This is a genomic window from Burkholderia paludis (genome assembly GCF_000732615.1).
Taxonomy (GTDB): Bacteria; Pseudomonadota; Gammaproteobacteria; order Burkholderiales; family Burkholderiaceae; genus Burkholderia; species Burkholderia paludis.
In genome coordinates this window covers 1-111313 of record NZ_JPGL01000027.1, presented here as the reverse complement: position 1 = coordinate 111313, position 111313 = coordinate 1, and the positions used below count along the sequence as shown (strand labels likewise).

Genomic DNA, 111313 nt, shown 5'->3' with positions numbered 1-111313 from the left:
CAGCATCAAGATCACCTCGTTGCTGTACAGCGGCAGCGCGCGGCGCAGCGCCGACGGCAGGATCACGCGGCGGTACATCGTGAACGGCGACATCCCGTATGCGCGCGCAGCCTCGACCTCGCCGTGCGGAATCGCGCGGATCGCGCCCGCGAAGATCTCGGTCGTGTACGCGCAGGTGTTCAGCGCGAACGCGAGGATCGCGCAGTTGAAGCCGCTGCGGAAGAACGCGTCGAGCAGCGAATGCGAACGCACGAACTCGAGGCTGTACATGCCGGTGTACAGCAGCAGCAACTGCACGTAGAGCGGCGTGCCGCGGAACACGTACGTGTAGAAACGCACCGGTGTCGACACCCACCGCTTCTTCGACACGCGCGCGACCGCGAGCGGCACCGCGCACACGAAGCCGAGCGAGATCGACGCGACGAGCAGCCACAGCGTCACCGCGAGGCCGGAGAGGCGCTGGCCGTCCCAGTAAAGGAACGCCTGGCCGAATTCCTGGAGGATCTCGATCATAGTTCTGCGTGCCGCACGCCCATGGAGTAACGCTTCTCGAGCTGGATCAGCACGAGGTTGGAAACCGTCGTGATCGCGAGATAGATCAGCGCCGCGACGAGGATGAAGAAGAACATGTTGAACGTGCTCTTGCCGGCGTCCTGCGCGGCCTTCACGACGTCCGCGAGGCCGATGATCGACACCAGCGCGGTCGCCTTCACGAGCACCTGCCAGTTGTTCCCGATCCCGGGCAGCGCGAAGCGCATCATCTGCGGAAACATGATCCGCGCGAACACGCGCGCCCCGCTCATCCCGTAAGCCGCGCCGGCTTCGAGCTGGCCGCGCGGCACCGACAGGAACGCGCCGCGAAACGTCTCGGTGAAATACGCGCCGTAGATGAAGCCGAGCGTCAGCACGCCGGCCACGAACGGATCGATGTCGATCTGGTCCCAGCCGACGAGGTCGGTGAACTGGTTCAGCCAGATCTGGATGCTGTAGAACAGCAGCAGCATCAGGACGAGATCGGGCACCGAACGGATCAGCGTCGTATAACCGGTTGCGATCGCTCGCACGACCCGGTTGTGCGACAGCTTCGCCACCGCGCCGATCAGCCCCAGCGCCACCGCAGTGGCGAGCGACAGCACCGACAGCTCGATGGTCTGCACGGTGCCGGCCCAGAGGACAGGACCAAAGCCGTAAAGAAACACGCGCGTCTCCAGAGTTGGAATGGATGCCGGCGCGTCTTCTGCCTGGCCCGCGCCGGGCTGACGCGGATAGTCGCAAGCGAAATTGATTGCCTCAAATCACCTTGCACGCGATTGCTGCGTCGCAACAATCCGTCCCGCCATTTGCAACCCCGGCGTACGCCGCTGTTTCAAAAGGAAAAAAGCCGCTCCCTGACAAGCACATAACGCGCAGGGAAGCGGACTTTTTGCAATTTTCCGGTCGCTTTTTCGATATAGCGCCGAAGACGGGTGCGACTACCGCCCCTTCAGGATGTCGGAGCGTGAAGTCGTATAGACCCGCCCGTCCGGGCCGAAATGGACGTTGAAGAACGCGTCGGTGTTGACGCCGTCCTCGAGCCAGCGCCAGCTCCAGACCGTCTCTGGCTTGAGCGGATACTCCGCGATGTCGCCGGGCTTGCCGAGCAGGCGCCGCACCTCGTCCTCGTTCATCCCGGGCTGCACCTTCGCGAAATTCTCCGCGGTCAGCACCTGTGTCGCCCCGATGAAACGGCCGTTCGCATCGAGATCGACGAACCACGTCTGGTTGCCCATCGGGCCGCGCGGATATTCGAGCCGCTTCGAGCCGTCGGTGAACGCGCGCTCGGTCTCGGGCTTGCCCATCGTGCCGCGCACGTCGGCCTCGGTCGATTCCCCGGGCTTCAGCCCTTTCAGCAGCAGCGGCGCGGGCTTGATCGCGGTGAAGAAGTCCCTGATACGTTGCACGTCGAGGTTGCCTTGCTTGTCGTCGCAGCCGGCCAGCGCCAGCGCGGCGGCCAGCATCGTGGCGGGAAGCAGCCGGAAACGGAAATTCATCGGAAGAAATGCGCGTCGAGAAAACACGCGGCAAGGATACCCGTGCGACGCCAAAAGCGCGAGACGGGCGCGCGGCCCGTCTCGTCTTCAATGCGTCGTTTCGGTTTCCGTGTCGGCCTCGGCCGCGCGGCGCGCCGCCTGCGGCGCACGCGGCACGGCCGGCGCCGCGCCGATGCGGCGGCGCGTACGCATCAGTTCGGCGAGCTGCCACGAACCGAGCGCGAGGCAGCCGAACAGCACCTCGCGGCCGCGCTTGACGAGCGCGAGCGACAGCGCCGTCTCGCGGTCGACGCCGAACATCTGCGCGAGCAGCACGACGGTCGCCTCCTGCACGCCGAGGCCGCCCGGCACCATGAACGCCGCATGCCGCACGGCCTGCGTCATCGCCTCGATCGCGATCGCGCCGCCGATCGACACCGGATGGCCCAGCAGCGCGAGCGCCCAGTAGATCTCGAGCGCGCCGAGCACGTAGCCGGCCAGTTGCCAGAAGAACGCGCTGAACAGCAGGCCCGTGCGCGACATCAGCGCATCGATGTCCGCGTCGAGCCGCTTGCCGTCGACGCCCTGCAGCAACCGGTGCGAATCGCCCAGCAGGCGGCCCGCGAAACGCTCGATCGCGTGGAAGATCCCGCCGCGGCGCATCAGCACGACGCCGAGCACCGGCAGCGGCAGCGTCAGCAGCAGCGCGAGGCCGATCGTGCCGCCGCCCATGTCGTGCGTCGTCGCGAGCAGCAGCACGAAGCCCAGCGCGGCGAACGCATACTGCACGACGATCGTCACCAGCACCTCGACGATCACCGACGCGGTCACGCGGCTCGCGTCCGGCACCTGCCAGCGCGCGAGCCGGATGCCGACGATTTCCCCGCCGATTCCGGCCACCGGCAGCAACCGGCTCACCGCTTCGCGCACGGTCGCGATCCACCACAGGAACGGCAGCGACGAGCGCCGGTCGAGCAGCAGGTGCCACGCATACGCGTCAAGCAGCAACGGCAGCGCATGAAACGGCACGAGCCACAGCAGCGCGTAACCGGCGCGCGCGAGCATCTGCGACACGTCGCCGACGCCCTCGTGCAACCCCAGCGCGATCAGGATGCCGATGCCGACCGGCCAGCCGAGCCACTTGATCCACCGGGTCATGACGGCTGCGCTCCCCGCGCGCGCGACGCAGGCGCGCCGGATCGCGCCGCGGGCTGGCCGAACACGTCGGCAAAACCGCCGGTCGCGACGCCGGCCGCCTTCAGCGCCGCCGCGACGCGCGGCGACAGCAGCGCATCGAGTTCGTCCACCGGGCGGTAGCCGGCCATCGTCGGCGTGATCGGGCCGTCGCCGGCCTCGGCCGGATGGCAGTAGATCTCGCCGACGCCCTGCGGCAACCTGGCGAGGGCATCGAGCAGCACGGCCTCGTCCATCGCGCCCGTATGTTCGATCCCGACCACGTAATCGTTGTGCGCGAGCCCCGCGCGGTCGAGCCGTGCGCGCACGAGCGCGATCCACGGCTTGAGCAGCGCGGGCGCGCTCGTCTCGTACGGCAGCCGCACCGCGCGCAGCCCGTAGTCGCGGCCGATCTCGATGATCATCGACAGCACGGTCGGATGCAGGTGGAAATGCTTGTGTGCGTTCACGTGGTCGAGCGGCAGGCCGCTCGCCGCGAACGCGTCAAACTGCGCACGGATCTCGCGGCGCAGTTGCGCGCGCACGTGCGGCAGGAAGAAGAAGCGGCAGCCGTCCTTCGCCATCGCGTCGCCGAACCGCCCGTCGGGGCCGACGAGCGCGGGAATCTCGCGGGCGGGCAGCGTGGCCGGCCCGTCCGCGAGGACGAGATGCAGGCCGACCGCGAGCGACGGCAGCCGCCGCGCGCGTTCGATCGCGTCCTGCGCGGCCGGCGCGCCGACCATCAGGCTCGCGGCGTTCAGCACGCCGTCACGGTGCGCGCGCTCGACCGCCGCGTTCACGCGCGGGTGCAGCCCGAAATCGTCGGCGGTGAAGATCAGCGCCCGCGCCGCCCGCTGCGTCGCCACGAATCAGGCCTCGTGCGCGCGCAGGAAGCGGAAGAACTCGACGCCTTCGCGCAGGCGGCGCTTCATCATGTCCCAGCTCGTCAGCATCTCGCGCACGATCTCCCAGATCTTCGACGGACGGAAGTAGAACTGGCGATAGAACTGCTCGAGATGGTGATAGATCTCGTCGCGCGACAGGTGCGCATAGCCGATCGCCGCCAGCTGCACGCCTTCCTTGCTCACCAGGTTGATCGTCTTGTTCTCTTCCATCCAGCCGTTTTCCACGGCCTGCTTGTACAGCGTCGTGCCCGGATACGGCGCGGCGAGCGAGACCTGGATCGTGTGCGGATTGATTTCCTTCGCGTACTCGATCGTCTTCTTGATGGTCTCCTGCGTCTCGCCCGGCAGGCCGAGGATGAAGGTGCCGTGGATCTTGATGCCGAGCTTCTTGCAATCCGCGCTGAAGCGGCGCGCGAAATCGGTGCGCACGCCCTTCTTGATGTTCACGAGGATCTGGTCGTCGCCGGATTCGAAGCCGACCAGCAGCAGGCGCAGGCCGTTTTCCTTCATGACCTTGAGCGTCTTGTACGGCACATTCGCCTTCGCATTGCACGACCACGTCATGCCAAGCTTGCCGAGGCCGATCGCGATCGCTTCCGCGCGCGGCAGGTCGTCGGTGAAGGTGTCGTCGTCGAACATCAGTTCCTTCACTTCCGGCATGTTGTCGCGGATCCACTTCGCTTCCGCGAGCACGTTCTCGACCGAACGCGTGCGGTAGCGATGGCCGCTGACCGTCTGCGGCCACAGGCAGAACGTGCAGCGCGACTTGCAGCCGCGGCCCGTGTAGATCGACACGTACGGGTAGTTCAGGTAGCCGATGAAGTAGTTGTCGATCTTCAGGTCGCGCTTGTAGACGGGCGCGACGAACGGCAGTTCGTCCATGTTCTCGAGGATCGGACGCGCTTCGTTGTGCTCGATCGAGCCGTCCTTCGCGCGCCAGCTCAAGCCCTTGATCTCCGGGAACGGCTTGCCTTCGGCGATTTCCTTGCAGGTGTAGTCGAACTCCTCGCGGCACACGAAGTCGATTGCCTCGCTCGCCGTGAGCGAGTTGTGCGGATCGACCATCACCTTCGCGCCCACCATGCCGACCAGCATCGACGGCTTCATCTTCTTGAGATCCTGCGCGAACATCGCGTCGGTCGGGAACGACGGCGTGCTCGTGTGGATGATCACGAGGTCGTAGTCGTTCGCGATCTTCAGCGTCTCCTCGACCGACAGGCCGTCGGCCGGCGCGTCGACGACGCGGCTGCCCGGCACGAGCGCGGCCGGCTGCGCGAGCCAGGTCGGATACCAGAAGGAACGGATTTCGCGCTTCGCCTGATAGCGCGAGCCGGCTCCGCCGTCGAAGCCGTCATACGAAGGGGCCTGCAAGAACAGCGTTTTCATGAATGCTCCGGTAGCCTGCATAGTTCGATTCGTTGCAACGATTCAGTCAAAAAACCGCGGGCCGCCCTGCCGGCGCCCGCCTCTCTGTCATGTCGCGCCGCCCGGCCGCTCGCCGCGCAGCGCGTCTCGGCCCTCGGGCCGGGTTCGGTCGGCACGGCCCTAGCGGCCGTCCACTGCCTCCACGGCCGCCGCGCGTTCGCTGCCGACGACCGTCATCCTCGCGCCGCGCCACACGACGTGCGTGCCGAACGCGGCGACCAGCCACTCGAGCGCGAGCAGCGTGTCGCGCACCGCGACGAGCGGCAGGTCGCGCCAGAACGCGCGCCAGCCGTCCTCGCCGCGCGCGTGCAGCACGAGCCGCCCGAATGCGCCGACCGCGGCCGCCCCGCCCGCCAGCGAGCCGGCGAAGGTTCCGTCGAGGCGCAGCGCCAGCGCCGCGCCGATCGCGAGCCACGGCACGGTAAACGTAATGAACAGGAATGCAAAGCCGGCCGGGTTCAGCGAGCGGATCGTGCGCAGCCAGCGCGTCTCGCGGTGCCACAGCGGCCCGAACGACGGCTCGATCACGTCGGTCGCGACCTCGACCTCGGACAGCACGGTGCGCCGCCCGAGGCGGCGCGGCAGCTCGGCCAGCCAGAAATCGTCGGCCAGCTCGTCCTTCAGCGCGGGAAAGCCGCCGATCCGGTCGAGCGTGTCGCGCGTCAGCGCGAGCGTCGCGCCGAAGCCGAAGCGGCTGGAACGGCCGAGGTGCGTGATCCGCACCGACGGCGCGAACCATGCGTCGACGAACTGCGCGCCGATGCGCGTCCAGAACCCGCCGACACTGCGCGCATGATACAGGCACGTCACGACCCCCACCGACGCATCGGCGAGCGGCGCCGTCACGCGCTCCAGATAGTCGGGCTGCACCGCGATGTCGCTGTCTGCGATCACGATGCGGCCGTATTTCGCGCGCTCGGCGAGATTGATCAGGTTGCTGACCTTCAGGTTCTTGCCATGCACGCGTGCATCGATCACGAGCGTGATGTCGCATCCGGGATGGTCGGCGCGCAGCCGCTCGACCACGCCGACGGCCGGATCGGCCGCCGACGCGACGCCGAACAGCACTTCATAACGCGGATGGCGCTGCTCGCAGAATGTCGCGAGGTTTTCGTACAGATGCGGCTCCGCGCCGCACAGCGGCTTGAGCACGCTGATCGGCTCGAAGCCGTCGCGCACGGCCGTACGCGGCGTGCGCGGCCGCGGCGCGAAGGCGGCGACGAGCGCATAGCCTGCCGCGGCCAGCGCGAAGACGATCAGGAGCCAGTCGAGCAGCGTGGCGGTTGGCGTCATGCGCGACGCCTCCCGGCGACCCGAACGCCATGAAGCACGCCTGAGCGAGATTGAACGTGATGCGGTATTCCGGCAGCAACGATCGCGGGCACGACCCGACTCCTTGTTCCAGCAGCGTCTGTGTATATGAGGAAGGCCCGACCTCTTCTTCGGGTAGGACCATGCCCGGCCGCGCGTGGCACCTCGGCGCGACACCCGGGCGGGATGCGGGAAGACTCGAATGGCTACCTTCGGCGCAACGTGGTCAGGCGCCGGATTTTAGCAGTCTGCGGCACCCCGCGCTCGACGCTACAGGAAACGCACTGGTGCAATTCCGGCAAAGCTGCGCAGACGGCGGACCATTGGGTCGACCCCGCGTTCACGTTAGCGTAAGCGGTTTGCAGGCGTATTGCAGTCTTTAAAATCAAACGTTTCGTGCAAATTTGTGTGTCGATGCGGATTCGCGTCGAATCGCAGTAAAGATTGGTAATTGATCACCGATTGAATTGATTTTTGCAACGATCGCCAATATCGCCGAGGCACCCCTGTAAGGCGCATGGGTATCGCCGCGCCGCCAGCACGTTCCGGAACCCTTTGGCAAAATCCGTGACATTTGTTGCGTACGCGCATCACCGCGCTCCCTCTTCGAAGGCCACCCGATGACTCCGTTTTCCGTACTCGACCTCGCTCCCATTCCGGCCGGCGCCGACGCCGCCCAGGCCTTCCGCAACACCGTCGATCTCGCCCAGCATGCGGAGCGATGGGGTTACCGGCGCTACTGGCTCGCCGAGCATCACAACATGCCCGGCATCGCGAGCGCGGCGACTTCCGTCGTGATCGGCCACGTCGCCGGCGCCACGCGGACGATCCGGGTCGGATCGGGCGGCATCATGCTGCCGAACCACGCACCGCTCGTGATCGCCGAGCAGTTCGGCACGCTCGCGTCGCTGTATCCGGGGCGCATCGATCTCGGCCTCGGTCGCGCGCCCGGCACCGACCAGACCACGTCGCGGGCGCTGCGCCGCGACCTGATCGGCAGCGCCGATTCGTTTCCGGACGATGTCGCCGAGCTGCAGCGCTATTTCGCGGAGCCGGTGCCCGGCCAGCGCGTGCGCGCGGTGCCCGGCGCGGGGCTCGACGTGCCCGTGTGGCTGCTCGGCTCGAGCCTGTTCAGCGCCCAGCTCGCCGCGATGCTCGGGCTGCCGTTCGCGTTCGCGTCGCACTTCGCGCCGGATTACCTGATGCGCGCGCTCGAGATCTATCGCGCGCAGTACCGGCCGTCCGCGGCATGGCCGAAGCCGCATGCGATGGTCGGCGTCAACGTGTTCGCGGCCGATACCGACGACGAGGCGCGGCGCCTGTTCACGTCGCTGCAGCAGCAGTTCATCAACCTGCGGCGCGGCACGCCGGGCAAGCTGCCGCCGCCCGTCGACGTGCTCGAGGCGAACGAACTCGAACTCGCGAACGTCGCGCATTCGCTGTCGTTCGCGGCGGTCGGCTCGCGCGACACGGTGCGCGACAAGCTGCGCGACCGCATCGCGCAGACGGGGGCAGACGAGCTGATCATCACCGCGCAGATCTACGATCACGCCGCGCGGCTGCGATCGTTCGAACTGGCCGCGCAGATCCGCGACGAGCTGGCGGGCGACGCTCGCTGACGGCGCGGGCCGCCCGCGGGCGGCCTGTCACGGCTGCGGGTGCACGGCTCCCAGCCCGTCGAGCAGCGCCTTGTGGAACGCATCCGGATCCTGGATCTGCGGCGCATGCCCGAGCGCCGGGAATTCGACGAGCTGCGCGCCCGGAATCGCGGCCTGCGTGCGCTTTGCAAGCTCCGGATAGTGGCCGAGCTTCGCGTGCACGTCGGGCGGCGCGACGTCCTTGCCGATCGCGGTCGTGTCCTTGTCGCCGATCATCAGCAGCGTCGGCGCGCGGATCGCGCCGAGTTCGTAGACCACCGGCTGCGTGAGGATCATGTCGTAGATCAGCGCGGAGTTCCACGCGACCGCGTCGCGGCCGGCGCCACGGTACATGCCTGCCAGCATCTGCACCCAGCGCTCGTACGACGGCGACCACTTGCCCGCGTAGTACGTGCCCTGCTCGTAGCGGCGGATACCGTCGGCGGTGGTTTTCTGCTCGCGCGCATACCAGTAGTCGACCGACAGCGGCGGCACGCCGAGCGCCTTCCAGTCCTCGAGGCCGATCGGGTTCACGAGCACGAGCTGGTCGGTCGCCTTCGGATACATCAGCGCGTAGCGTATCGCGAGCATCCCGCCCGTCGAGTGGCCGACGATCGTCGCCGACTTCACGCCCACCGATTCGAGCAACGCGTGCGTGTTGCGCGCCAGTTGCTGAAAGCTGTACTGGTAGCGATCCGGCTTCGACGATTTGCAGAAGCCGATCTGGTCCGGCGCGATCACGCGATAGCCGGCGCGGCTCAGCACGCCGATCGTGTCCTCCCAGGTCGCCGCGCAGAAGTTCTTCCCGTGCAGCAGCACGACGGTACGGCCGTTCGGGTGCGCCGGCTGCACGTCGAGGTACGCCATTTCGAGGGTTTCGCGCTGCGACACGAACGCATGCACGTGCACGGGCTCCGGATACGCGAACCCCTCCAGACGCGGGCCGTATACGGGCCCGTCATTGTCGGCGGGCGGCGCGGCGGCGGCCACGGCAGGCATGGCGCACGCGGCGGCGACGCCCGCACCGAGCGCGGCGGCGCGCACAACACTCAACATCTTGCGAATCGAAGGCATGGCGATCAGGGTGATTGGAGACGCACGCGGGCAGCCGGGCCGCCTCGCGCTCCGCGATTCTACGCGGTCGCGTTGACGACGGCGCGCAACACTCCGGCGCCGCGCGACTTACGCGTGCGCGGCGAACTCGGGTATCGTGTGGCGTGACCCCTGAAACGCGTGCAGGCGAATTCCCATGAAAAACGTCCTCAGCATTCAGTCGCACGTCATCTACGGCCATGCCGGCAACAGTGCGGCCGTGTTCCCGATGCAGCGCCTCGGCGTGAACGTCTGGCCGCTCAACACCGTCCAGCTGTCGAATCACATGCAGTACGGCCACTGGGCAGGCAGCGCGATCGATGCCGCCAAGATGGAGCAGCTCGTCGACGGCATCGCCGCGATCGGTGCGCTCAAGCGCTGCGACGCCGTGCTGTCCGGCTTCCTCGGTTCGCCGCCGCAGGCGCGCGCGGCGGTCGACATCGTCCGCTCGGTGAAGGCGATGAATCCGAACGCGTGGTACTTCTGCGATCCGGCGATGGGCCAGACGGGCGGCATCCGGCCCGAGCCCGGCGTCGAGGAGTTCATGGTCCAGGAGATGCCGGCGCTCGCGGACGGCATGTCGCCGAACCACACGGAACTGCAGAAGCTCGCCGGACGGCGCATCGAGACCGTCGCCGAAGCCGTCGACGCGTGTCGCGCACTGATCCGCCGCGGCCCGCAGATCGTCCTCGTCAAGCACCTGCACGACCGCAACAGTCCGGCCGACCGTTTCAACATGCTCGCCGTCACCGAGACCGAAGCGTGGATCGGCCAACGGCCGCTGTACGCGTTTCCGCGCCATCCGGTCGGCGTCGGCGACCTGACCAGCGCGATCTTCGTCGCGTGCCGGCTGCGCGGCGACACCGTGCGCGCCGCATTCGAGCACACGCTTGCGGCCGTGCACGCGGTCGTGAAGGCCACTTACGATGCGCGCCGCTACGAGCTCGAGCTCGTGGCCGCGCAGGACGAAATCGCGCGCCCGAGCGAATGGTTCGGCGCCTGGGTGACCGACGCCTGACGCACCGGCATCGCCCTTCGCTTCCCCGGCGCGCCTCCCGCGCCGCTCCGCTGTCCCGCTGTCCCGCCCGTGCCCCTGTCGCGCCGCGATCGCCGTCGATACGCGGATCGACGCCGCCCCACGCGGATGCAAACGTTTCCGTACTTCACATGAATGACACCGATTCCTCGCTATGCTCGCGGCGGCACAACCCGGCGCAGCCGCATCCTGCGACCCGGGCGCGCCCTTCCCGCAGGTCCCGCCAATCGGCTCCCCCTTTACCCCACGATAACGACCATGACCCGATCGAACCGTCGTGACTTCCTGCGCGTCGCCGCCGGCACCGCCGGCGCCGCCGCGCTGAACCTGTTTCCGCCCGTGATCCGCGATGCGCTCGCGATTCCCGCGAACCGCCGCACCGACACGATCCGCGACATCGAACACATCGTGATCCTGATGCAGGAGAACCGCTCGTTCGACCACTACTTCGGCACGATGCGCGGTGTCCGTGGCTTCGGCGATCCGCGTCCGCTGCGCCTCGCGAACGGCAAGTCGGTGTTCCACCAGCCGGTCGGTCCGGCCGAGCTGCTGCCGTTCCATCCGGGCGCGGACAACCTCGGCCTGCAGTTCCTGCAGGATCTGCCGCACGGCTGGCAGGACATGCACGCCGCATGGAACAAAGGCCGCTACGACCAGTGGGTGCCGAACAAGGGCACCACGACGATGGCGCACCTGCAGCGCGACGACATCCCGTTCCACTACCAGCTCGCCGACGCGTTCACGATCTGCGATGCGTACCACTGCGCGATCCCGAGCTCGACCGACCCGAACCGCTATTACATGTGGACGGGCTACGTCGGCAACGACGGCACCGGCGGCGGCCCGGTGCTCGGCAACGAGGAACTGGGCTACGGCTGGACGACCTATCCGGAAGTGCTCGAACAGGCCGGCGTGTCGTGGAAGATCTACCAGGACATCGGCACCGGGCTCGATGCGAACGGCTCGTGGGGCTGGACGCAAAACCCGTACATCGGCAACTACGGCGACAACTCGCTGCTCTACTTCAACCAGTACCGCACCGCGCTGCCCGGCACGCCGCTGTACGACAAGGCGCGCACCGGCACCAACATCAGCGCGGGCGGCACGCTGTTCGACGTGCTGCAGCAGGACGTGAAGAACGGCACGCTGCCGCAGGTGTCGTGGATCTGCGCGCCGGAAGCGTATTCCGAGCATCCGAACTGGCCGACGAACTACGGCGCGTGGTACATCGAGCAGGTGCTGCAGGTGCTCGTGTCGAACCCCGACGTGTGGAGCAAGACCGCGCTGTTCATCACGTACGACGAAAACGACGGCTTCTTCGACCACGTGCCGCCCCCGTTCGCGCCGCAGTCGCGCGACAACGGGCTGTCGACGGTCGCGACGACCAACGAGGTGTTCCCCGGCGACGCATCGCACATGGCCGGCCCGTACGGGCTCGGGCCGCGCGTGCCGATGCTGGTCGTGTCGCCGTGGACGAAGGGCGGCTGGGTCTGCTCGCAGACCTTCGATCACACGTCGCTGCTGCAATTCATCGAGGCGCGGTTCGGCGCGCAACACCCGGTCAGGGCCGCCAACGTGTCGCCGTGGCGCCGCGCGGTGTGTGGCGACCTGACGTCGGCCTTCGATTTCGCGACGGCCGACGCCGGCTGGCCGACGCTGCCGGACACGAGCGGCTATGCGCCGCCCGACCGCCTGCGTCATCCCGACTACATCCCCGTGCCGCCGTTGCTGCAAAAGCTGCCGAAGCAGGAGCCCGGGCTGCGGCCCGCGCGGGCGCTGCCGTACGAGCTGTTCGCGCACGGCCGAGTCGAATCGGCCAACGGCCTGTTCCGCCTGACCTTCGCGAACACCGGCCGCGCGGGCGCGTCGTTCCAGGTCCAGTCGCGCAACCGTCTCGACGGCCCGTGGACGTACACGGTCGAAGCCGGCAAGCGGATCGCCGACACATGGAGCGCCGCGGCGTCGCTCGGCCTGTACGACCTCGACGTGTACGGCCCGAACGGCTTCTACTGCCATTTCCGCGGCCCGTTCGCGACCGGCGTCGGCAGCGCGAACGTGAACCCCGAGGCGCTCTACGGCTACGACGTCGCGAACGGCAACATCACGCTGCGCCTGATGAACCGCGGTCACAAGGCCGTGCGGCTCAAGGTCACGAACGCCTACGGCCACGGCCATGCGCGCACGTACGACCTCGCGCCCGGGCAGCAGGTCGACGACTACTGGGATCTGCGCGGCAGCCACGGCTGGTACGACCTGACCGTCAGCGACGGGCGGCTGCTCGGCTTCCTGCGCCGCTTCGCGGGCCATGTCGAGACGGGCCGCCCGAGCACCAGCGATCCGCTGATCCGCACGAGCGCGTCGCACTACGACGCCGAAGCCGCATCGGACGCGCTGTCCGACTGACGGCACCCCGTGCGCGGCGCGGCCCCGACGGGCCGCGCCGCCTTTTCATCCGGTTTCTCCGCCCCGCTTCTCCGCCCCGCCTCCCGCCCGTTCCGTTCGCGACGGGAAACTCCCGATACCGGCCGCCGCCGCCCGCGCGGAAGCTATGCGCAAATCCGCATCGAATGCGCGGCAAATCGCCAAGACCCGGGCATATCGGCGACCTATATATCGAGGCGATCGGGCCTCGTTGCCGAGCCTGACGGGAGACGTTTCCGAGAGTCACAACGCCGACCTCCCTGCCCGATTCCGAGAAGCGGTCGAACCGCCCGCCCGTCGCATGCGTCCGGCCCGCCCGGGCGCGTGCGGTACTCACTCGCAGGTGTCGAACAAGAGGAACCTCATGAAATTCCGTCATTCCCTGCTGTCGGCGTCGATTGCAGCCGCGCTTGCCCTTCTCTCGCAACAGGCCGCCCGGGCCGCCGACACGACCGACGTGAAGATCGGCTTCGCCGCGCCGCTCACGGGCGTGAACGCCGGCTACGGCAAGGATCTGCAGAACGGCGTGCAACTCGCGCTCGACGACGCCGCCGCGCAGAAGGTGCAGATCGCCGGCAAGCCCGCGCGCTTCGATCTCGTCGTCCAGGACGACCAGGCCGACCCGCGCATCGGCGTGCAGGCCGCGCAGGCGCTGGTCGACCAGAACGTGTCGGTCGTCGTCGGCCACTTCAATTCGGGGACGACGATTCCGGCCTCGGTCGTCTACGACAAGGCCGGCGTGCCGGTGATCGATCCGGCCGCGACCAACCCGACGCTCACGTCGCGCGGGCTCGCGAACATGTTCATGGTGATCGCCACCGACGGCCAGAACGCCGGCAACGCGGGCAAGTACGCGGTCGACGTGACGAAGGCGAAGCGCATCGCGATCATCGACGATCGCACCGCGTTCGGCCAGGGCGAGGCCGACGAGTTCGAGAAAGCCGTCAAGGCCGCCGGCGGCACGCTCGTCGGCCGCGAGTTCACCAGCAACCAGGCAGTCGACTTCCGCGCGCAGATCACGAGCCTGAAGGCCAGGAATCCCGACCTGATCTTCTTCGGCGGCCTCGATTCGCTTGCCGCGAACTTCATCAAGCAGATGCGCCAGCTCGGGCTGAACGCGCAATTCGTCGGCGGCGGCGGCGTGAAGGACAACGAGTTCATCAAGATCGCGGGCCCGGCCGCCGAAGGCGCGATGGCATGGGAGTACGGCCGGCCGCTCGACGAGCTGCCGCAGGGGAAGGATTTCGAGCAGCGCTTCAGGAAGCGCTTCGGCGTCGATGTGTTGTCGTACGCGCAGTTCGGCTACGACGCGGCGTGGGCGGCGATCAAGGCGATGCAGGCGGCCGGCTCGACCGATCCGAAGGTCTATCGCCCGGCGCTCAAGAAAATCGATTTCGAGGGTGTCACCGGCCGCATCTCGTTCGCCGGCGACGGCTCGCTGAAGAGCGGGATGTCGACGCTGTATCAGGTGAAGAGCGGCGCGTGGAAGACGATCACGACGAAGGGAGGCTGAGCGGAGCGGGCCGACGACGGCCGGCGGCGGATACGCCGGCCGGCCCGGGAGATCGAGGCAGCCGCCCCGATCTTATATGACGACTGATGTTGAAGCCGTTCGGCCAAGGCCTGCGGCATGCAGGCCTGCGCGTCAGCCGGCCTGCGTGTCGCGTTCGGCCTCGGCGGCCTCGTGCGCGCGGCGCAGCCGCTCGCGGCTGTTGGTGAGGTGCGTACGCATCGCCGCGCGGGCGGCCTCCGGATCGTGGCGCGCGATCGCCTCGTAGATGTCCTCGTGCTCGTGGTTGAGCCGGCCCACGTAACGCTCGAGATCGTCGCCGGCGAAGCGCGCCGAATTCACGCGCGTGCGCGGAATGATCGACGTGCCGAGCTGCGTCATGATGTCGACGAAATAGCGGTTGCCGGTGGACTGCGCGATCTGCAGATGGAACTGGAAGTCGAGCTGCGCCGTGTCGCGGCCGCCGCCCGCGCCCGTCGCGATCGCGTCGAGCGCGCGCCGCAGCGCGGCGAGGTCGGTATCGTTCGCGCGCTGTGCGGCGAGGCTCGCGCACTCGCTTTCGAGGCTGATGCGCAGTTCCAGCACCGCGAGCACGTCGCGCAGCGTGGTGATCGTCGCGGGATCGATGCCGAGCGTCTGGCGGCGCGACGGCTCCAGCACGAAGCTGCCGATGCCGTGGCGCGTCTCGACGAGACCGCTCGCCTGCATCCGCGAGATCGCCTCGCGCACGACCGTGCGGCTCACGCCCTGCGCCGCCATCACTTCGGTTTCGGTCGGCAGCTTGTCGCCGGGACGCAGCGTGCCGTTCTCGATCTGCGCGGTCAGCGCGTCGACGACATCTTGTGCGAGGCTGCGTGCGCGACGGCGCGGCGCTGCGGGAAGCGTGGGCACGGACATGAGGCCGGTTCCTTTTTGAATGATCGTAATGTGAGCCGAGGGTTTACGCGGGGTTTGAGCGAAAGCCGATGATTCATTATACTGCGTCACAAGTCATCCGACGACTGATGATCGATGCACGGATCTCCTGTCGACTCGAGTCGGCGCTCCGGCGCCGCCCGGTCCCGTGCGTTACGATCAGCCAGCGTTCGCGTTCCGCGCTCCGCCGGTCAGTTTGTCGCGCTCCCCCGTTCCGGGTTGCGGTCGACATGCAGGCCTTGCGCGCCGTGCACGTCGGTTGTCGAATGATCGCACCTCCCGCCGCGCGCGGCAAAGCTTTTGCCGCACGGCATCGCCCACCCTTTCGCCATCGCCGCCCATGAACGCCGTCACAGCCTCGCCTTCCCCCGACACGCCGCGCATCGTCGATCTGCAAGCGATTCCGGTCGCCGGCCACGACAGCATGCTGCTCAACCTGAGCGGCGCGCACGGTCCGTTCTTCACCCGCAACCTCGTGATCCTGAAGGACAGCGCGGGCCGAACCGGCGTCGGCGAGGTACCGGGCGGCGAAAGCATCCGGCGCACGCTCGACGATGCCCGCGCGCTCGTCGTCGGCCAGGCGGTCGGCAATTACCATGCGGTGCTCAACGACGTGCGGCGCACTTTCGCCGATCGCGACGCGAGCGGCCGCGGGCTGCAGACCTTCGACCTGCGCACGACGATCCACGCGGTCACCGCGCTCGAGGCGGCGCTGCTCGACCTGCTCGGCCAGCATCTCGGCGTGCCGGTCGCCGCGCTGCTCGGCGAGGGCCAGCAGCGCGAACGCGTCGAAATGCTCGGCTACCTGTTCTACATCGGCGACCGTACGAAAACCGCACTGCCCTATCGCGACGGCCGCGGCGCGACCGACGACTGGACACGCGTGCGCGACGAAGCCGCGCTGACGCCCGAGGCGGTCGTGCGGCTCGCCGAAGCCGCGCACGCGCGCTACGGCTTCAACGACTTCAAGCTGAAGGGCGGCGTGTTCGAGGGCGCAAGCGAGATCGAGGCCGTGACGGCGCTCGCCGAGCGCTTCCCGGACGCGCGCGTCACGCTCGACCCCAACGGCGCGTGGTCGCTCGACGAGGCCGTGCGGCTGTGCCGCGATCAGCATCACGTGCTCGCGTACGCGGAAGATCCGTGCGGCGCGGAGAACGGTTACTCCGGCCGCGAGGTGATGGCCGAATTCCGTCGCGCGACGGGCCTGCCGACCGCCACCAACATGATCGCGACCGACTGGCGTCAAATGGGTCACGCGATCCAGTTGCAGGCCGTCGACATCCCGCTCGCCGATCCGCACTTCTGGACGATGCAGGGTTCGGTGCGCGTCGCGCAGATGTGTCGCGACTGGGGCCTCACGTGGGGTTCACACTCGAACAACCACTTCGACGTGTCGCTCGCGATGTTCACGCATGTCGCGGCGGCCGCGCCGGGCCAGGTCACCGCGATCGACACGCACTGGATCTGGCAGGACGGCGAACGGCTGACGCGCGAGCCGCTGAAGATCGAGAACGGGCTGGTGGACGTGCCGAAACGGCCAGGACTCGGCATCGACATCGACATGGATGCCGTCGCGGTCGCGCACGAACTGTACAGGCAGCATGGGCTCGGCGCCCGCGACGACGCGGCGGCCATGCAGTATCTGGTTCCGGGTTGGACCTTCAACAACAAGCGCCCCTGTCTCGTGCGTTGAGCGCGTTGACCGAGTTGAGCGCGGCACGGACCGGGCGGCAGGATCGCCCGGCCGCAACCCGGGCGGGCGACATACCGCGGCACGCGCCGGACCGGCTGGCGCCGGGATGAAGATTTTGCTCAGGTCGCACGGATCCGGATTACGCTGGTGGCGACGCCAACCGTGTCCGGCCGGCCCCTAGCCGGCCAAGCCGATCCCCCGCGCCATTCCCGACGCGGCAAACACGATGACGATCACGAGCAGCGCCTGCCAGTGGCCGATCCGCACATAGGTGCGCGCCCGGCCGAGATCGGGCATCTGCCGCTGCCGCGCGGCGACGCGCCAGCGGATCAGCCCGAGCATCGGCACGACCTCGAGCAGCAGGATCAGCACGAGCGCCGTCATCTTCAGGTGAAAGAGCGGTTCGTGCAGGTAGTACGCAGTGCCTTTCTCGAAACCGCCGAACGCGCGCGCGAGCCCCGTCACGATCAGGACGAGCGCCGACAGCCCCCACACGGCGTCGGCTTTGAACACACCCGGCAGGTCGGACGCCTGCGCCGACGCGATGAGCCGGCGCAGCGCGCGGTTGCGCCCCGCGATCGCGGCAAACGCGACGCCGAACGCGCTCAGGTGAACGGCAGCCAGCAACCAACGGACGATCATCGCCCCTCCCTGTCGCCCGCACGCCGTGTGCGGGCCCTGTCAGACGATCTGCTTGAGCGCGGCATCGAGCGCCAGCACCGCGACGCGGTCGCCCTCGGTCACGAGCGGCGCGCGCATCACGATTTGCCGGTTATGGCCGACAGCCGCCGGCGAATCCCACAGCAATTCCACCTTCGGCCGCCGGAACAGGCCGCCGCGGGGCGCCGGCGCCGCAGCCGGTTGCCCGCCCGGCTCACCCTGCCCGCCCGTCACCGGCGCCGCCCGGCCCGGCCAGCGCACCGACAGTTCGCGTGCGTCGTACTGGCCGACCTTGCGGCTTTCCATCCAGACGATCGCGGTGCGTGTGAGCACGTCGAGCGAAATCGCATAGCGGCCGACCGCGAAGCGGCGGGCGGCCACGTTGGTTCGCCACAGCGGCCGCGGGCGGCAGATCCAGACGATCGCGGCATAAAGCGCCGGCGCGGCGACGAGCCAGCCGTTGGTCGCCGTTACCGCATGCAGCGCGTGACGCCAGCCGGCCGCCCAGGCGAACGCACCGATCGACCAGACCGCAAACAGGAAACCGATCAGTGCAAAGACCCGCAGCGCCTGCCGCAGCCACTGCGGCAGCGGGTGGAACGGCCGTTCGGCGCGCGCAACGGCGCCCGGCAGCGCGAGCAGCAGGAAGATCAGCAGGAGATAGACGAATGCCCACGGCGACGACACCATCGCCGACAGCGACGAGCGATAGCCCATCTGGGACATCGAGAACAGCCAGCGCGCGAGCAGCACGAGACCGATCGCGCGCAACGCGAAGATCACACCGGCGCCGGGGGCCGGCGCTGCGCGCGTGGATTTCGTTCTCGCCAAGACTGCTCTCCTCTGGATATTCGTAAGGGGCCGGATTTCACGGCACGGCCATTATAGGGACATTACCGTCTGGACAGACGGCCGGATGACCTGCCGGGCCGCTTCGAGGGCCGTTCGAGGTATCGGGCGCGGCGAGAATACAACAGATCCGCGCCGCGGATGTGACAACGCCCCGCCGGAAACCCGGGCGGGGCGTCGTTCACTGGCCGTGCGCCGCCGCGCGGCGGCGGCCGGCAATCAGCCTGCGTTGACTTCGCGGAGCACCGTGCGGCGCTTCTGACGCAGCAGTTCCTCGTAGCCCTTCACGTAGTTCTGCGCCATCACCTTCGACGAGAAGCGGGCTTCGAACGCGGCGCGGACCTTCTCGCGCGGCAGCGTGTCGAGGCGCTTGAGCGCGGCGACGGCCGACAGTTCGTCTTCGACGACGAAGCCCGACACGCCGTTGTCGATCACTTCCGGCACCGAACCGCGCTTGAACGCGATCACCGGCGTACCGCAAGCCATCGCCTCGATCATCACCAGGCCGAACGGCTCCGGCCAGTCGATCGGGAACAGCAGCGCATGCGCGTTGCCGAGGAATTCGGTCTTCTCGGCCTCGCTGATCTCACCGATGTACTCGACGTGCGGCAGCGCGAACAGCGGCTTGATCTTTTCTTCGTAGTACGCGCGGTCGGCCTTGTCGAGCTTCGCGGCGATCTTGATCGGCAGGCCGGCCTGCTCGGCGATGCGGATCGCCGTGTCGACGCGCTTCTCCGGCGAGATGCGGCCGAGGAACGCGAGGTAGCCCGGCTTCACGTTCGGGATCGGCGTCAGCAGGTTTTCCGGCAGGCCGTGGTAGACGGTCGACAGCCAGTTCGCCTGCGGCAGCGGGATGCGCTGGTTGTCGGAGATCGACACGACCGGCACGTCGGTGAATGCGTTGAAGATCGGCTGCAGTTCCGGCAGGTCGAGACGGCCGTGCATCGTCGTCAGATGCGGGACCGGCTGGCGCGAGAACAGCGAGAACGGGTAGTAGTCGATATGGCAGTGCAGGATATCGAACTCGTCCGCACGGCGGCGCACCTGCTCGAGGAGCAGCATGTGCGGGGCCATCACGTCGCGGATCGTCGGGTCGAGGCGCAGCGCCTGCGGCCAGCAGGCTTCGAGCTTCGCGGAGGTTTGCGAATCGCCGCTCGCGAAGAGCGTGACGTCATGCCCCATCTCGACGAGTGCTTCGGTGAGATAGGACACCACTCGCTCGGTGCCACCGTACAGTTTCGGGGGGACCGCTTCGTGCAACGGAGCGATTTGGGCGATTCGCATGCGTAACTCCTAAAAAATCGGCTAAAAACCAGGTATGGGTCGGCAACCTGCCGGCGGTCCGGGCTGGATGCATTTCGTCCGAAGATCGGACGAATCAGCCTGCCGGGGGCGTCGGACCCGCGCTGCTCGAGGAGCGTCGGCGACGTGACAGGCTTAGAACGTTTGAAACGAAGACCCGTTGACAGGGGTTCGTAAAAAACCTGGAATCGAACCCGAAGCCGATTATCTAGGGTTAATCCCGATACGGCGCACAACATTTCAAACACTTTACTTTGTTACAAAGGTGCAACACTTTGCAACCCGCGGACTTGGGTGTCCGTTCTAGAGTGGAAGGCCCTTTTGGCATCCCTTGCACCCGTCGCTGCCGGCAGCGTGATTCCGGCACATGAGGCAGGACGGGATGCCGGATTTTATCTCAAAATCGATCGCGAGCCGCGGACCCAGGCAAGATTCGCGCAGCGCGATGCACGGCCTTGTTTACAATGCCGGATTATTCAGTCCGGGCGAACGCCGGCATGTGCCCCAGCCGCCACGCTCAATCACAGAATCACCGCACGCATATTTTGGAATCTCTCACCCCTGCCCAGCGCAACGCCCACAACGCGAAGCTGTCGAGCTACGCGCATCGGCCGATCGCGTTCCTGTTCCGCTACATCCGCCTGCATCCCGTCGCTCATCTGGTCGTGCTCTGCAGTGTGCTGGCCGCCGTCGGCTGCGCACTCGGTTCGCAATACGCGATCAAGCACCTGATCGACGTGCTTGCGGCCGGACGCCATCACCCCGGCCCGCTGTGGAGCGCGTTCGCGCTGCTCGTCGGGCTGATCGCCGCCGACAACCTGCTGTGGCGCGTCGGCGGCTGGTTCGCCGCCCACACGTTCGTGGCGGTCACCGGCGACCTGCGACGCGACCTGTTCCAGTACCTGATCGGCCATTCGCCGACCTACTACGCCGAAAAGCAGCCCGGCACGCTCGCGAGCCGCATCACGGCCACGTCGAACGCCGTCTACACGTCGGAGAACACGATGGCGTGGAACGTGCTGCCGCCGTGCATCGCGGTGATGGGCGCGATCCTGATGATCATCGTCGTCAACCCGATGATGGCGGCCGGCCTGCTCGGCTGCTCGGCAGTGCTTGCCATCGTGCTGTTCAAGCTGGCCGGTCGCGGCTCCGCACGCCATCACGCGTTCGCGGCGAAAGCCGCGGCGGTCGACGGCGAACTCGTGGACGTCATCGGCAACATGGGCCTCGTGCGCGCGTTCGGGATGACGCTGCGCGAGCAGAAGCGCTTCGGCGCGACGGTCAAGGCCGAGATGGACGCGCGCCAGCAGAGCCTGCTCTATCTCGAGAAGCTGCGCCTGCTGCATGCGGTGATCACCGCGATGCTGTCCGCCGGCCTGCTCGGCTGGGCGCTGTGGCTGTGGGACCAGGGTCGCGCGACGTCGGGCGACATCGTGCTCGTCAGCTCGCTCGGCTTCACGATCCTGCACGGCACGCGCGACCTCGCGGTGGCGCTCGTCGACGTCACGCAGCACATCGCGCGCCTGTCCGAAGCCGTGAAGACGCTGCTCGAGCCGCACGGGATGCCGGATCGCTCCGACGCACAGCCGCTGTCCGCCAAGGGCGGCCGCGTCGACTTCGAGCGCGTGACGTTCGCGTATCCGCATCGCCGCGCGATCCTCGATCACTTCGACCTCCATATCGAGCCGGGCCAGCGCGTGGGCCTGATCGGCAAGTCCGGCGCCGGCAAGTCGACCGTGCTCGCGCTGCTGCAGCGCTTCTACGACACGCAGGACGGCGCCGTGCAGGTCGACGGCCAGGACGTGAAGACAATCACGCAGGACAGCCTGCGCCACGCGATCGCGCTCGTGCCGCAGGACATCTCGCTGCTGCACCGGACGATCTACGACAACATCGCGTACGGCCGCCCCGAGGCGACCCGCGAGGAAGTGCTCGCCGCCGCGCGCGACGCCCGCTGCGCGGAGTTCATCGAGGCGATGCCGGAAGGCTACGACACGATCGTCGGCGATCGCGGCGTCAAGCTGTCGGGCGGCCAGCGCCAGCGCATCGCGATCGCGCGCGCGATCCTGAAGGACGCGCCGATCCTGCTGCTCGACGAAGCGACGTCGGCGCTCGACAGCGCATCGGAGGAAGCGATCCAGAGCGCACTCGACCGCCTGATGGTCGGCCGCACGGTAATCGCGATCGCCCACCGCCTGTCGACGTTGCGCAACTTCGACCGGATCATCGTGATGAACAACGGCAAGGTGATCGACGACGGCCCGCCCGACGAACTGCGCAACCGCCCGGGCCTGTACCGCGACCTGCTCGCGAAACAGCACGGCCGCCATCACGCGCCGCCCGACGGCAACACGCCGACCGGCGAACGCGCGGCCTGACCCGCCGGCCGACAAAAAAAGCCGCAGCGCTTCCCGCGCTGCGGCTTTTTTCATGGCGCCGGAAACCGCCGGCTATGCGAGCTGCAGATCGCGCAGGAAGTTGTCGCGCCACACCGACACGTTGTTCTCGCGAAGCTGCGCAATCATGTCCGCGTAACGCGCGCGCCGCTCGGCGAGCGGCATCGTCAGCGCCTGCGACAGCGCGTCGGCCATTCCGTCGATATCGATCGGATTGACGATCAGCGCGCCCGTCAGCTCGCGCGCGGCGCCGGCGAAACGCGACAGCACGAGTACGCCGGGATCGTCCGGATCCTGCGCTGACACGTATTCCTTGGCGACGAGGTTCATCCCGTCGCGCAGCGGCGTTACGAAGCCCACGCGTGCGAGCCTGTACAGCGCGGCCAGCAACTGGCGGTCGTACTGGCGGTGGATGTAAAGGATCGGCGCCCAGTCGAGTTCGGCATAGCGGCCGTTGATGCGCCCCGACTCCGCCTCGAGTTGCAGGCGGATGTCCTGGTAGGCACGCAGGTCGGCGCGCGTCGACGGCGCGATCTGCAGGAACGACACGCGGTTGCGGATCGATGCCTGGTGCTCGAGCAGCTTCTCGAACGCGCGGAAGCGTTCGACCAGCCCCTTCGAATAATCGAGCCGGTCGACGCTCATGATCAGTTGCCGCCCGCGCAGCGACGTCGCGAGCGTGCGCACGGCCTTGCCGTGCTCGCCCGCCTTCGCGAGCGACGCGATCTCGTCCGGATAGACGCCGATCGGATAGGCGGCCGCGCGCAGCGTCTGGCCGAACGCGCGCACGCGCACCGTCTGCCCGTCACGCTCGACCGTCCCGCCCGCCTCGTATTCGACGTAGTCGCAGAACGCACGCAGGTCGGGTTCGGTCTGGAAGCCGAGCAGGTCGAACGCGCACAGCGACTCGACGAGCTCGCGGTGCGGCGGCACGTTGACGAGCACCTGCGCGGCCGGAAACGGAATGTGCAGAAAGAAGCCGATGCGGTTCTTCACGCCCGCCGCGCGCAGCGCACGCGCGAACGGGATCAGGTGATAGTCGTGCACCCAGATCACGTCGTCGTCCTGCAGCAGCGGCACGAGCTGCTGCGCGAGCCAGACGTTGACCCGGCTGTAGCCTTCGAATTCGTGGCGATCGTACTGGATCAGGTCCGCGCGGTAGTGGAATGCCGGCCACAGCGTCGCGTTCGAAAAACCGCGGTAATACTGTTCGTAATCGCGGCGCGACAGCCCGACGGTCGCGAACGTCACCGGCCCGCGCTCCTCGACGCGGATCTGCGGCGCGCCGGAGGCGACCACCTCGCCGCTCCAGCCGAACCACATGCCGCCCGTCTCCTTCAGCGCATCGTAGACGCCGATCGCGAGACCGCCCGCCGCCGGCTCGCCTTCCGAAATCGGCGCGACGCGGTTCGAAACGATGATGAGCCGGCTCATGCGTGCGGCTGCTCCGCGCCGAGCCAGCGCGCGATCTGCTCATGCAGCGCGTCGACCGAATCGAGCCGGATGCGGGCGGACGTCTCGCCCGCGCCGACCTTGATCGACAGGCCGCCGCGCGCATTGACCACCGCGAAGCCCTTCTCGTCGGTCAGGTCGTCGCCCGCGAACACCGGCATGCGGCCCGCGAACGGCGGCTCGTCGAGGAACGCGGCCAGCGCGCGTCCCTTGTCGACGCCCTTCGGCTTGATCTCGAACACCATCTTGCCGGGCTGCAGCACATACGCATCGGCGTAGTCGGCAACCAGGCGCTCGGTCGCTGCGCGCGCCACCGCCTCGCGCTCGGGCGCGTTGCGGTAGTGCAGCGCGACGGCCGCACCCTTGATCTCGAGCAGCATGCCCGGATGACGGTCGACGACGGCCGCCAGCTCGCGCTCGATGCGCAGCAGCCGTGCGTCGTTGAAACCGATGCGCTGCGTGTCGCCGTTCGCATCGCGGCGCTCCGCGCCGTGCAGGCCCGCGATCGGCAGGCCCGGCATCTTCAGGAACGTGTCGAGGTTGTCGATGCCGCGCCCGGACACGATCGCGACCGCGCCGTGCGAGCGGCGCTGCAACGCGTCGAGCAGCGTCAGCAGCGTCGGCGGCACGTGAATGCTGTCGGGCGTCGGCGCCAGTTCGACAAGCGTGCCGTCGAAGTCGAAGAAGAACGCGGTATCGGTCAGGGACAGGGAAGCCGGAACGGATTGCATCGATTCGATAGTCTGAGGGGCGGCCGGCAAGCGCGGGGCCGCCGCTGCGCGCATGGAATTGTGCGCATCTTACCGCGCCTGCGCATCGAGATGGGCGAAACCGCCGCATCGCCGGCATCGCGCCGCGGATCGCGTCAACTGCGACATATTGCCCCGCCCGCCCGCGGCGTACGGATTTCGAAAGGACGCGGGTGCACGAATTGCGCTACAGTCGCAACCGCCTGCCGCGCGACGCATGGCGCCGCGCCGCCGGCCACCATTCCGTCCGATCGAGCTCCTGGATGTCGTCTGCCCGTCCCGCGCCGCACCGGCGCTTCTCCCGCCTCATCCGCACGGCCGCGGCCCTCGCCGCCGCCGTGGCGCTCGCCGCGTGCACGCACGACGAGCCGCGCTGGAACCTGACCAACGTCACTGGCCACCTGCCCGACCTGTCGTTCACGCTGACGGGCGGCGACGGCCATCCGGTCGACGCCGACGCCTTCCACGGCCGGATCGCGCTCGTCTACTTCGGCTACACGCACTGCCCCGACGTCTGCCCCGAAACGATGGCGCGGCTGATGGACGTGCTGGCCAAGCTCGGCCCGCAGGCAAACGACGTACGCATCCTGTTCGTCTCGGTCGACCCGGCGCGCGACACGCCGCAGGCGATGCAATCGTATGTCGCCGCGTTCGACGCCGCGCATGCGCGCGGCCTGACCGGCACCGACGGCCAGATCGAATCGCTCGCGAAGCGCTATCGCGTCGCCTACCAGATGGAAAAACGCGATCCGTCCGGCGGCTACGAAGTCACGCACAGCTCGGCCGTCTACATCTTCGACGCGGCCGGCCGCGCGCGCCTGCTGGCGACCGACCGCGATTCGCCCGACGCCATCGCCGCCGATCTGCGCCGGATCATCGACACCGCCTCCACGACCTGAACCCCAACCGACATGAAAACGACCACGAAGACGACCCTCAAGACGTTCGCCCTCCTCGCCGCGCTGTGCGCAGGCGCCCACGCGTATGCCGCCGGCACGATCACGGCGCAGAACGCATGGGTGCGCTGGCTGCCGAACAAGCTGCCCGCGGGCGGCTACGTGACGCTCGTGAACGCGGGCGACAAGCCCGTCGATCTCGTCGACGTCGACAGCCCCGACTACGGAATGGCGATGCTGCACCAGACCGTCTCGAACGGCTCGACGCAGAAAATGGAAATGGTCGACAAGCTGACGATCCCCGCGCGCGGCAAGGTCGACATCGCGCCGGGCGGCTACCACTTCATGCTCGAAGAACCGACGCACGCGATCAAGCCGGGCGACACCGTGCACCTGCGCCTGAAATTCTCCGACGGCGAAACGATCGATGCGCCGTTCGCGGTGAAATCGCCGGCCCGGACGAAGTGATGCGCGCGCGATGAACCTCCTGTACTGGCTCGATCCGTGGGAACCGTCGCCGACCGTGGTGATCGCGGTGCTGACCGCCGCCGTGTTGTTCGCGCGCGGCGTGAAGAAGGCGAAGGTATCGCCGTTGCGGCAGTTCTCGTTCTGGTTCGGGCTGACGGCGCTCTACGTCGCGCTGCACACGCGGCTCGATTATTTCTTCGAGCATGAATTCTTCATGCACCGCGCGCAGCACCTCGTCCTGCACCACCTCGGGCCGTTCTTCATCGCGCTGTCCTATCCGGGCGCGGCGATCCGCGCTGGCATCCCGTTTCGCTGGCGGCAACGTTTCGTGCGCCCCACGCTCGCGTGGGCGCCCGTGCGGGCGACGCTCGACGTGGTGTTCCATCCCGTCGTCGCGGTCGTGCTGTTCGTCGGGCTGATCTATTTCTGGCTGCTGTCGCCGATCCACTTCATCGCGATGCTCGACTGGCGTCTCTATCGCGTGATGAACTGGAGCATGGTGATCGACGGGCTGCTGTTCTGGTGGCTCGTCGTCGATCCCCGTCCCGCGCCGCCCGCACGGCTGTCGCCGGGCCGCCGGATCCTGATCGTGGTCGCGGCAATCCCGCCGCAGATCGCGCTCGGCGCGCTGATCTTCTTCACGCCGCACGAGCTGTATCCGATCTATTCGATCTGCGGCCGCGCATTCACGTGGCTCAGCCCGCTGCGCGATCAGCAGATCGGCGGCCTGCTGCTGTGGATTCCCGGCTCGATGATGAGCGTGATCGGCGCGCTGATCGCGCTGCGGCACTGGCTGCGGCTGTCCGCGCGCGGGCGCCTGATCGACGAACGGGCCGCGCCGCGCGCGGACCGGCCGCCGGTCGCAAACGCGGCGCACTGACCGCCGCGCCGCGCGTGGCGATTCACGCGCGTGCGCTGCTCATCCACACGTGCGGGATGCCGTCCTCGTCGTGCACGTCGGAACTCGGCGTAAAGCCGAAGGCCCCGTAAAACCGCTGCAGGTGAGCTTGCGCATGCAGGCTCACCGGCGTATCCGGCCACTGCACGCGGATATGCTCGAGCGCGCGCGACAACAGCCCGTTGCCGAGGCCCGCACCACGAAACGCCGCGGCGGTCAGCACGCGGCCGATGCGGACATCGGTGTGCTGCGCATCCGGCAGCAGCACGCGCAGATAGCCGGCCAGGCGGCCGGCCGGATCGTACGCGGCCAGGTGCCACGCGGCCTGATCCGCGTCGTCGATGTCGCGATACACGCAGTTCTGCTCGACGACGAACACCGCGCTGCGCGCCTCGAGGATCGAATAGACTTCGCGCGCCGTCAGCGCGTCGAAGGATTTCCAGCGCCAGTCGAGATCGGCGACGCTCGGGGAAGCGGCGGGTGCGGATGCGTTCATGTGCGGTCCTGATTCGGGCGCGCCGGCCGGCGCGCGGCAATCGTCGATTATGCCTCGAAGCGCGCACGCCGCGCGACCGCCCGCCCGCGCGCGAAAAAAAGCCCCGCATTGCGCGGGGCCTTGCCGTCAAGCCGGCATCCGGCCGAAGCGGCCGCTATTGAAATCCTCGATCGCCGTACGGATCTCCGCTTGCGAGTTCATCACGAACGGGCCGTAACCGACGACGGGCTCGTCGATCGGCTCGCCGCTCAGGATCAGCAGCTTCGCGTCGCCGTTCGCTTCGATCTCGACATCGCGGCCGTCGCGGCCGAGCTGCACGAACTGCGCTTCGCGGGCGACCGTCTCGCCGTTCACCTGCACGGTTCCGCCGAGCACGACCACCGCGAGCGTGCGCCCTTCGGCAACCGGGAACCGCGCGTGGCCGCCCGCCACGAGCCGCACGTCCCACACGTCGATCGGCGTGTGCGTGCGGGCCGGGCCGCGCCGCCCGTCGAGCTCGCCCGCGATGATCCGCGCACGCCCCGCACCGTCCGGCAGTTCGACCACGGGGATATCCGCGTTCAACAGCGTCTGGTAGCCAGGCGCGCCCATCTTGTCCGCGGCGGGCAGGTTCACCCACAGTTGCACCATCTCGAGCGGGCCGCCCCGCTTCGTGAACCCCTCGGAGTGGAACTCCTCGTGCAGGATCCCGCTCGCCGCCGTCATCCACTGCACGTCGCCCGGGCCGATCACGCCGCCCGCGCCGGTCGAGTCGCGGTGCGCGACCTCGCCGTCGTAGACGATCGTCACCGTCTCGAACCCGCGGTGCGGATGCTGGCCGACCCCGCGCGGCGCCGAGGCCGTACCCGGCTCGAACGTGGCCGGGCCGGCGTAATCGAGCAGCAGGAACGGGCTCAGGTGCGCGCCGTGCGACTGGTAGCTGAACATCGAACGCACCGGGAAACCGTCGCCGACCCAATGGCCGCGCGGCGCACTGTACACACCCTGGATCTTCTTCATTGCCTTCTCCGAATTGCGGCGAAACACGTGTTTCGCATCCTGGAGAAGAATATAGAGGCGCAACGATCGATCCGGTAGACTGCCGAAATCGCACTCAGCGTTCCATTTCATGAACGATAAAGCGCGAGATCTGAACGATCTCTACTACTTCGTGCAGGTCGTCGAACACGGCGGCTTCGCGCCGGCCGGGCGTGCGCTGGACATGCCGAAATCGAAGCTCAGCCGCCGCATCGCGCTGCTCGAGGCGCGGCTCGGGATGCGGCTGATCCAGCGCTCGACGCGCCGTTTCACGGTCACCGACGTCGGCCAGACCTATTACGCACATTGCCGCGCGATGCTCGTCGAGGCCGACGCGGCCGACGAGGCGATCGCGCTGTTGCACGAGGAGCCGCGCGGCATCGTGCGCGTCAGTTGCCCGATCGCGCTGCTCGATGCGCTGGTCGGCACGATGATCGCCGCGTTCATGGTCGCGTGCCCGCGCGTCGAGATTCATCTGGAAGCAACCAACCGGCGCGTCGACGTGGTCGGCGAAGGAATCGACGTCGCGATCCGCGTGCGCCCGGCGCCGCTCGAGGACAGCGATCTCGCGCTGCGCGTGCTGGCCGAGCGCGGCCAGTGCCTCGTCGCGAGCCCCGTGCTGCTGCGCGAGCACGGCGTGCCGGCCGTTCCCGCCGATCTCGCGCGCCTGCCGAGCCTCGATCACGGCGCCCCGCAGTCCACCCACGTGTGGCGGCTGCGCGGGCCCGACGGCGCTCACGCCGAAATCCACCACCAGCCGCGCTTCGTGACGGGCGGCATGCTCGCGCTGCGCGCGGCGGCGGTCGCGGGAGTCGGCGTCGTGCAATTGCCGACGATGATGGTGCGCGATCAGGTCGCGCGCGGCGAGCTGACGACCGTGTTGCCGGACTGGGCACCGCGCCGCGAGATCGTGCATGCCGTGTTCGCGTCGCGCCGGGGGTTGCTGCCCGCGGTGCGGGCGCTGCTCGATTTCCTCGCGGAGCGGTTCGCCGAACTCGAACCCGATTGAGCGCACCGCGTCCCGCGCATCCGGACGCTGCAGACCGCGCGCGCGTGCCGTAGACTGCGCTACGCGCATCGCGCATTTTCGCAACCCCTACCCGCTTCCCGCCATGTTCACGCTGTCCAACGACCCCAACGCCTCCAAGGCCGATCAATACGCGACGCTCGTCGAGCAGGCGCGCGCGCTCGTCGAATCCGAACGCGACCCGATCGCGAACGCGGCGAATTTCTCCGCACTCGTCTATCACTCGCTCGACCGTCTCAACTGGGCCGGCTTCTACTTCTTCGACGGGACGGAACTCGTGGTCGGGCCATTCCAGGGCAAGCCCGCCTGCGTGCGGATCGCGCTCGGCAAGGGCGTGTGCGGCACAGCCGCCCAAACGCGCGAGACGCAGGTCGTGCGCGACGTGCACGACTTCCCCGGCCATATCGCCTGCGACGCGGCATCGGAATCGGAAATCGTCGTGCCGCTGGTGGCCGGCGACGGCACGCTGATCGGCGTGTGGGACGTCGACAGCCCGGTCGCCGCGCGCTTCGACGACGAGGACCGCAAGGGGATGGAAGCGCTGTGCCGCGTGTTCGTCGAACACGCATGGCAGAAGGCGCGCGGCTGAGCAGCGCTCACGTCGCCGCATTGATGCATCGAGCCGCCGGCCGCCGCGTGCGCGCGTGAAGCGCGCCGCGCCGCGCGGCCTCGAACGAAACGGGCCCCGCGAAGGGGCCCGATCCTTTGCATCGCTGCGTCGCCCTTCGCGACGCGGTGCCGGCGTCAGGCGGCGTGCGTGCCGGAGAGCGCCGGGAACGCGTGCGGCTTCGCATCCTCGGTCAGCACCTCGAAGCCGGTTTCCGTCACCACGACCATGTGCTCCCATTGCGCCGACAGCGAATGGTCCTTCGTGACGACCGTCCAGCCGTCCGCCAGCACGTGCGTGTCGCGCTTGCCCGCGTTGAGCATCGGCTCGATCGTGAAGATCATCCCCGGCCGGAGCGGCACGCCGGTGCCCGGGCGACCGTAGTGCAGCACCTGCGGCTCGTCGTGATAGACGTCGCCGATACCGTGCCCGCAATACTCGCGAACCACGCTGAACCCCTCGCGGTGCGCGACCTGCTGGATCGCGTAGCCGACGTCGCCGAGCGTCGCGCCCGGACGCACCGCGCGGATGCCCGCGTGCATCGCCTCGTAGGTCGCCGCGACGAGGCGCCGCGCGAGCGCGTTCGGCTCGCCGACGAAATACATGCGGCTCGTATCGCCGTACCAGCCGTCCTTGATCACCGCGATGTCGAGATTCACGATGTCGCCGTCGCGCATCGGCCGCGACGTCGGAATGCCGTGACAGACCACGTGGTTGACCGACGTGCACAGCGTCTTCGGATAGCCGTGATAGCCGATGTTCGCCGGAATCGCACCGAGGACGTCGACGATGTATTCGCGACAGCGGACATCCAGTTCGTCGGTGGAGACGCCAGGCTTCACGTGCTCGGTGATCATCGTCAGCACCTGCGACGCCAGCTTCGCCGCCTCGCGCGACTTGGCGATTTCCGCTGCACCGCGGATCGGGATTTCGCGCTTCGCCATTACGCCACCTGCTCGACGCCGTGCTCGACCGGTTCCACCGGCCCCGCCTCACCACCCCGCGCCTCGGCCTCGATCAGCATCCGGCAGATATCGCCGTAGGACAGCGCGGGATTGAGTTCCGCCAGCATCCCGACGCGCAGCCAGTGTTCCGCCTGTGCGTTGATCGAACGACTCAGCGCCGTGCTGGTCGAGCGCAGCCGCTCGTGCATGTGCTCGGAAATCTTGATGATGCCCATATATCCCCAATTAAACGAATCATAGTCGATTCGTATATTACGCTGCGTGCGACTGCCGGGCAAGCCGTCCCGCGGGTGTCATGGTCGTTGACATCGAATTCCAGTTTGCTGGAAAATAAATCCATCATGAAAGAAACGCCCTCCGCTACCGACGACACCGGCATCAACGAACGCATCGCCAGGCGCGTGCGCGACCTGCGCACCCATCGAGGCTATACGCTCGATGGGCTTGCCGCGCGCTCCGGCGTCAGCCGCTCGATGATCTCCCTCATCGAACGCGCGTCGGCCAGCCCGACGGCCATCGTGCTGGACAAGCTCGCGGCCGGGCTCGGCGTGTCGCTGGCCGGGCTGTTCGACGGCGAGCGCGACGGCTCGCCCGTGCGGCCGCTCGTGCGGCGCGCGCAGCAGGCCGAATGGCGCGATCCGGCATCGGGCTACGTGCGGCGCAATCTGTCGCCGCCCGGCTGGCCGTCGCCGATCCAGCTCGTCGAGGTAAATTTTCCGCCCGGTGCGCGCGTCGCATACGACACCGGCGGACGCGACCACGCCATGCACCAGCAGGTATGGGTCGTCCACGGCCGCGTCGACGTCACGTTCGGCGATCGGCTTCACGAACTTCACGAAGGCGACTGCCTGGCCATCCGGCTCGACCAGCCGCTGATCTTCAGCAATCCGTCGTCGCAGGCCGCGCGCTATGTCGTCGCGATCTGCGACGCGTCCGCCACCACCGGCGTGCGAAGCCTTTGACGACCGCGTCACCGCCGCGACCGTGCGCGCGATCCGCGCGCCACCCACAGGAGCCCGTATGAATTCCCCGAAACAACGCGACGACGTGCGCCTGATCGATTGCAGCGAGGCCGTGCATGCGCCGGCCATCCTCGAGATCCTCAACGACGCGATCGCGAACTCGACCGCGCTGTACGACTACAAGCCGCGCCCGCCGGAAGCGATGGTCGCGTGGTTCGCGGCGAAACGCGCGGGCGGCTTCCCGGTGATCGGCGCGGTCGACGCATCGGGCACGCTGCTCGGCTTCGCGAGCTGGGGCACGTTCCGGGCGTTTCCCGCCTTCAAGTACACGGTCGAACACAGCGTGTACGTGCATTGCGACCAGCGCGGCCGCGGGCTCGGCGAGATATTGCTGCGGGAAGTGGTGCGACGCGCGCGGGAAGCGCAGGTGCACGTGCTGGTCGGCTGCATCGACGCAGCCAATGCCGGGAGCATCGCACTGCATACGAAACTGGGATTCATGCACTCGGGTACGATCGCGGAGGCGGGATTCAAGTTCGGCCGCTGGCTCGATGCGGCGTTCTATCAGTTGACGCTCGAGACGCCGGCGCAGCCGGTGGACGGGTGATCGCCGGGCAGGCGTCGCACGCCCGGCGGCCGCGAATTCTGCGCTGAAAAAAGAAAAAGCCCTGATTTCTCAGGGCTTTTTCTCTTCTTACTTGGAGGCGCGAGCCGGAGTCGAACCGGCCTAAACGGCTTTGCAGGCCGCTGCATAACCGCTTTGCTATCGCGCCAAAAGCGGACTGTCCGGATGCCGTGAGGCAAGCGACAGATTTTTATTCGACGACGACCTGTCCATCAAATAAAAAGGGAAGCGTGGCTTCCCATTACTGGAGCGGGAGACGAGTCTCGAACTCGCGACCTCAACCTTGGCAAGGTTGCGCTCTACCAACTGAGCTACTCCCGCATTGTCCTGCATCTGCAGCGCTTCGCCGTACAACACGCTGCCAGAAAAATCTGGAGCGGGAGACGAGTCTCGAACTCGCGACCTCAACCTTGGCAAGGTTGCGCTCTACCAACTGAGCTACTCCCGCATTGTCCTGCATCTGCAGCGCTTCGCCGTACAACACGCTGCCAGAAAAATCTGGAGCGGGAGACGAGTCTCGAACTCGCGACCTCAACCTTGGCAAGGTTGCGCTCTACCAACTGAGCTACTCCCGCATATGTCCTGCATCTGCAGCGCTTCGCCGTACAACACGCTGCCAGAAAAATTCTGGAGCGGGAGACGAGTCTCGAACTCGCGACCTCAACCTTGGCAAGGTTGCGCTCTACCAACTGAGCTACTCCCGCGTATTGCTGCGCTACTGCTTCCCCGTCACACACTTGCTTTGTCGTGCAGCGGAGAAGCGAGATTATGTCGAAGGCACATTCGTGTGTCAAGGGCTTTTCCAGCCCTTTTTCCAAAAACGTGCCCCGCCGGCTGCGCGGCGCGGGTCACGCTCCGCCGCGCTCGCGAATCTGCGGCCACGCAAGCTTCATGTAGTACAGCATCGACCAGATCGTCAGCACCGCCGCGAGATACATCAGCCACTCGCCCCACACGCGCGTGTCGATCGTCACGATGCCGAGCGGCAGCGGCGCGTAGAACAGCAGCATCGGAATCGCGACCATCTGGCATGCGGTCTTGAACTTGCCGAGCTGGTTCACCGCGACGCTCTTCGATGCGCCGATCTGCGCCATCCACTCGCGCAGCGCCGAAATCGCGATCTCGCGGCCGACGATCACGAGCGCGATCGCCGCGTCGACCCGCGAAATCTGCACGAGGATCAGCAGCGCGGCCGTCACCATCAGCTTGTCCGCGACCGGATCGAGAAAGGCGCCGAACGACGACGTCTGGTTCCACTTGCGCGCGAGGTAGCCGTCGAACCAGTCGGTCAGCGCGGCGAGGATGAAGATCGCCGCCGCCGCGAAATTGCGGTGCGCGCCGCCCATCACCGTGTCCGGCAGATAGAACACGCCGACGACGAGCGGAATCAGCACGATCCGTACCCACGTCAGGAAAATCGGGAAATTGAACGGCATGGCATGCGGGACAGTAAAGGATTCGCAATTGTGCCGTGTCGACCGGCCTGCCACAAGAACGCCGGCAAGGCGGCAGGCCGCACGGGCGCGTCAGTGAAGCTGCTTGTAGATCTGCTCGGCGAGCGCGTGCGAGATGCCCTCGACGCTCGCGAGCTCCTCGACGCTCGCGGCCACCACGCCGCGCAATCCGCCGAACCGCGCGAGCAGCCGCTGCCGGCGCTTCGCGCCGACCCCCTCGAGCTCCTCGAGCCGCGACGTCTGGCGGGCCTTCGCCCGTTTCGCGCGCATGCCGGTAATCGCGAAACGGTGCGCCTCGTCGCGGATCTGCGCGACCAGCATCAGCGCGGCGCTCTCCTTGCCGAGTTCGAGCGGCATGCGGCCGTCCGCGAACACGAGCGTCTCGAGGCCGACCTTGCGCCCCTCGCCTTTCGCGACGCCCACCAGCATCGACGTGTCGAGGCCGAGCTCGGTGAACACCTGGCGCGCGATTTCGACCTGACCCTTGCCGCCGTCGATCAGCACGATGTTCGGCAGCAGGCCCGACGCCTCCGCCTGGCGCGTCGACTCGCCGTCGATGCCGGCCGCCTCGTCGACGGCCGCCGCCTGCGCGGCCTGCTCGACCATTTTCTCGTAGCGGCGCGTGAGCACCTGCCGCATCGCCGCGTAATCGTCGCCCGGCGTGATGCCGGTGATGTTGTAGCGGCGGTACTCGCCCGACTGCATCTTGTGATGGTGGTAGACGACGCACGACGCCTGCGTCGCCTCGCCCATCGTATGGCTGATGTCGAAGCACTCGATCCGCAGCGTCGCGAGGTCGTCGCAGTCGTAGCTGAGGGTCTCCGCGAGCGCACGCGTGCGCGCCTGCTGCGAGCCCTGCTCGGACAGCAGGCGCATCAGCGCGATCTGCGCGTTCTGTTCGGCCATCGACAGCCACGCGCGCCGCTGGCCCTGCGGCTGCCGCACCAGCGACACCTTGTGGCCGGCCTGCTCGGACAGCAGTTCCAGCAGATCGCGGCTCGCGGGCGCATGGCTGACGACGAGCACCGGCGGCACGCGATTGCCGAGATAGTGCTGCGCGATGAACGCGTCGAGCACCTCGGCCTCGATCGACGCCGCCGCGCCGCCGCGCGCGTTGCCGGATTGTTCCGTGGATACGTCCGGCGCCGCGTCGGCGGTCGCACCGACTGCACCGGCCGCGCCGGCCGCACCGGTTGCATCGGCCGCCTCCGGCGCTTCCGTCTCATCGCCGAGACCGCCCTCGGCAAGGGTCAACGCGCTTTCGACATGCGTCGGGAAATACGCCTTGTCGCCGAGATGCCGCCCGCCGCGCACCATCGCGAGGTTCACGCACACGCGCCCGCCCTGCGCGACGACGGCCAGGATGTCGACGTCGCTGTCGCTGCCGACCTCGATCGCCTGCTGGTGCAGCACCGTCGCGAGCGAGCTCATCTGGTTGCGCACGGCCGCCGCCTGCTCGAATTTCAGTTCGGCCGCGAACGCATGCATCTTCTGTTCGAGTTCCTTCATCACCTCGGACTGCCGGCCGAGCAGGAAACGCGCGGCATTCGACACGTCGATCGCGTAATCGTCATCGGAAATCGCGCCGACGCACGGCGCCGTGCAGCGGCCGATCTGGTGCAGCAGGCAAGGCCGCGTCCGGTTGTTGAAGACCGAATCCTCGCAGGTGCGCAGCTGGAACACGCGCTGCAGGATCTGGATGCTCTCGCGCACGGCCCATGCGCTCGGGAACGGCCCGAAATACTGGTTCTGCTTGTCGACCGAGCCGCGGTAATAGGCCATGCGCGGAAAGCGGTGCGCGGTGAGCTTCAGGTACGGATACGACTTGTCGTCGCGAAACAGGATGTTGTAGCGCGGCGCGAGCGCCTTGATCAGGTTGTTCTCGAGCAGCAGCGCTTCGGCCTCGGAGCGTGTGACGGTCGTTTCGATGCGCGCGATGCGCGTGACCATCATCGCGATGCGCGGCGACAGCTGCGTCTTCGTGAAATAGCTCGACACGCGCTTCTTCAGGTCGCGCGCCTTGCCGACGTAGAGAACGGCGCCCGCCGTGTCGTAATAGCGATAGACGCCCGGCATGTGCGGCAACTGCGCAAGGAACTTCTTCGGTTCGAACGGGGTATCGGGAGCTTCAGGGGATGTCATGCGTGATCCGGGCGCCTTGTAACGCGGAACGGGTCCATTAGAATCGCCAGTTTAGAGCATTCACCGGCCCGCTTCGATGCCACGCACCACCGCTGCCCCCCTGCCCGCCGCGCCGCTCGCGCCGGGCGAACCGATCGCCTGCGACCTCTTCTGTACGGTGATCGACAATTTCGGCGACATCGGCGTCTGCTGGCGCGTCGCGCGCCAGCTCGCGCACGAACACGGCTGGCAGGTTCGCCTGTTCGTCGACGACCTGCGCACGTTCGCGCGCCTGCTGCCGGGGCTCGATCCCGACGCGCCACGGCAGACGGTCGACTCGATCGCGGTCGAACACTGGCATGCGGAAGCCGGCGACGCGCTGGAAATCGCCGACGTCGTGATCGAGGCGTTCGCGTGCGAGCTGCCCGGCGCGTATCTCGCGGCGATGGCGCGCCGCACGCGTCGCCCGGTGTGGATCAACCTCGAATACCTGAGCGCCGAGGACTGGGTCGCCGATTTCCATCTGCGGCCGTCGCCGCATCCGCGCTACCCGCTGCTGAAGACGTTTTTCTTCCCGGGCCTGTCGGCCGGCACCGGCGGCGTCCTGAAGGAGCGCGACCTCGATGCGCGCCGCCTCGCCTTCGAGACCGACGCGGCGGCACGCGCCGCGTGGTGGCAACGCGCGACCGGCGGCCCGCCGCCGGCGCCCGGCACGACGGTCGTCAGCCTGTTCGCGTACGAGAATCCGGCCGTCGACGCACTGCTCGCGCAGTGGCGCGACGGCCCGTCGCCCGTCGTCGCACTCGTGCCGGCCGGCCGCGTGTCGCCCGCCGTCGCGCGCTTCTTCGGCGTCGAATCGTTCGGCGCGGGCGCGCACGCACGCAGCGGCAACCTGGTCGCACACGGGCTCGCGTTCGTTCCGCAGGCCGACTACGATCCGCTGCTGTGGGTGGCCGATGCCAACTTCGTGCGCGGCGAGGATTCGTTCGTCCGCGCGCAGTGGGCGCGCAAGCCGTTCGTGTGGCACATCTACCCACAGGCCGACGACGCGCACCTGCCGAAACTCGACGCCGCGCTCGCGCACCTGTCGGCCGGGCTCGCCGACGCGCCGCGCGCCGCGCTCGAGCGGTTCTGGCATGCATGGAACGGCGCCGGCACGCCCGACTGGGCCGATCTCTGGCAACACCGCGCGGCGCTCGACGCCAACGCGAGCCGCTGGGCCGACGCGCTCGCGGCCGTCGGCGATCTCGCCGGAAAGCTGGCGGAATTCGCAAAATCTCAGTTAAAATAAGCGGTTATCCGACGGCTGACCACGCAAGCGCTCGCTTTGGCGCCCACCGGAACGCGTCTGCTTGGCGCCTCACCCGTTGTGCAACGCTCAGGCACCTATTTATTTGATTTGATCAGGACAGTTTTTTTATGAAAACCGCACAGGAACTCCGCGTAGGCAACGTCGTGCAGATCGGCAGCGATGCCTGGGTTATCGCAAAGACGGAATACAACAAGTCGGGCCGTAACGCCGCCGTCGTCAAGATGAAGATGAAGAACCTGCTGTCCAACGCAGGTCAGGAATCGGTCTACAAGGCTGACGACAAGTTCGAAGTCGTTGTGCTCGACCGCAAGGAAGTGACGTACTCGTACTTCGCCGACCCGATGTACGTGTTCATGGACGCCGACTACAACCAGTACGAAGTCGAAGCCGAAATGATGGGCGAAGCGCTGAACTACCTCGAAGACGGCATGGCTTGCGAAGTCGTGTTCTACAACGAGAAGGCGATCTCGGTCGAACTGCCGACGATCCTCGTTCGCGAGATCACCTACACGGAACCGGCCGTCAAGGGCGACACGTCGTCGGGCAAGGTGCTGAAGAACGCGAAGCTCGCCACGGGCTTCGAACTGCAAGTGCCGCTGTTCTGCAACACCGGCGACAAGATCGAAATCGATACGCGTACGAACGAGTACCGCAGCCGCGCGTAATCGCCAGCGATACCTGCATCGAACAAAGCGCCCTTCGGGGCGCTTTTTGTTTGCCTGGCGCCAACAGCGCGCGACCCGACCCCGATAAAAAGCGCAAAAGCCACCGGTAAAGATATTCAATTTGTATCATCGGTAACTGTTTTACAGTGCCCGATAAATAATGTTCGTTACGCGTTCGGCGGGGCATAAAATCAGTCTTTAATCTGACATGCGGCTGCGGCCCCGGGGGGCCGACAGCCCGCCTCTCTTGACTCGACTCGCGTTCACCATGCCACACGCCCTGATTGTCGAAGACGATCCCAACAGTCTGTCCGGCCTCACTGCGCTGCTCGCCGCGGACGGCTTCTCGGTCGACACCGCCACGTCGCTGGCCGAAGCGCGCACGGCGCTCGGCCGCTCGATTCCCGATGTCGTCCTCGTCGACCTGAACCTGCCCGACGGCAGCGGGTTCGACCTGCTGCAGCACTTGCCGCAGCAACAGCCGAACGGCTCGCTGCCCGTCATCGTGCTGACCGGCAATGCGACGGTCGAGAGCGCCATCGAGGGCTTGCGTCACGGCATCTGGGACTACCTGCTGAAGCCGATCAACATCCCGCGCCTGCGCAGCCTGCTGGCGCGGATCCCCCGTCCGTACGAACTGATCGACGAAGTGCAGTCGCTGCGCGCATCGCTGCGCCATCTCGGCCGCTTCGGCGCGCTGGTCGGCCGCAGCGACGCGATGCAACACGTGTACGACATGATCGAGCACAACGGGCGTACCGAAACGGCCGTCCTGTTCTCGGGCGAGGCCGGTACCGGCAAGAAGCTGGCCGCGCGCACGCTGCACGACCTGAGCCGGCGCCGCAAGGGGCCGTTCGTGTCGTTCGACTGCCGCACCATCGCGCAGGCCGGCCGGCACGGCGCACCGCTCGACAGCGTGCTGTTCGGCCATGAGCGCGGTGCGTTCGATGGCGCCGAGCGACGCGAATCGGGCCTGTTCGAACAGGCCGGCGGCGGCACGCTGTTCCTCGACGAAATCACCGCGCTGCCGCTCGTGCTGCAGGAAGCGCTGCTGCAAGCGCTCGATTCGCAGAACTTCATGCGCATCGGCGGCACGAGCGCGATCGCCAGCGATTTCCGGCTGATCGCCACCACGCGCCGCCCGGCGCGCGAAGCTGTCGCGAACGGCACGCTGCGCGAGGATCTCTGGTTGCGCCTCGACGCGGCGGCGATCACGATGCCGCCGCTGCGCGAGCGCGATGGCGATGCGCTCGCGATCGCGGACGCGCTGATCGACGAACTGAATCGCGACGCGCGCGCAACCGGCCGCAGCACGACCGACAAGCGCGCGGCTCCGGGCTTCGTCCGCGAATGCCTTTCCTACGAATGGCCGGGCAACGTGCGCGAACTGCAGGAACGCGTACGCTTCGCGTACGACGCATCGGGCGACTTCATCGAGACGCTGCGCGCAGGTGAAGCAAGCTTCTCCTCCGGCGCGGCGCTGAACGGCAGCAGCGTGCAGATCAAGGTCGGCACGCCGCTGTCCGACGTCGAGGATCTGCTGATCCGCGCGACCCTCGACGCGGTCGGCGGCACGCGCCACCGTGCGGCGACGCTGCTCGGCATCAGCCCGAAGACGCTGTACAACAAGCTGCAGCGGATGAAGGTGAACTGAGCAGGCGGCGACGGAATACGGGCGCTGGCCGGGTCTGACCGTTAGTTGCGCTCAAGTTCGCCATGCCGACGGCCGATCCGTATCCGCCGCCCGGCAGAAAAAAAGCCGCGCAATTGCGCGGCTTTTTGCTGCGACGGCCGGGATGACGTGAACCGCGCCACCCCCTTCCCGCTCAGGCCAGTGCGCTTTTCAACAACGCCTGCGCCTGCAGATAGGCAGGCTGCGCGATCAGCTTGTCCCACTTGAGCGCCTTGCCGCGCGCACACATCCGTTTGATGCGTCGCACCGACTCGGCCGACGGCTGCGCCTTCAGCCCGTTCAGCACGACCTCGGCCGCATCAGGCTGATTGCAGACGAGCACCATGTCGCACCCGGCGGCAAGCGCGGCGTCGGCCGCCTGCGTGAGCGTGCCGCCTTCGCGCGCGGCCTCCATCGACAGGTCGTCGCTGAAGATCGCGCCTGTAAAGCCGAGCCGCCCGCGCAGGATGTCCTGCAGCCACACCCGAGAGAAACCCGCCGGCCGCTTGTCGACCTGCGTATAGATCACGTGCGCGGGAATCACCGCGGACAGCGACAGGCCGAGCCAGTCGTAAGGCGCGACGTCCTGCTCGAGGATCGCATCGAGCGCGCGATCGTCGGTCGGCAGGGCGACGTGCGAATCGGCCTCCGCGAAGCCGTGCCCGGGAAAATGCTTGCCGCAGTTCGCCATCCCGGCAAGCGACAACCCGTGGTTCAGGCTCTTCGCGAGCAGCGTGACGACGCGCGGGTCGCGATGGAACGCGCGATCCCCGATCACCTTCGAGTGCCCGTAGTCGAGGTCGAGCACCGGCGTGAAGCTCATGTCGATCCCGCATGCACGCAGTTCGGCGGCCAGGACGTAGCCGACGGCGGTCGCCACCTTCGTCGCGAGCAGCACGTCGCGATCCCACAGCTCGCCGAGGCGACGCATTGCAGGCAGCACCGTGAAACCGTCGGTGCGGAAACGCTGCACGCGTCCGCCTTCGTGGTCGACGGCGATCAGGATATCTTCGCGCACCGCGCGGATCGAGTCGGTCAGCGCGGTCAGTTGCGCGCGGTCCTGGAAATGCCGCGCGAACAGGATCACGCCGCCGGTGTTCGGATGCGCGAGGCGCCGCGCATCGTCGCGCGACAGGGTCGTGCCGACGACGTCGAGCATGACCGGGCCGGGAGTCGTTTTCATCGAATCGGGAATTCCGTCAGGAGGGGGTTCGGGAAACAGGGGCAGGCGCGGCGTCCGTTTCGGCGATCACGAACGACACCGCATAGTCGCGTTCGTCGCTGACCGTCACGCGCGCCGTGATGCCGCGCGCGGCAAGCCAGTCCGCCAGCTCGCCCGACGCGACCACGTACGGCTCGCCGCTCGGGCGGTTGAGCGTCTGCAGCGCACGCCACGTCATCGGCCAGTGCATGCCGAGCCCGATCGCCTTCGAGAACGCTTCCTTCGCGGAAAAGCGCGTCGCCAGGAACGCGATGCCGCGCGCCTCGGAGCGTGCGCGGCGCGCGTGGAACACGCGCAGTTCGTCGGGGCCCAGCACTTTCTCGGCAAAGCGGCCACCCGTGCGTTCGAGCACGGCCGCGATGCGGCTCACCTGGGCGATATCGGTGCCGATGCCGTAGATCGCCATGTCAGTGCGCGCCGGTACGCCCCGGCGCGGCCGGGTCAGGCACGACGTGCGATGCGCGCCGGCTTGCCATCTTCAGCGTGCGCCGCCGTGCAGCGCGGCCACGCGCGCGGCAACCATGATCGCCTTCATCTCGCGCACCGCGTTGTCCCAGCCCGCGAAGATCGCATGCGCGACGATCGCGTGGCCGATGTTCAGCTCGACGATGCCGTCGATCGCGGCAATCTGCTGCACGTTCGTGTAATGCAGGCCGTGGCCCGCGTTGACCTTCAGGCCGAGCTGCGCGCCGGCCTGCACACCGGCGACGATGCGCTCGTATTCGCGCTGCTGCTCGGCTTCGTCGTGAGCCTCGGCATAACGGCCCGTATGCAGCTCGATCACCGGCGCGCCCGCTTCGTGCGCGGCGCGGATCTGCGTCTCGTCCGGGTCGATGAACAGCGACACGCGCACGCCCACGTCGGCAAGCTGCTTGCACGCCGCACGCACGGCCTCGAAGTGGCCGGCGACGTCGAGACCGCCTTCGGTCGTCAGTTCCTCGCGCTTCTCGGGCACGAGGCACGCGTCGTGCGGGCGCACCTCGCATGCGATATCGAGCATCTCGGCCGTCACCGCGCATTCGAGATTCATGCGCGTCTTCAGCAGCGGTCGCAGCTTGCGCACATCCGCATCGACGATGTGGCGGCGGTCCTCGCGCAGATGCAGCGTGATCGCATCCGCACCGGCTTCCTCGGCGGCGAGCGCCGCGCGGATCGGGTCCGGGTAGGTCGTGCCGCGCGCATTGCGCAGCGTCGCGACGTGGTCGATGTTCACGCCGAGGTCGATGGCGGTGGGCGTTGTCAGGAAGAAGCTCATAGGTTTTGCAGGTCGATCAGGATCTGACGCGTGGCAAGCGGCGTACCGCCGAGATAGGTGTTCAGCAGGAAGCGCATCAGCGTCTTGCTTTGCGCAACCGTCTGGGCTCGATGGTAATCGTCCTGCTCCATGTCGAGCAACGTCTGTCCGGAAATGACCGGCCAGTGCGACGGAACGTCGTCGTCCGCATTGCGCACGCCGCGCTCGGGATCGAACACGTAGCGGCGGTCAGGCTCGACCGTGCGGCGCGCGACCGTGCGGTTCAGCGCCATCGCGTAGCCGGTCTCGCGCAACAGCACGCGCTCGAACGAGCGCAGCACCTGCACCGCGGGCTCGCCGTGGGCGAGGCGCGTGAGGGTCAGCACGTAGTGGTTGAAAAGCGGCGGCTGGGGATCCTCGCGCGCGCAGAATTTGACCAGCAGTTCGTTCGCGTAGAAGCCGCACAGCAACCCGTCGCCGCCGAGCGGCAGCATCCCGCCGACCCACTCGGCGCCCGTCAGCGTGCGCACCTCGGATTTGCCCGACCAGGACAGCAGCAGCGGCTGGAAGGTCTGCAGTACGCCGCGCAATGCGGAGTGCGGGCGCTTCGCGCCCTTCGCGACGAGCGCGAGCCGGCCATGATCGCGCGTCAATACATCGACGATCAGGCTCGTTTCACGGTACGGATAGCTGTGCAGCACGAACGCCGGCTGCTCGGCGACGCGGAAATCGGACGTGCGAGACGTCGCGCGCCGCGCCTTGCGCGGCGGTTCGGGCGGTGCCGGCAGCGGCGCGTCGTTCGCGCCGGCCGTCACCGCGTCTTCGGTCGACGTCAGCGCGTCATTCGTACCCATAGGCGCGCAGCCCCGCCTCGTTGTCGGCCCAGCCACTCTTCACCTTCACGAAGGTCTCGAGGTACACGGGGCCGTCGAACAGCTTCTCCATGTCCATCCGCGCCTCGGTGCTGATCTGCTTGAGCTTCTCGCCCTTCTTGCCGATCACCATCGCCTTGTGCGAATCGCGCTCGACGAGGATCGTCGCGAAGATGCGCTTCAGGCGCCCTTCCTCCTCGAACTTGTCGATCAGCACGGTGCTCGTGTACGGCAGTTCGTCGCCGGTCCAGCGGAACACCTTCTCACGCAGGATTTCAGCCGCGAGGAAGCGCGAGCTGCGATCGGTCAGCTCGTCCTCGCCGTAGATCGGCTCGCCTTCCGGCAGGTACGGCTTGATCGTGTCCAGCAGGCGCTTGATGTCTTCCGGCCGCTGCGCCGACAACGGCACGAGCTCGGTGAACTCGCGCAACGTGCTCATCTGCTGCATGAACGGGAACAGCGTCGCCTTGTCGTTCACGCGGTCGATCTTGTTCGCGATCAGCAGGGTCGGCATGCCGGGCGGGATCAGGTCGAGCACCTTCTGGTCATCGGGCCCGAAGCGGCCGGCCTCGATCACGAACAGGATCACGTCGACCGATGTCAGCGTCGACGTGACCGCGCGGTTCAGCGAGCGGTTCAGCGCGGTGCTGTGACGGGTCTGGAAGCCCGGCGTATCGACGAACACGAATTGCGCGTCGTCGAACGTGTTGATGCCGGTGATGCGGTGACGGGTCGTCTGCGCCTTGCGCGACGTGATGCTGATCTTCTGGCCGACGAGTGCGTTCATCAACGTCGACTTGCCGACGTTCGGGCGGCCCACGATCGCGATCATGCCGCAACGGAAACCGGTAGGAGCGGGAGTGTTCATATCGTTTGGGAGACAGGTTCGGAAACGGCCGCGCGGCGCGCGGCACGATCGCTGGGCAATTCAGTGGTCGGCATCGGCCACGCGCGCCTGCGCGGCGGCGACGCTCGCGCCACCCGGCGGCGTATCGGAATCGGACGCCGCGGCATCGCGTGCGCGAATCGTCGTACGAGCGGCGGGATCGGAACCGGCGGAAGGCTTGTCGGCCGGCGCAGCCTGATCGACGGCATGGCCTGCCGGCTTGTCGACGGTGCGCAACGCGCCATCGGCGGGCTTGTCCACGGCCTTGTCAGGTCGCTCGGCCGGCTTGTCGGCAACCTTGTCGACCACCGGCTTCGCCGCCCGTTCGCCCTTGTCCGTGGCCGCCTCGACATGCGCCGCGCGAATCGCGGCCATCGGCGCCGCGGCCGGCTCCGCGCCGCTCGCGGCGGCTGCCGCGGACGCAGCCGCCCTGGCCTCACGCGCCGACGCACGCTCCTTCCGTTCCGGCGAGCGCAGGTCGAGCGCTTCCTGCACGCCCTTCACGCCCGGCACGATTTCGGGTTCGACATGCTTCGACCCGCGCGCATTCTTCGAGCGCTTCGGCTTCGCGGCCAGCATCGGCGCGGCCGCCATCACCTCGTCGAGCGCCTTCTTCGCCGCGGCCTGCTCGGCCGCGCGCCGGCTCGCGCCGGAGCCCGACACCTTCACGTCCAGCTTCGGCACCGTGCATTCGACCTCGAACTGCTGATTGTGCGCCGCACCATGCGTCGCGACGACCGTATAGGTCGGCAGCGCGATCTTGTGCCCCTGCAGGTATTCCTGCAGCAGCGTCTTCGCGTCCTTGCCGAGCGTGCGCGGATCGATGTGGTCGAGAATCGGGATGTAGAGGCGCTTGATGACCCCTTGGGCGGCTTCGAAGCCGCCATCGAGGAACACGGCCCCGATGATGGCTTCGAATGCGTCCGCGAGGATCGACGGCCGGCGGAAGCCGCCGCTGCGCAACTCGCCCTCGCCCAGCCGCAGCCCGTCGGAGATATTCAGGGCCTGAGCAATTTCATACAGCGACTGCTGTTTGACGAGGTTGGCGCGTACGCGCGACAGATCGCCTTCGTCCAGCTTGCTGAAACGCTGGAACAAAAGGGCAGCCACCGCGCAATTCAGAACGGAGTCGCCGAGAAACTCGAGCCGTTCGTTGTGCGTGGCACTGTGACTACGATGGGTCAAAGCCTGGCGCAACAATTCCGCATTGCGAAATTCGTAGCGCAGCCGGCTTTCCAACTGGGATAGGGGCATGTGCAGGAGTATAACGCGGGCGCCGGTCGGGCCGAAACGGCAAGGCCGGACACGAAAAGGCGTGACGAGGCGGTGTTACCGCCGGTTCTTAAAGTAGTTCGGCAATACGCGACGCGGCCCGTGCGTCGCGCATTGCGAGTGACTCGGCTGCGATCAGTTGAAGGAACCGATGCGCTTCAAGTCGCTGAAGTTCATCCAGATGAAGAACGCGCGGCCGACGATGTTCTGGTCGGGCACGAAGCCCCAGTAGCGGCTGTCCGCACTGTTGTCGCGGTTGTCGCCCATCATGAAGTAGTGACCGGGCGGCACCTTGCAGATCACGCCGCGGCTGTTGTACGTGCAGTTGTCGCGATACGGATAATCGTATGCGCCCATCACGAACGGCGGCACGGCCGGGTTGTTGAGGATCGCGTTCTTCCTGTTGCCGATCGTTTCCTCGAACTGCTTCGCGTAATTCTGGCGCTCGTCGTCGAAGTAATCGGGCAGCGGCGCTTCAGGCACCGGCTGGCCGTTGATCGTGAGCTGCTTGTCCTGATAGGCGACGGTATCGCCCGGCAGGCCGATCACGCGCTTGATGTAGTCGACCGACTCATCCTTCGGATAACGGAACACGACGACGTCGCCGCGCGACAGCGGGCTGCCCTGCGTGATCTTCGTGTTCGTGACCGGCAGGCGCAGCCCGTATTCGAACTTGTTGACGAGGATGAAATCGCCGACCAGCAGCGTCGGCACCATCGAGCCCGACGGAATCTTGAACGGCTCGACGACGAACGAACGCACGACGAACACCGCGAGAATCACCGGGAAGAAGCTCGCCGTGTACTCGAGCCACCACGGCTGGCGCAGCTTCTCGTCGCGCAGCTTCGAACGCGTCTGCCCCGCGTTTTCGTCCGCGAAACGCTTGTCGATGCGCGACTGCTGGCGATCGAACTCCTCGATCGCCGAGTCGGCCGCCTTGCGTCGCCGCGGCAGGAACACCAGCTTGTCCAGCACCCACGCTACGCCCGTCAAGACGACGAGCACAAAAAGAATCAGCGCAAAATTCATAAAAGGATCAGTCCTGTTATTTGTCTTCGACGCGCAAGATTGCAAGGAACGCTTCCTGCGGGATCTCGACCGAACCCACCTGCTTCATCCGTTTCTTGCCTGCTTTCTGCTTTTCGAGCAGTTTCTTCTTCCGCGTGATGTCGCCGCCGTAACACTTCGCCAGCACGTTCTTGCGCAGCGCCTTGATGTTCTCGCGGGCGATGATGTGCGCGCCGATCGTGGCCTGGATCGCCACGTCGTACATCTGGCGCGGAATGATCTCGCGCATCTTCGCCGCCACTTCGCGGCCGCGATACTGCGATTGCGACCGGTGGACGATCACCGACAGCGCATCGACCTTGTCGCCGTTGATCAGCATGTCGACCTTCACGACGTCGGCCGACCGGTATTCCTTGAACTCGTAATCCATCGACGCATAGCCGCGCGACACCGACTTCAGTCGATCGAAGAAATCGAGCACGATCTCGGCCATCGGGATTTCGTAGGTCAACTGCACCTGGCGGCCGTGATACTGCATGTTGATCTGCGAGCCGCGCTTCTGCTCGCACAACGTGATCACCGAGCCGACGTAGTCCTGCGGCATGTACAGGTTCACCGTGACGATCGGTTCGCGGATCTCCTCGATCTTCGGCGGCTCCGGCATCTTCGCCGGATTCTCGACCTTGACGATCGAGCCACCGTTCATCACGACCTCGTAGACAACCGTCGGTGCGGTCGTAATGAGGTCCATGTCGAATTCACGTTCGAGACGCTCCTGCACGATCTCCATATGCAGGAGACCCAGGAAGCCGCACCGGAACCCGAAGCCGAGCGCCTGCGACACTTCCGGCTCGTACTGCAGCGATGCGTCGTTGAGCTTCAGCTTCTCGAGCGATTCGCGCAGTGCGTCGTACTGGTTCGCTTCCACCGGATAGAGTCCGGCGAACACCTGCGGCTTCACTTCCTTGAAGCCCGGCAGCGCTTCCAGCGCCGGCTTGGCCACCAGCGTGACCGTATCGCCGACCTTCGCGGCGGTCAGTTCCTTGATGCCGGCGATGATGAAGCCCACCTGCCCCGCCGACAGCGATTCGAGATTGCGCGACTTCGGCGTGAACACGCCGATATGCTCGACCGGATACTGCGCGCCGGTCGCCATCAGCTTGATCTTGTCCTTCGGGCGCAGCGTGCCGTTGACGATGCGCACGAGCATCACGACGCCGACGTAGTTGTCGAACCACGAATCGATGATGAGCGCCTGCAGCGGCGCGGCCGGGTCGCCCTTCGGCGGCGGCACCTTCGCGATCAGCGACTCGAGCACGTCCTCGACGCCGAGACCCGTCTTCGCGCTGCAGCGCGTTGCGTCGGTCGCGTCGATGCCGATCACGTCCTCGATCTCCTCGATCGCGTTCTCGGGGTTCGCGGCCGGCAGGTCGATCTTGTTCAGCACGGGCACGACCTCGACGCCGAGCTCGATCGCCGTGTAGCAGTTCGCGACCGTCTGCGCCTCGACGCCCTGGCTCGCGTCGACGACCAGCAGCGCGCCTTCGCACGCGGACAGCGAACGGCTGACTTCGTACGAGAAGTCGACGTGCCCCGGCGTGTCGATCAGGTTCAGGTTGTAGACCTTGCCATCGCGCGCGCGATAGGACAATGCGGCCGTCTGCGCCTTGATCGTGATGCCGCGCTCACGCTCGATATCCATCGAATCGAGCACCTGCGCTTCCATTTCACGGTCGGCGAGGCCGCCGCATACCTGGATGATGCGATCCGCGAGCGTCGACTTGCCGTGGTCGATGTGCGCGATGATCGAGAAATTGCGAATATGATCCATTCAGTGCCGATCAAGCGAAAAAGGCGCGCTCGACGACTGCGGAGCACGCCTTGTAAGTCGGTGAAAAAACGGCTTATTTTAGCCGAAAAGGCCTTCGCCGGGCGGTATTTCGGACGGCGCCCCGCCACGGCCGCCCACCGGGCACCGCCTCGCGCGGCGCGGAGCCGCCCGGCGGCAGGCCGGACTCAGCGCCGGGCCGCCAGCACGCCGCGCACCTTCACGGCGTCGAACCGGTGGCGGCACACTTCCGCACCGTCCAGCAGCAGCACCGGCACGTCCTCGTCGTAGCGGGCGACGAGTGCGGCATCGGCGTCGATGTCGACGTAGTCGACCGCGACGCCGAACTCCGCCGCCACCGGCGCCAGTGCGTCGCGCATGTCGTCGCACAGGTGGCACCAGCCGCGGCCGTAGAGCGTGAACATCGGCGCGTTACTTCTGGCGCGGCCGAACCGGCACGAACTGCGTGTTGTCGCCGCGCCGTACGAGCACCGCGACCGCCTTCTGCGGATCGAGCTGCGCGGTCACGTCGGCGAACTGCTTGGCGTTCGCGATGTCGGTATCGCCCACGCGCAGCACGATGTCGCCGCGCTGCAGGCCCGCACGGGCGGCCGGGCCGTCGACGCCGTCGACCTGCACGCCGTTCTTCAGCTTCAGCGTCTTCATCTGTTCCGCCGTCAGGTCGCTGACGGTCAGGCCAAGCGCATTGGCCTGGCGCGGCTTCTGCGGCGCGTTCTTGCGCTGCTCGGCCTTCGCGGTCGATTCGGCCGGCGTCTCGGCGATCGTGATCGGCAAATCGCGTGCCTGACCCTTTCGCCACACGCTGACCGTCGCCTTCGTGCCCGGCTTCGTGTCGCCGACCATGCGCGGCAGGTCCGACGCGGTATCGACCGAACGGCCGTTGAACTTCAGGATGATGTCGCCCGGCTGAATGCCCGCCTTGTCGGCCGGGCCGCCCGGCTCGACGCTGCTGACGAGCGCGCCCTCGGCCTTCGGCAGCCCGATCGAATCGGCCACGTCCTTCGTCACCTCGCCGATCGCCACCGCGATCCGGCCGCGCGTGACCTTGCCGGTCGCCTTCAGCTGGTCGGCCACGCGCATCGCCTCGTCGATCGGAATCGCGAACGAGATGCCCATGAAGCCGCCGGTACGGCTGTAGATCTGCGAGTTGATGCCGATCACCTCGCCCTGCATGTTGATCAGCGGGCCGCCCGAGTTGCCTGGGTTCACGGCCACGTCGGTCTGGATGAACGGCAGGTAGTCGCCCGTGTTGCGGCTCTTCGAGCTGACGATGCCGGCCGTGACCGTGTTGTCGAGACCGAACGGCGAACCGATTGCGACGACCCACTCGCCGACGCGCACCTTGTTCGAGTCGCCGATCGCGACGACCGGCAGGTTCGACGCCTGGATCTTGACGACCGCGACGTCGGTGCGATCGTCGACGCCGATCAGCTTCGCCTTGAACTCGCGCTTGTCGGTCAGCGTCACGTAGATGGTGTCCGCATCGTCGACGACGTGCGCGTTGGTCATCACGTACCCGTCGGCCGATACGATGAAGCCCGAACCGACGCCGCGATTCTGCTCGGTGTCGGGCGGATTGTCCGGCGCCGGCGCGTTCTTCGAGCTGCCGCCGCCATTGCCGCTACCGCCGCCGGGCGCCTGCGGCAGCGGAATGCCGAAGAAGCGCCGGAAGAATTCCGACATGTCGCCGTCGTCGAAGCCCGGCGGGAGCATCCCGCGCGGGCCGCTGCTCGTCGGCACGTTCGCGGTGGTCCGGATGTTCACGACGGCCGGCCCGACCTTTTCGACCAGATCGGCGAAGTCGGGCAGGCTGGCAGCGGGAGCCGTCACCGCGAGCGCGGTGTGCGGCACGAGGGGCAGGCTGGCAGACAATGCCGCCGCCGCGAGCCATTTGCGCAGCGTGAGTTTCATCATGTCGGAAGCCGTAGCGTTACTTGGAAGCCTTGTATTCTATGGCAGACGCGAACTGCTGCAACGTAGCCGGCGGCACTTCGCCGAGCACGGTGATCCAGTAGTCGCCGCGGCGCTTCACGAGCACGTTCGTCGCCCCGGTGCTGCCCGCGCCTTCCTTGCGCGAATTCTTTTCGGCCGGCTCGATGAAAACCGAGATCGTCGCGAGACCGTCGGTGAACACGGCCTGATCGACCGGGATCGGCGGCTCGCCGGCGTCGCGCGCGGCCATCGGCCGGCGCACTTCACGAATCTTCTGGAAGCCGGCAACGCTCGGCGCGAGCTGCCAGCCCTGCGCCTCCATGTCGACCGCCGCGACCGGCGGGCGCACGATCGTCCAGCCGCTCAGGTTGCGCATGCCGGCCGCGATCGCGGCCTTGTCGCCGCTCGCGCCGCCCGTCTGCAATTGCGAGAACGCAATCTGCTCGAGCACGCGATCGGTCGCATCGAGCGTCTGCGAACGCAGCAGCAGCCCCGTGCGCGCGTCGACCCACAGCTTGTACGTGAAGCGGTAGGCATCCTTCGGCACGAGCTCGACGACCTGCGCATCGATCCCGGCCACGCGATCCTTGCCCAGCGACTTCGCGTCGTACACGGACATCACGTGATCGCCGCTCGCACCGAGCAGCGCCGGGAACGAGTCGCGCGTCTGACGGCGCTCGACCACGCACAGCTTGCGCTCGGGCACGAACGTGTAAAGCTCGTCGTTGTGCCGCAGCAGCTTGCGCGGCTTGCCGTCGAGCGTCTCGATCCGCTCGAATTCGCCGTCGCGGGACGCGACGTGCGCGATCCGCGACGACTGCACGTACCCGCCGCGCTGGTAGACGAACGTGCCCTCGTAGCTCTGCTGCTGCGCCGCCTGCTGGACGCGGTCGAGCCAGTCCGCGGCGCCCTTGCGGGTCGCGACTGGATCGTCCGGTTGCTGGGCGCTGGCAGGGAGGGATTGAACGGACAACAGGGCGGCTGCGCAAAGCAGGAGGGCCGGCAGCCGCTTCCATCCGGAGATGGCGTGATTCAACTGCAATGTCCGCATCGGGTTTATTGGCCTGGCGTGGTGGTCACGGCAGCGCGGATCAGCGGCATCGAACCCGTGACGACGGGCTGCTGCGCGAATTGCTGGTGCGCTTCAAGGTATTGGTCGAGGCTCGCGTCGCGAATGATGTTGACGTCCTGCAGCCCCGGCTGGGCCGATGCCTGCGCAACCGCCACGCGCTGCAGGTTGCCGCCTTGCGGCGCACCGGCCGACGCGACCTGGACGGCGCCCGGGGCGCCGGCCGTCTGCATTTGCGGAACGACGATCCACGTGAGCGTGGCCGCCGCCGCGGCGACCGCGAACGCGGGCACGACACGCCGGCGCAGCGACAGCAGCCTGCGGGCGACAGGCGCGGCCGCAGGCGCGAGCAGGTGCGGCTCGCTTTCGAGCACCGCCGACATGCGGGCGGTAAACGCGACGCTCAGCGCCGGCGACAGCGCGAGCTCGTCGGAGCGCAGCGCATCGCCGATCAGGTGGTAATGGGCCCACGCAGCGCGATCCGCGCGGTCGAGCTCAGCCAGAAACTGCCCGTTGTCCGGGCCATCGAACATTTCGCCGTCGACCAGCGCGGAAAGGCGCTCGCCGCGCGAGCACGTTTGCGACTGCGTATTGACCGACCCCATGATGCTCCCCATCTTGCACACCCCGTCGTGACTTCACGACTCTAACCGTAACTAGACCCCGACCCGCGTCGCTCCGCCTGTCGCGCTTACCAGCGCTTGCCTTCGGGCGTATCGAGCAGCGGACGCAATTTCGCAGCGATTGCCTCGCGTGCACGGAAGATCCGCGACCGGACCGTCCCGATCGGACAGCCCATCATTTCCGCGATCTCTTCGTAGCTCAGGCCCTCGATCTCGCGCAGCGTGATTGCCTGACGCAGTTCCTCGGGCAGCAGAGCCATTGCAGCGTTGACCGTCTCGGCAATCTGCTTGCTCATCAACATCGACTCAGGCGTGTTGATATCCCTTAGTTGGTCTGCATCGGAGAAAGTTTCCGCTTCCTCCGCATCGGCCTCGGTCGAGGTCGGTGCCCGGCGGCCTTGCGTCGCAAGGTAGTTCTTCGCCGTATTGACGGCAATCCGGTACAACCACGTATAGAACGCCGATTCGCCGCGAAATTGCGGCAGCGCACGATACGCCTTGATGAACGCGTCCTGGGCCACATCCTCGACCTCGGCGGGATCCCGCACGAGGCGCGAGATCAGCCGAATGATCTTGCGGTGGTATTTGGAGACCAGGAGTTCGAACGCCGCCTTGTCGCCCTTCTGTACGCGCTCGACCAGAGCCTGATCGATTTCTTTTTCACTCACCTGACAAATCCGTTAACTAGGGATGCAACGCGGAGCGTTATTGTAGCGTTCCCGCGCCGGCCGCTTGTTACGGTCGGTAACTGCACCGCCGTCATGCCCGCCCCGCCGTGCCCGACGTTCTCGCCAGCACGGAAAGCGCGCTGAACGACGCGGCATCCAGCGCATCGGCCGGGATCAGCAGCGGCCGGGCCCGCCGGGCGCCCTGCCCGACCGTCAGCACCAGCAGCAGGCTGCTCCAGTGCGCATGGCCCGTCACGCGGCCGCGGGCCAGCAGGCGCCCGGTGCGGCCAAACGCCGCGACTTCCCCGAATGCGTCGATCCGCAACTCGGCCGGCAACCGGCGGGCGCAGGCCCGCGCGGCGTACACGGCGAGCAGCGCGGCCGTCGCGGCCGCCACGCAGGCGCCGCCGGCCGCGCCTGCGCGCGGCGCCCAGAACAGGTAGACCGACGCGGCAGCCGATGCGACGAACGCCGCCAGCACGAGATACAACACGGCCGAGGCCCGCAACGCAAAACGCTGCGGACGCCCGGCCGGAACATCGAATGGACTCGTCAAGCGATTGCGGCGTCAGACGCGCTTGAACACCAGCGTGCCGTTCGTGCCGCCGAAGCCGAAGTTGTTCTTCACGGCGACGTCGATCTTCATGTCACGCGCGGTATTCGCGCAGTAATCGAGATCGCACTCCGGGTCCTGGTTGAAGATGTTGATGGTCGGCGGCGACACGTTGTTGTGCAGCGCCAGCACCGTGAACACCGACTCGAGGCCGCCCGCGCCGCCCAGCAGGTGGCCCGTCATCGACTTCGTCGAGTTCACGACGATCTTGTACGCGTGCTCGCCAAAGGCCGCCTTCACCGCGTCGGACTCGTTCTTGTCGCCCAGCGGCGTCGACGTTCCGTGCGCGTTCAGGTACTGGACCTCGTCCGCGTTCACGCCGGCGTCGCGCAGCGCCGCGACCATGCAGCGGCGCGGGCCGTCCATGTTCGGCGCGGTCATGTGGTACGCATCGCCCGTCATGCCGAAGCCGGAGACTTCCGCGTAGATCTTCGCACCGCGCGCCTTGGCCGCCTCGTACTCCTCGAGCACCATCACGCCGGCGCCCTCGCCCAGCACGAAGCCGTCGCGATCCTTGTCCCACGGACGGGATGCGGTCGCCGGATCGTCGTTGCGGGTGGACAGCGCGCGCGCTGCCGCGAAACCGCCGATGCCGAGCGGCGACACCGTCGACTCGGCGCCGCCCGCGACCATCACGTCGGCGTCGCCCGCCTGGATCAGGCGCGCTGCGAGGCCGATGCTGTGCAGGCCGGTCGTGCAGGCCGTCACGGCGGCGAGGTTCGGGCCCTTCAGGCCGAACATGATGCTCAGGTGGCCCGAGATCATGTTGATGATCGAACCGGGCACGAAGAACGGCGAGATCCGGCGCGCGCCGCGATCGACGTAGGTCTGGTGCGTGTCTTCAATCATCGGCAGGCCGCCGATGCCGGAACCGACCAGCACGCCGATGCGTTCCGCATTGGCTTCGTTCACTTCCAGCCCGCTGTCCTTGATGGCCTGGACGCCGGCGGCAATGCCGTAGTGGATGAACGTATCCATGTTCCGGGCTTCCTTCGCCGGGATGTACTCCTCGGCGCTGAAACCCTTCACTTCGCCCGCGAAATGGACGGCGAGGTTCGACGGATCGAACTTCGTGACGGTAGCGATACCGGACTTGCCGGCGACGAGATTGGCCCAGCCGTCGGCAACATTATTGCCAACAGGCGAAATCAGCCCCAGGCCTGTAACAACAACACGACGGCGGCTCACGGTAACCTCTTTTGCATTATTGGATGACAAAAACAAAAGCCACAGTGGCCACAGGAACCAGCCCTGCGAGCCCTGTGGCTGTTAGTCCGTCCGGCGCGAAGCCGGCAGGATGACGCGTCAATCGCGAAGATCGCGGCGACGTGGCGAACAAGCGCGAAAGGCGCTTACGCCTTGACGTTTGCGCGAGCGTAGTCGATCGCTTGCTGAACGGTCGTGATCTTCTCTGCTTCTTCGTCCGGGATTTCCATGCCGAACTCGTCTTCGAGAGCCATCACCAGTTCGACCGTGTCGAGCGAGTCGGCGCCGAGGTCGTTCACGAACGAAGCTTCGTTCTTGATCTCGCCTTCAGCGACGCCCAGTTGTTCAGCGACGATCTTCTTGACACGTTGTTCGATGTTGTCCATTACCCCTCCGAGGGAAAGTTCAGATTTACAAGTGCGCGCATTTTATCAGGTTTGCTGACGCCAAAACGCGCGTTGGCTTGATGGTCGATCAAGCGCCGATCCGCCTGAAAAACGGGATACGGCGCGGATGGTAAACGAAAACCGTTACGACATGTACATGCCGCCGTTCACGTGCAGCGTCGTGCCGGTAATGTAACCGGCCTGCGGCGATGCGAGGAACGCGACGGCATGGGCGATGTCTTCCGGGCTGCCGAGGCGGCCGAGCGGAATCTGGGTCTTGAGCGCGGCCTGCTGTTCTTCCGGCAGCGTCTTCGTCATGTCGGTGTCGATGAAGCCCGGCGCCACGCAGTTCACCGTGATGCCGCGGCTGCCGATTTCCCGCGCGAGCGCGCGGGTCATGCCCGCGACGCCGGCCTTCGCGGCCGCGTAGTTGACCTGGCCGGGGTTGCCGGCCGAGCCGACCACCGACGTAATGTTGATGATACGGCCGCCGCGCGCCTTCATCATCGGGCGCAGCACCGCGCGCGACAGGCGGAATACCGACTTCAGGTTGGTGTCGATCACCGCGTCCCAGTCTTCATCCTTCATCCGCATCGCGAGCTGGTCCTGCGTGATGCCCGCGTTGTTGACGAGCACGTTCAGCGCGCCGAATTCCTTCACGGTCGCATCGATCAGCGCCTCGGCGGCGGCCGCGTCGTTGACGTTCAGCACCGCGCCGCGCCCCGTGACGCCCGCTTCCGCGAATGCCGCGGTGATCGCGTCAGCGCCCGATTCGCTCGTCGCCGTACCGATCACCGTCGCGCCCAGGCGCGCGAGTTCGAGCGCGATCGAGCGGCCGATGCCGCGCGACGCGCCGGTGACGATCGCAACCTGTTTATCGAGAGTCTTGTCCATGAATCGAGTTTCCGTCTCTTGAAAAAAGGCGCCGCGTCAGGCGGTCACCAGCTTGAGCGCTTCGTCGAGCGACGCCGGATCGAATACCGACGCGCCCGTCAGGTTGCCGTCGATGCGTTTCGTCAGGCCGGCGAGCACCTTGCCCGGACCGCATTCGATCACGTGCGTGACGCCCGTGCCGGCGATGTGCCGCACGCATTCGACCCAGCGCACGGGGCCTGCGGCCTGGCGCACCAGCGCATCCTTGATTGCAGCCGGATCGCTGACCACGGCGACGTCGATATTATTGACGACCGGAATCTGCGGCGCCTTGACGTCGACGCTCGCGAGATAGTCGCGCAACTGGTCCGACGCCGGCTTGAGCAGCGACGAATGGAACGGCGCCGACACCGGCAGCGGCAGCGCGCGCTTCGCACCCTTCGCCTTCGCGATTTCGCAGGCCTTTTCGACCGCGGCCTTGTTGCCGGCGATCACGACCTGCGCGGGCGCGTTGAAATTCACCGCTTCGACGATCCCTGCTTCCGCGGCTTCGGCGCACACCGCGCGCACCGTGTCGTCGTCGAGGCCCAGGATGGCGGCCATGCCGCCCTGGCCCACCGGGACGGCCGTCTGCATCGCCTGCGCGCGGAAGCGCACGAGCGGCACGGCGTCCTTGAACGCGAGCGCGCCGGCCGCGACGAGCGCCGTGTATTCACCGAGGCTGTGCCCGGCGACGATCGACGGCGCCGGGCCGCCCGCCTGCTGCCATGCGCGGTAGCACGCATATGCGGCGGTCAGCATCACGGGCTGCGTGTTGGCGGTGAGATTCAGCTCTTCGGCCGGGCCTTCGGCGATCAGCTTGCCGAGATCCTGATTGAGTGCATCGGACGCTTCCTGGAGCGTCTCGCGCACGATGGCCAGATCGGCAAATGCATTGAGCATGCCGACCGCCTGCGAGCCCTGCCCCGGAAAAACGAATGCAAATTTCATATCGTCCCCAATTGAATCGATTCGGACGGCGCGCACGAACGGCGCGCCGGTGGGATCCGCGCGCGGCAATCGCGCGCCGCGGATCAGTAGCGGAAGACCGACGCGCCCCAGGTGAAGCCGCCGCCGACGCCTTCGATCAGCACGTGCTGACCGCGCTGGATGCGGCCGTCGCGCACCGCGGCGTCGAGCGCCAGCGGGATCGACGCGGCCGACGTGTTGCCGTGCTGGTCGACCGTCACGACCATGCGCTCCTGCGGCAGGCCGAGCTTGCGGCAGGTGCTGGTCATGATGCGGATGTTGGCCTGATGCGGAATCAGCCAGTCGATCTGCTCGGGCGCGAGATTCGCCTTCGCGAGCGCCTCGATCGCGACCTTTTCAAGGACGTTGACCGCCAGCTTGAACACGGCCTGCCCGTCCATGTGCAGGAACGCGCTGCCCTCGATCACGCCGCGGTTCACGTTGCCCGGCGTGCAAAGGATGTGCGAGTAGCTGCCGTCCGCGTGCAGCGCGCTGCCGAGCACGCCCGGCTCGTCCGATGCGGACAGGACCACCGCGCCCGCGCCGTCGCCGAACAGCACGCAGGTCGTGCGGTCCTTGAAGTCGAGAATGCGCGAGAACGTCTCCGCACCGACGACGAGCGCCGTGCGGTGCTGGCCGCTGCGGATGAAGCTGTCGGCCGTCGCCACCGCGTACGCGAAGCCCGAACACACGGCCTGCACGTCGAGCGCCGCGCCGCCGTTCTTGATGCCGAGCTTGCTCTGCAGCAGGCACGCGGTGCTCGGGAACACGAAATCGGGGGTCGAAGTCGCGACGATGATCAGGTCGATCGACTGCGGATCGATATCGGCCATCTCGATCGCGCGGCGCGACGCCTCGAGCGCGAGATCGCTCGTCGTGACGTCCGGCGCGGCAAAATGACGCGCATGGATGCCCGTGCGCGCCACGATCCATTCATCGCTCGTCTCGATGCCTTCCTTCGCGAGACGATCGGTCAACTGCTGGTTCGTGACGCGGTCAGGCGGCAGATAACTGCCCGTGCCGAGCACGCGGGAATAGAGAGTCGATTGGGCCATTTATGCTTTAGAGGATTGCGCAGCGGAAGGTTCGGCGTGATGGCCTGCGGCCGGGCTTGCACGGCCCGCGCCGCCCGCGTCGTGTTCGCCATCGCCGAGCGACACTGAATTATCCGCCATCGCGCGCGCGAGGCGCTCCAGCACGCCGTTTTTGACGGCATCATACCCGCGTTTGATCGCCCACTCAAACGCGTAGGCATCGGCCGAACCATGGCTCTTGATCACGAGGCTCTTGAGCCCCAGCAGCGCCGCGCCGTTGTACTGGCGGTGGTCGACGCGCTTCTTGAAACGCATCAGCACGGGCAGCGCGAGCAGCGCCATCAGCTTCGACATCAGCGACCGGCCGAACTCCTCGCGGATGATGTCGGACAGCATCTGCGCGAGCCCCTCGGACGTCTTCAGCGCGACGTTGCCGACGAAGCCGTCGCACACGATCACGTCGACCGTGCCCTTGTAGATGTCGTTGCCTTCCACGTTGCCGCGGAAATTCAGCGTGCTGGCGCGCAGCAGTTCACCCGCGCGCTTGATCGTTTCATTGCCCTTGATCACCTCTTCGCCGATGTTCAGCAGGCCGATCGTCGGGCGCTCCTTGCCTTCGAGCGCGGCCACGAGCGCATGCCCCATCTCCGCGAACTGCAGCAGGTGCTGCGGCTCGCAGTCGACGTTCGCGCCGAGGTCCAGCATCATCGTATAGCCGGTCGGGTTCGGCAGCGCGAACGCGATCGCGGGCCGCTCGATGCCGGGCAGCGTCTTGAGTACGTAACGGGAAACGGCCATCAGCGCGCCGGTATTGCCGGCGGAGATGCAGGCCTGCGCCGCGCCTTCCTTGACGTGGTTGAGTGCGACGCGCATCGAAGAATCCTTCTTCTTGCGCAGCGCCACTTCGACAGGGTCGTCCATCGCCACGACTTCGGTGGCGGGAACGACGGTCAGCGCGGGATCGTCGAGGGCTTTCAGCTTCTTCAGCTGAGCGCGGATCGCGCTTTCGATGCCGACGAGCATCAGATGCGCATCGGGATGCGCGCGGACGAACTTGACTGCCGCGGGAACGGTCACGGACGGGCCGTGGTCGCCTCCCATGCAATCGATTGTGAGCTTTACGGTCATGGAATGCGACGAATTTCAGGCACAAAAAAGCGGCAGTTGAATGCCGCCTTTTTGTTGCGCCAGGAAAGTGTCAAGCGAACCAGTTGTCACGCGAACGGCGAGCGTAGCGCGCAACGCGTGACTTGACGCTTAGTCGTTCTTCGTCTTGACGACTTTCTTGCCGCGATAGTAGCCGTTCGGGCTGACGTGGTGACGCAGATGCACTTCACCCGTGCTCGGCTCGACTGCCAGCGGCGCTGCCGTCAGGAAATCGTGCGAACGATGCATGCCGCGCTTCGACGGCGACTTCTTGTTTTGCTGGACTGCCATGACTAACTCCTAAATAATTTTCCGGATTCTAACACAGCCCGATCCGGCGCTTAACTACCCTGGCCCAAAGCCCTTACGCCTTCCCGCGCCACAACTGCTTAGTGTTTCTTGGTGCCGTCACCGCCCTTCTTCAACGCTTCCAGCGCTGCGAACGGATTCGGCCGTTTGCCTTCGTCCCCGGCTTCGTCGGATTCTTCATCCGCCTCTTCCGCGGGACCGCTCGCACCCGACACGAGGCTTTCGTGAACTGCCGGGCAAACCTCGTGCTTGGGCACGAGCGGCAACGAAAGCAGCAATTCCTCTTCGATCAAGTCGACGAGATCGAACTGGCGTGAGCCCACGATCACATCGGCTTCATCGTCGTCGAGCGGAAATTCTTCAGCCTCTTCTTCGGACGCGACGACCCGATACGTCATGTCGATGTCGAACGCCTGGTCGTACGGAGTCATGCAGCGCTGGCACGTCAGCCATGCATGGCCGTGCACCGCAAGACGCAGATACGGCTGCTGCCCGTCGGTGCCGTCGTCCTGCAGCTCCTTCTGGGTGAACCCTTCAGCCTGCCACGTGAAGGCCGTGTCGCGATCGGGCGCGTCCGCCGGCACTTCGTTCAACATGCGCGGCAACTGCGAGAGGTGCATCGCCCCTGCCGCCTGCCGCCCGCTGCGGGCGAACTCGAACAGGTCGACCGCGCGCGGATCGAGTGGCGCCGAAGCAGGTTTGCCAGAAGAAATGTTCATGTGCGCTCCTGCCTACAGGCTGACTTGCGGATCCGGCTTGGCGCCGCTCCCGTACGGGTTACCGTACCGTACTTTACTTCCGAAGACCCGGCAGGCGCCACCACAACGGAAGCCTGCCGACGAAAAGCGGGAAAGCATACCTGTTTTACCTTTTGCGGTCAATCACTTAAGCTTGCGTCCTCGCAACGCTGCGCCACCCCTGTCGACTTACCGATCCAACCGACCATGCCGGATACCGTTTGCCGCCCGCCGCGGCTGATTCTTGCCTCCAGTTCCCGCTACCGCCGAGCACTCCTCGAGCGCCTCGGCCTGCCCTTCGACGTCATGTCGCCCGATCTCGACGAAACCCCGCACGACGGCGAAACGCCGGCCGCGACCGCGCTGCGCCTCGCCGGCGCGAAGGCCCGCGCCGTCGCCGGCGCGATCGACGCGCCGGACGGCGTGCTCGTGATCGGGTCGGATCAGGTCGCGACCTTCGACGGGCTTCAGATCGGCAAGCCCGGCACGCACGAGCGCGCGCTCGCGCAACTCGTGTCGATGCAGGGCCGCGAAGTCGAATTCCATAGCGCGCTTTGCCTGTACGACAGCCGCACGGGCGACACGCAGATCGAGGACATCGTTACGCGCGTGCGCTTCCGTTCGCTGCCGGAGGCCGAACTCGACGCGTACCTGCGCGCGGAAACGCCGTACGACGTCGCCGGCAGCGCGAAATCCGAAGGGCTCGGCATCGCGCTGCTCGACGCAATCGACTCGAACGACCCGACCGCGCTCGTCGGCCTGCCGCTGATTGCGCTCACGCGAATGCTGCGCGCCGTGCAATATCCGCTGTTTGCCACCACCCAAGGAGACCGCGCATGACGACCGGCACGCTCTACCTCGTTCCGAACACGCTGGGCGAAGGCGACGAATCGATGCTCGCCGCCGTGCTGCCCGCTACCGTGCAGGCGCGCGCCGGCACGCTCGGCTATTACGTCGGCGAAAACGCGAAGACGACGCGCGCCTTTCTGAAGAAGATCGGCACGACACGCCCGATCCAGGAAATCGAGATCCGCGAACTGAACGTCAATACGCCGGCCGGCGAAATCGACCGGCTGCTCGCCCCCGTGCTGGCCGGCACGGACGCCGGCCTCGTCTCGGAAGCCGGGTGCCCGGCGGTCGCCGACCCGGGCGCGTTGCTGGTCCGCCGCGCGCACGAGCGCGGCGTGAAGGTCGTGCCGCTCGTCGGGCCGAGTTCGATCCTGCTGGCGCTGATGGCATCGGGCCTGAACGGCCAGAGCTTTGCGTTCAACGGGTACCTGCCGGTCGATGCGGCCGCGCGTGCGAAACGCCTGCGCGAACTCGAGCAGATGTCGCGCAAGGCCCGTCAGACGCAGATTTTCATCGAAACGCCGTATCGCAATCAGGCGATGCTCGACACGCTCGTTGCGACTTGCGCGCCGTCGACGCAAATCTGCGTCGCCGCGGACCTGACCCTCGCGACCGAGACGATCGCGAGCCGCACCGTCGCGGACTGGAAAAAGGCGCCCGCCCCGAATCTGCACAAGCGCCCCGCGATCTTCCTGCTGCTCGCCAACTGAAGCAGCCGGCAGCGGCTGGCCGGCGGGTTGCCACGGCCCGCCGATTGCCGGTCAGCGCAGGCTGACCGACGCGCCGCCGGCCGTCAGCGCCTTCATCGCGGCGCCGCCGACGGCCGCGCCGAACTTGCGCGCGACACGGTTCGTCAGGCTTTCCTTCACCGTGTAGTCGACGAGATCGGGCGCCTTCAGCACGTCGCGCGCGACGGTGTCGGTCGTGCCGTAGCCGTCGGCGAGCCCGAGTTCAACGCTCTTCTCGCCGGTCCAGAACAGGCCTGAGAACATGTCGGGCGTCTCGTGCAGCCGTTTGCCGCGGCCATCCTTCACGGCCTTGATGAACTGCGCGTGCACCTGGTCGAGCAACGCCTGCGCATGCGCGTCCATCTTCGCCGTCTCCGGCGAGAACGGATCATAGAAGCCCTTGTTTTCGCCCGACGTATGCAGGCGCCGCTCGACGCCGAGCTTGCCCATCAGCCCGGTGAAACCGAAACCGTCCATCAGCACGCCGATCGACCCGACGATGCTCGCCTTGTCGACGAAGATCTTGTCGGCCGCGGCCGCGATGTAATAGCCGCCCGACGCGCACATGTCGGTCACGACGACATACAGCGGCTTGTCCGGGTGCTTCGCGCGCAGCCGCCGGATCTCGTCGTAGACCATCCCGGCCTGCACCGGGCTGCCGCCCGGGCTGTTGATCCGCAGCACGACGCCGGCCGTGCCGTCGTCGTCGAAGGCGGCGTCGAGCGCGGTGTTGATGTCGTCGGCGTTCGCATTGACGCCGGCCGCGATCTCGCCGTCGATCGTCACGAGCGCCGTATGCCGCCCGCTCGACGCAAACTTCGAATCGCTCGAGAAATCGATCAGCGCAAATGCGAACAGCACGAACACGCCGAGGAATGCAAAGCGGAAGAAGATCTTCCAGCGCCGCGCCGCACGCTGCTCCTTCACGGCCGCAAGCGCGATCCGCTCGAGCGCGGCGCGCTCCCAGTTCGGTTCACGGTTGTCGGGACGGGAGACGGAATCGGGAGAATTCGGTTGGTCGGCCATGCGGAGTCGTCGTTAATCGGTCGTAGCGGGACGCAGGTCGGCGTCGGGCACCCAGAATACCGCACGCCCGTCGGACGTGTCGCGCTCGTCGACCTCGACCGGCCGCAGCCGGCCGCCCCGGCACGGGCCGCCGACGCACTTGCCGGTATTCGGCTCGTAGATTGCACCGTGCGTCGCGCACATCAGGTAAAGGCCCGACGACTCGAAGAACTGCCCTTCGGCCCAGTCGAGCTCCATCGGCACGTGCGCGCAACGGTTCAGGTAACCGTATGCGCGGCCGTCGTAACGCACGAAGAACACGACGGCCTGCTCGCCGCGCAGCGTCGCCTCGACCCGTACGCCGGCGCCGCCGTCGGCCAGCGCGTCCGATGCGCACACGCGCACGGCGGGCGTGGCGTTCGCCGTGCTCATGCGTGCTCCCGCAGCCACTCGCCCAGCGCGGCCACGTCCGGCGCAACGAAGCGCGGCGCCAGCGCGGCCAGCGCATCGGCCGTGTGCGCGCCGTACGCGACGCCGACGCCGGCCGCCCCGGCACTCGCGGCCATCTGCAGGTCGTGCGTCGTATCGCCGATCATCACGGTGCGCGACAGATCCTGCCCCAGTTCGCGGGTCAGTTCGTGCAGCATCGCCGGATGGGGCTTCGAGAACGTTTCGTCCGCGCAGCGCGTCGCATCGAACACGCTCGTCAGCTTCGACTGGTCGAGCACGCGGTTCAGCCCGACGCGCCCCTTCCCGGTGGCGACCGCGAGCAGGTAGCCCGTATCGCGCAACTCCGCGAGCAGTTCGCGCACGCCGGCGAACAGCTCGATGCGCTGGTCGTCGAGCAGATAGTGGTAGCGGTAGCGTTCGGCCAGCCGCGGATAGTCGGACGGATCGAGGGTCGGAGCCGTAATCTGCAGCGCATCGCGCAGGCCGAGGCCGATCACGTAGCGCGCCGATTCGTCGGAGGGTTTGGGCAGACCGAGGTCGCGACACGCCGCCTGGATGCTGTGCGCGATATGCGCAGTCGAATCCATCAGCGTGCCGTCCCAGTCGAAGACGATCAGGTCAAATTGCTGTCGGGCCATGCGGTTCAGGCGGTATCGCGCAATGCGCGGAGTTGGTCGAGAAAGCGCCGGCAGTCATCCGGCAACGGTGCGTCGAATCGCAGTGCCTCGCCCGTCAGCGGATGGGCGAGCTGCAACCGGTGCGCATGCAGGAACATCCGTTTCAGCGACGGCTGCGCGTTCGCGCGGGCCAGCGCCTTGTTCAGTGCGAAATCGCCGTACTTGGCGTCGCCGACGATCGGCAGGCCGAGATGCGCGAGGTGCACACGGATCTGATGGGTCCGACCCGTTTTGAGTTCCGCCTCGACGAGCGCGTACTCGGGCCAGCACTCGACAAGGTTGAAAACCGTGTGCGACGGCAGGCCGTCGTCCTGCACGCGCACGCGGCGCTCGCCTTCCGGGGTCGAATACTTGAACAGCGGCGCCTTCACCGCGCGGCGGCGCCCCCAGTCCGACTGCCACTCGCCGTGCACGCACGCGAAATAGCGCTTGTCCATCCGGTTCTCGCGGATCTGCTCGTGCAGGCCGACGAGCGCCGTGCGCTTCTTCGCGAGCATCAGGATCCCGGACGTCTCGCGGTCGAGCCGGTGCACGAGTTCGAGGAATTTCGCGCGCGGGCGCGCCTGGCGCATCTGCTCGATCACGCCGAACGCGACGCCGCTGCCGCCGTGCACGGCGACGCCGGCCGGCTTGTTGATGACGAGCATCGCGTCGTCCTCGAACAGCACGTCGAAATGCGCGGGCGGCACGATGGGCGCATCGGCGCGCGCGAGGTCGGCCGCGGCCACCCGGACGGGCGGTACGCGGACGATGTCGCCGAACGCGAGCCGGTACTGCGCATCGACCCGGCCCTTGTTGACGCGCACTTCGCCGCTGCGCAGGATCCGGTAAATATGGCTTTTCGGCACGCCTTTACAGACGCGCAACAGGAAGTTGTCGATCCGCTGACCGGCCGAACTTTCGTCGATCTCGAGCATCGAGACCTGGCCGCTTGCGACCGAATTCTGGGATATTTTGCCTAACTCGTTCATACTGAATATAATTTTGCCCAGCCTGACGTTGCGGGCGGCCTTATCGGCCGGCCCGGACTGACCGGGCAAGGCGCAAGCGCAAACCGTCATTTTACTTGCGCCGGGGGGCTGCTGCTCACCCCTGATCAAAGAGAAGCAGCAAGTTGCACGCACGGCGCCGCCCGTCGGCAAGGATCGCGCCCACAGGCGGATTCGGTCGGCAAGGCGCCGCGGTAACGGAAAGTTGGTTGAAAAGAATTTGATCGGCAGCCCGACGGCGCGAAGTGCGTCCGCGCAGGCTGCCGGTTGCGAAAATTACGGCGTTGCGCCCGATTTGGCCCCGCGAAGCGTGCGGGGCCTGGCGACGTCAAACCAGGGAAGTACACCCCAGGCGGGAAAGTCGGGCTGGATTCGATACTCCCCGCTGCGGCCCAAGCCGCAGCATCTGCCGCCCGTGGGCACGCGCGACGCATGACGACGCGCCCCGCGGCAGTGCCCGGCCTCAGGCTTAGCGCGCTTTGACAGCGTGCGGTGTGTGGACGCCGTGCTTTGAAGCCGTGTTCGCAGGTGCCCTATGGCCGCCGGCCCCGTCTATCGGGCCCAAGCGCCTCTTCAGGCAATTCTCCCCGCCATCCTTCCCGCTCCAGCGTGCTCGTGACAACACAACAAGGTGCGGCCTGCCGTCGTTCCCGCCCTCGTGACTGACACCCGCGAGGCGCCGCCGACAGAGCCGCCTGGAGCCGTTATGAAACGCATGCTGTTCAATGCGACGCAGCAGGAGGAGCTGCGCGTCGCCATCGTCGATGGGCAGAAGCTCATCGACATCGACATCGAGACAGCCGGGCGCGAACAGCGCAAAGGCAATATCTACAAAGGTGTCGTCACCCGCATCGAGCCGTCGCTCGAGGCGTGCTTCGTCAATTACGGCGAAGACCGCCACGGCTTCCTGCCGTTCAAGGAAGTCGCCCGCCAGTACTTCAAGGAAGGCATCGACATGCGCTCCGCGCGCATCCAGGATGCCCTGCGCGAAGGTCAGGAACTGATCGTCCAGGTCGAGAAGGAAGAACGCGGCAACAAGGGGGCCGCCCTCACCACCTTCATCTCGCTGGCCGGCCGCTACCTCGTGCTGATGCCGAACAATCCGCGCGGCGGCGGCGTGTCGCGCCGGATCGAAGGCGACGAGCGCCAGGAACTGCGCGAAACGATGGCGCAACTGCAGATTCCCGACGGGATGAGCATGATCGCCCGTACCGCCGGCATCGGCCGCAGCGCCGAGGAACTGCAGTGGGACCTGAACTACCTGCTGCAGCTGTGGCGCGCGATCGAAGCGGCGTCGCAAAGCGGCAACGCCGGCCAGCCGATGCTGATCTATCTGGAATCGAGCCTCGTGATCCGCGCGATCCGGGACTATTTCCAGCCGGATATCGGCGAAATCCTGATCGACACGACCGAGATCTACGATCAGGCACGTGCGTTCATGGACATCGTGATGCCGGACAACGTGTCGAAGGTGAAGCGCTACCACGACGACGTGCCGCTCTTCTCCCGCTTCCAGATCGAACACCAGATCGAGACCGCTTACTCGCGCACGGTGCCGCTGCCGTCGGGCGGCGCGATCGTGATCGACCACACCGAAGCGCTGGTCGCGATCGACGTGAACTCGGCGCGCGCGACCAAGGGCGCGGACATCGAGGAAACGGCGACCCGCACGAACCTCGAGGCGGCCGACGAAGTCGCCCGCCAGCTCCGTCTGCGCGACCTCGGCGGCCTGATCGTGATCGATTTCATCGACATGGAATCGGCGAAGAGCCAGCGCGAGGTCGAGCAGCGCCTGAAAGACGCGCTCAAGCATGACCGCGCGCGCGTCCAGATGGGCAAGATCTCCCGTTTCGGCCTGATGGAACTGTCGCGCCAGCGCCTGCGTCCGGCGCTGTCGGAAGGCAGCCACGTGACCTGCCCGCGCTGTAACGGCACCGGCCACATCCGCGATACCGAATCGTCCGCGCTGCAGGTCCTGCGGATCATTCAGGAAGAAGCGATGAAGGAAAACACCGCGGCGATCCACTGCCAGGTGCCGGTCGAGGTGACCGCCTTCCTGCTCAACGAAAAGCGTCAGGAAATCAACAAGATCGAGTCGCGCTTCAAGGTCGGGATCGTGCTGATCCCGAACAAGCACCTCGATACGCCGCACTACAAGCTCGAGCGCCTGCGCCACGACGACGCGCGTCTCGACGATCCGCGCGCGTCCTGGAAGATGGCCGAGGAAGCGGCTCGCGAACTCGAGTCGGAAACCGGCTACAGCAAGCGCGCAGCGGAAGTGAAGCCGAAGCAGGAAGCCGCGGTCAAGGGCATCACGCCGGAACGTCCGGCGCCGAGCGCGGCGCCGCAGCGCCCGGTCGAGCCCGTTGCCGCACCGGCCCCCGCGCCCGTCGCACCGGCAAGCGGCGGCTTCTTCGGATGGCTGAAGGGCCTGTTCGGCGCGTCGCCGGCTCCGGCGCCCGCGCCGGTTGCAGCTGCACCGGCGAAGGAGCAGGCAGCCCGCCCCGCCCGCGGCGAACGCACCGAGAAGGCCGAGCAACGCGGTGAACGCGGCGGCGATCGCAACCGCAACCGTCGCGGCGGCGCCCAGCAGGCTCAAGGCGGTCGCGACCAGGTTGCGGCAGGCCGTGGCCAGCCGCAACGCCCGGAGCGCGAAGGCAAGGAACCGCGTGAAGGCCGCGAGCCGCGCGAGGGTCGTGAGCTGCGTGAGGGTCGCGAGCCCCGCGAAGGCCGTGAGGGTCGCGAAGGTCGCGGCCAACGCGAAGGTCGCGAACCGCGCGAGCCGCGTGAAGGCCGTGAGCCGCGTGAAGGCCGTGAGCCGCGTGAAGGCCGTGAGCCGCGCGAAGGCCGTGAACCGCGCGAGAACCGTGAACCGCGCGAGCGCGTCGAGCAGCCGGAAGGCGTCGAAGCAGCCAGCCGTGGCGAGCGTCAGGAACGCGGCGAGCGGCGCGAGCGCCGCAAGCCGACCCAGCATGCGGCCACGCTCGAGACCGTCACCCGCGGCGAGAACCATCCGGAACCGGAAACCGACCAGGCCGTCGCGGAAGCGCTGCCCGGCGCGGAGCTGGCAGCCGATGCGGAAGCCAGCGCACGTGACGGCGAGGAACGTCGCCGCCGCCGCCGCGGTCGCCGCGGTGGTCGCCGCGAGCGCGAGGAAGACGGCGCAGTCGTCGACCACGCCGAGCAAGGCGCCGATGGCGAAGGCATCGTGCAAGACGTGACGCCTGCGGCACCGGCTGCTGCCGAACCGACCCATGCGGCCGCACCGGCAGTCGTCGCGGCCGTGGCCGCGGCAGGCACCGTCGCCGCCGAGGCAGCGGTCGAGCACCATGCCGAACCGGTGGCGCCGGCTGCAGTCGAGCCGCAACCGGCACCGGCCCAGGTTGAGGCAGCACCGGTCGAGCCGGCCGTTGCCGCTCACGCAGCTGAACCCGCACCGGTCGCACCGGCCGTCGAGGCGGAGGCCGGTCCGGCTCCGGTCGCCGTGTCGCCGACCGACGCGTTCGAAGTGCCGGCAGCGGTCGAAGCACCGCAGTCCGCGCCCGTCGAGCAGGCCGCGCCGGCTGTGACGGCCGAAGCCGCGCCGGCGGCTGCCGAGCCGGCACCGGTCGAAGCTGCGCCGATCGCCGCCGCACCGGTCGAGGCCATCGCGGCACCGGCCCCCGTGCAGCAGGCCGCCGCGCCCGCTTCGGCGAGCCTGGATGTCGTGCTGGAGCAGGCCGGTCTCGTGTGGGTGAACACGGATGCAGGCAAGTTCGCCGCCGCGCAGGAAGCCGCGTCGCAGATCCCGCGTCCGGCCCGCGTGCCGCGTGAACGCAAGGCGCTGCCGCCGGTCGATACGGCCCCGATGCAGCAGGTCGAGACGCACCACTAACCGGCGCGTCGCCCGACCAGGAAAAGCCCGCCTCCGGCGGGCTTTTTCACGTCCGCGCTGCGGGTTTCCGCCCACCGGACCAGCCGGCCGCATGCGGCTAAAATGGAGGTCTGGTTCGTACTTCTTTCAACATGTCCCGACGCATCATTCCTCTCGCCGACGTCAGCGGGATGCCGGATGTCTCCGGCGTCGCCCACGCCCCGGACGGCACGCTGGCCGACACGTTCGCCAGGCCGCTGCGCGATCTGCGCATTTCGGTGACGGATCGCTGCAACTTTCGCTGCGTGTACTGCATGCCGCGCGCGGTCTTCGACAAGGACTACCCGTTCCTGCCTCACAGCGCTTTGCTCACGCACGAGGAAATCGAACGCGTGGCGCGACTTTTTGTCGCACATGGCGTCGAGAAGATCCGCATCACGGGCGGCGAACCGCTGCTGCGCAAGAATCTCGAATTCCTGATCGAACGCCTCGCGCGCCTGACCACGCATGACGGCCGCCCGCTCGACCTGACGCTGACGACCAACGGCTCGCTGCTCGCGCGCAAGGCGCGCGCGCTGAAGGACGCCGGACTCGCGCGCGTGACGGTCAGCCTCGACGCGCTCGACGATACGCTGTTCAAGCGCATGAACGACGCAGAGTTCGCGAGCGCCGACGTGCTCGACGGCATCTTCGCCGCGCAGGCTGCCGGCCTCGCGCCGGTCAAGGTCAACATGGTCGTGAAGCGCGGCACCAACGACGGCGAGATCCTGCCGATGGCCGAGCGTTTCCGCGGCACCGGCGTGATCCTGCGTTTCATCGAATACATGGACGTCGGCACGTCGAACGGCTGGAACATGACCGAGGTGCTGCCGTCGGCGGACGTCATCGCCCGGATCGCCGAACATTTCCCGCTCGTCCCGCTCGAACCGCACACGGCGGCCGAAACCGCGCAACGCTGGGGCTATGCGGACGGCAGCGGCGAGATCGGCGTGATTTCGAGCGTCACCCAGGCCTTCTGCGGCGACTGCACGCGCGCGCGGCTGTCGACCGAAGGCAAGCTGTACCTGTGCCTGTTCGCGTCGACGGGCCACGATCTGCGCGCGCTCGTGCGCGGCGGCGCGAGCGACGCCGAGATCGCCACCGCGATCGCCCGCATCTGGCAGGCCCGTACCGACCGCTATTCGCAGCTGCGCGGCCGCGCGCCGGCCGACGCCGCGCCCGACAGCGCCGCCAGGCGCGTCGAAATGTCATATATCGGCGGCTGAAACCAGCCGCACGCACCACTGCCGCACGATGCCCGCCTCCTCCTCTCCTTCAATCGCCGGCCTGCTGCTCGCAGGCGGGCGCGCCACACGCATGGACGGCGTCGACAAGGGCCTGCAGCTGCTCGACGGCACGCCGCTAGCGCTGCACGTACTGCGTCGGCTCTCGCCGCAGGTCGACGAGACGCTGATCAGCGCGAACCGTCATGCCGATCGCTATGCCGAGCTCGGCGCACCGTTCGATGCGCGCATCGTCGCGGACGAAACGCCCGACTTCCCCGGCCCGCTCGCGGGCCTGCTCGCCGGCATGCGGGCGGCGTGCGCACCGCTCATCGTCTGTTCGCCGTGCGACACGCCCTATCTGCCGGCCGACCTCGTCGCGCGCCTGCATGCGGCGCTCGACACCCACAGCGCCGACATCGCGATGGCCGTGACCGTCGACACGCAGCAGGCACGCTCGCCGCAGCCGACGTTCGCGCTGCTGCATACGTCGCTGGCCGAGGATCTCGCGGCCCGGCTCGCAGCCGGCGACCGCAAGGTGCGTGCGTGGTACGCACGCCACAAGACGGTCGAAGTCGAGTTTCGCGACGAGCGTGCGTTTTACAATGCCAACTCGTGGCAGGAACTCGCCGCGCTGGCGCGTCGCTGACTGCGCGCTTGCCATTCCCGCCCGGCCCCCTCCTCGCGCCACCGGCCACGAACCCGTTACGCCTTGCGGCGCAGTCCGACTGATGATCACGCAATCCTCGCCCGCCTCCCGAACCGCACCCGATTCCGATGCCCCGCTGTCGCTCGCCGACGCGCAGGCGCTCGCGTGCCGCTTCGCGGTGCCGGTCGATGCGAGCGAGACGGTGACGCTGCACGACGCGCTCGACCGCGTGCTCGCAGCCGACGTGAACGCGCCGTTCGACATTCCCGCGTATGACAACTCGGCAATGGACGGCTACGCGTTCGACGGCGCCGCCAGTGCGCACGCGTCGCCGCAGCAGGAGGACGTCGCAATGTCGGTTGCCGGCACCGCGTTCGCCGGGCATCCGTTCGACGGCAGCGTGGCAGCCGGTTCGTGCGTGCGCATCATGACCGGCGCGCCGATGCCCGCCGGCTGCGACACGGTGATTCCACAGGAGCACGTGCGCGTCGACGGCGACACGATCCGCTTCGCCGCGCACGCGATCGCGCGCAGTGCGAACTGCCGCAAGGCCGGCGAGGATCTCGCGCGCGGCGCCTGCGCGCTCGCCGCGGGTCGCATCCTGCGGCCGTCCGATCTCGGCCTGCTCGCGTCGCTGGGTTTCGCCAGCGTCACGGTGCGCCGGCGCGTGCGCGTCGCCGTGTTCTCCACCGGCGACGAACTGCGCGAGCCCGGCGAGCCGCTCGGCCGCGGCGCCCTGTACGACAGCAATCGCGGAATGCTGATCGCGATGCTCGAACGGCTGCATGTCGACGCGCTCGATCTCGGGATCGTTCGCGACGATCCCGCCGCGCTCGAGGCCGCATTGCGCGACGCCGTCGCCGCGCAGGCCGACGCGGTGATCACGTCGGGCGGTGTATCGGTCGGCGAAGCCGACTTCACGCGCGACGTCATGGCACGGCTCGGCGACGTGACGTTCGCGAGCCTCGCGCTGCGGCCCGGCCGGCCGCTCGCCTGCGGCACGCTCGCGCGCACGGCAAGCAGCGGCGCCGGTCACGCGCTGTTCTTCGGGCTGCCCGGCAATCCGGTCGCCTCCGCCGTGACGTTCCATGCGATCGTGCGCCCCGCGCTGCTGACGCTGGCCGGCGCGCGCGCGCAGCCACCGGCGATGTATGCGGCACTCAGCACGCACGCGCTGAAGACGCGGCCCGGCCGCACCGAATACCTGCGCGGCATCGCGACACGCGCCGCCGACGGCCTCTGGCACGTCACGCCGGCCGGCTCGCAAAGCTCCGCATCGCTGAGCGGCCTCGCGGCCGCCAACTGTTTCATCGTCCTGGGCCACGACACCGCGGCAGTCGACGCGGGCGCCCCGGTCGACATCCTGCCGTTCGACGGCCTGATCTGAATTCCAATCGGTATATCTCTACGGGGGCAATCCGCACATGAAGAAACAAATTTCGTCGATCGCCGCGGGTCAGACCGCAAAAGCGCTGATCCTGGTCTACCTGACATTCAGCGTGCCGATCGTGCTGCTCGGCATTCTGGTCGCGTACGTCCGCTACGGGATGGTCGAACTGAGCACGATCCTGAGCGCGCTGCTGCTGAACGCCATCCTCGGTTTCGTGCTGCTGTGGATCGCGTGCCATGCGTACAACTGGGTCGCATCGCGTTTCGGCGGCATCGAAATCGTGCTGTCCGATCCGCCGGAGGAAGCGTGAGCGGCACGCCGCGAATCCGCGCGGCCGAAGCGCGCGACGTCGGCGCGATCCTCGCGCTGATGCGCGAACTGGCCGAGTTCGAAAAGCTCACGCACCTGTTCGTCGCGACCGAGGCCGATCTCGCCGACGCGCTGTTCGGCGAGCGGCCCGCCGCCGAAGCCCGGGTGGCCGAGCACGACGGGGAGATCGTCGCGTATGCGCTGTTCTTCCACAACTATTCGACGTTCCTCGGCCGTCGCGGCCTCTATCTCGAGGATTTGTACGTGCGGCCGTCGCAGCGCGGGACGGGGCTCGGCACCGCTATGCTGCGGCACCTCGCGGCGCTGGCCGTCGAGCGCCGTTGCGGGCGCTTCGAATGGTCGGTCCTCGACTGGAACCAGCCGGCGATCGATTTCTACGAAAAGATGGGCGCGACCGTACTGCCCGACTGGCGCATCGTGCGCCTGACGGGGGACGCGCTGGACACGCTCGCCGGACATTGAGCGCGGGCCGGCCCTGCCGGCGATCGCGTCGAACGACAACGGGCGCCGCGGCGCCCGTTGTCGTTTCAGCCGGGACGGCGACTTGCGTCAGGCATCGTCCGCATCGGCGCCGTCGGCCCCTTCCGCGCCGAGCAGCCCGGCCGCCGTGTCGCCCGGCAGCGCCTCGACCTGCTTCAGCTTGCGGTTCATCACGCGCGTGCGCTGCTCGGCGGCCTCGATCGAACGCGTGACCGTCTCGAGCTGCGACTTCGTGCGCGCGAGCACATCGCCGAACTTGCCGAACTCCGTCTTGACCGCACCGAGCACCTGCCACACCTCGCTCGAGCGCTGCTCGATCGCGAGCGTGCGGAAGCCCATCTGCAGGCTGTTCAGCAACGCAGTGAGCGTCGTCGGCCCGGCGACCGTCACGCGATAGTCGCGCTGCAGCAAGTCGGTCAGGCCCGGGCGGCGCAGGATCTCCGCGTAGAGCCCTTCGGTCGGCAGGAACAGCAGCGCGAAATCCGTCGTGTGCGGCGGCGCGACGTATTTCTCGGCGATCGTGCGCGCCTCGAGCCGCACACGTGCCTCCAGCGCACGGGCCGCCTCCTCGACCGCCGCCGCGTCGGCGCGCTCCTGCGCGTCGATCAGCCGCTCGTAGTCTTCGCGCGGGAATTTCGCGTCGATCGGCAGCCACACGGGCGGCGCATCGCGCGTGCCCGCTTCGCGCCCCGGCAGCCGGATCGCAAACTCGACGCGCTCGCTACTCCTGGGCACCGTCGCGACGTTCTTCGCGTACTGCTCGGGCGTCAGCATCTGTTCGAGCAGCGCCTCGAGCTGCACTTCGCCCCAGGTGCCGCGCGTCTTCACGTTGGTCAGCACCTTCTTCAGGTCGCCGACGCCCGCCGCGAGCGTCTGCATCTCGCCGAGCCCGCGATGAACCTGTTCGAGCCGGTCCGATACGAGCTTGAACGATTCGCCGAGCCGGTGTTCGAGCGTCGCGTGCAGTTTCTCGTCGACGGTGCGGCGCATCTCCTCGAGCTTCGCCGCGTTGTTGGTCTCGATTTCCTTCAACCGCTGTTCGAGCGTGGCGCGCACCTCGCCGATCCGGCGGTCGTTCGCCTCGGTCAGTTGCGTGAGCTGCCGGTTCAACGTATCGCCGAACAGCCTGAGCGCGCCCGTCTGCTCCTCGCGCGCCTGCTGCGCGTGGCGCTGCACGCTCTCGCGCATCGCGTCGAACTGCTGCGCATTGCCGGCGACGAGCTTGCCGAGCTGCTGCGCGAACCCTTCTATCTGGTTGTTCTGCACGGTCGCCACGCTCGTCAGCTGTGCGGCGAGCGTCTGCTGAAGCTGGGCGAAGCTGCCGGCCAGCTCGGTGCGCGAGCCGCGCGCGTTCTCGACGATCTCGCCGCGCAATTCGCGCTCGAGACGCTCGACGGCACGCGCCTGCGCATGCGCGGCGTCTTCGATCTGGTCCCCGAGCACGGCCGCATCGTCGTGGCGGCCACCGCCGCGCACGAGCGCGACGATCGCCACCGCGAGCGCGACGGCCAGCACGACGACCGCCGCAAGCAACAACGTCATCGTCATGCGCGCGGCTTCCCGATCACGTCAGGGTTGATCGGATTCGGTGGCTGCCCCGCGCGCGGCCCCTCGCCCAGTGCGGCGATCAGGTTGTCGGCGGCAAGGTTCGCCATCGCACGGCGCGTCTTCTCGGTCGCGCTCGCGATATGCGGCGTCAGCACCACGTTCGGCACCTCGAGCAGCGCCGGATGAACCGTCGGCTCGCCTTCATATACGTCGAGGCCGGCCGCGGCGATGGTTCCGTCACGCAGCGCGACGGCCAGCGCCGCGTCGTCGACGATCCCGCCGCGCGCGATGTTGGTCAGCGTCGCGGTGGGCTTCATCTTCGCGAGCTCGGCCGCACCGATCGTGTGATGGTTCTCCTTCGTATACGGCAGCACGAGCACGACGTGATCGGCGCGTGCGAGCAGCGCATCCTTCGACAGGTACTCGGCGTTCAGGTCGGCCTCGATCCCGGGCGCGACCCGCGAGCGGTTGTGATAGACCACCTGCATCCCGAAGCCGCGCGCGCGTCGCGCGAGCGCCTGGCCGATGCGGCCCATCCCGATGATGCCGAGCGTCAAACCGTAAATGTCGGTGCCGAGGAAACCGTCGTACGCCCACTTCTGCCAGTGGCCGGCGCGCAACCAGTGCTCGGATTCGGCGATCCGGCGTGCGGCGGCCATCATCAGCGCCCAGCCGAAATCGGCGGTCGACTCGTTCAGCACGTCGGGCGTGTTGGTGCCGAGCACGTGCGCCGCGTTGAACGCGGCCATGTCGAAGTTGTTGTAGCCGACCGCCATGTTCGCCACGACGCGCAGGCGCGGCGCCGCCGCGAGCGTCGCCGCGCCGACCGGGTCGCCGGCCGTCAGTGCGCCGTCCTTGTCGGCCAGACGCGCGGCGAGCGCGTCGGGCGCAAGCGCGTCGCCGTCGTTCCAGTCGACTTCGAAATACTGCTTGAGCCGCTCGATCACGTCCGGAAAGATCGGACGTGCGACCAGGATCTTCTGCATCGCCATCTCCGCATGCCGCGGACGGCTCGCGACGCGCCGTGCGTCGCCGGGACCGCCCGCTCGAGGTTGAAATCGTCCGCTTACGCCGTGAAGAACAGCCACGACGTCAGCAGGAATACCGGTATCAGCACGACGAGCGCCCAGCCGAGGTACGCGAAGAAGCTCGGCATCTTCACGCCGCGCGACTCGGCGATCGCCTTCACCATGAAGTTCGGCGCGTTGCCGATATAGCTGTTCGCGCCCATGAACACCGCGCCCGCGGAAATCGCGGCGAGTGTCGACGCGCCGGTCGTCATCAGCGTCTGCGCATCGCCGCCCGCGAGATTGAAGAACACCAGATAGGTCGGCGCATTGTCGAGGAACGACGACAGGATGCCCGTCGCCCAGAAGTACATCGCATCGACCGGCTTGCCGTCCGGCCCCGTGACGAGATGGACGATCTGCGCGAACGCACCGTCCGCCCCCGCGCGCAGGATCACGATCACCGGCGCGATGGTCACGAAGATCCCCGCGAACAGCTTCGCGACCTCCTCGATCGGCGCCCAGTTGAACGCGTTGCCTTCACGCGCGGAGCGCGGCGTCAGCGCAAGCGACGCGAACGTCACCCCGACGAGCGCGACGTCGCGCACGAGGTTCTGCAGCGCGACGTGCGTGCCCCATACGTCGAACGTGATGCCCGGCTTCCAGATCCCGCTCATCAGCACGAGTGCGACCACGGCCGCGAGCAACAAGAAATTGACCTTGCCGTCGATCGACAGTGCCGCACCGTCGGGCGTCGGGTCGAGCGCGGCCGGCCGCTCCTCGCCGCCCTTGCGATAGAAATACGTGTCGAGCACGAAGAACAGCGTCAGCAGCACCGCGCAGATGAACAGCATCGGCAACGCGAGATGCGTCGTCGTCCAGAAGAAGCTCACGCCGTTCAGGAAGCCGAGGAACAGCGGCGGATCGCCGAGCGGCGACAGCGAGCCGCCCGCGTTCGCGACGAGGAAGATGAAGAAGATCACGACATGCACGACATGCTTGCGGTTGTCGTTGGCGCGCAGCAACGGCCGGATCAGCAGCATCGCGGCACCCGTCGTACCCATCACGCTCGCGAGCAGCGTGCCGAGCGCGAGGATCGCGGTGTTCAGCTTCGGCGACCCGTGCAGGTTGCCGTTCACGCAGATGCCGCCCGCGACCGTATAGAGCGCGGTAAGCAGCACGATGAACGGAATGTATTCCTCCAGCAGCGCGTGCACGAGCGTACCGAACGCGGTACCCGCGCCGAACGCGAACGCGAACGGAATCAGGAACGCGACGGCCCACCCGGCGGCGATCTTGCCGAAATGGTGATGCCAGAACACGGGGGCGACGAGCGGGAACAGCGCGATGGACAGCAGGATCCCGGCGAACGGGACGCCCCAGAGCGCGGACAGCGTGGCACCGTCGAGCGTTGCGGCCGATGCGAGCGCGGGAACGGCGCCAAGCGCGATTCCCGACGCCATGCCCGCCCAGGCGGCATGTCGTTTCATGCAGAACTTCCTTGTTCGAGTGGTGGATGCGGCGGGCGCGTCATGCGCCCCGTACGACGATCGCGTGAACGCGGTACGGGCCGTGCGCGCCCAGTACGATGGTCTGCTCGATATCGCCCGTGCGCGACGGGCCCGACACGAAATTGACCGCGCGCGGCAATTCGCCGCGCTCGGCGCGGATCAGTGCAAACGCGTCTTCATGACCGGCGACGATCCGCGACGCCGGCACGATCGCGACGTGCGTTTCCGGCAACAGGCCGGCGGACGCATAGGTGTCGGGGCCGGACAGCAGCACCAGCGAACCGGTTTCGGCGGTCGCGCAAAAACAGCCCGTGAGACCGACCAGGTCGCCATCCCGCGGCTTGCGGCATTCGACCGACAGGCCGGCGCCCGCCCAGTCGAAATCGGCCAGCGTGCGCCATGCAACGGCCTGCATCGGCAAGCCATGGGCAGAAAGGTAGCGGGCCGCGGCGGCCGGGACATCGGCAAGCGTCGCGACTTCATCGACCGTGGTCGACAGGCGCGCCGCCTCGTCGACGAATGCTGCGACGAGATCGGCCGGCGCCGGCGGACGCGGGCCCTGCGGATGACGGGCGAGATAGTCGGCGACGCCGTCGCGCTCCGCCGCATCGGGTTCGGCCGCGCGCCCCTGCGCCGCACGAATGCGCGCGAGGATCTGGCGACGGGCAGCGGAAGTGTCCATGAACGGTCCTCGTGACGTTGGCGGGGGATACCGTCGGATTATACCGGCCCCCCCCCGCCGCGCCGCAGCTTCGGCCGTTCGGCCAGGACTTACTTCGACGCGTCTTCCTCGACCGGCTGCGCGATGCCGAACACCTGGCGCAGGTATGCGAGATAAGCCTTGTCGTCGCACATGCTCTTGCCAGGAGAATCCGACAGCTTCGCGACCGGCTGGCCGTTGCAGCGAACCATCTTGATCACGATCTGCAGCGGCACGTAACCGAGATCGTTGGTGAGGTTCGTGCCGACGCCGAACGCGAGCTTGCAGCGGCCGCGGAACCGTTCGTACAGTTGCATGACCTTCGGGATGTCGAGTGCGTCCGAGAACACCAGCACCTTGGTGCGCGGGTCGCAACGGTTCGACTCGTAATGGCGCACCATGCGCTCGCCCCAGTCGAACGGATCGCCCGAATCGTGGCGCGCGCCGTCGAACAGCTTGCAGAAGTACATGTCGAAGTCGTTCAGGAATGCATCCATTCCGTAGACGTCCGACAGCGCGATTCCGAGGTCGCCGCGGTATTCCTTCGCCCACATCTCGAAACCGTAGACCTGCGAATCGCGCAGCCGCGGGCCGAGCGCCTGGCACGCCTGCAGGTACTCGTGCGCCATCGTGCCGAGCGGCGTGATGCCGTGCCTCATCGCATACAGCACGTTGCTGGTGCCCGCGAACTGCGGGCCCAGGCCGTCGCGCAGCGTGAGCGCGACCTCCTCGTGCCAGACCTTCGAGAAACGCCGGCGCGTGCCGTAGTCGGCGATCTTGCAGTCGGCGAACTCGGGCTTCGCGCCGAGCAGCTTGATCTTGTCGCGCAGCCGCTCGCGGCCCTCGCGATAGTCGGGCTCGCGCTGCGTGTTGCGGAAATAGACTTCGTTGACGATCGCGAGCACCGGAATCTCGAACAGGATCGTGTGCAGCCACGGCCCCGCGATCTCGATGTCGATCTCGCCGTTGCCCTTCGGCGACGGCGTGATCGAGATGTACTTCTCGTTCAGGTGGAACAGCGCGAGGAAATCGACGAAGTCGCTCTTGATGAAGCGCATCCGCCGCAGGTAATCGAGTTCGACGTCGGTGAAACGCAGCGCGCACAGGCCGCGAACCTCGTCGCGAATCTCGTCGATGTACGGCACGAGATCGACGCCGGGCGTACGGCACCTGAAACGGTATTCCACGCTTGCCGCGGGAAAGTGATGCAGGACGACCTGCATCATCGTGAACTTGTAGAGATCCGTGTCGAGCAGCGAGGTGATGATCATGATTACGGCACCGCCAATATCGAGACAGGGCCCCGGCGCACCGCGCGCCGCCCGGTCTGCCGGCCATGTTACCCGAATGCGGGCCCGACCATCGCGAAACCGCCGCTTGCCCTGCCCCATACGCTCCGCCGCGCCCGCGCACGGCACGCCCGTCTTGCCGGCGCGCACTGTCAGCGGCCGGCTCGAAGCGCCCCCATAAACTAATCACGAAACGATATAAGCCGGATAGCCGACCGCGCCATGCGGGTTTTGCGCTTCAGTTACAATGCCGGTTTTGGCGCATACGCCACCCCATATATACCGCCAAGCAGGAGCGTTTTAATGACTCACGTTGTGACCGAAGGCTGCATCAAGTGCAAATACACGGATTGCGTGGATGTGTGCCCGGTGGATTGCTTCCGTGAAGGTCCCAACTTTCTCGCCATCGATCCGGACGAGTGCATCGACTGCGCCGTGTGCGTCGCCGAATGCCCGACCAATGCGATCTATGCCGAAGAAGACGTTCCGGGCGACCAGCAGCAATTCACCGCGCTGAACGCCGAGCTGGCGAAGGACTGGCCGTCGATCACGAAGACCAAGCCGGCACCGGCCGACGCGGACGAGTGGAAGGACGTGCAGGACAAACTGCACCTGCTCGAACGCTGATCGCGCGGCAGCCGCAAAAAAATTTGTGCGCCGCAGCCCAAAGGTGTTGACAGCTTAGCCAACACCCCATACAATCTCGTTTCTCTGCTGTTGTTTGTTCCCCGATAGCTCAGTCGGTAGAGCGCCGGACTGTTAATCCGTAGGTCCCTGGTTCGAGCCCAGGTCGGGGAGCCAAAAACGCAAAGGCCCGTTGAAAGTGGACGGGCTTTTTGCTGGTACGCAAACACGCAGATATACCGATTTATTCCCCGATAGCTCAGTCGGTAGAGCGCCGGACTGTTAATCCGTAGGTCCCTGGTTCGAGCCCAGGTCGGGGAGCCAAAAACGCAAAGGCCCGTTGAAAGTGGACGGGCTTTTTGCTGGTACGCAAACACGCAGATATACCGATTTATTCCCCGATAGCTCAGTCGGTAGAGCGCCGGACTGTTAATCCGTAGGTCCCTGGTTCGAGCCCAGGTCGGGGAGCCAAAAACGCAAAGGCCCGTTGAAAGTGGACGGGCTTTTTGCTGGTACGCAAACACGCAGATATACCGATTTATTCCCCGATAGCTCAGTCGGTAGAGCGCCGGACTGTTAATCCGTAGGTCCCTGGTTCGAGCCCAGGTCGGGGAGCCAGACAGCGAAAGGCCCGTCATTCGACGGGCCTTTTGTTTTTCCGGCCCGCCTCGCGCGTTTTCGTGGCACGGGCATGCGCATGCTAGAGTCTCTGTCCCGCATTCGCATCCGGTCACGTCGATGAAGCACCGCCTCCTCCGCTCCGCCCCGCTCGCCCTGCTCCTCTCCGCGCTTGCCGCGGCACCGCTTGCCCATGCGGAGGAAGTCGGCAGCGTCAACACCCATTTCCGCGTCACGGGCTCCGATCGCGTGGTCGTCGAGGCGTATGACGATCCGGTCGTCAACGGCGTGACCTGCTACGTATCACGCGCCCGCACGGGCGGGATCAAGGGCACGCTCGGCGTCGCCGAGGATCCGAGCGAGGCGTCGATCGCCTGCCGGCAGGTCGGCCCGATCAGCTTCAAGGAGCCGCTCAAGCAGCAAACCGACGTGTTCAGCGAGCGCATGTCGTTCATCTTCAAGACCTTGCACGTCGTGCGCGTGGTCGACGCGAAGCGCAACACGATCGTCTACCTGACCTACAGCGACCGCATCGTCAGCGGCAGCCCGAAGAACGCCGTCACCGCGGTGCCGATGCCGGCCGGCACGACGATTCCGGTCAAGTAAAGCCCGCGCCGGCCGGACGCGCGAGCGATACACTGTCGGTTCGACCGCTCCCGCGCCCGATCATGTCCGCGCTCCGCCTTCCAGATTCCGCACGCTACTGGCGCACGCCGCTGCTGCCGGACGCGGATCTCGTCACGGCCACCTATCGCGATCACACGTTCGCCCCCCACTGGCACGACGCGTACACGATCCCCGTGATTCTCGAAGGCGCGGAACGCTTCACCTATCGCGGCAGCGGCTACGTCGCCGAAACCGGCACCGTGCCCGTGATCAATCCCGGCGAAGTGCATACGGGTTCGCGCGCGGCCGATGAAGGCTGGTGCTACCGCGTCGGCTACATGCCGGTCGAATTCATCCGCGAACTCGCAAGTGCGATCGCGGGCCGCACGCAGGACGCGCCGTGGTTCCCGCCCGACGTGATTCGCGACGTCGATCTTGCGGCCCGGCTCACGCGCGCGCACCGGATGATGGAGGCCGGCAGCGAACACAGCCGGCCCTCGCATGCGCACCCGCCGACCGACGACGATCCGGCGGCAGGCGGTCCCGCGGCAGGCAGCTCGACGACGGATGCCGCGCGCATCTACGATCCGCTCGCCGCCGAGACGGCAATGCTCGACGCGCTGTCGACGCTGATCGTGCGCCACGCCAATGCGCAATCGCAACCGGCGCGCCTCACCGCGGACGAACCGCGCGTCGACGCGATGCGCGAGCGGCTCGCCGCCGACCTCACGTGCACGGTGACGCTCGACGAAATCGCGTTGGCGGCCGGGCTGTCGCCGTTCCACGCGGCCCGCCTGTTCACGCGCACAACCGGCATGCCGCCGCATGCCTGGCGCAACCAGCTGCGCTTGCAGCGCGCGCTGGCGCCGTTGCGCGCAGGCGTGCCGGTCGCCGATGTCGCGGCGGCCAGCGGCTTCGTCGATCAAAGCCACTTCACCCGGCACTTCAAACGCATGTTCGGCGTGCCGCCCGGGCGCTGGCAGGCGCGCTGACGCCGCGGCCTCCCCGCACCGCCCGGCATGCGAGCGCCGCGATACCGCCGGCGTCGGCGCGCACCGATCCCGATCCCGCAAGCGCAAGAACATACAAGCCCGCCTTTCGCCCGCCCGCTATCCTCCGGTTCATGGAGGAATACGCTTTGAATCCGACACCCGCATCGCCCGCTCGCCGCCCGCTCAACGAATGGCTGGACGGCGCACGCGACACGATCCCGATGATGATCGGCGCCGCGCCGTTCGGCGTGATCTTCGGCACGCTCGTCGGCGGCGGCCCGCTTGCCGCATGGCATGGCGCGCTGATGTCGCTCGCCGTGTTCGCGGGCTCCGCGCAGTTCATTGCGCTCGGCCTGATCGCGGGCAGCGCGGGCTTCGTCGTCGTGCTCGCCACCACGCTGATCGTGAACCTGCGTCACCTGCTGTACAGCGCGACGCTCGCCCCCTATGTCGCGCACCTGCCGCTGCGCTGGCGCGCAACGCTCGGCGCACTGATGACCGACGAGGTATTCGCGGTCGCCTACGCGCACTACCGGCACTTCGCGCCGGGCACCATCGGCCCCCACTACTTCTTCGGGTCCGGGCTCGCGATGTACCTGAACTGGCAGATCTGGACGCTCGCGGGCATCGGCTTCGGCGCGGCGTTCCCGGGACTGCAGTCGCTCGGCCTCGATTTCGCGATGGCGGCAACCTTCATCGCGATCGTCGTCCCGCAGCTCGGCACGCTGCGCTATTTCGCGGCGGCCGCGACGGCCGGCACGCTGGCTTGCTTCTGGCAAGGCTGGCCCTACAAGCTCGGGCTGCTCGGCGCGGTCGCCGCCGGCGTCGCGATCGGCGTCGCACTCACGCTGCTGCACGAGCGCGCGCGCGCCGGCTCGCACCCGGAGGCCGCATCGTGAGCTACGCGCTGCTGATTCTCGGGATGGCCGTCATCACCTACGCGATCAGATCGACGCTGTTCCTGTTCGGCGAACGGCTGACCTTCCCGCCGCTCGTGCGGACGGCGCTCGGCTTCGTACCCGTCACCGTGCTGACGGCGATCATCGTGCCGATGGCCGTCTCGCCGCACGGTGGCGCAGTCGAGCTGACCTGGCGCAATCCGCAGCTCGTCGGCGCGCTCGCCGCCGTGCTCGTGTCGGCGGCGACCCGCCGCCCGCTCGTGACGATCGCGGCGGGCCTCGCGGTGTTCTTTCTCTGGCAAGGGATCGTGCTGCCCCACTGGCTGCCCGCCTGAGCGAGCGGGCGAACGCTTGGCCCGGCGCGCTCAAGTTTCCGCCCGGCGCGCCGATATACGGGGTGAACACCCGCCACCGGCCTCGTCGCGCACCGGTCAGTCGACGCTGCGCCCGCCCCGGTGCGCCGTGCCGGCCGCCGGCTTGCGCGGGCCGCCATCGAGACGATTCATGGGCCAGATCACCCTTTCCCTCAAGGACGACACGCTCGAGTCCCTGCGCAAGGACTACGATGCGTTCGTCCGCGTGTCGCTGAAGCTCGACCCGCAGTTCGCGACGCCGTCGTTCGAGGATTTCCTGCGCGCCAAACTGCTCGACAACATGGTGCCGCTGACCGAGCACGCCGTGCAGCGAATGCTGCAGGGCGGCCAGTACGCGTGGGCAAAGCGCACGCTCGACAAGGAATTTCCGGACGTCGTCGCGATCCTGATGCGACAGGCCGGCGAATTCGGCTTCGGCTTCGCGTCGCGTTCCGAATGGACGCCCGACGAACTCGCGAAGGCTTGCCGCGACTGGGCAAAGGCAATCGTCGCCGAAGCGCAGGCCGATCCGGCGCTGATCGACCCGCTCGCGTCGCAGATCAAGGGGGCGGCGCAGGACATCCAGACGCTCGAGGAACTGATGCAGACGCCCGCGTGGCGGCTTGCGGAATCGCTGCGGCAACGGATTTACGAGGCCAAGCTCGCGTGCGAGATGAGCGTCGGCAGCACCGCGCGCGACAAGCTCGGCGAACTGCGCGGGCTGCTCCGGCTCGGTCTCGCGCACGGCTCGTTCCAGAAGCAGGAAGCGCAGCAGATCATGGAATACCTGCGGCTGCTGAAGCCGGAGATCTTCGTCGAGGAGCCGTACGACGTCTTTGCACGGCTCGCCGCGTGGCTGCGCAGCGTATTCACGCCGGCCGCCACGCGACCGGCGCAGGGTCCGGGACAGGGGCAGCGCCGGCCGTAACGGCACGCCGTTGCGCATGAACATGTGACGGCGGCCCGGTTCGTACGACGCGAACCGGGCCGCCGTCGCGGTGCCGCGCCCGGCGCGCGCAGCCGGCTAGCGCTGTCTGCGCGGTGCGTCGGGCGGACACACCACGCGCTGCATGGGCACCGGCCGCGCCCTGCACCGCCACGCCCGTCGCGGCACACGCGTCCGACACGACGAACGCCGTCGGCACGGCACCGATCAGCATCGCGCGAATCCGGCGCATGGCCTGCTCCACGAAAAATCGTCAGTTCGAACCGCAGCGATGCGGCCGGCCGCGCCCCGCCGCGACACGCGGCAGGTACGACGAAAGACCCGCAGGCTCTCGGCTCTCCCGGGCCGTTACCCGCCGTTCCACCTGCCGACGAACAACGCCCCTTCCCCCGCACCGGCGTACCGCGCCCCTCCGCGCTCGCGTGCCGGCCCGCGGTGCCGTATGATGCGAGGCGATTCCTCCCGCGCCTTGCGCGCCTTCTTCGTCATGCCCAACCTGGATTTCACGCTGACCGGCGAATACGTCGAGCTGCACAACCTTCTCAAGATCACCGGCCTCGCGGACAGCGGCGGCTCCGCAAAGCTGATCGTCGCGTCCGGCGCGGTAAAAGTAGACGGCGCGGTCGAGCTGCGCAAGACCTGCAAGATCCGCGCAGGCCAGGTCGTGCTGCTCGGCGACACGCGCATCGCGGTGCGCGAGGCATAGCGCCGGTTCCCCTTTCCGCGACATGGCCATCGGCGCGAGCGTTCGACACGGTGCGAATAAAGCCGTAAGCTGGTTGTCTCTCAAAATAACTACATATAGCGCGGGCCCGCACCCGTGCGAGCGCCCATCCCATGTCGCATTCCGGTCTTACGCGGACGGCCGCCGCGCCGCCGTCCCTGTCCAGTCACGCCGCCGATACCGCGCGCCTCGCCGCGCCGCTCGCGATCGCGCAACTTTCCCAGATGGCGATGAGCGTCACCGACACGGTGCTGCTCGGCTCGCTCGGCCCCGATTCGCTCGCGGCGGGCGGGCTCGGCGCGAACTTCTTCTTCGTCATCGTCACCATTCTGCAAGGCGTGCTGTCGTCGATCAGCGTGAGCGTCGCGCATGCGCGCGGCTCCAAGGCCGACGAGCGGGTGCCGCACATCTACTGGACCGGCTTCGCCCTGTCCGTGCTGCTCGCGATTCCCGCCATCGTCGCGCTGTCGCTGTCCGAACCGATCCTGCTGATGTTCCACGAGCCGCCGCTGCTCGCGCATCACGTCGGCGAATACACGGGCATCCTGCGCTTCGCGGCGCTCGGCAGCCTGATCGGCGTCGGGCTGATGCGCGCGTTCCTGCCGGCGATCGGCGCCGCCCGGCGGCTGCTGTGGGTGTCGGTCGGCGGCGTCGGCGTCAACGGCGTGCTGAACTACGGGCTGATCCACGGCGCGTTCGGCCTGCCGCGCCTCGGCTTTCTCGGCTCGGCCGTCGCGACGACGATCACGATCTGGCTCACCGCGTTCGCGCTGCTCTGGCTGCTGCACGGCCGGCAGCGCTTCCGCCATTTCGTGACCGCGGCGCGCCCGAAACTGCCCATGATGGGCGAGCTGATCGGCATCGGCTGGCCCGTCGCGATCACGTACGGGGTCGAATCGACGCTGTTTCTCGCGACCGGCCTCACGGTCGGCGTGCTGGGCGCGACGTCGCTGGCCGCGCACCAGATCGCGCTGAACGTCGCGTCCGTGTCGTTCATGGTGCCGCTCGCGATCGGCCAGGCCGCGAACGTCCGGGTCGGCTACTGGGTCGGCGCGGGCTCGCCCGTCGCCGCGCGGCACGCGGGCTTCGTCGCGCTCGCGCTCGGCGTCGCGTTCATGTCGCTGTCGGGCCTCGTGATGATCGTTGCGCCGCATGCCATCGTCGGCCTGTACCTTCACCTCGACGATCCGGCCAACATGGCCACGGTATCGCTCGCCGCGTCGCTGCTCGGCATCGCGGCGGTGTTCCAGATCGTCGACGGGATGCAGACCGTCGCGTCGGGCGCGCTGCGCGGCCTGAAGGACACGCGCATCCCGATGCTCGCCGCGACCTTCGGCTACTGGGGCATCGGCTTCCCGACCGGCTACTGGCTCGCGTTCCACGCGGGCCTCGGCGCGCGCGGCCTGTGGTGGGGCCTCGCGGCCGGCCTCGCGAGCGTCGCCGCGCTGATGGCGTGGCGCTTTCATCGCAAGACCGCATCGCTCGTCGCGGCGCCTCGCCAGGCGCGACATGACGCGAAATCGCCGCCGGCGCTATCCTAGTCGGCTGAAGACCAAGACGCCGCGCAAGCGGCGCGACTGCCTCACGATACGTCTGATTACGTCTGATGCCGCGCAACGACGCGCGGCCTTTCCCCTTTCCTGGAGGAGTGCATCATGAACGAAGCAGTTCGGATGGAACGCGATACGTTCGGCGAGATCGCCGTCCCGGCCGACCGGCTGTGGGGCGCGCAAACCGAGCGTTCGCTGCAGAATTTCCGGATTTCGACCGAGAAGCAGTCGCCCGAGCTGATCCACGCGCTGGCGATCGTCAAGCGCGCGGCGGCGGCCGTGAACCAGTCGCTCGGCGTGCTGGCCGACGACAAGGCGCGCGCGATCATCGACGCCGCCGACGAGATCATCGCCGGCAAGCATCCGCGCGAATTCCCGCTTGCGGTGTGGCAGACGGGCTCCGGCACGCAGACCAACATGAACCTCAACGAGGTGATCGCGAACCGCGCGAGCGAACTGATGGGCGGCGAGCGGGGCGAGGCGCGCAAGGTGCATCCGAACGACGACGTGAATCGGGGCCAGTCGTCGAACGACGTGTTCCCGACCGCGATGCACGTCGCGGCCGCGTACGCGATCGTCAATCATCTGCTGCCGGCGCTGCGCACGCTGCGCACGACGCTCGATGCGAAGTCGAAGGCGTTCGCCGACATCGTGAAGATCGGCCGCACGCACCTGCAGGACGCGACGCCGCTCACGCTCGGCCAGGAGTTTTCCGGCTACGTTGCGCAGCTCGACCAGAGCATCCGCCACGTCGAGTCGGCGCTGCCGCACCTGTACGAGCTCGCGCTCGGCGGCACCGCGGTGGGCACGGGGCTGAACGCCCATCCGGAGTTCGCGGTGCGCGTCGCCGACGAAATCGGCCGGCTCGCGAAGCTGCCGTTCGTGACGGCGCCGAGCAAGTTCGAGGTGATGGCGGCCGCCGACGCGCTGGTGTTCGCGCACGGTGCGCTGAAGACGGTCGCGGCCGGCCTGATGAAGATCGCGAACGACGTCCGCTGGCTCGCGAGCGGCCCGCGCTGCGGGCTCGGCGAGCTGTCGATTCCGGAAAACGAGCCGGGCAGCTCGATCATGCCGGGCAAGGTGAACCCGACGCAGTCCGAGGCCGTGACGATGCTGTGCTGCCAGGTGTTCGGCAACGACGTCGCAGTCAACGTCGGCGGTGCGAGCGGCAATTTCGAGCTGAACGTGTTCCGGCCGATGATCGCGCATAACGTGCTGCAATCGGTGCGGCTGCTCGCCGACGGCGCGCAGAGCTTCAACGACCACTGCGCGGTGGGCATCGAGCCGAACCGCGCGCGGATCGACCTGCTGCTGAACGAATCGCTGATGCTCGTGACGGCGCTCAATCCGCACATCGGCTACGACAAGTCCGCGCAGATCGCGAAGAAGGCGCACAAGGAAGGCACGACGCTGAAGGCGGCCGCGCTCGCGCTCGGCTACCTGACCGAGGCGGAATTCGACGCGTGGGTGCGCCCGGAGCAGATGATCGGGTCGCGGTAACGGCGTGAAGGCGGGCGCGGCGCGATGCGCGGCGCCCGGCGGGTCAGACCGCGCCCTTCGCGACCTCTTCCGGCTTCATCTCGACGATCTTGTCGAGCGCGGCCCGCACGTCGGCCGCATACTTCGCGAGCACTTTCTGCTCGTCGGTCTCGGGCACGAACGGCGGCACCGGCACCGGGTTGCCGTTCTCGTCGACCGCGACGAACACGACCAGGCAATCGGTCGTCTGGCGCAGCACGCCGCCCTTCGGATCGCCGGCGTGCACCGATACGTGGATGTGCATGCTGGTGCGGCCCGTTGCGACCACGCGCGCCTTCAACTCGACCAGATTGCCGACCAGGATCGGACGCTGGAAACGGATGTTGCCGACGCTGACCGTCACGCAATAGCGGCTCGACCAGACTGCCGCGCAGGCATACGCAACCTCGTCGATCCATTTCATCAGCGCGCCGCCGTGCACCTTGCCGCCGAAGTTCACGGACGACGGCTCGGCGAGGAAGCGGAATACGGTTTCGGTGCGGTCGAGAGCGGCCGGTACGGGGGACGATTGGGACATCTTGTTGGCTCCATGCGGCAGGGGCGCTGTAATCGGGCCATTATACGTTGCACTGCGGCAATGCGTCGCGGCGCGCCCCGGGCGGCGCGGCCGGGACGACCGCACCCGGTGTGCCGCCAGGCGGCGCCGCTCAGCGGCGCACCGTGATGCCCTGGTCGATCGTCCCGTACATCTCCAGGCTGCCGCCGCGCTCGCCGGCGGCGCTCGCGCCGCCCTGCGCACAGGCCGCACAGACGAGCGCGGCCGCCAGCAAACAGAAAATCGTCTTCATCGTTGCATCGCGTCACGTGCGACGGCCCGTTGCCGTCGCGTCCCGCCATTCTACGCGTGCGCCGCTACGGGCCGCGGGACGGTTCGCCACGCCGACGCCGCCGATGCATCCGACATTTCAGCCGAACGCGAAACATCGAATACCCGCACCGACTACACTGCGGATCATCCTGCCCGACGAGACACGACGATGACCGATCAAGACGACCACCATTTTCCGGGGCTGAGCCGTATCGGCGCACTGATCGCCGACCCCGGGCGCGCCGCGATGCTGTGGGTGCTGATGGACGGCAGCGCACGACCGGCCGGCGAACTGACGATGATCGCGGGGCTGTCGCCGTCCGCCGCAAGCGCCCATCTCGCGCGGCTGACCGAAGGCGGCCTGCTCGCGCTCGACGTGCGCGGCCGGCACCGCTACTACCGCATCGCGTCGGCCGACATCGCGGCATCGCTCGAAGCGCTTGCGAACGTCGCCCGCGCGGCCGCGCCGCATCGCCCGGTTCCGCCGCCGTCACGCGCGGTCCCGGCCGAACTGCGCTACGCGCGCACCTGCTACGACCACATGGCCGGCGAACTCGCGGTGCGCATCTTCGACGGGCTCACCGCGCGCGGCTGGCTGCTTGCGGACGGCGATGCGATCGAAACCACCGAACTCGGCACGCAGGCGCTCGCGCAATGGGGCATCGACGTCGCGCAGCAGCGCACGCGCCGGCGCCGTTTCGCGTGCGGCTGCCTCGACTGGAGCGAACGACGCTCGCATCTCGGCGGTGCGCTGGGCGCGGCGCTGCTCGAAAGCTTCTGCGCGCACGGCTGGATCGAGCGCTCCGCACGGCCGCGCGTGCTGCGCGTCACAGTCCCCGGGCAGCAGGTTTTCGACGCGTGGCTTACGTCTGCTTGACGCCTGCATTGCGACTGCACGACAAAGGCGCGCGATGGACAGGTTTTGTTACATCGCGTGCCATTCGACTTACAAAACATCGAGCATTGAAACAGGCCGGGCGGATATTGTGAACTCAGCGGCACGAATCGACGCGCCGCGATAACGACGAAGACGCTCACCATGGCCACCCCGTTCACGCTCAAGCGAACCGCCCGCTGCACCCTCCTCGCGTTCGTCGCGCTTGCGACCCTCCCCGCTGCATTTGCACAATCGTCCGGCACCGCGCCCTATGCGGCCGCGGCGACACAACCCGGCGGCGATCCGCCCGGCCGCGTCGCACGGCTCGATTACCTGTCGGGCGCGGTAACGACCGAGCCGGCCGGCACCGATACCTGGTCGTATGCCGCCGTGAACCGGCCGCTGACGACCGGCGACCAGCTCTGGAACGACGCCGGCGCGCGCTCGGAACTGCACATCGGTTCGACCGCGGTGCGGCTCGGCGAATCGACGAGCCTGTCGGTGCTGAACCTCGACGACACGACGACGCAGCTGAAAGTCGGCCTCGGCACCGTATCGACGCACGTGCGCAACCTGCCGGCCGGCGGATCGTATGAAATCGACACGCCGAATCTCGCACTCGGCATCACGGGCCCCGGCGACTATCGCGTCGATGTCGCACCGAACGGCGCGAGCACGACGGTCACGCTACGCAGCGGCAGCGCGACCGCCTACGGCAGCAACGGGCAGTACCCGCTGTCGCCCGGGCAGCAGGTCGTGTTCACGGGCACCGACCTGCAGGTTGCCCAGCAATCGGCCGCGCCGGCCCCCGACCCGCTCGACCGGTGGGCGGCCAGCCGCGACATGGCCGAGGAGCGCTCGGTGTCGGCCCGCTACGTATCGCGCGACATCCCCGGCTATCAGGATCTCGACGCGAACGGCTCGTGGCGCGACACGCCGAACTACGGCGAGGTATGGGTGCCGAACGACACGCCGGCCGGCTGGGCGCCGTATCACGACGGCCACTGGATCTGGCAGGCGCCGTGGGGCTGGACGTGGGTCGACGACGCGCCGTGGGGTTTTGCGCCGTATCACTACGGCCGCTGGGCGTACGTGGACGATAGCTGGGCCTGGGTCCCCGGTCCGCTGGTCGTCAGCCAGCCGCCGGTCTATGCGCCGGCGCTCGTCGCATTCGTGGGCGGCGGCGGCGGCCCCGCCTGGAGTGTCGCGCTCACGGTGGGCGGCATCGCCGCGGCCGGCTGCGCGTGGTTCGCGCTCGGCCCGGGCGAGCCGTGGCACCCGGGCTGGGGCGGCTGGAGCCCGCACTACTACGACGGCGTGAACCGCAACATCGTGGTGAACAACGTCAACGTGAACAAGACCGTGAACGTGACGAACATCACCAATATCACCAACATCAACAAGACGTACGTGAACTTCGGCGCACCGCACGCGATCACGGCCGTCCCGGCGTCCGCGTTCGTGCACGGCCAGCCTGTCGCGCACTTCTCGCAGCACGTCGATCCGCAGCAATGGCGCAATACGCGCGTCACGCCGGGAACCCCCGGTATTGCGCCGGTGAGCCAGAGCTTTACCGGCGGGCTGCGCAATGCGAGCTACCGCCCGCCGGCGGCGCTCGCCCAGCACCCGTACGTCGCGACGCGCAATCCCGCCGTGCCGGCCGCGTACCGCGACCAGGCCGCGGCCCGCCTCGTGCAGCAAGGCGGGCGCGTACCGGGCGCCGGCGCCCCCGTCGTGAAGACGAGCGTACCGGCGGACTATACGGCTCGTCCGGTCCGCGCTCCGGGCAACCCGGGCGGCGGTGCATGGGCGATGCACAACGTGCAGCTCGTGAATCCGCACGGCCCCGTCGTACAGCCGGCACGCGAGCCGCGCGAAGGCCAGCCGCCCGCCGGGCAGGCCGGCAGGCCCGGAGTACCGATGCCGGGCGCTCCGAATGTCGCGCGGTCGGCGAACGGTGCAGACGCCAATGCGCCGCGCTTCGCAACCGGCGGCACGACCCTGGCGTCCGGAAGCCCGACACCGCATCCGGCATTCGGGGCAGGAAACGGCGTCCCGCACCCGCCGACGGCCGGCAACTTCCCTTCCGGCATCGGCGAGGCCCATGCAGCCGAAGCGCCGTCGCCCGCGTGGATGCAGCCGCACACGCCGATGGAGCGCCAGCGCCCCGCCCCGCCGACCGCCCTGCACCCGCCGGGACAGAATGCGCTGCCGCCTGTCCGCAGCGCGGCAATGCCGCGCCCGGACGGCTCGCCGGACTCGCGGGGGGCGCAGCCCAACGCTCGAAACGAAGCGCCACGCGCACTGCCGCAACCGAGGCTCGACGGCGTTGCGCAGATCCCGCAGCCGCGTCCGCGCCCCGACTTCCCGACGCCGGCCCAGCACGCGCAACCGGAACGGGCCGCCCCGGCACCGCAACCGCGCGCCGATTTCTCCCAACCGGCGCCACACCGCGAAGTCGCGCCGCCGCACGTGAACGAGTACCGTCCGCCGGCTCCCGCCGTGCACGACATGCCGCGCCCGCAGCCGCAGGCGCCACGCATGGAGCCGCGGCCATCGATGCCCGCCCCGCATGTCGAGCCGCGGCCGCAACCGGCGCCGCACGTCGAGGCGCCGCATTCGAACAACCCGCCGCCAGGCGGTCACGACGAGCGTCACCACCAGTAGGCGCCGCAAACGTGAAACAAAAAGGCCTGGCCGGCATCTGCCGGTCAGGCCTGCTTTCTGCCGCACGGGGATCGGCGAGGCCGCCTGCCCGTGCCGGCGCTCAGACCGCCATCCGCGCGGTCAGCGGCTCATGGTGGCGGTAGCCGACGAGCGAGAAATCGGACGGCTCGATCTGATCCAGCCATTCGGGCGCATAGACGCCGGTTTTCGCGTAGTCGGGCACGCGCGCGGCGATCTCGAGCTGCGGGCTTTCGTACGGCTCGCGCGTGAGCTGCTGCTGCAGCATGTCGAGCTGGTTCTCGTAGATGTGCGCATCGCCGATGAAATACGTGAACCAGCGCGGCGTGTAGCCCGTCAGCCGGCCCACGAGCGACAGCAGCGCCGCCCCTTCCGTCAGGTTGAACGGCGTGCCGAGCCCCACATCGTTGCTGCGGATGTAGAGGCACAGCGAGATCTCGCGCTTCGTGGCGTTCGGCAGGAACTGGTACAGCAGATGACACGCGGGCAGCGCGATCTGATCGAGCACGGCCGGATTCCACGCATGAAACAGGATGCGGCGGTCGCCCGGGTTCTCCATGATCGTGTCGAGACACTGGCGCAACTGATCGATTGCCTTGTACAGCAGCACCTTCGGCACGCCGTCCTCGTCGAAACGCGTGACGATCCGGAAGCCGCGGCGCGTCGCATCGGCGATCTGCGCGTCGGCGCCCGCATCGAGCACCTTGTAGCCCGGCCACTGCCGCCATTGCACACCGTACACGTCGCCGAGATCGTCGACGCCCTCGCGATACGGGTTCGCGAGCCATTGCGCGTTCTCGTTCGCGTTCGCGTCCCACACCTTGCAGCCGAGCGCCCGGAAATCGGCCGCGCTGCGCGATGCGCGCAGGAAGCCGACCAGTTCCCCGATCGCGGACTTGAACGCGAGCTTCTTGGTCGTCAGGGCCGGGAAGCCCTCCTGCAGGTCGAAGCGCAGCATCGCGCCCGGCATGCTGATGGTGCGGATCCCCGTGCGGTTCTCCTGCCAGGTGCCGGTATCGAGAATGGTACGAACGAGATCGAGATACTGTTTCATGCGGGTTCCTTCGGCCGCGGGGGGCGGCCGTACCCGCCAATTTTAGCAAGCGTGATGCGGAAGCTCCGGCAACGGCGCCGAAAACCCTGCCAGCGTGTCGCCGCGATCGCGCATGCCGTGCGCGCACATCAGCCGGTACAGCGTGACGCGCGACACGCCGAGCTCGCGTGCGGCATCCGCGAAACGGCCCCGGTGGCGCAGCAGCGCCTGCTCGATCGCCTGCCGCTCGGCCGCCTCGCGCGCCTCCAGCAGCGACACGGGCGCGAGCGTCGCATAGTCGTTCAACTCGAGATCGGCCGCGGTGATCATCCGCCCCTCCGACATGACGATCGCGCGACGCACCCGATTGATCAGCTCGCGCACGTTGCCCGGCCACGAATAGCCGTACAGCGACGCGACCGCATCCGGAGAAAAGCCGCGCAGGCGCCGATGCGCGTCGCCCTTGAAACGCTCGAGCATGTGGCGCGCGAGCACCTCGATGTCCTTGCCGCGCGCGCGCAGCGGCGGCTCCTCGATCTTCAGCACGCACAGGCGATGGAACAGGTCCTCGCGGAACCGCCCTTCGCGCAGCGCCGCCTCCATGTCCACGTGCGTCGCGCAGATCACGCGCACGTCGACGGGCACCGACGCATGCGCGCCGAGCCGCTCGATCTTGCCTTCCTGCAGGAAGCGCAGCAGGCTTGCCTGGCTTTCCAGCGGCAAATCGCCGATCTCGTCGAGAAACAGCGTGCCGCCGTTGGCCGCTTCGACGCGGCCGATCTTGCGCTGGTTCGCACCGGTGAACGCACCGCGCTCATAGCCGAACAGTTCGGCCTGCAACAGCGTCGACGGGATCGCACCGCAGTTGATCGCGATGAACGGCGCCTGCGCCCGCGACGAGCGCTCGTGAATCGCGACCGCCGTCAGTTCCTTGCCGGTACCCGATTCGCCGGAGATGAACACCGGCGCGTCGGTCGCCGCGACGCGACGGATCGTCCTGAAGAGTCCGAGCATCGCATCGCAGGTGCCGACCATTTCGCCTTCGCTGCGTCCGGCGCCGACGGGCGGCGCAACGGGATCGGTCAGCGCGACCATGCCGTGCGCATGACCGACCGTCTCGACGATCCGCGACGTCTCGTACGGCATCGTGACGTAGTCAAAGCAATAGTCGCGAATGAGATGCCGCAGCGTGGCGTCCTGCAACTGGCCGCGCCGCGTCGCCGCGATCCAGCCGATGTGCTGGATGCTCAGACAGGATTCAAGTTCGCGCAGGTCCGACGGCTTGAAGCCCGGCGAGAAATCGAGCAGCCCGGCCGTCGCGACTCCGTGCTGCACGACGCGGCGGACGTCCCGCACGGTCTCCGCGAGATCGACTCGCCAGCCGCATTCGTCGAAATGGCCGCGCAACGCGTCGTTCGGTTCGCGCGAATAATAGATCACATGCCGCAGATCGGCTCCCATATGCCCACCCCGTTCATCAACCGTCTAACGATTGCCGTGCACGCCAGGTTGCGTGCGAAAAGGATCGAATCGGGTCAGCCGAAGGCAGCTCGATTCGCCATGCCTATGCGCGGCAGCGACAAAGCCTCGCATGATGGCGCTTATCTCGCGTCCAGTTGTTATTTGATCAAGACAGCGTAGTTATAGGCACTGAATACGACAATCCGATTTCAGCGCGGCGAGCGACACGGCCGAATCGCTCAGGATATCGATGCATGTCAATCGTCTGCACATAGCACTCGCACAGCGACACATTCGTTCATCGACACATGCGACGATTCTCGTCCTTGAAGCGCATCGATTGAATCCGCAGTATTCCCGAGCCCCATCGTTTCAGGCCTGAAACATTTTCGAACGCTTTCCGCCACAATTCTCAACGCTCGCGCGGCAATCGCAGTGTCGACAACGGTCCCGGCGCGATGGCATGCATTTCGCTGAATGCGGAATACGTCGGAGACAGCGACCATGCGAAAACTTCTTTCACTTTCTTTCGGGGCGGTGACCATCGTGCTCGCGGCAGTCGGCCCGCCCGCGCCGGCATGCGCGGACGAAAGCGCGCCGCCGGATCGCGCGATGCTGCTGGCCGCAAACGCGCCGAGCATGCAGCGCGGCAACGACGCCGGCATCGTGACCGTGTCCGCGCCGCTGTCGGCCGGCAGGTCGTCGGTGACGCTGTGGGACGAGATTCCGCCGCCTTTGTTGCCCACACCGACGCCGCTTCCGGCACCGCAGCCAGGCAACGTGCAGCACGTGACGGAAGAGCATGCGCAAGGCAGTGCGCGTCAGTAATGCGCGGTGCGACTCATTGGATAGGATACCATATTGATTTGAACAGGCAGGACCCTATCGAGCGGGGCCGGGCGCGCTCGATCTCGCAACGCGAAACGGTTTTGTGTCCCGTCCCCCGGCGGGCACGCTTTTTATTCATTCTCATGCCGTCGCGGCGCGTTGCGTCGGACGCCGCGGCACGCCGTGCAAGCGCGGCGGCGCGCGCGGAATCCGGCGCGCGCCGCCGTTCCGGTAGAATCGGCGCCATTCCGGTTTTCCTCTCCCCGACCTTCATGACGACGTTGACCCTGATCGTCGCGCGCGCCCGCAACGGCATCATCGGCCGCGACAACCAGTTGCCCTGGAAACTTCCCGAGGATCTCGCCTTCTTCAAGCGCACGACGATGGGCGCCCCGATCGTGATGGGCCGCAAGACCCACGAGTCGATCGGCCGGCCCCTGCCGGGCCGCCGCAATATCGTCGTGACGCGCGACGCGGCACGACGCTTCGACGGCTGCGACACGGTCACGTCGCTCGCCGACGCGCTGGCGGTTGCCGCCAGCGACGGCGTGCCCGAGGCGTTCCTGATCGGCGGCGCGCAACTCTACACGGAAGGTCTCGCACTCGCCGACAAGCTGATCGTCACCGAGATCGATGCCGACTTCGACGGCGACGCGTCGTTCCCTGCGCCCGACGCCGCACACTGGCGGGAAGTGTCGCGCGATCCGCACGAGGCGAATGCGCCGAACACCTTCGGCTATGCGTTCGTCGTGTACGAACGCAAGCGCGGCTGACGCATCGCCCGCAACGAAAAAGCCCGACCGGCTCACGCCGATCGGGCTTTTTTTCATTCGATGGCGGCCGACGCCGCGCGCCGCTTACTGCCCGGCGATCGTCATCTGCTCGATCAGCACCGAGCCCGTTTCCTTCGTGCCGCGCACGATCGAATCGGCGCCGATCGCGACGATATGCCGGAACATCTCCTGCAGCGTGCTCGCGACGGTGATTTCCTCGACCGGATACTGGATCACGCCGTTCTCGACCCAGAAGCCCGCCGCGCCGCGCGAATAGTCGCCCGTCACGTAGTTCACGCCCTGCCCCATCAGTTCGGTCAGCAGCAGGCCCGTGCCGAGCTTCTTCAGCATCGCGTCGAAATCGTCGCCCGCCTGCGTGTTCGAACTGCGCAGTGCGAGGTTGTGCGAGCCGCCTGCGTTGCCGGTGGTCTGCGTGCCGAGCTTGCGCGCCGAATAGGTCGACAGGAAGTAGCCTTCGACGACGCCGTCCTTGACGACGCTGCGCGCACGCGTGCGCACGCCTTCCTCGTCGAACGGCGCGCTGCCCATCGCGCGCGGCACGTGCGGATCCTCGACGACCTGGATATGCGGCGCGAACACCGGCTTGCCGAGGCTGTCGACGAGGAACGACGTCTTGCGGTACAGCGCGCCGCCGCTCACCGCCTGCACGAACGCGCCGAGCAGGCCGGCCGCGAGCGGCGCCTCGAACAGCACGGGCACCTTGCGGGTGTCCAGGCGACGCGCCCCCATCCGCGCGAGCGCGCGCTCGGCCGCGTAACGGCCCACCGCTTCGGGCGCCGCGAGATCGATCGCGCTGCGCTTCGACGAATACCAGTCGTCGCGCTGCATGTGACGGCCGCTGCCCGCGATCGGCGCGCACGCGATGTAGTGGCGCGAGTACGGGTAGCCGGCAAGGAAGCCGCGCGACGTCGCCAGCACGAACTGCGAATGCTGCGCCGACACGCTCGCGCCTTCCGAATTGCGGATCTGCGGGCTGACCGCGAACGCGGCGTCTTCCGCGCGGCGGGCGAGCTCGACGGCCTCGTCGGCCGTCAACGCCCACGGGTGATAGAGATCGAGATCGCGCGGGTCGGTTTCGAGCAGTTCGGCCTCGGCAAGGCCGGCCGCCTCGTCTTCGGCCGTGAAGCGCGCGATGTTGTAGGCGGCGGCCACGGTATCCTTGATCGCGCCCGGCGAGAAGTCCGACGTGCTCGCGTTGCCGCGCTTCTTGCCGATGAACACGGTCACGCCGACCATCTTGTCGCGGTTGTGCTCGATCGTTTCGACTTCGCCGCGGCGCACCGACACCGACAGGCCGTCGCCTTCGGAGATTTCGGTCGCGGCATCCGTCGCGCCGAGTGCCTTCGCATGGCGAAGGATGTCCGAGGCGATTTCTTTGAGCTGGTCCTGCGTGTGCGGGAAATAGCGCGCTTGTACGTCGAGATTGGCTGCCATCGTCGTGATATCCGGTGGCGGGCGGGCGCCCGCATGGTCAAAATTTTGCGTATCCCGCGATCATAGCAAGGTCCGGGGCCGGATACCGACAAGCTTGAGGTGTCTTGGGGTGTCCGCGGCGCGATACAATGCCGGCCATGACACGCAAAACCCGAATCCAGCCGATCGAGCATGCCGTCGAAGACGACGACAATGGCTACGATCGCCCCAGCAAATCCCAGTTGAAGCGCGAGATGCACGCGCTGCAGGAACTCGGCCAGGCGCTCGTCGACCTGCCGAAGGATGCGCTCAAGCGCATGCCGATGCCCGAAGCCCTCGCCGACGCCGTGCGCGAGGCGCGCCGGATCACCGATCACGAAGGCAAGCGCCGCCAGCTCCAGTACGTCGGCCGCGTGATGCGCACGCTGACCGACGACGAGACGGCCGCGCTGCGCACCGCGCTCGACGCGCAGCGCGGCGTGAACAAGGCCGCGACGGCCCGCCTGCACTGGATCGAACGCACGCGCGAACACTTGCTCGCGAGCGACGACGCGCTGACCGAATTCCTGCGCCAGCACCCGGAAGCCGACATCCAGGAAGGCCGCACGCTGATCCGCAACGCACGCAAGGAAGCGCAGCAAGGCAAGCCGCCGCGCTATTTCCGCGAGCTGTTCCAGTGGATCAAGACCGCGGCCGGCACGCCCGATGCGGACGACGAAGCGCCGGACGACGGCGGGGACGACCATGACGACGAAGCGTAATCACCCGGACGAGCTCGTCGTCGGCCTGGTGTCGATCAGCGACCGGGCGAGCGCGGGCGTCTACGAGGACAAGGGCATTCCGGCGCTGCAGGCCTGGCTGGCCGGCGCGCTGACGTCGCCGTGGCGCGCCGAAACGCGGTTGATCCAGGACGACGCACCGACGATCTCCGCCACGCTCGCCGAACTCGTCGACGTCGCGGGGTGCGACCTCGTGCTGACGACGGGCGGCACGGGCCCCGCGCGCCGCGACGTGACGCCCGAGGCCACGCTGGCGGTGGCGACGAAGGAAATGCCGGGATTCGGCGAACAGATGCGGCAGATCAGCCTGAATTTCGTGCCGACCGCGATCCTGTCACGACAGGTCGCGGTGATCCGCGAGACGGCCGACCATGCGGCGCTGATCATCAACCTGCCCGGCCAGCCGAAGTCGATCCGGGAAACGCTCGAAGGGCTGCGCGACGCCGACGGCAAGTCGACCGTGCCCGGCATCTTCGCCGCGGTGCCCTACTGCATCGACCTGATCGGCGGCCCGTACATCGAGACCGACGCCGCGATCGTCGCGGCGTTCCGGCCGAAAAGCGCGCAGCGCGCGCCGCGCTGAGCGCATGCCGGCCCGCTCAGGCGGCCGGCGCGGACTCGCCTGCCGACGCCGACGCGGCCGGAATCAGGAAATGCTCGCGGTAATACTTCAGCTCGTCGATCGACTCGTGGATGTCCGCGAGCGCCGTATGCATCGCACGCTTCTGGAAGCCCTTGTAGATCGCGGGCTGCCAGCGGCGGCACAGCTCCTTGAGCGTGCTGACGTCGAGATTGCGATAATGGAAGAAGCGCTCGAACTCCGGCATCCAGCGCGCCATGAAGCGGCGATCCTGACAGATCGAGTTGCCGCACATCGGCGACTTGCCGGGCGACACGTACTGCGCGAGGAACGCCTGCAGCTGCGCGGCGGCTTCCGCCTCGGTCACGGTCGACGCGCGCACGCGGTCGATCAGGCCCGAGCGGCCGTGCGTCGACTTGTTCCAGTCGTCCATCTTGGCCAGCGTTTCGTCGCTCTGATGGATCGCGAACACGGGGCCTTCGACGGCGATGTCGAGCGTGGAGTTGGTCACCACGACCGCGATCTCGATGATGCGGTCGTTATCCGGGTCGAGGCCCGTCATCTCCATGTCGAGCCAGACGAGGTTCAACTCGTTGCGCACGAGCGCGGGCTGGCTGGTGGAAGCGGCGGTATCGGTCATGAGTCATCCTGGAAAATGGCGGACGGCGCGCGGCGCCGCCCGGGCGGCCGGTATCGCATCAGCGGGCCCGGTCCGCAAGAACATATAATTCTCGCATAGAACCCTTTGGCGCCTTCGATGTCACCCTTTTCGTTCACCCTGCTGTTCGCGCTCGCCGTGCTCGCGATGGTCGTCACCAAGCTGTGGCTCGCGTCGCGGCAGATCCGCTTCGTCGCCGCGCATCGCAACGGCGTCCCCGCGCAGTTCAGCGCAACCATCCCGCTGACCGCCCACCAGCGTGCGGCCGACTATACGGTCGAGCGCACCCGGCTGACCATGCTCGAAATCGTCGTCAGCGCGGCCGTGCTGGTCGGTCTCACGCTGCTCGGCGGCGTCGGCGCGCTCGACACGCTGCTCACCGGCTGGCTCGGCCGCGGCTACGGGCAGCAGGTCGCCCTCGTCGCCGCGGTGCTCATGATCATGAGCGCGATCGATGTCCCGTTCGAGTATTACCGCCAGTTCGGGATCGAGCAGCGTTTCGGCTTCAACCGGATGACGAAACGGCTGTTCTTCACCGACATGCTGAAAAACTCGCTGCTCGGCGCCGCTCTGGGCCTGCCGCTGCTGTTCGTCGTGCTGTGGCTGATGAACCAGGCCGGCAGCCTGTGGTGGCTGTGGACCTGGATCGTCTGGGTCGCGTTCCAGATGCTCGTGCTGCTGATCTACCCGACCTTCATCGCCCCGATCTTCAACAAGTTCGAGCCGCTGAAGGACGACGCGCTGCGTGCCCGCATCGAATCGCTGATGAAGCGCTGCGGCTTCGCGGCAAAGGGGCTGTTCGTGATGGACGGCAGCCGCCGCTCCGCACACGGCAACGCATACTTCACGGGCTTCGGCGCATCGAAGCGGATCGTGTTCTTCGACACGCTGCTCGCACGCCTGTCCGGCCAGGAGATCGAGGCCGTGCTCGCGCACGAACTTGGCCATTTCAAGCGTCGCCACGTGATGAAGCGGATGTTCGTGTCGTTCGTGCTGAGCCTCGTGCTGCTCGCGCTGCTCGGCTGGCTCGCGCAACGCACGTGGTTCTACACGGGGCTCGGCGTCACGCCGTCGCTCGACACGAGCAACGCGGGCGTCGCCCTCGTGCTGTTCTTCCTCGCGATTCCCGTGTTCCTGTTCTTCGCGACGCCCTTCGGCAGCCTCACGTCGCGCAAGCACGAATTCGAGGCCGACGCGTTCGCGGCCAGCCAGACCGACGCACAGGATCTCGTCAGCGCGCTCGTGAAGCTCTACGAGGACAACGCGTCGACGCTGACGCCCGACCCCGTCTACACGGCCTTCTACTACTCGCATCCGCCCGCTTCGCAGCGGATCGACCGCCTGCTGCAGCACGCATGAGCCGGCCGACCCGCAAGCCGGCCCCGCGCGCGTCCGGCGCGCAGCGTGCCGAAGGCCGCGTGATCGCGGCGCACGGGCGCCACTACATCGTCGCCCCCGACGACGGCGGCGCGATGCTGCAGTGCTTCCCGCGCGGCAAGAAGAGCGACATCGCGGTCGGCGACCGCGTCGTGTACGAACACGCGTCGGCCGACCAGGGCGTGATCGTCGAGATCGGCGAACGGCGCAACCTGCTGTATCGCTCCGACCAGTTCAAGTCGAAGCTCTTCGCGGCCAACCTCGACCAGTTGCTGATCGTGCTCGCGACCGAGCCCTATTTCAGCGAAGACCTGCTCGGCCGCGCGCTGATCGCCGCCGAGGCGAACGAGCTGAAGCCCCTTGTCGTCCTGAACAAGATCGACGTCGAAGCCGCGCTGCCGGTCGCGCGCGAGCGCCTCGCACCGTACCGCGCGCTAGGCTACGACGTGCTCGAACTGTCCGTGAAGGGTGCGCCCGACGATGCGCGCGCGCAGCTCATGCCGCATCTCGCCGGGCATTCGACGATCCTGCTTGGCCAGTCCGGGATGGGCAAGTCGACGCTCGTGAACCTGCTCGTTCCCGATGCCGAAGCCGCGACGCGCGAGATTTCGGCCGCGCTCAACAGCGGCCGTCACACGACGACGTTCACCCGCCTCTACCCGCTGCAGGGCGGCGGCGCGCTGATCGATTCGCCGGGCTTCCAGGAATTCGGCCTCTACCACCTGACGGAAGGCCGCCTCGAGCGCGCCTTTCCGGAGTTCCGCCCGCTGCTAGCGGACTGCCGTTTCTATAATTGCCATCATCTGCACGAACCGGGCTGCGCGATCCTCGAAGCCGTCGCCGATGGCCGCATCGCGCCGACACGGCATGCGCTGTACGCCCAGCTCGTGCACGAGGCGAGCCAGATCGTCCGCTGACCGCGCGTCACGTGCGCGGCGGCCGGCAGCCGGGCGGCCGGCCTTCACCGACAGGAGCCGCGATGCGTTTCAAGGCACCCGATCTTGCGACAGCCCAGCATTGGGCCAACGTGCTTCAGGTGGCCGGCATCGGTTGCGAGCTGCATAACTGCTACGCGACCGGCGCGCTTGGCGGCCTGCCCGCCGATGCGTGCACACCCGAGCTGTGGCTCGATGACGAGCGCGACGACGCACTCGCCCGCCGGCTCCTCGATGCGGCATCGCACGGCCCGTCGCCGAGTGCCGCGCCGTGGCGTTGCCGGCACTGCGGCGAGGCGCTCGACGCGCAGTTCACCGCGTGCTGGCAGTGCGGCGCCGTACGCGATCCGCGCGACGACTGACCACAGCAAAAAGGCCGGCATCGCGCCGGCCTTTTTCTTTCCTTTCATCAGGTACCGCAGTGTCTCGTCACGACACCCAGACGGCAAGCGTCAGCATCAGCAGCAGGATCATCCACAGGATCACCGCGCGCCAGACGAGGCCGACCGCCGACTGCAGCGTGCGCGGCGTGCAATCGTCACCGACCGCCAGCGGGCCGCTGTCGCCGACCGCCAGCGCGTCGAGGCTCGACGGCTCCGCGAGCGGCCCTGCGAGCCGCGCACCGAGCGCCCCGCTGCCGGCTGCCAGCAGCACGCCGTCGTTCGGATCGGGCCATTGGCGCGTGTGGTTGCGCCACGCATAGATCGCATCCTCGAAATTGCCGACGATCGCGAAACCGAGCGCGGTGAGTCGCGCGGGAATCCAGTCGATCACGAAGAACGCACGCTGCGCGAACGTCGAGAAGGCGGCCGTGCGGTCGTCGCCCGGCGTCGACCAGCTGCGTGCAAGGTATTCGGAAATCCGGTACAGCACGGCGCCGGCCGGGCCGATCGGCAGCACGTACCAGAAGAACACCCCGAACACGTGGCGATGCGACGCGACAACGGCATGAATCAGCGTATGGCGGACAATCTCTCCGACCGGCATGTCGACCGTGTCGATGCCCGTCCACTCGTGCAGGATTTCGCGTGCGCGCGGCACGTCGTCATTGTTGAGCGCGAGATGGATGTCGGTGAAGTAGTGGCTGAACTGGCGGAAGCCGAGCGTGAAGTACACGACGACGACGTTCCAGATGAAGGCGAGCACGAAGCTCACCTTGTACAGCAGGAAATAGATCAGCGCGACGATCAGCACCCACGGCAGCACGACCGCGAGCCATGCGAGGATGCCGTGCTTCTGCTTGCCTGCGTCGAGACCATGTGCGACGGTTTCCGCATGAAACTGGAACAGCGCGAACACCGGATTGTTCGGCGACAACGCGCGGACCTGTTCGATGATGAGGGCGAGGAGAACCGAAAAGAAAGTCATGCGTGGCGCCGTCTTCGGAGTTATGTCATTTTTTGCATAACGATAGCACAGCGTAAGCCCCGCATGGCTGCCGGCGCGGTCGCCCGGCAGCCGGCCGCGCGCGCCGGCCGGTGTGCACGTCTAGCCGGCGGCCAAGAAGCGGTACAGATTGCGCAACATGCCGGCAGTTGCGCCCCAGATGAAGTAATGGCCGCCCGGTTCGCCGTTCGGGTAGGGCATCGCAAAAAAACGACGCTCGCCGCCTTCCCAGCGAAACACGCGGACCTGGTGGTTCGCGGGATTCATCAGGAACGCGAGCGGCACTTCGAAGATCTCGGCAACTTCGAACGTATCGGCCTGCACGGTAAATGGCGGATGCACGAGGCCGACCGCCGGCGTCACGCAGAACCCCGTGCCGGTCAGGTAGTCGGGCAGTTCACCGAGGATTTCGACACGCTCGGCGGCCAGCCCGATCTCCTCCTTCGCCTCGCGCAACGCGGTTGCGGTCGCATCGCGATCGAACGGTTCGCGACGACCGCCCGGAAAACTGATCTGTCCGGCGTGGTCGTTGAGGTGGTCGGCACGCTGGGTCAGCAGCACGGTGAGACCCGACTCGCGGGCAACCAGCGGCACGAGGACCGCCGCGCTACGCGGATCGACGCCCTCCTGCAGCCTCGCCTCGCCGGGCTCGACGCTCCATTCGAGCGTGCGCGCGAAGCGGTCGCGCAAACCGGACGGCGTCAGCAGGTGCGGCTCGATGCCGGGCAGGCCGGCACCGGTGCCTTCGACCGGCAGGACTTCGGGATCGATGATGGGGCGACGATTCAATGGAGCTCTCGGGTTCGTGTCATGTCGAGCATATTGTCGCGCCAGAATGAAAAAAGCACCCGGGTGGGTGCTTTTTCCTTACAGCTCTTACTCTTGGGAAGCTGCTGCGGCGCGATCCTTCGACACCAGCTTTTCCTTGATACGAGCCGACTTGCCCGAACGCTCGCGCAGGTAGTACAGCTTCGCACGACGCACGTCGCCGCGGCGCTTCACGACGATGCTTGCCAGCAGCGGCGAGTACGTCTGGAACGTACGCTCGACGCCTTCGCCCGACGAGATCTTGCGAACGATGAAGTTCGAGTTCAGGCCGCGGTTGCGAATCGCGATCACGACGCCTTCGTAAGCCTGAACGCGCTTGCGGTTACCTTCAACCACGTTCACGTTCACGATCACCGTGTCGCCCGGGGCGAATTCGGGGATCGTCTTGCCGGCGAGCGCGCGCTCGATTTCTTCCTGCTCAAGTTTTGCGATCAGATTCATTACTGACTCCTTATGCCATCGTGTCGGCGTTGGCACCCGCCTGCTGACAGGCCTGGCCCCGATAGAGGATGGATTCACATCAGGCGCCGCACACGCATGCACGGCACCGCCAATTCCCGCTCGCGACACCGCCTCAGGAGGCGTCCTTCGCTTCGCGTGCGAGGCTCGCGAGCCACGCCTCGTCGGCACGGCTCAACAACTTCTCGCGGCGCGCCCGAACGATCAGGTCCGGCCGCTTCCGCAGCGTATTTCTCAAGGCTTCCTGCCGCCGCCACCGCTCGATCTCGGCATGATGCCCGCCGAGCAGCACGTCCGGCACACGCACGCCGTCGTATTCCTCCGGGCGCGTGTAGTGCGGACAATCGAGCAACCCGTCGACGAAACTGTCCTGCACGGCCGACTGCGAATCGTTCAGCACACCGGGCAACAACCGCACGACGGCATCCATCATCGCCATCGCCGGCAGCTCTCCGCCGGACAGGACGAAATCGCCGAGGCTGATTTCCTCGTCGACGCACCGGTCGAGCAGGCGCTGGTCGATCGCCTCGTAGCGGCCGCACAGCACCACGACGCCCGGCTCCTGCGCCATCCGCATCGCACGATCGTGCGTGAGCGGCGCACCCTGCGGCGACATCATCACGACACGCGTGCTCGCGATACCCTGCTCCGCCTGCGCCGCTTTCGCGGCGTCGATCGCGGCTTCGAGTGGCCTGGCCAGCATCACCATGCCCGGACCGCCGCCGTACGGCCGATCGTCGACCGTGCGGTAGTTGTCCGTCGTGAAATCACGCGGATTCCAGGTGCGCAGCCCGAATCGCCCCTGCTTGACTGCCCGGCTGGTGATTCCCCAGTCGGTCAGTGCACGGAACATCTCGGGAAAGAGCGAGACGACGTCGAACTGCACCGCGCTCTCGGTAACCTGATTCATTTCAGTAATCGGCTTCCCAGTCGACGACGATGCGACGCGCCGCCTGATCCACCGTTTTGACGTATACGCCGACAAACGGGATCAACCGTTCGTCGGTGGTCGGCTGACCGTCTTTGCCGGTCGCCGGATACTCGACACGCATGATCGAATGCACGCCGTTGTCGATCATCCCGCTCACCTTCCCGAGCGCCACCGATTGCTCGTTGACGACTTCGAGACCGATCAGGTCGACCCAATAGAATTCGTCCGCGGCCAATGCCGGGAAATCTTCCCGGCGCACGAACACGCGAAAGCCGCGCATGGCAAGCGCGGCATCGCGGTCGCTGACGCCCGCGGGTTGCGCAACGACGGTGTCGCTGTGCGTCTTCGACTGCATGATGCGGACGGAAAGCCGCTCCGCACCTCGCTCCAGCCACCAGCGGCGCGCCTTGAGCAGCGCGTCGCCACCGCGGCCGGCGTCGGCATGCGCCGCAACCTTGAGCCAGCCTTTCAGGCCGTAGGCGTCGACCACCGCCCCGACCTCGACGGCATCGTCAGGCCAGGCCTGCGCCACCTCGAGATTGTCTTGCTCGGCAACCTCGCCGGCGTTCGCGACAGCCTCGCGCTCGACCGGCTTGCGGACGAATGCGCCAAACGACGCACGCCCGCGCCTTGCATTACCGGAATCGTGACCCGCCATCAATGCACCTCACAGCCGGCACGACCGGCACACCGTGCCATGTTAGGCAGCCGGTTGCGCCTTTTGCGCTTCCTTCACGAGACGCTGGACGGTCGGCGACAGTTGCGCGCCAACGCCTTGCCAGTACGTCAGGCGATCCTGAGCGATACGCAGCGATTCGCCCTTCGTGGCGACCGGGTTGTAGAAGCCGACGCGCTCGATGAAGCGGCCGTCACGACGGTTGCGCGAATCGGTAGCGACGATGTTGTAGAACGGGCGCTTCTTCGAGCCGCCACGAGCCAGACGGATGATAACCATATGATGTCCTTCGGGAAAACCGGGTTCGAAACTACTGAAACACGCGATTATAGCTGGAAACCAGAGGTACAACAAACACTTACGCGTAAAAAATCCATGGGCGCCCTGTCCGCCGTGCGTGCAATCGCCGTGTCCGGCACGTTCTCCGCCGTCGCGTCGCGCCTTCGCGGCGCCTCGACGCGCCACTCGCAGCACCGCTTCGCGGCGCTGCCTGCCAGCCCTGCCGGCCTCGCATCCGTACAGGTGTCAGCACCGCCGTTGCCGGCAGCGGAACTCGTCGCGCCATTCGGTTTTCATGCGGAAGTCTCAATCGACGCGGCACCGGAAGCGCACGAAATGGCGTGATCGTCACGCGACATCCTGTATGTCGGTACACGGAACAGCCGCGCACATGCATTCTTGATACGTGAGGGACGGATCATTGCGCACCAAGCGGACGCGTTCGGGGGCGACATGCCTGCCGGCATCGCCTGTCGCGACGGCACTCTCCATATATACGCCATGCCGCGCATTCTGCGCCTCGATCATGGCGACGGCCGGCTCGCCCACTGCCCACACCACCCACGCCCACGCCGATCTCGGCTTCGGCTTCGGCTTCGGCTTCGGCTTCGGCTTCGGCTTCGGCTTCGGCTTCGGCTTCGGCTTTCCATACTGCCACGGCGGCGATACGCCCGATCTTCGCCAGCGACGGCGCTTGCCGGCCGCCCCGCGGCATTGACGCTGAGCGCACACGTTATCGTACCCGGCATGCGCCTCCATACAGAGCCGACGCTTCCAGGGCCGTACACGACAGCGCGTTCATCGCTGGACACGGCTCGCGGAACCGCAGCACGGAGGCCGGCTATCGCGCGCTGCGCGCCGTCGTCTCGGTGGACACCAGCTCCAAGCCGGCCAAACCCGGTTCGTCACGGGCCGAGGACACCCCGACAACTCGGCGCGGAGACGCACTGCCGGCGAGTTGCCGCTACCGGACGCCTCGCTGCTCGCCAGCGACGAAGAGGCATGCCCGATCTACCGCACGACCCATGCGGCACCTTGACGCAGGACAGGGGTGACCGGGCCCGACCGGGCATCGTAGAATGCGTGCGGGCCGCGCGCCCGCGCCGGCCCGCCGGCCACCCATGCCAACGACAACACGCCGCCATCCATGTCCAGCAGCACCGCACCAGCCCGCCGCTTCCGCTCCAAGACGCTTACCGCCGCACTCGCCTTCCTGCTCGGATCGCTCGGCGCGCACCGCTTCTATCTGTACGGCTTTCGCGACGTGTACGGCTGGGCGCACCTGCTCGCGACGATCGTCGGCATTCCGGGCTTCCTGCTGCTCGCCGCGACCCAGCGCACCGCCGGACTCGGCTGGTGGCTCGCGGTGCCCGGCGCAATCTCGCTGCTCGCGGCGTTCCTTGCCGCGCTCGTGTACGGGCTGCGCCCCGACGAAAAATGGGATGCGCAATTCAACGCCGATACAGGCAAGCACAGCCAGTCGGGCTGGACCGTGATCTTCGTGGTGATCTTCTCGCTGCTGATCGGCGCATTCCTGCTGATGACCGCACTCGCGCTGTCGTTCCAGACGTATTTCGAATCGCAGGTCGAAGCGGCCAAGCAGATTTCGCAGTAAGCGGAACCCATCCAGCGCGCGCGACGGTATCGCGCACCGCTCAGAACAGGTTCAACTGCATGTCGTCACGTGCCTTCGTGCCGGCGGCACGAACGGCGACACGCGGCACCGGCACCGTGGAGGCCGGCGCACCGCGAAACTGCGACAGATCGAGAATGCCGTTCGTGCGCTCATTCAATCCGAGCCGCTTGACGGCCTGACGAAAGCGCTGCCGCAACAGGTCGGCCCAGATCCCCTCGCCCTTCATCCGTTTCGAGAAATCCGAATCGTAGTCTTTGCCGCCGCGCATGTCGCGGACGCGGTTCATCACGCGCTCCGCGCGGTCGGGAAAGTGCGCGGCGAGCCATTGCTTGAACAGCGGCGCGACCTCCCACGGCAACCGCAGGATGATGTAGCTTGCATGCGTCGCCCCGGCTTCCGCACACGCCTCGAGCACGCGTTCCATATCGGGTTCGGTCACGAACGGAATGACCGGCGCAATACTCACGCCAACCGGCACGCCGGCGTCGCGCAGCGCGCGGATCGTACGCAACCGGCGCGCCGGCGTCGCCGCGCGCGGCTCGAGCGTGCGCGCGAGTTCCGCATCGAGCGTCGTGATCGTGACCGCCGCCATCACCTGACCGCGCCCGGCCATCGGTGCGAGCAGGTCGAGATCGCGTTCGATCAGCGACGACTTCGTGATCGCGGCGAATGGCAGCCCGCGATCGTGCATCACCTGGATCACGCTGCGCGTGATGCGCAGGTCGCGCTCGACCGGCTGGTAGGCATCGGTGTTGACGCCGAGCGCGATCGGCTCCGGCACGTAGCGCTTCCGCGAAATCTCGCGCTCGAGCAGTTCGGCCGCATTGACCTTCGCATAGATGCGGCTTTCGAAATCGAGCCCCGGCGACAGGCCGAGATAGCTGTGTGTCGGCCGCGCGAAGCAATAGATGCAGCCGTGCTCGCAGCCGCGGTACGGATTGAGCGAGACGCTGAACGGGATGTCGGGCGACTGGTTATGCGTCAGAATGCTTTTCGCGCGCTCCTCGAACACCTGCGTACGCAGCGGCGCGGGGAAATCGGCATCGTCCGACTCGTGCGTCCAGCCGTCGTCGACCGCTTCGCGCTGCGCCAGCTCATATCGCCCCTGCAGGTTGTCGACCGCACCGCGCCCCTTGCGGGGCGCGGGCGGCGCAACCGGAAATTCGTTGTCGGATCGTTCGTCCATGTGCCCACCCGTTCACCTGCGCCCAATGCTGTATATTTATACAGTATTGGGCGCAGCATGCCAAGCACGGGATCAAGGGCCCGGCAACCGGCCGCCGGCGCGTCAATCGCCAACCGCGATCGTCAACGTCTCCTTGATTTCCTCCATCACGACATAGCTCTTCGACTGCACGGCGCCGGGCAATTGCAGCAGGATGTCGCCGAGCAGTTTCCGGTAGTCGGCCATCTCGCCGATGCGCGCCTTGATCAGGTAGTCGAAATCGCCGGACACCAGATGGCATTCGAGCACCTCGTCGATCTTCATCACTTCCCGCCGGAACTGCTCGAACATGTTGCCGCCCTTGTGACCGAGCGTGATCTCGACGAACACCAGCAGCGCGGCATCCAGCTGGTGCGGGTCGACCCGCGCGTGATAGCCGGTGATCACGCCATCGCGCTCCATGCGCCGCACCCGCTCGATGCACGGCGTGACGGTCAGGCCGACCTGTTCCGCGAGGTCCTTCATCGCCATCCGGCCATCGTCCTGGAGCAGTTTGAGGATGCGCCGGTCGAGCTTGTCGAGCGAGCGCACGGGCTGCCGTTGCGTTCTCATTTGTTTATACTGAAAACCTGAAAAATACGATAACAAAACCTACAGATTCGACAATACCATAGCGCAAAAAACTAGATCAGCTAGAGGTTACACGGAGATGCATGTGCGCCCGGCCTCGACCTGGTCCCTTCCATCTGGAGCAGCTATGCGAGTCGTCATTCTGGGCAGCGGTGTGGTGGGCGTGGCAAGCGCGTATTACCTCGCGCGTGCCGGTCATGAAGTCACGGTGATCGACCGGGAAGCCGGCCCTGCGCTCGAGACGAGCTTCGCGAACGCCGGCCAGATCTCCCCTGGCTATGCCGCGCCGTGGGCTGCGCCCGGCGTGCCGCTGAAGGCCGTCAAGTGGATGTTCGAAAAGCATGCGCCGCTCGCGATCCGGCTCGACGGCACGCGCTTCCAGCTCCAGTGGATGTGGCAGATGCTGCGCAACTGCACGGCCGAGCGCTATGCGGTCAACAAGGGCCGCATGGTCCGCCTCGCCGAATACAGCCGCGACTGCCTGCAGGCGCTGCGCGCCGATACCGGCATCCAGTACGAGGGACGCACGGGCGGCACGCTGCAACTGTTCCGCACGCAGCAGCAACTCGACGGTGCGGCGAAGGACATCGCCGTCCTGAAGGAAGCCAACGTGCCGTTCGAACTGCTGTCGCCTGCCGACCTGAAGCAAGCCGAACCGGCGCTCGCCGCCGTCTCGCACAAGCTGACGGGCGGCCTGCGCCTGCCGGGCGACGAAACGGGCGACTGCCAGCTGTTCACGACGCGCCTCGCGGCGCTCGCCGAATCGCTCGGCGTCAAGTTCCGCTACAACACGCCGATCGATGCGCTCGCGATCGCGGGCGGCAAGATCGCCGGCGTACAGTGCGGCAGCGAAACGGTGCGCGCAGATGCCTACGTCGTCGCGCTCGGCTCGTACTCGACCAGCTTCATCTCGAACCTGATGAAGATCCCCGTCTATCCGCTGAAGGGCTACTCGATCACCGCGCCGATCGTCAACGAAGCAGCTGCGCCCGTGTCGACCGTGCTCGACGAGACGTACAAGATCGCGATCACGCGCTTCGACCAGCGCATCCGCGTCGGCGGCATGGCGGAAATCGTCGGCTACGACAAGAACCTGCGCGCGGCGCGCCGTGAAACGCTCGAAATGTGCGTGAACGACCTGTTCCCGGGCGGCGGCGACACGTCGAAGGCCACGTTCTGGACGGGCCTGCGCCCGATGACGCCGGACGGCACGCCGATTGTCGGCCGCACGCCCGTGTCGAACCTGTTCCTGAACACCGGCCACGGCACGCTCGGCTGGACGATGTCGTGCGGCTCGGGCCAACTGCTCGCGGACCTGATCTCGGGCAAGATGCCGGCGATCCAGGCCGACGACCTGTCGGTGCACCGCTACCTGAAGGACGTGGCCGGCCAGACGCGCCCGGCGTACGCGTAAGCGCAAGCCGCGGCATCCCGCCGCCAGGCGGGAGGCCGGCCCGGCATCAAGCACAAAGGCGCCCTTTCGGGCGCCTTTGTCGTTTCATCGGGCAGGTTGCGGAATCAGAACTGGTCTTCCGTCAACGCGAGCACGCTCTCGTTGCCTTTCGTGCCGACGATCGACGCCTCGAGTGCGCCTGCCTGCACCAGCACGTGTTCCGCATAGCATTGCGCGATCGCGATCTTCGCGTCGAAGAACGCCGGGTCGCTTGCGCGCTGCGCCTGCGCCGCCACCAGCGCACGGCCCATCTGCCACCCGCACAACACCACGCCCGCCAGCTTCAGGTACGACACGCTGCCCGCGAACACCGCGTTCGGGTCCTGCTTCGCGTTCGCCACCACGTAATCGACCACCGACGACAGCGCGCGCGCGCCCTTCTCCAGCTGCGCCTTCACCGATGCGGC

The 111313-nt window shown here is 67.3% G+C and carries 112 protein-coding genes and 9 tRNA genes (1 of these 121 cut by a window edge); 50 read left to right on the top strand and 71 right to left on the bottom strand.

Going from position 1 to position 111313, the window contains the following annotated elements; all coding sequences use genetic code 11:
• The 7 genes from GQ56_RS0118510 to hpnI all read right to left on the bottom strand — a co-directional run.
• Window positions 1-513 carry the 5' portion of an ABC transporter permease gene (locus GQ56_RS0118510; RefSeq protein WP_031400069.1) on the bottom strand. 201 nt of this gene lie to the left of the window's left edge, so only the first 513 of its 714 coding nucleotides appear in the window; it begins with the start codon at window positions 511-513; its stop codon lies off the left edge, out of view.
• Window positions 510-1199 (bottom strand): ABC transporter permease, encoded by a 690-nt coding sequence (locus GQ56_RS0118505; RefSeq protein ID WP_031400068.1) that lies wholly within the window; start codon window positions 1197-1199, stop codon window positions 510-512. The genes GQ56_RS0118510 and GQ56_RS0118505 overlap by 4 nt, the downstream gene beginning before the upstream one ends.
• Before the next feature lie 273 nt (window positions 1200-1472).
• On the bottom strand, window positions 1473-2030 hold the full coding sequence (locus tag GQ56_RS0118500) for a hypothetical protein (protein WP_031400067.1): 558 nt from the start codon (window positions 2028-2030) through the stop codon (window positions 1473-1475).
• Between the two features lie 87 nt (window positions 2031-2117).
• Window positions 2118-3167 (bottom strand): HpnL family protein, encoded by a 1050-nt coding sequence (locus GQ56_RS0118495; protein WP_031400066.1) that lies wholly within the window; start codon window positions 3165-3167, stop codon window positions 2118-2120.
• Window positions 3164-4048 carry a hopanoid biosynthesis-associated protein HpnK gene (gene hpnK / locus GQ56_RS0118490; protein WP_031400065.1) on the bottom strand — a complete coding sequence of 295 codons (885 nt, stop codon included), beginning with the start codon at window positions 4046-4048 and terminating at the stop codon, window positions 3164-3166. The genes GQ56_RS0118495 and hpnK overlap by 4 nt, the downstream gene beginning before the upstream one ends.
• 3 nt (window positions 4049-4051) lie before the next feature.
• Window positions 4052-5494: a hopanoid biosynthesis associated radical SAM protein HpnJ gene (gene hpnJ / locus GQ56_RS0118485; protein WP_306426965.1), complete on the bottom strand. Its 1443-nt coding sequence runs from the start codon at window positions 5492-5494 to the stop codon at window positions 4052-4054.
• Between the two features lie 138 nt (window positions 5495-5632).
• A complete protein-coding gene (gene hpnI, locus GQ56_RS0118480) occupies window positions 5633-6805 on the bottom strand; it encodes a bacteriohopanetetrol glucosamine biosynthesis glycosyltransferase HpnI (RefSeq protein ID WP_031400063.1) in 1173 nt (390 codons plus the stop codon).
• Window positions 6806-7443: 638 nt separating this feature from the next.
• Between hpnI and GQ56_RS0118475 the strand changes: the two genes are divergently transcribed.
• Entirely contained in the window at window positions 7444-8442 is a 999-nt protein-coding gene (locus GQ56_RS0118475) for an LLM class flavin-dependent oxidoreductase (protein WP_031400062.1), read from the top strand.
• A gap of 27 nt (window positions 8443-8469) precedes the next feature.
• Here the strand turns inward: GQ56_RS0118475 and GQ56_RS0118470 are convergent, their stop codons facing one another.
• The gene (locus tag GQ56_RS0118470) at window positions 8470-9534 is read right to left on the bottom strand and encodes an alpha/beta fold hydrolase (RefSeq protein ID WP_031400061.1); all 1065 of its coding nucleotides are present in this window, start codon (window positions 9532-9534) and stop codon (window positions 8470-8472) included.
• Window positions 9535-9709: 175 nt separating this feature from the next.
• Here GQ56_RS0118470 and pdxY point away from each other — a divergent pair, with 175 nt between their 5' ends.
• From pdxY to GQ56_RS0118455, 3 genes are all read left to right on the top strand, one after another.
• Window positions 9710-10570, top strand: coding sequence for a pyridoxal kinase PdxY (gene pdxY / locus GQ56_RS0118465; RefSeq protein WP_031400060.1), 861 nt, complete (start codon window positions 9710-9712; stop codon window positions 10568-10570).
• A 276-nt stretch (window positions 10571-10846) separates the two neighbouring features.
• A complete protein-coding gene (locus GQ56_RS0118460) occupies window positions 10847-12991 on the top strand; it encodes a phosphocholine-specific phospholipase C (RefSeq protein WP_031400059.1) in 2145 nt (714 codons plus the stop codon).
• Window positions 12992-13373: 382 nt separating this feature from the next.
• Entirely contained in the window at window positions 13374-14522 is a 1149-nt protein-coding gene (locus GQ56_RS0118455; protein ID WP_031400058.1) for a branched-chain amino acid ABC transporter substrate-binding protein, read from the top strand.
• Window positions 14523-14654: 132 nt separating this feature from the next.
• On the opposite strand, the gene GQ56_RS0118450 is transcribed toward GQ56_RS0118455, so the two are convergent.
• Complete coding sequence (locus tag GQ56_RS0118450) at window positions 14655-15416, bottom strand: FadR/GntR family transcriptional regulator (RefSeq protein WP_031400057.1); 762 nt, start codon at window positions 15414-15416, stop codon at window positions 14655-14657.
• A 358-nt stretch (window positions 15417-15774) separates the two neighbouring features.
• Between GQ56_RS0118450 and gudD the strand changes: the two genes are divergently transcribed.
• On the top strand, window positions 15775-17127 hold the full coding sequence (gene gudD, locus GQ56_RS0118445) for a glucarate dehydratase (RefSeq protein ID WP_031400056.1): 1353 nt from the start codon (window positions 15775-15777) through the stop codon (window positions 17125-17127).
• A gap of 177 nt (window positions 17128-17304) precedes the next feature.
• Here gudD and GQ56_RS0118440 read toward each other — a convergent pair whose 3' ends face one another.
• From GQ56_RS0118440 to GQ56_RS0118430, 3 genes are all read right to left on the bottom strand, one after another.
• Window positions 17305-17769, bottom strand: coding sequence for a DUF2214 family protein (locus GQ56_RS0118440; protein WP_031400055.1), 465 nt, complete (start codon window positions 17767-17769; stop codon window positions 17305-17307).
• Window positions 17770-17808: 39 nt separating this feature from the next.
• On the bottom strand, window positions 17809-18618 hold the full coding sequence (locus GQ56_RS0118435; protein ID WP_031400054.1) for a hypothetical protein: 810 nt from the start codon (window positions 18616-18618) through the stop codon (window positions 17809-17811).
• A gap of 237 nt (window positions 18619-18855) precedes the next feature.
• The gene (locus GQ56_RS0118430; protein ID WP_031400053.1) at window positions 18856-19920 is read right to left on the bottom strand and encodes a glycosyltransferase family 4 protein; all 1065 of its coding nucleotides are present in this window, start codon (window positions 19918-19920) and stop codon (window positions 18856-18858) included.
• A gap of 563 nt (window positions 19921-20483) precedes the next feature.
• On the opposite strand from GQ56_RS0118430, the gene GQ56_RS0118425 reads away from it, so the two are divergent.
• Window positions 20484-22316 carry an ABC transporter ATP-binding protein gene (locus GQ56_RS0118425; protein WP_031400052.1) on the top strand — a complete coding sequence of 611 codons (1833 nt, stop codon included), beginning with the start codon at window positions 20484-20486 and terminating at the stop codon, window positions 22314-22316.
• A 72-nt stretch (window positions 22317-22388) separates the two neighbouring features.
• Here GQ56_RS0118425 and otsA read toward each other — a convergent pair whose 3' ends face one another.
• Both otsA and otsB read right to left on the bottom strand, forming a co-directional pair.
• Window positions 22389-23768 (bottom strand): alpha,alpha-trehalose-phosphate synthase (UDP-forming), encoded by a 1380-nt coding sequence (gene otsA, locus GQ56_RS0118420; RefSeq protein WP_031400051.1) that lies wholly within the window; start codon window positions 23766-23768, stop codon window positions 22389-22391.
• Complete coding sequence (gene otsB, locus GQ56_RS0118415) at window positions 23765-24517, bottom strand: trehalose-phosphatase (RefSeq protein WP_034198905.1); 753 nt, start codon at window positions 24515-24517, stop codon at window positions 23765-23767. Before otsB ends, otsA begins: the two co-directional genes overlap by 4 nt.
• Window positions 24518-24798: 281 nt before the next feature.
• Here otsB and GQ56_RS0118410 point away from each other — a divergent pair, with 281 nt between their 5' ends.
• From GQ56_RS0118410 to GQ56_RS0118400, 3 genes are read left to right on the top strand one after another with little or no spacing between them, the layout of a single operon-like run.
• Window positions 24799-25434, top strand: coding sequence for an SCO family protein (locus GQ56_RS0118410; RefSeq protein ID WP_031400049.1), 636 nt, complete (start codon window positions 24799-24801; stop codon window positions 25432-25434).
• A gap of 12 nt (window positions 25435-25446) precedes the next feature.
• Window positions 25447-25899, top strand: a complete 453-nt coding sequence (locus tag GQ56_RS0118405; protein WP_031400048.1) for a copper chaperone PCu(A)C — start codon at window positions 25447-25449, stop codon at window positions 25897-25899.
• A 10-nt stretch (window positions 25900-25909) separates the two neighbouring features.
• A complete protein-coding gene (locus GQ56_RS0118400; protein ID WP_031400047.1) occupies window positions 25910-26779 on the top strand; it encodes a cytochrome c oxidase assembly protein in 870 nt (289 codons plus the stop codon).
• Between the two features lie 22 nt (window positions 26780-26801).
• On the opposite strand, the gene GQ56_RS0118395 is transcribed toward GQ56_RS0118400, so the two are convergent.
• Together GQ56_RS0118395 and GQ56_RS0118390 are read right to left on the bottom strand one after the other, a co-directional pair.
• Window positions 26802-27293, bottom strand: a complete 492-nt coding sequence (locus GQ56_RS0118395; protein ID WP_031400046.1) for a GNAT family N-acetyltransferase — start codon at window positions 27291-27293, stop codon at window positions 26802-26804.
• Window positions 27294-27419: 126 nt separating this feature from the next.
• Window positions 27420-28292 carry a pirin family protein gene (locus GQ56_RS0118390; protein WP_031400045.1) on the bottom strand — a complete coding sequence of 291 codons (873 nt, stop codon included), beginning with the start codon at window positions 28290-28292 and terminating at the stop codon, window positions 27420-27422.
• 109 nt (window positions 28293-28401) lie between these two features.
• On the opposite strand from GQ56_RS0118390, the gene GQ56_RS0118385 reads away from it, so the two are divergent.
• Window positions 28402-29319 carry a LysR family transcriptional regulator gene (locus tag GQ56_RS0118385; RefSeq protein WP_031400044.1) on the top strand — a complete coding sequence of 306 codons (918 nt, stop codon included), beginning with the start codon at window positions 28402-28404 and terminating at the stop codon, window positions 29317-29319.
• A gap of 103 nt (window positions 29320-29422) precedes the next feature.
• Window positions 29423-29926: a GAF domain-containing protein gene (locus tag GQ56_RS0118380; RefSeq protein ID WP_031400043.1), complete on the top strand. Its 504-nt coding sequence runs from the start codon at window positions 29423-29425 to the stop codon at window positions 29924-29926.
• Between the two features lie 155 nt (window positions 29927-30081).
• Here GQ56_RS0118380 and map read toward each other — a convergent pair whose 3' ends face one another.
• Together map and GQ56_RS0118370 are read right to left on the bottom strand one after the other, a co-directional pair.
• Window positions 30082-30888, bottom strand: a complete 807-nt coding sequence (gene map / locus GQ56_RS0118375) for a type I methionyl aminopeptidase (protein ID WP_031400042.1) — start codon at window positions 30886-30888, stop codon at window positions 30082-30084.
• Window positions 30888-31124 carry a ParD-like family protein gene (locus tag GQ56_RS0118370; protein ID WP_031400041.1) on the bottom strand — a complete coding sequence of 79 codons (237 nt, stop codon included), beginning with the start codon at window positions 31122-31124 and terminating at the stop codon, window positions 30888-30890. Before GQ56_RS0118370 ends, map begins: the two co-directional genes overlap by 1 nt.
• Window positions 31125-31250: 126 nt before the next feature.
• Between GQ56_RS0118370 and GQ56_RS0118365 the strand changes: the two genes are divergently transcribed.
• A complete protein-coding gene (locus tag GQ56_RS0118365; protein WP_031400040.1) occupies window positions 31251-31871 on the top strand; it encodes a helix-turn-helix domain-containing protein in 621 nt (206 codons plus the stop codon).
• Between the two features lie 58 nt (window positions 31872-31929).
• Window positions 31930-32478, top strand: a complete 549-nt coding sequence (locus tag GQ56_RS0118360) for a GNAT family N-acetyltransferase (RefSeq protein WP_031400039.1) — start codon at window positions 31930-31932, stop codon at window positions 32476-32478.
• Window positions 32479-32570: 92 nt separating this feature from the next.
• Here the strand turns inward: GQ56_RS0118360 and GQ56_RS0118355 are convergent.
• From GQ56_RS0118355 to uvrC, 7 genes are all read right to left on the bottom strand, one after another.
• Window positions 32571-32644 (bottom strand) — tRNA-Cys (locus tag GQ56_RS0118355).
• A gap of 97 nt (window positions 32645-32741) precedes the next feature.
• Window positions 32742-32817: transfer RNA gene (locus tag GQ56_RS0118350), tRNA-Gly, on the bottom strand.
• Between the two features lie 51 nt (window positions 32818-32868).
• Window positions 32869-32944, bottom strand: a tRNA-Gly gene (locus tag GQ56_RS0118345).
• Between the two features lie 51 nt (window positions 32945-32995).
• Window positions 32996-33071: transfer RNA gene (locus tag GQ56_RS0118340), tRNA-Gly, on the bottom strand.
• 53 nt (window positions 33072-33124) lie between these two features.
• Window positions 33125-33200: transfer RNA gene (locus GQ56_RS0118335), tRNA-Gly, on the bottom strand.
• A gap of 144 nt (window positions 33201-33344) precedes the next feature.
• A complete protein-coding gene (gene pgsA, locus GQ56_RS0118330; RefSeq protein ID WP_031400038.1) occupies window positions 33345-33932 on the bottom strand; it encodes a CDP-diacylglycerol--glycerol-3-phosphate 3-phosphatidyltransferase in 588 nt (195 codons plus the stop codon).
• A 90-nt stretch (window positions 33933-34022) separates the two neighbouring features.
• Window positions 34023-36092: an excinuclease ABC subunit UvrC gene (gene uvrC, locus GQ56_RS0118325; protein WP_031400037.1), complete on the bottom strand. Its 2070-nt coding sequence runs from the start codon at window positions 36090-36092 to the stop codon at window positions 34023-34025.
• Window positions 36093-36168: 76 nt separating this feature from the next.
• On the opposite strand from uvrC, the gene earP reads away from it, so the two are divergent.
• From earP to GQ56_RS0118310, 3 genes are all read left to right on the top strand, one after another.
• Window positions 36169-37362, top strand: a complete 1194-nt coding sequence (earP, locus tag GQ56_RS0118320; protein WP_031400036.1) for an elongation factor P maturation arginine rhamnosyltransferase EarP — start codon at window positions 36169-36171, stop codon at window positions 37360-37362.
• 128 nt (window positions 37363-37490) lie between these two features.
• Entirely contained in the window at window positions 37491-38048 is a 558-nt protein-coding gene (gene efp / locus GQ56_RS0118315) for an elongation factor P (protein ID WP_031400035.1), read from the top strand.
• A gap of 268 nt (window positions 38049-38316) precedes the next feature.
• Window positions 38317-39702: a sigma-54-dependent transcriptional regulator gene (locus GQ56_RS0118310; RefSeq protein WP_031400034.1), complete on the top strand. Its 1386-nt coding sequence runs from the start codon at window positions 38317-38319 to the stop codon at window positions 39700-39702.
• A 172-nt stretch (window positions 39703-39874) separates the two neighbouring features.
• Here GQ56_RS0118310 and nagZ read toward each other — a convergent pair whose 3' ends face one another.
• The 22 genes from nagZ to GQ56_RS0118200 all read right to left on the bottom strand — a co-directional run bounded on the left by nagZ (window position 39875) and on the right by GQ56_RS0118200 (window position 59649).
• Window positions 39875-40903 (bottom strand): beta-N-acetylhexosaminidase, encoded by a 1029-nt coding sequence (nagZ, locus tag GQ56_RS0118305; RefSeq protein ID WP_031400033.1) that lies wholly within the window; start codon window positions 40901-40903, stop codon window positions 39875-39877.
• Between the two features lie 16 nt (window positions 40904-40919).
• Window positions 40920-41348, bottom strand: coding sequence for a holo-ACP synthase (acpS, locus tag GQ56_RS0118300; protein ID WP_031400032.1), 429 nt, complete (start codon window positions 41346-41348; stop codon window positions 40920-40922).
• 72 nt (window positions 41349-41420) lie between these two features.
• On the bottom strand, window positions 41421-42197 hold the full coding sequence (gene pdxJ, locus GQ56_RS0118295; RefSeq protein ID WP_031400031.1) for a pyridoxine 5'-phosphate synthase: 777 nt from the start codon (window positions 42195-42197) through the stop codon (window positions 41421-41423).
• Window positions 42194-43030, bottom strand: a complete 837-nt coding sequence (gene recO, locus GQ56_RS0118290) for a DNA repair protein RecO (protein WP_031400030.1) — start codon at window positions 43028-43030, stop codon at window positions 42194-42196. The genes pdxJ and recO overlap by 4 nt, the downstream gene beginning before the upstream one ends.
• Window positions 43017-43916: a GTPase Era gene (era, locus tag GQ56_RS0118285; RefSeq protein ID WP_031400029.1), complete on the bottom strand. Its 900-nt coding sequence runs from the start codon at window positions 43914-43916 to the stop codon at window positions 43017-43019. Before era ends, recO begins: the two co-directional genes overlap by 14 nt.
• Before the next feature lie 60 nt (window positions 43917-43976).
• Window positions 43977-45188 carry a ribonuclease III gene (gene rnc, locus GQ56_RS0118280; protein ID WP_031400028.1) on the bottom strand — a complete coding sequence of 404 codons (1212 nt, stop codon included), beginning with the start codon at window positions 45186-45188 and terminating at the stop codon, window positions 43977-43979.
• A 153-nt stretch (window positions 45189-45341) separates the two neighbouring features.
• Window positions 45342-46235: a signal peptidase I gene (gene lepB, locus GQ56_RS0118275; protein ID WP_031400027.1), complete on the bottom strand. Its 894-nt coding sequence runs from the start codon at window positions 46233-46235 to the stop codon at window positions 45342-45344.
• 16 nt (window positions 46236-46251) lie between these two features.
• A complete protein-coding gene (gene lepA / locus GQ56_RS0118270) occupies window positions 46252-48045 on the bottom strand; it encodes a translation elongation factor 4 (RefSeq protein ID WP_031400026.1) in 1794 nt (597 codons plus the stop codon).
• Window positions 48046-48230: 185 nt separating this feature from the next.
• Window positions 48231-48467 (bottom strand): glutaredoxin family protein, encoded by a 237-nt coding sequence (locus GQ56_RS0118265; RefSeq protein WP_031400025.1) that lies wholly within the window; start codon window positions 48465-48467, stop codon window positions 48231-48233.
• A 7-nt stretch (window positions 48468-48474) separates the two neighbouring features.
• Entirely contained in the window at window positions 48475-49977 is a 1503-nt protein-coding gene (locus GQ56_RS0118260; protein ID WP_031400024.1) for a DegQ family serine endoprotease, read from the bottom strand.
• A gap of 16 nt (window positions 49978-49993) precedes the next feature.
• The gene (locus GQ56_RS0118255) at window positions 49994-51046 is read right to left on the bottom strand and encodes a MucB/RseB C-terminal domain-containing protein (protein WP_031400023.1); all 1053 of its coding nucleotides are present in this window, start codon (window positions 51044-51046) and stop codon (window positions 49994-49996) included.
• Window positions 51047-51051: 5 nt separating this feature from the next.
• Window positions 51052-51669: a sigma-E factor negative regulatory protein gene (locus GQ56_RS0118250; RefSeq protein ID WP_031400022.1), complete on the bottom strand. Its 618-nt coding sequence runs from the start codon at window positions 51667-51669 to the stop codon at window positions 51052-51054.
• Window positions 51670-51755: 86 nt separating this feature from the next.
• A complete protein-coding gene (gene rpoE / locus GQ56_RS0118245) occupies window positions 51756-52355 on the bottom strand; it encodes an RNA polymerase sigma factor RpoE (protein WP_006490873.1) in 600 nt (199 codons plus the stop codon).
• Between the two features lie 91 nt (window positions 52356-52446).
• The gene (locus GQ56_RS0118240; protein ID WP_031400021.1) at window positions 52447-52911 is read right to left on the bottom strand and encodes a protein YgfX; all 465 of its coding nucleotides are present in this window, start codon (window positions 52909-52911) and stop codon (window positions 52447-52449) included.
• A 12-nt stretch (window positions 52912-52923) separates the two neighbouring features.
• Window positions 52924-54156: a beta-ketoacyl-ACP synthase II gene (gene fabF, locus GQ56_RS0118235; RefSeq protein WP_031400020.1), complete on the bottom strand. Its 1233-nt coding sequence runs from the start codon at window positions 54154-54156 to the stop codon at window positions 52924-52926.
• 164 nt (window positions 54157-54320) lie between these two features.
• Entirely contained in the window at window positions 54321-54560 is a 240-nt protein-coding gene (acpP, locus tag GQ56_RS0118230; protein ID WP_012735022.1) for an acyl carrier protein, read from the bottom strand.
• A 144-nt stretch (window positions 54561-54704) separates the two neighbouring features.
• Window positions 54705-55454, bottom strand: coding sequence for a 3-oxoacyl-ACP reductase FabG (fabG, locus tag GQ56_RS0118225; RefSeq protein ID WP_031400019.1), 750 nt, complete (start codon window positions 55452-55454; stop codon window positions 54705-54707).
• A gap of 36 nt (window positions 55455-55490) precedes the next feature.
• The gene (gene fabD / locus GQ56_RS0118220; RefSeq protein WP_031400018.1) at window positions 55491-56423 is read right to left on the bottom strand and encodes an ACP S-malonyltransferase; all 933 of its coding nucleotides are present in this window, start codon (window positions 56421-56423) and stop codon (window positions 55491-55493) included.
• 83 nt (window positions 56424-56506) lie between these two features.
• A complete protein-coding gene (locus GQ56_RS0118215; RefSeq protein WP_031400017.1) occupies window positions 56507-57496 on the bottom strand; it encodes a beta-ketoacyl-ACP synthase III in 990 nt (329 codons plus the stop codon).
• On the bottom strand, window positions 57497-58603 hold the full coding sequence (gene plsX, locus GQ56_RS0118210; RefSeq protein ID WP_031400016.1) for a phosphate acyltransferase PlsX: 1107 nt from the start codon (window positions 58601-58603) through the stop codon (window positions 57497-57499). It abuts the gene before it with no gap.
• 129 nt (window positions 58604-58732) lie between these two features.
• Window positions 58733-58912: a 50S ribosomal protein L32 gene (gene rpmF, locus GQ56_RS0118205; RefSeq protein WP_006051932.1), complete on the bottom strand. Its 180-nt coding sequence runs from the start codon at window positions 58910-58912 to the stop codon at window positions 58733-58735.
• Between the two features lie 98 nt (window positions 58913-59010).
• Window positions 59011-59649: a DUF177 domain-containing protein gene (locus tag GQ56_RS0118200; protein WP_031400015.1), complete on the bottom strand. Its 639-nt coding sequence runs from the start codon at window positions 59647-59649 to the stop codon at window positions 59011-59013.
• A gap of 225 nt (window positions 59650-59874) precedes the next feature.
• Here GQ56_RS0118200 and GQ56_RS0118195 point away from each other — a divergent pair, with 225 nt between their 5' ends.
• Window positions 59875-60507, top strand: coding sequence for a Maf-like protein (locus tag GQ56_RS0118195; protein WP_031400014.1), 633 nt, complete (start codon window positions 59875-59877; stop codon window positions 60505-60507).
• On the top strand, window positions 60504-61226 hold the full coding sequence (locus tag GQ56_RS0118190; RefSeq protein ID WP_031400013.1) for an SAM-dependent methyltransferase: 723 nt from the start codon (window positions 60504-60506) through the stop codon (window positions 61224-61226). Before GQ56_RS0118195 ends, GQ56_RS0118190 begins: the two co-directional genes overlap by 4 nt.
• 51 nt (window positions 61227-61277) lie before the next feature.
• Here GQ56_RS0118190 and GQ56_RS0118185 read toward each other — a convergent pair whose 3' ends face one another.
• The 4 genes from GQ56_RS0118185 to GQ56_RS0118170 are packed head-to-tail and all read right to left on the bottom strand — an operon-like array spanning window position 61278 to window position 64347.
• Complete coding sequence (locus GQ56_RS0118185) at window positions 61278-62270, bottom strand: S49 family peptidase (protein ID WP_031400012.1); 993 nt, start codon at window positions 62268-62270, stop codon at window positions 61278-61280.
• A 12-nt stretch (window positions 62271-62282) separates the two neighbouring features.
• A complete protein-coding gene (locus tag GQ56_RS0118180; RefSeq protein ID WP_031400011.1) occupies window positions 62283-62681 on the bottom strand; it encodes a Rieske (2Fe-2S) protein in 399 nt (132 codons plus the stop codon).
• On the bottom strand, window positions 62678-63337 hold the full coding sequence (locus GQ56_RS0118175; protein WP_031400010.1) for an HAD-IA family hydrolase: 660 nt from the start codon (window positions 63335-63337) through the stop codon (window positions 62678-62680). The genes GQ56_RS0118180 and GQ56_RS0118175 overlap by 4 nt, the downstream gene beginning before the upstream one ends.
• A gap of 5 nt (window positions 63338-63342) precedes the next feature.
• Complete coding sequence (locus GQ56_RS0118170; RefSeq protein ID WP_031400009.1) at window positions 63343-64347, bottom strand: RluA family pseudouridine synthase; 1005 nt, start codon at window positions 64345-64347, stop codon at window positions 63343-63345.
• A gap of 724 nt (window positions 64348-65071) precedes the next feature.
• Between GQ56_RS0118170 and GQ56_RS0118165 the strand changes: the two genes are divergently transcribed.
• The 6 genes from GQ56_RS0118165 to GQ56_RS0118140 all read left to right on the top strand — a co-directional run bounded on the left by GQ56_RS0118165 (window position 65072) and on the right by GQ56_RS0118140 (window position 72311).
• A complete protein-coding gene (locus tag GQ56_RS0118165) occupies window positions 65072-68239 on the top strand; it encodes an Rne/Rng family ribonuclease (protein WP_031400008.1) in 3168 nt (1055 codons plus the stop codon).
• A gap of 131 nt (window positions 68240-68370) precedes the next feature.
• A complete protein-coding gene (moaA, locus tag GQ56_RS0118160; protein WP_031400007.1) occupies window positions 68371-69483 on the top strand; it encodes a GTP 3',8-cyclase MoaA in 1113 nt (370 codons plus the stop codon).
• A 28-nt stretch (window positions 69484-69511) separates the two neighbouring features.
• On the top strand, window positions 69512-70129 hold the full coding sequence (gene mobA / locus GQ56_RS0118155; RefSeq protein WP_031400006.1) for a molybdenum cofactor guanylyltransferase MobA: 618 nt from the start codon (window positions 69512-69514) through the stop codon (window positions 70127-70129).
• Between the two features lie 82 nt (window positions 70130-70211).
• Window positions 70212-71516: a molybdopterin molybdotransferase MoeA gene (gene moeA, locus GQ56_RS0118150; protein ID WP_031400005.1), complete on the top strand. Its 1305-nt coding sequence runs from the start codon at window positions 70212-70214 to the stop codon at window positions 71514-71516.
• A 37-nt stretch (window positions 71517-71553) separates the two neighbouring features.
• Window positions 71554-71829, top strand: a complete 276-nt coding sequence (locus tag GQ56_RS0118145) for a hypothetical protein (RefSeq protein ID WP_006401288.1) — start codon at window positions 71554-71556, stop codon at window positions 71827-71829.
• Complete coding sequence (locus GQ56_RS0118140; RefSeq protein WP_031400004.1) at window positions 71826-72311, top strand: GNAT family N-acetyltransferase; 486 nt, start codon at window positions 71826-71828, stop codon at window positions 72309-72311. Before GQ56_RS0118145 ends, GQ56_RS0118140 begins: the two co-directional genes overlap by 4 nt.
• 87 nt (window positions 72312-72398) lie before the next feature.
• Here GQ56_RS0118140 and rmuC read toward each other — a convergent pair whose 3' ends face one another.
• The 5 genes from rmuC to pncB all read right to left on the bottom strand — a co-directional run bounded on the left by rmuC (window position 72399) and on the right by pncB (window position 78366).
• The gene (gene rmuC, locus GQ56_RS0118135; RefSeq protein ID WP_031400003.1) at window positions 72399-73877 is read right to left on the bottom strand and encodes a DNA recombination protein RmuC; all 1479 of its coding nucleotides are present in this window, start codon (window positions 73875-73877) and stop codon (window positions 72399-72401) included.
• The gene (locus tag GQ56_RS0118130) at window positions 73874-74863 is read right to left on the bottom strand and encodes a 2-hydroxyacid dehydrogenase (RefSeq protein WP_031400002.1); all 990 of its coding nucleotides are present in this window, start codon (window positions 74861-74863) and stop codon (window positions 73874-73876) included. Before GQ56_RS0118130 ends, rmuC begins: the two co-directional genes overlap by 4 nt.
• Window positions 74864-74943: 80 nt before the next feature.
• Window positions 74944-76374 carry a sodium:proton antiporter gene (locus tag GQ56_RS0118125; RefSeq protein ID WP_031400001.1) on the bottom strand — a complete coding sequence of 477 codons (1431 nt, stop codon included), beginning with the start codon at window positions 76372-76374 and terminating at the stop codon, window positions 74944-74946.
• Window positions 76375-76414: 40 nt separating this feature from the next.
• On the bottom strand, window positions 76415-77077 hold the full coding sequence (locus GQ56_RS0118120) for a LutC/YkgG family protein (RefSeq protein WP_031400000.1): 663 nt from the start codon (window positions 77075-77077) through the stop codon (window positions 76415-76417).
• A gap of 89 nt (window positions 77078-77166) precedes the next feature.
• Window positions 77167-78366, bottom strand: a complete 1200-nt coding sequence (gene pncB / locus GQ56_RS0118115; protein ID WP_031399999.1) for a nicotinate phosphoribosyltransferase — start codon at window positions 78364-78366, stop codon at window positions 77167-77169.
• Between the two features lie 321 nt (window positions 78367-78687).
• Between pncB and fdxA the strand changes: the two genes are divergently transcribed.
• From fdxA to fumC, 13 genes are all read left to right on the top strand, one after another.
• Window positions 78688-79011 carry a ferredoxin FdxA gene (fdxA, locus tag GQ56_RS0118110; protein WP_011351384.1) on the top strand — a complete coding sequence of 108 codons (324 nt, stop codon included), beginning with the start codon at window positions 78688-78690 and terminating at the stop codon, window positions 79009-79011.
• Window positions 79012-79109: 98 nt separating this feature from the next.
• Window positions 79110-79185: transfer RNA gene (locus GQ56_RS0118105), tRNA-Asn, on the top strand.
• Between the two features lie 71 nt (window positions 79186-79256).
• A tRNA-Asn gene (locus GQ56_RS0118100) sits at window positions 79257-79332 on the top strand.
• A gap of 71 nt (window positions 79333-79403) precedes the next feature.
• A tRNA-Asn gene (locus tag GQ56_RS0118095) sits at window positions 79404-79479 on the top strand.
• Between the two features lie 71 nt (window positions 79480-79550).
• Window positions 79551-79626 (top strand) — tRNA-Asn (locus tag GQ56_RS0118090).
• A gap of 120 nt (window positions 79627-79746) precedes the next feature.
• Complete coding sequence (locus tag GQ56_RS0118085) at window positions 79747-80232, top strand: CreA family protein (RefSeq protein ID WP_031399998.1); 486 nt, start codon at window positions 79747-79749, stop codon at window positions 80230-80232.
• 62 nt (window positions 80233-80294) lie between these two features.
• Window positions 80295-81224 (top strand): AraC family transcriptional regulator, encoded by a 930-nt coding sequence (locus GQ56_RS0118080; RefSeq protein WP_031399997.1) that lies wholly within the window; start codon window positions 80295-80297, stop codon window positions 81222-81224.
• A gap of 131 nt (window positions 81225-81355) precedes the next feature.
• Complete coding sequence (locus tag GQ56_RS0118075; RefSeq protein WP_031399996.1) at window positions 81356-82123, top strand: AzlC family ABC transporter permease; 768 nt, start codon at window positions 81356-81358, stop codon at window positions 82121-82123.
• Window positions 82120-82458, top strand: coding sequence for an AzlD domain-containing protein (locus tag GQ56_RS0118070; protein ID WP_031399995.1), 339 nt, complete (start codon window positions 82120-82122; stop codon window positions 82456-82458). Before GQ56_RS0118075 ends, GQ56_RS0118070 begins: the two co-directional genes overlap by 4 nt.
• 169 nt (window positions 82459-82627) lie before the next feature.
• Complete coding sequence (locus tag GQ56_RS0118065; protein WP_031399994.1) at window positions 82628-83404, top strand: DUF4088 family protein; 777 nt, start codon at window positions 82628-82630, stop codon at window positions 83402-83404.
• Window positions 83405-83909: 505 nt separating this feature from the next.
• A complete protein-coding gene (locus tag GQ56_RS0118060) occupies window positions 83910-84128 on the top strand; it encodes an RNA-binding S4 domain-containing protein (protein WP_021159725.1) in 219 nt (72 codons plus the stop codon).
• A 131-nt stretch (window positions 84129-84259) separates the two neighbouring features.
• On the top strand, window positions 84260-85687 hold the full coding sequence (norM, locus tag GQ56_RS0118055) for a multidrug efflux MATE transporter NorM (protein ID WP_052001421.1): 1428 nt from the start codon (window positions 84260-84262) through the stop codon (window positions 85685-85687).
• 114 nt (window positions 85688-85801) lie between these two features.
• Window positions 85802-87196 carry a class II fumarate hydratase gene (gene fumC, locus GQ56_RS0118050; RefSeq protein WP_031399992.1) on the top strand — a complete coding sequence of 465 codons (1395 nt, stop codon included), beginning with the start codon at window positions 85802-85804 and terminating at the stop codon, window positions 87194-87196.
• Between the two features lie 43 nt (window positions 87197-87239).
• Here fumC and GQ56_RS0118045 read toward each other — a convergent pair whose 3' ends face one another.
• Together GQ56_RS0118045 and GQ56_RS46060 are read right to left on the bottom strand one after the other, a co-directional pair.
• Window positions 87240-87752: an acyl-CoA thioesterase gene (locus GQ56_RS0118045; RefSeq protein WP_031399991.1), complete on the bottom strand. Its 513-nt coding sequence runs from the start codon at window positions 87750-87752 to the stop codon at window positions 87240-87242.
• Window positions 87753-87882: 130 nt separating this feature from the next.
• On the bottom strand, window positions 87883-88023 hold the full coding sequence (locus GQ56_RS46060) for a hypothetical protein (protein WP_006757662.1): 141 nt from the start codon (window positions 88021-88023) through the stop codon (window positions 87883-87885).
• A gap of 189 nt (window positions 88024-88212) precedes the next feature.
• On the opposite strand from GQ56_RS46060, the gene GQ56_RS0118035 reads away from it, so the two are divergent.
• Window positions 88213-88920 (top strand): ArsR/SmtB family transcription factor, encoded by a 708-nt coding sequence (locus GQ56_RS0118035; protein ID WP_031399990.1) that lies wholly within the window; start codon window positions 88213-88215, stop codon window positions 88918-88920.
• 162 nt (window positions 88921-89082) lie between these two features.
• Window positions 89083-91587, top strand: coding sequence for a DUF6600 domain-containing protein (locus tag GQ56_RS0118030; protein ID WP_031399989.1), 2505 nt, complete (start codon window positions 89083-89085; stop codon window positions 91585-91587).
• Window positions 91588-91687: 100 nt separating this feature from the next.
• Here the strand turns inward: GQ56_RS0118030 and GQ56_RS0118025 are convergent, their stop codons facing one another.
• Both GQ56_RS0118025 and GQ56_RS0118020 read right to left on the bottom strand, forming a co-directional pair.
• Entirely contained in the window at window positions 91688-92659 is a 972-nt protein-coding gene (locus tag GQ56_RS0118025; RefSeq protein ID WP_031399988.1) for a thymidylate synthase, read from the bottom strand.
• Window positions 92660-92701: 42 nt separating this feature from the next.
• Window positions 92702-94099, bottom strand: coding sequence for a sigma-54 dependent transcriptional regulator (locus GQ56_RS0118020; protein ID WP_031399987.1), 1398 nt, complete (start codon window positions 94097-94099; stop codon window positions 92702-92704).
• A gap of 504 nt (window positions 94100-94603) precedes the next feature.
• Here GQ56_RS0118020 and GQ56_RS0118015 point away from each other — a divergent pair.
• Both GQ56_RS0118015 and GQ56_RS0118010 read left to right on the top strand, forming a co-directional pair.
• On the top strand, window positions 94604-94927 hold the full coding sequence (locus tag GQ56_RS0118015; RefSeq protein WP_031399986.1) for a hypothetical protein: 324 nt from the start codon (window positions 94604-94606) through the stop codon (window positions 94925-94927).
• A 272-nt stretch (window positions 94928-95199) separates the two neighbouring features.
• Window positions 95200-95700: a dihydrofolate reductase gene (locus GQ56_RS0118010; protein ID WP_031399985.1), complete on the top strand. Its 501-nt coding sequence runs from the start codon at window positions 95200-95202 to the stop codon at window positions 95698-95700.
• A gap of 84 nt (window positions 95701-95784) precedes the next feature.
• Here GQ56_RS0118010 and pmbA read toward each other — a convergent pair whose 3' ends face one another.
• Window positions 95785-97155 (bottom strand): metalloprotease PmbA, encoded by a 1371-nt coding sequence (gene pmbA / locus GQ56_RS0118005; protein WP_031399984.1) that lies wholly within the window; start codon window positions 97153-97155, stop codon window positions 95785-95787.
• A gap of 137 nt (window positions 97156-97292) precedes the next feature.
• On the opposite strand from pmbA, the gene yjgA reads away from it, so the two are divergent.
• Together yjgA and mog are read left to right on the top strand one after the other, a co-directional pair.
• Complete coding sequence (yjgA, locus tag GQ56_RS0118000) at window positions 97293-97895, top strand: ribosome biogenesis factor YjgA (protein WP_321029197.1); 603 nt, start codon at window positions 97293-97295, stop codon at window positions 97893-97895.
• Entirely contained in the window at window positions 97879-98496 is a 618-nt protein-coding gene (gene mog / locus GQ56_RS0117995; protein WP_031399982.1) for a molybdopterin adenylyltransferase, read from the top strand. Before yjgA ends, mog begins: the two co-directional genes overlap by 17 nt.
• A gap of 16 nt (window positions 98497-98512) precedes the next feature.
• Here the strand turns inward: mog and orn are convergent, their stop codons facing one another.
• Complete coding sequence (gene orn / locus GQ56_RS0117990) at window positions 98513-99133, bottom strand: oligoribonuclease (protein WP_031399981.1); 621 nt, start codon at window positions 99131-99133, stop codon at window positions 98513-98515.
• A 117-nt stretch (window positions 99134-99250) separates the two neighbouring features.
• Here orn and GQ56_RS0117985 point away from each other — a divergent pair, with 117 nt between their 5' ends.
• The 3 genes from GQ56_RS0117985 (at window position 99251) to GQ56_RS0117975 (ending at window position 101825) form a co-directional block, all read left to right on the top strand.
• Complete coding sequence (locus GQ56_RS0117985) at window positions 99251-100510, top strand: M48 family metallopeptidase (protein ID WP_031399980.1); 1260 nt, start codon at window positions 99251-99253, stop codon at window positions 100508-100510.
• Window positions 100507-101445 carry a ribosome small subunit-dependent GTPase A gene (gene rsgA / locus GQ56_RS0117980; protein WP_031399979.1) on the top strand — a complete coding sequence of 313 codons (939 nt, stop codon included), beginning with the start codon at window positions 100507-100509 and terminating at the stop codon, window positions 101443-101445. Before GQ56_RS0117985 ends, rsgA begins: the two co-directional genes overlap by 4 nt.
• A 62-nt stretch (window positions 101446-101507) precedes the next feature.
• The gene (locus GQ56_RS0117975; protein ID WP_031399978.1) at window positions 101508-101825 is read left to right on the top strand and encodes a putative signal transducing protein; all 318 of its coding nucleotides are present in this window, start codon (window positions 101508-101510) and stop codon (window positions 101823-101825) included.
• A 67-nt stretch (window positions 101826-101892) separates the two neighbouring features.
• Here the strand turns inward: GQ56_RS0117975 and GQ56_RS0117970 are convergent, their stop codons facing one another.
• The 6 genes from GQ56_RS0117970 to rpsP form a co-directional block, all read right to left on the bottom strand.
• On the bottom strand, window positions 101893-102831 hold the full coding sequence (locus GQ56_RS0117970) for a CobD/CbiB family protein (protein WP_031399977.1): 939 nt from the start codon (window positions 102829-102831) through the stop codon (window positions 101893-101895).
• Window positions 102832-102951: 120 nt separating this feature from the next.
• Window positions 102952-103638 carry a CoA pyrophosphatase gene (locus GQ56_RS0117965; protein ID WP_031399976.1) on the bottom strand — a complete coding sequence of 229 codons (687 nt, stop codon included), beginning with the start codon at window positions 103636-103638 and terminating at the stop codon, window positions 102952-102954.
• Between the two features lie 87 nt (window positions 103639-103725).
• Window positions 103726-104118, bottom strand: coding sequence for a 50S ribosomal protein L19 (rplS, locus tag GQ56_RS0117960; protein WP_006753174.1), 393 nt, complete (start codon window positions 104116-104118; stop codon window positions 103726-103728).
• Between the two features lie 133 nt (window positions 104119-104251).
• The gene (trmD, locus tag GQ56_RS0117955; protein WP_031399975.1) at window positions 104252-105046 is read right to left on the bottom strand and encodes a tRNA (guanosine(37)-N1)-methyltransferase TrmD; all 795 of its coding nucleotides are present in this window, start codon (window positions 105044-105046) and stop codon (window positions 104252-104254) included.
• Window position 105047: 1 nt separating this feature from the next.
• Complete coding sequence (rimM, locus tag GQ56_RS0117950; RefSeq protein WP_031399974.1) at window positions 105048-105725, bottom strand: ribosome maturation factor RimM; 678 nt, start codon at window positions 105723-105725, stop codon at window positions 105048-105050.
• A gap of 42 nt (window positions 105726-105767) precedes the next feature.
• Window positions 105768-106022: a 30S ribosomal protein S16 gene (rpsP, locus tag GQ56_RS0117945; protein ID WP_006476550.1), complete on the bottom strand. Its 255-nt coding sequence runs from the start codon at window positions 106020-106022 to the stop codon at window positions 105768-105770.
• On the opposite strand from rpsP, the gene GQ56_RS46545 reads away from it, so the two are divergent.
• The 3 genes from GQ56_RS46545 (at window position 106023) to GQ56_RS0117935 (ending at window position 107637) form a co-directional block, all read left to right on the top strand.
• Window positions 106023-106367, top strand: a complete 345-nt coding sequence (locus GQ56_RS46545) for a hypothetical protein (RefSeq protein ID WP_152601779.1) — start codon at window positions 106023-106025, stop codon at window positions 106365-106367.
• A gap of 181 nt (window positions 106368-106548) precedes the next feature.
• Window positions 106549-106740 carry a hypothetical protein gene (locus tag GQ56_RS46540; protein ID WP_052007269.1) on the top strand — a complete coding sequence of 64 codons (192 nt, stop codon included), beginning with the start codon at window positions 106549-106551 and terminating at the stop codon, window positions 106738-106740.
• Between the two features lie 429 nt (window positions 106741-107169).
• Complete coding sequence (locus GQ56_RS0117935; RefSeq protein ID WP_031399973.1) at window positions 107170-107637, top strand: NINE protein; 468 nt, start codon at window positions 107170-107172, stop codon at window positions 107635-107637.
• Window positions 107638-107677: 40 nt separating this feature from the next.
• On the opposite strand, the gene GQ56_RS0117930 is transcribed toward GQ56_RS0117935, so the two are convergent.
• Together GQ56_RS0117930 and GQ56_RS0117925 are read right to left on the bottom strand one after the other, a co-directional pair.
• Window positions 107678-108844, bottom strand: a complete 1167-nt coding sequence (locus GQ56_RS0117930; protein WP_031399972.1) for a PA0069 family radical SAM protein — start codon at window positions 108842-108844, stop codon at window positions 107678-107680.
• 102 nt (window positions 108845-108946) lie between these two features.
• Complete coding sequence (locus GQ56_RS0117925; RefSeq protein WP_011351353.1) at window positions 108947-109435, bottom strand: Lrp/AsnC ligand binding domain-containing protein; 489 nt, start codon at window positions 109433-109435, stop codon at window positions 108947-108949.
• A 145-nt stretch (window positions 109436-109580) separates the two neighbouring features.
• Between GQ56_RS0117925 and GQ56_RS0117920 the strand changes: the two genes are divergently transcribed.
• Window positions 109581-110867: a D-amino acid dehydrogenase gene (locus GQ56_RS0117920; protein WP_031399971.1), complete on the top strand. Its 1287-nt coding sequence runs from the start codon at window positions 109581-109583 to the stop codon at window positions 110865-110867.
• A gap of 104 nt (window positions 110868-110971) precedes the next feature.
• On the opposite strand, the gene GQ56_RS0117915 is transcribed toward GQ56_RS0117920, so the two are convergent.
• Window positions 110972-111313: acyl-CoA dehydrogenase C-terminal domain-containing protein (locus GQ56_RS0117915; RefSeq protein WP_031399970.1), on the bottom strand; the 342-nt coding region annotated here is incomplete at its 5' end.

What these genes read in the sequence shown, in the direction of transcription:
- GQ56_RS0118405 (WP_031400048.1), top strand. Translation starts at nt 25,447, where the DNA reads ATGAAAACGACCACGAAGACGACCCTCAAGACGTTCGCCCTCCTCGCC.
- rmuC (WP_031400003.1), bottom strand. Translation starts at nt 73,877, where the DNA reads ATGACGATGACGTTGTTGCTTGCGGCGGTCGTCGTGCTGGCCGTCGCG.
- lepA (WP_031400026.1), bottom strand. Translation starts at nt 48,045, where the DNA reads ATGGATCATATTCGCAATTTCTCGATCATCGCGCACATCGACCACGGC.
- GQ56_RS0118310 (WP_031400034.1), top strand. Translation starts at nt 38,317, where the DNA reads ATGCCACACGCCCTGATTGTCGAAGACGATCCCAACAGTCTGTCCGGC.
- GQ56_RS0118265 (WP_031400025.1), bottom strand. Translation starts at nt 48,467, where the DNA reads ATGTTCACGCTCTACGGCCGCGGCTGGTGCCACCTGTGCGACGACATG.
- GQ56_RS0118015 (WP_031399986.1), top strand. Translation starts at nt 94,604, where the DNA reads ATGCGAAAACTTCTTTCACTTTCTTTCGGGGCGGTGACCATCGTGCTC.
- otsA (WP_031400051.1), bottom strand. Translation starts at nt 23,768, where the DNA reads ATGAGCCGGCTCATCATCGTTTCGAACCGCGTCGCGCCGATTTCGGAA.
- orn (WP_031399981.1), bottom strand. Translation starts at nt 99,133, where the DNA reads ATGACCGATACCGCCGCTTCCACCAGCCAGCCCGCGCTCGTGCGCAAC.
- pdxY (WP_031400060.1), top strand. Translation starts at nt 9,710, where the DNA reads ATGAAAAACGTCCTCAGCATTCAGTCGCACGTCATCTACGGCCATGCC.
- rpsP (WP_006476550.1), bottom strand. Translation starts at nt 106,022, where the DNA reads ATGGTTATCATCCGTCTGGCTCGTGGCGGCTCGAAGAAGCGCCCGTTC.
- GQ56_RS0118250 (WP_031400022.1), bottom strand. Translation starts at nt 51,669, where the DNA reads ATGGGGTCGGTCAATACGCAGTCGCAAACGTGCTCGCGCGGCGAGCGC.
- GQ56_RS0118370 (WP_031400041.1), bottom strand. Translation starts at nt 31,124, where the DNA reads ATGGGCATCATCAAGATTTCCGAGCACATGCACGAGCGGCTGCGCTCG.
- gudD (WP_031400056.1), top strand. Translation starts at nt 15,775, where the DNA reads ATGAACGCCGTCACAGCCTCGCCTTCCCCCGACACGCCGCGCATCGTC.
- GQ56_RS0118085 (WP_031399998.1), top strand. Translation starts at nt 79,747, where the DNA reads ATGAAGCACCGCCTCCTCCGCTCCGCCCCGCTCGCCCTGCTCCTCTCC.
- GQ56_RS0118455 (WP_031400058.1), top strand. Translation starts at nt 13,374, where the DNA reads ATGAAATTCCGTCATTCCCTGCTGTCGGCGTCGATTGCAGCCGCGCTT.
- GQ56_RS0118450 (WP_031400057.1), bottom strand. Translation starts at nt 15,416, where the DNA reads ATGTCCGTGCCCACGCTTCCCGCAGCGCCGCGCCGTCGCGCACGCAGC.
- acpP (WP_012735022.1), bottom strand. Translation starts at nt 54,560, where the DNA reads ATGGACAACATCGAACAACGTGTCAAGAAGATCGTCGCTGAACAACTG.
- GQ56_RS0118180 (WP_031400011.1), bottom strand. Translation starts at nt 62,681, where the DNA reads ATGAGCACGGCGAACGCCACGCCCGCCGTGCGCGTGTGCGCATCGGAC.
- earP (WP_031400036.1), top strand. Translation starts at nt 36,169, where the DNA reads ATGCCACGCACCACCGCTGCCCCCCTGCCCGCCGCGCCGCTCGCGCCG.
- GQ56_RS0118120 (WP_031400000.1), bottom strand. Translation starts at nt 77,077, where the DNA reads ATGGACACTTCCGCTGCCCGTCGCCAGATCCTCGCGCGCATTCGTGCG.
- rimM (WP_031399974.1), bottom strand. Translation starts at nt 105,725, where the DNA reads ATGGCGGGTCACGATTCCGGTAATGCAAGGCGCGGGCGTGCGTCGTTT.
- moaA (WP_031400007.1), top strand. Translation starts at nt 68,371, where the DNA reads ATGTCCCGACGCATCATTCCTCTCGCCGACGTCAGCGGGATGCCGGAT.
- GQ56_RS0118035 (WP_031399990.1), top strand. Translation starts at nt 88,213, where the DNA reads ATGACCGATCAAGACGACCACCATTTTCCGGGGCTGAGCCGTATCGGC.
- GQ56_RS0118365 (WP_031400040.1), top strand. Translation starts at nt 31,251, where the DNA reads ATGAAAGAAACGCCCTCCGCTACCGACGACACCGGCATCAACGAACGC.
- rpmF (WP_006051932.1), bottom strand. Translation starts at nt 58,912, where the DNA reads ATGGCAGTCCAGCAAAACAAGAAGTCGCCGTCGAAGCGCGGCATGCAT.
- era (WP_031400029.1), bottom strand. Translation starts at nt 43,916, where the DNA reads ATGAACACTCCCGCTCCTACCGGTTTCCGTTGCGGCATGATCGCGATC.
- GQ56_RS0118475 (WP_031400062.1), top strand. Translation starts at nt 7,444, where the DNA reads ATGACTCCGTTTTCCGTACTCGACCTCGCTCCCATTCCGGCCGGCGCC.
- pmbA (WP_031399984.1), bottom strand. Translation starts at nt 97,155, where the DNA reads ATGGCAGCCAATCTCGACGTACAAGCGCGCTATTTCCCGCACACGCAG.
- GQ56_RS0118410 (WP_031400049.1), top strand. Translation starts at nt 24,799, where the DNA reads ATGTCGTCTGCCCGTCCCGCGCCGCACCGGCGCTTCTCCCGCCTCATC.
- efp (WP_031400035.1), top strand. Translation starts at nt 37,491, where the DNA reads ATGAAAACCGCACAGGAACTCCGCGTAGGCAACGTCGTGCAGATCGGC.
- GQ56_RS0118060 (WP_021159725.1), top strand. Translation starts at nt 83,910, where the DNA reads ATGCCCAACCTGGATTTCACGCTGACCGGCGAATACGTCGAGCTGCAC.
- mog (WP_031399982.1), top strand. Translation starts at nt 97,879, where the DNA reads ATGACGACGAAGCGTAATCACCCGGACGAGCTCGTCGTCGGCCTGGTG.
- trmD (WP_031399975.1), bottom strand. Translation starts at nt 105,046, where the DNA reads ATGAATCAGGTTACCGAGAGCGCGGTGCAGTTCGACGTCGTCTCGCTC.
- GQ56_RS0118030 (WP_031399989.1), top strand. Translation starts at nt 89,083, where the DNA reads ATGGCCACCCCGTTCACGCTCAAGCGAACCGCCCGCTGCACCCTCCTC.
- GQ56_RS0118075 (WP_031399996.1), top strand. Translation starts at nt 81,356, where the DNA reads ATGGAGGAATACGCTTTGAATCCGACACCCGCATCGCCCGCTCGCCGC.
- GQ56_RS46540 (WP_052007269.1), top strand. Translation starts at nt 106,549, where the DNA reads ATGGCGACGGCCGGCTCGCCCACTGCCCACACCACCCACGCCCACGCC.
- pncB (WP_031399999.1), bottom strand. Translation starts at nt 78,366, where the DNA reads ATGATCATCACCTCGCTGCTCGACACGGATCTCTACAAGTTCACGATG.
- GQ56_RS0117985 (WP_031399980.1), top strand. Translation starts at nt 99,251, where the DNA reads ATGTCACCCTTTTCGTTCACCCTGCTGTTCGCGCTCGCCGTGCTCGCG.
- GQ56_RS0117970 (WP_031399977.1), bottom strand. Translation starts at nt 102,831, where the DNA reads ATGACTTTCTTTTCGGTTCTCCTCGCCCTCATCATCGAACAGGTCCGC.
- GQ56_RS0118215 (WP_031400017.1), bottom strand. Translation starts at nt 57,496, where the DNA reads ATGGCCCAATCGACTCTCTATTCCCGCGTGCTCGGCACGGGCAGTTAT.
- GQ56_RS0118020 (WP_031399987.1), bottom strand. Translation starts at nt 94,099, where the DNA reads ATGGGAGCCGATCTGCGGCATGTGATCTATTATTCGCGCGAACCGAAC.
- GQ56_RS0118360 (WP_031400039.1), top strand. Translation starts at nt 31,930, where the DNA reads ATGAATTCCCCGAAACAACGCGACGACGTGCGCCTGATCGATTGCAGC.
- GQ56_RS0118175 (WP_031400010.1), bottom strand. Translation starts at nt 63,337, where the DNA reads ATGGCCCGACAGCAATTTGACCTGATCGTCTTCGACTGGGACGGCACG.
- GQ56_RS46060 (WP_006757662.1), bottom strand. Translation starts at nt 88,023, where the DNA reads ATGAAGACGATTTTCTGTTTGCTGGCGGCCGCGCTCGTCTGTGCGGCC.
- pdxJ (WP_031400031.1), bottom strand. Translation starts at nt 42,197, where the DNA reads ATGAGCTTCTTCCTGACAACGCCCACCGCCATCGACCTCGGCGTGAAC.
- plsX (WP_031400016.1), bottom strand. Translation starts at nt 58,603, where the DNA reads ATGACCGTAAAGCTCACAATCGATTGCATGGGAGGCGACCACGGCCCG.
- hpnI (WP_031400063.1), bottom strand. Translation starts at nt 6,805, where the DNA reads ATGACGCCAACCGCCACGCTGCTCGACTGGCTCCTGATCGTCTTCGCG.
- lepB (WP_031400027.1), bottom strand. Translation starts at nt 46,235, where the DNA reads ATGAATTTTGCGCTGATTCTTTTTGTGCTCGTCGTCTTGACGGGCGTA.
- GQ56_RS0118395 (WP_031400046.1), bottom strand. Translation starts at nt 27,293, where the DNA reads ATGAACGCATCCGCACCCGCCGCTTCCCCGAGCGTCGCCGATCTCGAC.
- GQ56_RS0117930 (WP_031399972.1), bottom strand. Translation starts at nt 108,844, where the DNA reads ATGGACGAACGATCCGACAACGAATTTCCGGTTGCGCCGCCCGCGCCC.
- GQ56_RS0118260 (WP_031400024.1), bottom strand. Translation starts at nt 49,977, where the DNA reads ATGATGAAACTCACGCTGCGCAAATGGCTCGCGGCGGCGGCATTGTCT.
- mobA (WP_031400006.1), top strand. Translation starts at nt 69,512, where the DNA reads ATGCCCGCCTCCTCCTCTCCTTCAATCGCCGGCCTGCTGCTCGCAGGC.
- map (WP_031400042.1), bottom strand. Translation starts at nt 30,888, where the DNA reads ATGGCGAAGCGCGAAATCCCGATCCGCGGTGCAGCGGAAATCGCCAAG.
- GQ56_RS0118430 (WP_031400053.1), bottom strand. Translation starts at nt 19,920, where the DNA reads ATGCGAATCGCCCAAATCGCTCCGTTGCACGAAGCGGTCCCCCCGAAA.
- GQ56_RS0118165 (WP_031400008.1), top strand. Translation starts at nt 65,072, where the DNA reads ATGAAACGCATGCTGTTCAATGCGACGCAGCAGGAGGAGCTGCGCGTC.
- uvrC (WP_031400037.1), bottom strand. Translation starts at nt 36,092, where the DNA reads ATGACATCCCCTGAAGCTCCCGATACCCCGTTCGAACCGAAGAAGTTC.
- GQ56_RS0118080 (WP_031399997.1), top strand. Translation starts at nt 80,295, where the DNA reads ATGTCCGCGCTCCGCCTTCCAGATTCCGCACGCTACTGGCGCACGCCG.
- fdxA (WP_011351384.1), top strand. Translation starts at nt 78,688, where the DNA reads ATGACTCACGTTGTGACCGAAGGCTGCATCAAGTGCAAATACACGGAT.
- fabG (WP_031400019.1), bottom strand. Translation starts at nt 55,454, where the DNA reads ATGGACAAGACTCTCGATAAACAGGTTGCGATCGTCACCGGCGCGTCG.
- GQ56_RS0118400 (WP_031400047.1), top strand. Translation starts at nt 25,910, where the DNA reads ATGAACCTCCTGTACTGGCTCGATCCGTGGGAACCGTCGCCGACCGTG.
- GQ56_RS0117975 (WP_031399978.1), top strand. Translation starts at nt 101,508, where the DNA reads ATGCGTTTCAAGGCACCCGATCTTGCGACAGCCCAGCATTGGGCCAAC.
- pgsA (WP_031400038.1), bottom strand. Translation starts at nt 33,932, where the DNA reads ATGCCGTTCAATTTCCCGATTTTCCTGACGTGGGTACGGATCGTGCTG.
- GQ56_RS0118390 (WP_031400045.1), bottom strand. Translation starts at nt 28,292, where the DNA reads ATGAAGAAGATCCAGGGTGTGTACAGTGCGCCGCGCGGCCATTGGGTC.
- fabD (WP_031400018.1), bottom strand. Translation starts at nt 56,423, where the DNA reads ATGAAATTTGCATTCGTTTTTCCGGGGCAGGGCTCGCAGGCGGTCGGC.
- GQ56_RS46545 (WP_152601779.1), top strand. Translation starts at nt 106,023, where the DNA reads ATGATGTCCTTCGGGAAAACCGGGTTCGAAACTACTGAAACACGCGAT.
- GQ56_RS0118045 (WP_031399991.1), bottom strand. Translation starts at nt 87,752, where the DNA reads ATGTCCCAATCGTCCCCCGTACCGGCCGCTCTCGACCGCACCGAAACC.
- GQ56_RS0118440 (WP_031400055.1), bottom strand. Translation starts at nt 17,769, where the DNA reads ATGATCGTCCGTTGGTTGCTGGCTGCCGTTCACCTGAGCGCGTTCGGC.
- yjgA (WP_321029197.1), top strand. Translation starts at nt 97,293, where the DNA reads ATGACACGCAAAACCCGAATCCAGCCGATCGAGCATGCCGTCGAAGAC.
- GQ56_RS0118065 (WP_031399994.1), top strand. Translation starts at nt 82,628, where the DNA reads ATGGGCCAGATCACCCTTTCCCTCAAGGACGACACGCTCGAGTCCCTG.
- GQ56_RS0118500 (WP_031400067.1), bottom strand. Translation starts at nt 2,030, where the DNA reads ATGAATTTCCGTTTCCGGCTGCTTCCCGCCACGATGCTGGCCGCCGCG.
- GQ56_RS0118460 (WP_031400059.1), top strand. Translation starts at nt 10,847, where the DNA reads ATGACCCGATCGAACCGTCGTGACTTCCTGCGCGTCGCCGCCGGCACC.
- GQ56_RS0118195 (WP_031400014.1), top strand. Translation starts at nt 59,875, where the DNA reads ATGCCGGATACCGTTTGCCGCCCGCCGCGGCTGATTCTTGCCTCCAGT.
- GQ56_RS0118130 (WP_031400002.1), bottom strand. Translation starts at nt 74,863, where the DNA reads ATGCAGAAGATCCTGGTCGCACGTCCGATCTTTCCGGACGTGATCGAG.
- GQ56_RS0117920 (WP_031399971.1), top strand. Translation starts at nt 109,581, where the DNA reads ATGCGAGTCGTCATTCTGGGCAGCGGTGTGGTGGGCGTGGCAAGCGCG.
- GQ56_RS0118010 (WP_031399985.1), top strand. Translation starts at nt 95,200, where the DNA reads ATGACGACGTTGACCCTGATCGTCGCGCGCGCCCGCAACGGCATCATC.
- rnc (WP_031400028.1), bottom strand. Translation starts at nt 45,188, where the DNA reads ATGCCCCTATCCCAGTTGGAAAGCCGGCTGCGCTACGAATTTCGCAAT.
- GQ56_RS0118385 (WP_031400044.1), top strand. Translation starts at nt 28,402, where the DNA reads ATGAACGATAAAGCGCGAGATCTGAACGATCTCTACTACTTCGTGCAG.
- rsgA (WP_031399979.1), top strand. Translation starts at nt 100,507, where the DNA reads ATGAGCCGGCCGACCCGCAAGCCGGCCCCGCGCGCGTCCGGCGCGCAG.
- GQ56_RS0118125 (WP_031400001.1), bottom strand. Translation starts at nt 76,374, where the DNA reads ATGAAACGACATGCCGCCTGGGCGGGCATGGCGTCGGGAATCGCGCTT.
- rplS (WP_006753174.1), bottom strand. Translation starts at nt 104,118, where the DNA reads ATGAATCTGATCGCAAAACTTGAGCAGGAAGAAATCGAGCGCGCGCTC.
- nagZ (WP_031400033.1), bottom strand. Translation starts at nt 40,903, where the DNA reads ATGAAAACGACTCCCGGCCCGGTCATGCTCGACGTCGTCGGCACGACC.
- GQ56_RS0118495 (WP_031400066.1), bottom strand. Translation starts at nt 3,167, where the DNA reads ATGACCCGGTGGATCAAGTGGCTCGGCTGGCCGGTCGGCATCGGCATC.
- GQ56_RS0118185 (WP_031400012.1), bottom strand. Translation starts at nt 62,270, where the DNA reads ATGGCCGACCAACCGAATTCTCCCGATTCCGTCTCCCGTCCCGACAAC.
- norM (WP_052001421.1), top strand. Translation starts at nt 84,260, where the DNA reads ATGTCGCATTCCGGTCTTACGCGGACGGCCGCCGCGCCGCCGTCCCTG.
- moeA (WP_031400005.1), top strand. Translation starts at nt 70,212, where the DNA reads ATGATCACGCAATCCTCGCCCGCCTCCCGAACCGCACCCGATTCCGAT.
- acpS (WP_031400032.1), bottom strand. Translation starts at nt 41,348, where the DNA reads ATGGCGATCTACGGCATCGGCACCGATATCGCCCAGGTGAGCCGCATC.
- GQ56_RS0118470 (WP_031400061.1), bottom strand. Translation starts at nt 9,534, where the DNA reads ATGCCTTCGATTCGCAAGATGTTGAGTGTTGTGCGCGCCGCCGCGCTC.
- fumC (WP_031399992.1), top strand. Translation starts at nt 85,802, where the DNA reads ATGAACGAAGCAGTTCGGATGGAACGCGATACGTTCGGCGAGATCGCC.
- GQ56_RS0118190 (WP_031400013.1), top strand. Translation starts at nt 60,504, where the DNA reads ATGACGACCGGCACGCTCTACCTCGTTCCGAACACGCTGGGCGAAGGC.
- hpnJ (WP_306426965.1), bottom strand. Translation starts at nt 5,494, where the DNA reads ATGCAGGCTACCGGAGCATTCATGAAAACGCTGTTCTTGCAGGCCCCT.
- otsB (WP_034198905.1), bottom strand. Translation starts at nt 24,517, where the DNA reads ATGCAATCCGTTCCGGCTTCCCTGTCCCTGACCGATACCGCGTTCTTC.
- GQ56_RS0117935 (WP_031399973.1), top strand. Translation starts at nt 107,170, where the DNA reads ATGTCCAGCAGCACCGCACCAGCCCGCCGCTTCCGCTCCAAGACGCTT.
- GQ56_RS0118170 (WP_031400009.1), bottom strand. Translation starts at nt 64,347, where the DNA reads ATGAACGAGTTAGGCAAAATATCCCAGAATTCGGTCGCAAGCGGCCAG.
- GQ56_RS0118145 (WP_006401288.1), top strand. Translation starts at nt 71,554, where the DNA reads ATGAAGAAACAAATTTCGTCGATCGCCGCGGGTCAGACCGCAAAAGCG.
- GQ56_RS0118200 (WP_031400015.1), bottom strand. Translation starts at nt 59,649, where the DNA reads ATGAACATTTCTTCTGGCAAACCTGCTTCGGCGCCACTCGATCCGCGC.
- GQ56_RS0118380 (WP_031400043.1), top strand. Translation starts at nt 29,423, where the DNA reads ATGTTCACGCTGTCCAACGACCCCAACGCCTCCAAGGCCGATCAATAC.
- GQ56_RS0117925 (WP_011351353.1), bottom strand. Translation starts at nt 109,435, where the DNA reads ATGAGAACGCAACGGCAGCCCGTGCGCTCGCTCGACAAGCTCGACCGG.
- GQ56_RS0118255 (WP_031400023.1), bottom strand. Translation starts at nt 51,046, where the DNA reads ATGCGGACATTGCAGTTGAATCACGCCATCTCCGGATGGAAGCGGCTG.
- GQ56_RS0118025 (WP_031399988.1), bottom strand. Translation starts at nt 92,659, where the DNA reads ATGAAACAGTATCTCGATCTCGTTCGTACCATTCTCGATACCGGCACC.
- recO (WP_031400030.1), bottom strand. Translation starts at nt 43,030, where the DNA reads ATGGGTACGAATGACGCGCTGACGTCGACCGAAGACGCGGTGACGGCC.